General features: G+C 74.9%; 108 protein-coding genes and 2 pseudogenes (1 of these 110 running past the window's edge). 73 read left to right on the plus strand and 37 right to left on the minus strand.

The genetic code is table 11. The features are described 5' to 3' along the window. Positions 1-120: 120 nt before the first annotated feature. The gene (locus ABZ452_RS07150; protein WP_091268212.1) at positions 121-813 is read right to left on the minus strand and encodes a Crp/Fnr family transcriptional regulator; all 693 of its coding nucleotides are present in this window, start codon (positions 811-813) and stop codon (positions 121-123) included. Between the two features lie 246 nt (positions 814-1,059). Between ABZ452_RS07150 and ABZ452_RS07155 the strand changes: the two genes are divergently transcribed. The 5 genes from ABZ452_RS07155 (at position 1,060) to ABZ452_RS07175 (ending at position 4,644) form a co-directional block, all read left to right on the plus strand. Beyond that, entirely contained in the window at positions 1,060-1,557 is a 498-nt protein-coding gene (locus ABZ452_RS07155; protein WP_357940068.1) for a polyadenylate-specific 3'-exoribonuclease AS, read from the plus strand. Positions 1,558-1,626: 69 nt separating this feature from the next. Continuing rightward, the gene (locus tag ABZ452_RS07160) at positions 1,627-2,130 is read left to right on the plus strand and encodes a pyridoxamine 5'-phosphate oxidase family protein (protein WP_357939808.1); all 504 of its coding nucleotides are present in this window, start codon (positions 1,627-1,629) and stop codon (positions 2,128-2,130) included. 178 nt (positions 2,131-2,308) lie between these two features. Continuing rightward, positions 2,309-3,337, plus strand: coding sequence for a 6-phosphofructokinase (locus ABZ452_RS07165; RefSeq protein ID WP_151461234.1), 1,029 nt, complete (start codon positions 2,309-2,311; stop codon positions 3,335-3,337). 71 nt (positions 3,338-3,408) lie between these two features. Next, positions 3,409-4,227, plus strand: a complete 819-nt coding sequence (proC, locus tag ABZ452_RS07170) for a pyrroline-5-carboxylate reductase (RefSeq protein WP_357939810.1) — start codon at positions 3,409-3,411, stop codon at positions 4,225-4,227. A 66-nt stretch (positions 4,228-4,293) separates the two neighbouring features. Next, a complete protein-coding gene (locus ABZ452_RS07175; RefSeq protein ID WP_357939812.1) occupies positions 4,294-4,644 on the plus strand; it encodes a DUF2203 domain-containing protein in 351 nt (116 codons plus the stop codon). A gap of 122 nt (positions 4,645-4,766) precedes the next feature. Here ABZ452_RS07175 and ABZ452_RS07180 read toward each other — a convergent pair whose 3' ends face one another. After that, the gene (locus tag ABZ452_RS07180) at positions 4,767-5,714 is read right to left on the minus strand and encodes a threonine/serine dehydratase (RefSeq protein WP_357939814.1); all 948 of its coding nucleotides are present in this window, start codon (positions 5,712-5,714) and stop codon (positions 4,767-4,769) included. A 23-nt stretch (positions 5,715-5,737) separates the two neighbouring features. Next, on the minus strand, positions 5,738-6,451 hold the full coding sequence (locus ABZ452_RS07185; protein ID WP_357939816.1) for an HAD-IA family hydrolase: 714 nt from the start codon (positions 6,449-6,451) through the stop codon (positions 5,738-5,740). Between the two features lie 228 nt (positions 6,452-6,679). Between ABZ452_RS07185 and ABZ452_RS07190 the strand changes: the two genes are divergently transcribed. After that, positions 6,680-7,483, plus strand: coding sequence for an SGNH/GDSL hydrolase family protein (locus ABZ452_RS07190; RefSeq protein ID WP_357939818.1), 804 nt, complete (start codon positions 6,680-6,682; stop codon positions 7,481-7,483). A 49-nt stretch (positions 7,484-7,532) separates the two neighbouring features. Here the strand turns inward: ABZ452_RS07190 and ABZ452_RS07195 are convergent, their stop codons facing one another. Further along, entirely contained in the window at positions 7,533-8,825 is a 1,293-nt protein-coding gene (locus ABZ452_RS07195) for a DUF1343 domain-containing protein (RefSeq protein WP_357939820.1), read from the minus strand. Between the two features lie 81 nt (positions 8,826-8,906). Next, a complete protein-coding gene (locus ABZ452_RS07200) occupies positions 8,907-9,398 on the minus strand; it encodes a glutathione peroxidase (protein WP_357939822.1) in 492 nt (163 codons plus the stop codon). Between the two features lie 143 nt (positions 9,399-9,541). Here ABZ452_RS07200 and ABZ452_RS07205 point away from each other — a divergent pair, with 143 nt between their 5' ends. From ABZ452_RS07205 to ABZ452_RS07220, 4 genes are all read left to right on the plus strand, one after another. Further along, positions 9,542-11,182: a glycosyl hydrolase family 18 protein gene (locus ABZ452_RS07205; protein ID WP_357939824.1), complete on the plus strand. Its 1,641-nt coding sequence runs from the start codon at positions 9,542-9,544 to the stop codon at positions 11,180-11,182. A gap of 227 nt (positions 11,183-11,409) precedes the next feature. Then, the gene (locus ABZ452_RS07210) at positions 11,410-11,904 is read left to right on the plus strand and encodes a hypothetical protein (protein ID WP_357939826.1); all 495 of its coding nucleotides are present in this window, start codon (positions 11,410-11,412) and stop codon (positions 11,902-11,904) included. Between the two features lie 114 nt (positions 11,905-12,018). Beyond that, positions 12,019-13,425 (plus strand): class II 3-deoxy-7-phosphoheptulonate synthase, encoded by a 1,407-nt coding sequence (locus ABZ452_RS07215; RefSeq protein ID WP_357939828.1) that lies wholly within the window; start codon positions 12,019-12,021, stop codon positions 13,423-13,425. Positions 13,426-13,529: 104 nt separating this feature from the next. Next, positions 13,530-14,504 (plus strand): GntG family PLP-dependent aldolase, encoded by a 975-nt coding sequence (locus tag ABZ452_RS07220; RefSeq protein WP_357940071.1) that lies wholly within the window; start codon positions 13,530-13,532, stop codon positions 14,502-14,504. Positions 14,505-14,621: 117 nt separating this feature from the next. Here ABZ452_RS07220 and ABZ452_RS07225 read toward each other — a convergent pair whose 3' ends face one another. Together ABZ452_RS07225 and pknB are read right to left on the minus strand one after the other, a co-directional pair. Beyond that, positions 14,622-15,485, minus strand: a complete 864-nt coding sequence (locus tag ABZ452_RS07225; protein ID WP_357940073.1) for a deoxyribonuclease IV — start codon at positions 15,483-15,485, stop codon at positions 14,622-14,624. Between the two features lie 11 nt (positions 15,486-15,496). Continuing rightward, a complete protein-coding gene (gene pknB / locus ABZ452_RS07230; protein WP_357939830.1) occupies positions 15,497-17,479 on the minus strand; it encodes a Stk1 family PASTA domain-containing Ser/Thr kinase in 1,983 nt (660 codons plus the stop codon). A gap of 188 nt (positions 17,480-17,667) precedes the next feature. On the opposite strand from pknB, the gene ABZ452_RS07235 reads away from it, so the two are divergent. After that, positions 17,668-18,015: an Rv2175c family DNA-binding protein gene (locus ABZ452_RS07235; protein WP_262282591.1), complete on the plus strand. Its 348-nt coding sequence runs from the start codon at positions 17,668-17,670 to the stop codon at positions 18,013-18,015. Positions 18,016-18,195: 180 nt separating this feature from the next. Here the strand turns inward: ABZ452_RS07235 and ABZ452_RS07240 are convergent, their stop codons facing one another. Next, entirely contained in the window at positions 18,196-19,278 is a 1,083-nt protein-coding gene (locus ABZ452_RS07240) for a polyprenyl synthetase family protein (RefSeq protein WP_357940075.1), read from the minus strand. 258 nt (positions 19,279-19,536) lie between these two features. Continuing rightward, a pseudogene (locus ABZ452_RS07245) lies at positions 19,537-19,761 on the minus strand (helix-turn-helix domain-containing protein); the annotation flags it as partial. A gap of 229 nt (positions 19,762-19,990) precedes the next feature. Here ABZ452_RS07245 and metF point away from each other — a divergent pair. Further along, complete coding sequence (gene metF / locus ABZ452_RS07250; protein ID WP_357939832.1) at positions 19,991-20,908, plus strand: methylenetetrahydrofolate reductase [NAD(P)H]; 918 nt, start codon at positions 19,991-19,993, stop codon at positions 20,906-20,908. A gap of 44 nt (positions 20,909-20,952) precedes the next feature. Continuing rightward, on the plus strand, positions 20,953-21,642 hold the full coding sequence (locus ABZ452_RS07255) for a CDP-alcohol phosphatidyltransferase family protein (RefSeq protein ID WP_357939834.1): 690 nt from the start codon (positions 20,953-20,955) through the stop codon (positions 21,640-21,642). A gap of 18 nt (positions 21,643-21,660) precedes the next feature. On the opposite strand, the gene crtI is transcribed toward ABZ452_RS07255, so the two are convergent. The 7 genes from crtI to ABZ452_RS07290 all read right to left on the minus strand — a co-directional run bounded on the left by crtI (position 21,661) and on the right by ABZ452_RS07290 (position 27,717). Then, complete coding sequence (crtI, locus tag ABZ452_RS07260; RefSeq protein ID WP_357939836.1) at positions 21,661-23,148, minus strand: phytoene desaturase family protein; 1,488 nt, start codon at positions 23,146-23,148, stop codon at positions 21,661-21,663. Between the two features lie 11 nt (positions 23,149-23,159). Then, a complete protein-coding gene (locus tag ABZ452_RS07265; protein ID WP_357939838.1) occupies positions 23,160-24,287 on the minus strand; it encodes a glycosyltransferase family A protein in 1,128 nt (375 codons plus the stop codon). Continuing rightward, complete coding sequence (locus tag ABZ452_RS07270; protein WP_357939840.1) at positions 24,284-25,096, minus strand: carotenoid biosynthesis protein; 813 nt, start codon at positions 25,094-25,096, stop codon at positions 24,284-24,286. The genes ABZ452_RS07265 and ABZ452_RS07270 overlap by 4 nt, the downstream gene beginning before the upstream one ends. Then, positions 25,093-25,671, minus strand: a complete 579-nt coding sequence (locus ABZ452_RS07275) for a GNAT family N-acetyltransferase (protein ID WP_357939842.1) — start codon at positions 25,669-25,671, stop codon at positions 25,093-25,095. The genes ABZ452_RS07270 and ABZ452_RS07275 overlap by 4 nt, the downstream gene beginning before the upstream one ends. Further along, entirely contained in the window at positions 25,668-26,399 is a 732-nt protein-coding gene (locus ABZ452_RS07280) for a monooxygenase (RefSeq protein WP_357939844.1), read from the minus strand. Before ABZ452_RS07280 ends, ABZ452_RS07275 begins: the two co-directional genes overlap by 4 nt. After that, a complete protein-coding gene (locus ABZ452_RS07285; RefSeq protein WP_357939846.1) occupies positions 26,396-26,884 on the minus strand; it encodes a YbaK/EbsC family protein in 489 nt (162 codons plus the stop codon). Before ABZ452_RS07285 ends, ABZ452_RS07280 begins: the two co-directional genes overlap by 4 nt. A 107-nt stretch (positions 26,885-26,991) precedes the next feature. Continuing rightward, the gene (locus tag ABZ452_RS07290) at positions 26,992-27,717 is read right to left on the minus strand and encodes a TetR/AcrR family transcriptional regulator C-terminal domain-containing protein (RefSeq protein WP_357939848.1); all 726 of its coding nucleotides are present in this window, start codon (positions 27,715-27,717) and stop codon (positions 26,992-26,994) included. A gap of 76 nt (positions 27,718-27,793) precedes the next feature. On the opposite strand from ABZ452_RS07290, the gene ABZ452_RS07295 reads away from it, so the two are divergent. Then, entirely contained in the window at positions 27,794-28,984 is a 1,191-nt protein-coding gene (locus ABZ452_RS07295; RefSeq protein WP_357939850.1) for an FAD-dependent monooxygenase, read from the plus strand. Here the strand turns inward: ABZ452_RS07295 and ABZ452_RS07300 are convergent. From ABZ452_RS07300 to ABZ452_RS07310, 3 genes are read right to left on the minus strand one after another with little or no spacing between them, the layout of a single operon-like run. Continuing rightward, positions 28,966-29,766 (minus strand): FAD:protein FMN transferase, encoded by an 801-nt coding sequence (locus tag ABZ452_RS07300; protein ID WP_357939852.1) that lies wholly within the window; start codon positions 29,764-29,766, stop codon positions 28,966-28,968. The two genes, ABZ452_RS07295 and ABZ452_RS07300, sit on opposite strands and share 19 nt — an antisense overlap. 8 nt (positions 29,767-29,774) lie before the next feature. After that, entirely contained in the window at positions 29,775-30,278 is a 504-nt protein-coding gene (locus ABZ452_RS07305; RefSeq protein WP_357939854.1) for an FMN-binding protein, read from the minus strand. A gap of 20 nt (positions 30,279-30,298) precedes the next feature. Beyond that, a complete protein-coding gene (locus ABZ452_RS07310) occupies positions 30,299-31,696 on the minus strand; it encodes a ferredoxin reductase family protein (RefSeq protein ID WP_357939856.1) in 1,398 nt (465 codons plus the stop codon). 501 nt (positions 31,697-32,197) lie between these two features. Here ABZ452_RS07310 and ABZ452_RS07315 point away from each other — a divergent pair. From ABZ452_RS07315 to ABZ452_RS07355, 9 genes are all read left to right on the plus strand, one after another. Continuing rightward, a complete protein-coding gene (locus ABZ452_RS07315; protein WP_357939858.1) occupies positions 32,198-32,701 on the plus strand; it encodes an SAV_6107 family HEPN domain-containing protein in 504 nt (167 codons plus the stop codon). Positions 32,702-32,867: 166 nt separating this feature from the next. Next, entirely contained in the window at positions 32,868-33,632 is a 765-nt protein-coding gene (locus ABZ452_RS07320) for a hypothetical protein (RefSeq protein ID WP_357939860.1), read from the plus strand. Beyond that, positions 33,629-35,284, plus strand: coding sequence for a DNA polymerase Y family protein (locus ABZ452_RS07325; RefSeq protein WP_357939862.1), 1,656 nt, complete (start codon positions 33,629-33,631; stop codon positions 35,282-35,284). Before ABZ452_RS07320 ends, ABZ452_RS07325 begins: the two co-directional genes overlap by 4 nt. A 276-nt stretch (positions 35,285-35,560) precedes the next feature. Beyond that, on the plus strand, positions 35,561-38,950 hold the full coding sequence (locus ABZ452_RS07330) for an error-prone DNA polymerase (protein WP_357939864.1): 3,390 nt from the start codon (positions 35,561-35,563) through the stop codon (positions 38,948-38,950). A gap of 96 nt (positions 38,951-39,046) precedes the next feature. Further along, positions 39,047-39,226, plus strand: coding sequence for a hypothetical protein (locus ABZ452_RS07335; protein WP_313719185.1), 180 nt, complete (start codon positions 39,047-39,049; stop codon positions 39,224-39,226). 14 nt (positions 39,227-39,240) lie between these two features. Beyond that, entirely contained in the window at positions 39,241-39,990 is a 750-nt protein-coding gene (locus ABZ452_RS07340; protein WP_357939867.1) for a methyltransferase domain-containing protein, read from the plus strand. Then, positions 39,987-41,150 carry a nucleotide pyrophosphatase/phosphodiesterase family protein gene (locus tag ABZ452_RS07345; RefSeq protein ID WP_357939869.1) on the plus strand — a complete coding sequence of 388 codons (1,164 nt, stop codon included), beginning with the start codon at positions 39,987-39,989 and terminating at the stop codon, positions 41,148-41,150. Before ABZ452_RS07340 ends, ABZ452_RS07345 begins: the two co-directional genes overlap by 4 nt. A gap of 46 nt (positions 41,151-41,196) precedes the next feature. Beyond that, entirely contained in the window at positions 41,197-42,456 is a 1,260-nt protein-coding gene (locus ABZ452_RS07350; RefSeq protein WP_357939871.1) for a DNA polymerase IV, read from the plus strand. A 115-nt stretch (positions 42,457-42,571) separates the two neighbouring features. Next, entirely contained in the window at positions 42,572-42,967 is a 396-nt protein-coding gene (locus ABZ452_RS07355; RefSeq protein ID WP_091268111.1) for a DUF3040 domain-containing protein, read from the plus strand. A gap of 288 nt (positions 42,968-43,255) precedes the next feature. On the opposite strand, the gene ABZ452_RS07360 is transcribed toward ABZ452_RS07355, so the two are convergent. Genes ABZ452_RS07360 through ABZ452_RS07370 form a run of 3 tightly spaced genes read right to left on the minus strand, consistent with a single transcriptional unit; the run spans position 43,256 to position 48,090 of the window. Continuing rightward, on the minus strand, positions 43,256-45,724 hold the full coding sequence (locus ABZ452_RS07360; RefSeq protein ID WP_357939873.1) for a DUF3488 and transglutaminase-like domain-containing protein: 2,469 nt from the start codon (positions 45,722-45,724) through the stop codon (positions 43,256-43,258). 16 nt (positions 45,725-45,740) lie between these two features. Beyond that, entirely contained in the window at positions 45,741-47,039 is a 1,299-nt protein-coding gene (locus ABZ452_RS07365) for a DUF58 domain-containing protein (protein ID WP_357939875.1), read from the minus strand. A gap of 1 nt (position 47,040) precedes the next feature. Continuing rightward, positions 47,041-48,090 carry a MoxR family ATPase gene (locus ABZ452_RS07370; protein ID WP_357939877.1) on the minus strand — a complete coding sequence of 350 codons (1,050 nt, stop codon included), beginning with the start codon at positions 48,088-48,090 and terminating at the stop codon, positions 47,041-47,043. A 257-nt stretch (positions 48,091-48,347) separates the two neighbouring features. Here ABZ452_RS07370 and ABZ452_RS07375 point away from each other — a divergent pair, with 257 nt between their 5' ends. Together ABZ452_RS07375 and leuS are read left to right on the plus strand one after the other, a co-directional pair. Next, positions 48,348-49,157 (plus strand): cysteine hydrolase, encoded by an 810-nt coding sequence (locus ABZ452_RS07375; protein ID WP_357939879.1) that lies wholly within the window; start codon positions 48,348-48,350, stop codon positions 49,155-49,157. Positions 49,158-49,378: 221 nt separating this feature from the next. After that, positions 49,379-52,219, plus strand: coding sequence for a leucine--tRNA ligase (gene leuS, locus ABZ452_RS07380; protein ID WP_357939881.1), 2,841 nt, complete (start codon positions 49,379-49,381; stop codon positions 52,217-52,219). Between the two features lie 61 nt (positions 52,220-52,280). On the opposite strand, the gene ABZ452_RS07385 is transcribed toward leuS, so the two are convergent. The 4 genes from ABZ452_RS07385 to ABZ452_RS07400 are packed head-to-tail and all read right to left on the minus strand — an operon-like array spanning position 52,281 to position 55,716. Then, a complete protein-coding gene (locus tag ABZ452_RS07385; RefSeq protein WP_357939883.1) occupies positions 52,281-53,039 on the minus strand; it encodes a phosphotransferase in 759 nt (252 codons plus the stop codon). Between the two features lie 7 nt (positions 53,040-53,046). Continuing rightward, a complete protein-coding gene (locus ABZ452_RS07390) occupies positions 53,047-53,760 on the minus strand; it encodes a VTT domain-containing protein (RefSeq protein ID WP_357939885.1) in 714 nt (237 codons plus the stop codon). Next, positions 53,757-54,479 (minus strand): glutamine amidotransferase, encoded by a 723-nt coding sequence (locus ABZ452_RS07395; protein ID WP_357939887.1) that lies wholly within the window; start codon positions 54,477-54,479, stop codon positions 53,757-53,759. The genes ABZ452_RS07390 and ABZ452_RS07395 overlap by 4 nt, the downstream gene beginning before the upstream one ends. Then, a complete protein-coding gene (locus ABZ452_RS07400; protein WP_357940077.1) occupies positions 54,469-55,716 on the minus strand; it encodes a MurT ligase domain-containing protein in 1,248 nt (415 codons plus the stop codon). The genes ABZ452_RS07395 and ABZ452_RS07400 overlap by 11 nt, the downstream gene beginning before the upstream one ends. Before the next feature lie 355 nt (positions 55,717-56,071). On the opposite strand from ABZ452_RS07400, the gene mraZ reads away from it, so the two are divergent. From mraZ to ABZ452_RS07525, 25 genes are all read left to right on the plus strand, one after another. Further along, the gene (mraZ, locus tag ABZ452_RS07405) at positions 56,072-56,503 is read left to right on the plus strand and encodes a division/cell wall cluster transcriptional repressor MraZ (protein ID WP_073831045.1); all 432 of its coding nucleotides are present in this window, start codon (positions 56,072-56,074) and stop codon (positions 56,501-56,503) included. Positions 56,504-56,707: 204 nt separating this feature from the next. After that, complete coding sequence (gene rsmH / locus ABZ452_RS07410; protein ID WP_357939889.1) at positions 56,708-57,817, plus strand: 16S rRNA (cytosine(1402)-N(4))-methyltransferase RsmH; 1,110 nt, start codon at positions 56,708-56,710, stop codon at positions 57,815-57,817. Next, positions 57,814-58,413, plus strand: coding sequence for a hypothetical protein (locus ABZ452_RS07415; protein ID WP_357939891.1), 600 nt, complete (start codon positions 57,814-57,816; stop codon positions 58,411-58,413). The genes rsmH and ABZ452_RS07415 overlap by 4 nt, the downstream gene beginning before the upstream one ends. A gap of 3 nt (positions 58,414-58,416) precedes the next feature. Continuing rightward, a complete protein-coding gene (locus ABZ452_RS07420; protein WP_357939894.1) occupies positions 58,417-60,624 on the plus strand; it encodes a penicillin-binding protein 2 in 2,208 nt (735 codons plus the stop codon). A 52-nt stretch (positions 60,625-60,676) separates the two neighbouring features. Continuing rightward, positions 60,677-62,239, plus strand: a complete 1,563-nt coding sequence (locus ABZ452_RS07425) for a UDP-N-acetylmuramoyl-L-alanyl-D-glutamate--2,6-diaminopimelate ligase (protein WP_357939896.1) — start codon at positions 60,677-60,679, stop codon at positions 62,237-62,239. After that, positions 62,236-63,633, plus strand: coding sequence for a UDP-N-acetylmuramoyl-tripeptide--D-alanyl-D-alanine ligase (gene murF, locus ABZ452_RS07430; protein ID WP_357939898.1), 1,398 nt, complete (start codon positions 62,236-62,238; stop codon positions 63,631-63,633). Before ABZ452_RS07425 ends, murF begins: the two co-directional genes overlap by 4 nt. Next, on the plus strand, positions 63,630-64,754 hold the full coding sequence (gene mraY, locus ABZ452_RS07435) for a phospho-N-acetylmuramoyl-pentapeptide-transferase (RefSeq protein ID WP_357939900.1): 1,125 nt from the start codon (positions 63,630-63,632) through the stop codon (positions 64,752-64,754). Before murF ends, mraY begins: the two co-directional genes overlap by 4 nt. 214 nt (positions 64,755-64,968) lie before the next feature. Next, on the plus strand, positions 64,969-66,411 hold the full coding sequence (locus ABZ452_RS07440; RefSeq protein WP_357940079.1) for a putative peptidoglycan glycosyltransferase FtsW: 1,443 nt from the start codon (positions 64,969-64,971) through the stop codon (positions 66,409-66,411). Further along, positions 66,411-67,517 (plus strand): undecaprenyldiphospho-muramoylpentapeptide beta-N-acetylglucosaminyltransferase, encoded by a 1,107-nt coding sequence (murG, locus tag ABZ452_RS07445; protein WP_357939903.1) that lies wholly within the window; start codon positions 66,411-66,413, stop codon positions 67,515-67,517. Before ABZ452_RS07440 ends, murG begins: the two co-directional genes overlap by 1 nt. Positions 67,518-67,599: 82 nt before the next feature. Next, positions 67,600-69,081: a UDP-N-acetylmuramate--L-alanine ligase gene (murC, locus tag ABZ452_RS07450; protein WP_357939905.1), complete on the plus strand. Its 1,482-nt coding sequence runs from the start codon at positions 67,600-67,602 to the stop codon at positions 69,079-69,081. Beyond that, on the plus strand, positions 69,078-69,896 hold the full coding sequence (locus ABZ452_RS07455) for an FtsQ-type POTRA domain-containing protein (RefSeq protein WP_357939907.1): 819 nt from the start codon (positions 69,078-69,080) through the stop codon (positions 69,894-69,896). Before murC ends, ABZ452_RS07455 begins: the two co-directional genes overlap by 4 nt. A gap of 238 nt (positions 69,897-70,134) precedes the next feature. Then, a complete protein-coding gene (ftsZ, locus tag ABZ452_RS07460; RefSeq protein ID WP_151464449.1) occupies positions 70,135-71,250 on the plus strand; it encodes a cell division protein FtsZ in 1,116 nt (371 codons plus the stop codon). 9 nt (positions 71,251-71,259) lie between these two features. After that, complete coding sequence (locus ABZ452_RS07465; protein WP_357939910.1) at positions 71,260-72,006, plus strand: YggS family pyridoxal phosphate-dependent enzyme; 747 nt, start codon at positions 71,260-71,262, stop codon at positions 72,004-72,006. 193 nt (positions 72,007-72,199) lie between these two features. Then, a complete protein-coding gene (gene sepF, locus ABZ452_RS07470; protein WP_357939913.1) occupies positions 72,200-72,892 on the plus strand; it encodes a cell division protein SepF in 693 nt (230 codons plus the stop codon). A gap of 28 nt (positions 72,893-72,920) precedes the next feature. After that, a complete protein-coding gene (locus ABZ452_RS07475; RefSeq protein WP_091268049.1) occupies positions 72,921-73,226 on the plus strand; it encodes a YggT family protein in 306 nt (101 codons plus the stop codon). A 41-nt stretch (positions 73,227-73,267) separates the two neighbouring features. After that, complete coding sequence (locus tag ABZ452_RS07480; protein WP_357939915.1) at positions 73,268-74,077, plus strand: DivIVA domain-containing protein; 810 nt, start codon at positions 73,268-73,270, stop codon at positions 74,075-74,077. Positions 74,078-74,153: 76 nt separating this feature from the next. Further along, entirely contained in the window at positions 74,154-74,930 is a 777-nt protein-coding gene (locus ABZ452_RS07485) for a hypothetical protein (RefSeq protein WP_357939917.1), read from the plus strand. A 2-nt stretch (positions 74,931-74,932) separates the two neighbouring features. Next, positions 74,933-75,241 (plus strand): DUF167 domain-containing protein, encoded by a 309-nt coding sequence (locus ABZ452_RS07490; RefSeq protein ID WP_357939919.1) that lies wholly within the window; start codon positions 74,933-74,935, stop codon positions 75,239-75,241. Between the two features lie 22 nt (positions 75,242-75,263). Then, positions 75,264-76,769 (plus strand): potassium/proton antiporter, encoded by a 1,506-nt coding sequence (locus ABZ452_RS07495; protein ID WP_357939921.1) that lies wholly within the window; start codon positions 75,264-75,266, stop codon positions 76,767-76,769. Positions 76,770-76,992: 223 nt separating this feature from the next. Then, the gene (locus tag ABZ452_RS07500) at positions 76,993-77,412 is read left to right on the plus strand and encodes a TraR/DksA C4-type zinc finger protein (protein WP_357939924.1); all 420 of its coding nucleotides are present in this window, start codon (positions 76,993-76,995) and stop codon (positions 77,410-77,412) included. A gap of 67 nt (positions 77,413-77,479) precedes the next feature. After that, entirely contained in the window at positions 77,480-78,082 is a 603-nt protein-coding gene (gene lspA / locus ABZ452_RS07505; RefSeq protein WP_357939926.1) for a signal peptidase II, read from the plus strand. Continuing rightward, positions 78,079-79,023 carry an RluA family pseudouridine synthase gene (locus ABZ452_RS07510; protein WP_357939928.1) on the plus strand — a complete coding sequence of 315 codons (945 nt, stop codon included), beginning with the start codon at positions 78,079-78,081 and terminating at the stop codon, positions 79,021-79,023. Before lspA ends, ABZ452_RS07510 begins: the two co-directional genes overlap by 4 nt. 3 nt (positions 79,024-79,026) lie before the next feature. Beyond that, complete coding sequence (locus ABZ452_RS07515; RefSeq protein WP_357939930.1) at positions 79,027-79,887, plus strand: hypothetical protein; 861 nt, start codon at positions 79,027-79,029, stop codon at positions 79,885-79,887. A 117-nt stretch (positions 79,888-80,004) separates the two neighbouring features. Beyond that, on the plus strand, positions 80,005-81,504 hold the full coding sequence (locus ABZ452_RS07520) for an AAA family ATPase (RefSeq protein ID WP_357939932.1): 1,500 nt from the start codon (positions 80,005-80,007) through the stop codon (positions 81,502-81,504). Positions 81,505-81,551: 47 nt separating this feature from the next. Beyond that, positions 81,552-82,499: a DUF2567 domain-containing protein gene (locus ABZ452_RS07525; protein WP_357939934.1), complete on the plus strand. Its 948-nt coding sequence runs from the start codon at positions 81,552-81,554 to the stop codon at positions 82,497-82,499. On the opposite strand, the gene ABZ452_RS07530 is transcribed toward ABZ452_RS07525, so the two are convergent. Continuing rightward, entirely contained in the window at positions 82,465-83,166 is a 702-nt protein-coding gene (locus tag ABZ452_RS07530) for an LON peptidase substrate-binding domain-containing protein (protein WP_357939936.1), read from the minus strand. The genes ABZ452_RS07525 and ABZ452_RS07530 overlap by 35 nt on opposite strands. Before the next feature lie 107 nt (positions 83,167-83,273). Between ABZ452_RS07530 and hisD the strand changes: the two genes are divergently transcribed. From hisD to hisF, 12 genes are all read left to right on the plus strand, one after another. Then, on the plus strand, positions 83,274-84,596 hold the full coding sequence (gene hisD / locus ABZ452_RS07535; protein WP_357939938.1) for a histidinol dehydrogenase: 1,323 nt from the start codon (positions 83,274-83,276) through the stop codon (positions 84,594-84,596). After that, positions 84,593-85,720 carry a histidinol-phosphate transaminase gene (locus tag ABZ452_RS07540; protein WP_357939940.1) on the plus strand — a complete coding sequence of 376 codons (1,128 nt, stop codon included), beginning with the start codon at positions 84,593-84,595 and terminating at the stop codon, positions 85,718-85,720. The genes hisD and ABZ452_RS07540 overlap by 4 nt, the downstream gene beginning before the upstream one ends. Then, positions 85,717-86,328: an imidazoleglycerol-phosphate dehydratase HisB gene (hisB, locus tag ABZ452_RS07545; RefSeq protein ID WP_357939942.1), complete on the plus strand. Its 612-nt coding sequence runs from the start codon at positions 85,717-85,719 to the stop codon at positions 86,326-86,328. The genes ABZ452_RS07540 and hisB overlap by 4 nt, the downstream gene beginning before the upstream one ends. A 58-nt stretch (positions 86,329-86,386) precedes the next feature. After that, positions 86,387-86,554 (plus strand): hypothetical protein, encoded by a 168-nt coding sequence (locus ABZ452_RS07550; RefSeq protein WP_192580018.1) that lies wholly within the window; start codon positions 86,387-86,389, stop codon positions 86,552-86,554. Continuing rightward, a complete protein-coding gene (gene hisH / locus ABZ452_RS07555) occupies positions 86,554-87,180 on the plus strand; it encodes an imidazole glycerol phosphate synthase subunit HisH (protein ID WP_357939944.1) in 627 nt (208 codons plus the stop codon). Before ABZ452_RS07550 ends, hisH begins: the two co-directional genes overlap by 1 nt. After that, on the plus strand, positions 87,173-87,493 hold the full coding sequence (locus ABZ452_RS07560; RefSeq protein ID WP_357939946.1) for a hypothetical protein: 321 nt from the start codon (positions 87,173-87,175) through the stop codon (positions 87,491-87,493). The genes hisH and ABZ452_RS07560 overlap by 8 nt, the downstream gene beginning before the upstream one ends. 19 nt (positions 87,494-87,512) lie before the next feature. Further along, on the plus strand, positions 87,513-88,241 hold the full coding sequence (gene priA / locus ABZ452_RS07565) for a bifunctional 1-(5-phosphoribosyl)-5-((5-phosphoribosylamino)methylideneamino)imidazole-4-carboxamide isomerase/phosphoribosylanthranilate isomerase PriA (protein ID WP_357939948.1): 729 nt from the start codon (positions 87,513-87,515) through the stop codon (positions 88,239-88,241). Then, a complete protein-coding gene (locus ABZ452_RS07570; RefSeq protein ID WP_357939950.1) occupies positions 88,238-88,678 on the plus strand; it encodes a RidA family protein in 441 nt (146 codons plus the stop codon). Before priA ends, ABZ452_RS07570 begins: the two co-directional genes overlap by 4 nt. Positions 88,679-88,756: 78 nt before the next feature. After that, positions 88,757-89,203 (plus strand): MarR family transcriptional regulator, encoded by a 447-nt coding sequence (locus ABZ452_RS07575; RefSeq protein ID WP_357939952.1) that lies wholly within the window; start codon positions 88,757-88,759, stop codon positions 89,201-89,203. A 5-nt stretch (positions 89,204-89,208) separates the two neighbouring features. Beyond that, complete coding sequence (locus ABZ452_RS07580) at positions 89,209-89,634, plus strand: organic hydroperoxide resistance protein (RefSeq protein WP_357940081.1); 426 nt, start codon at positions 89,209-89,211, stop codon at positions 89,632-89,634. After that, the gene (locus ABZ452_RS07585; RefSeq protein ID WP_357939954.1) at positions 89,631-90,629 is read left to right on the plus strand and encodes an NADP-dependent oxidoreductase; all 999 of its coding nucleotides are present in this window, start codon (positions 89,631-89,633) and stop codon (positions 90,627-90,629) included. Before ABZ452_RS07580 ends, ABZ452_RS07585 begins: the two co-directional genes overlap by 4 nt. Before the next feature lie 73 nt (positions 90,630-90,702). After that, positions 90,703-91,470: an imidazole glycerol phosphate synthase subunit HisF gene (gene hisF, locus ABZ452_RS07590; RefSeq protein ID WP_357939956.1), complete on the plus strand. Its 768-nt coding sequence runs from the start codon at positions 90,703-90,705 to the stop codon at positions 91,468-91,470. Between the two features lie 32 nt (positions 91,471-91,502). Here hisF and ABZ452_RS07595 read toward each other — a convergent pair whose 3' ends face one another. After that, positions 91,503-91,964: a hypothetical protein gene (locus ABZ452_RS07595; RefSeq protein ID WP_357939958.1), complete on the minus strand. Its 462-nt coding sequence runs from the start codon at positions 91,962-91,964 to the stop codon at positions 91,503-91,505. A 141-nt stretch (positions 91,965-92,105) separates the two neighbouring features. After that, entirely contained in the window at positions 92,106-92,783 is a 678-nt protein-coding gene (locus tag ABZ452_RS07600; protein ID WP_357939960.1) for a hypothetical protein, read from the minus strand. Positions 92,784-92,841: 58 nt separating this feature from the next. Between ABZ452_RS07600 and ABZ452_RS07605 the strand changes: the two genes are divergently transcribed. Next, positions 92,842-94,299, plus strand: coding sequence for a PLP-dependent aminotransferase family protein (locus ABZ452_RS07605; protein ID WP_357939962.1), 1,458 nt, complete (start codon positions 92,842-92,844; stop codon positions 94,297-94,299). A 124-nt stretch (positions 94,300-94,423) separates the two neighbouring features. Then, the gene (locus ABZ452_RS07610) at positions 94,424-95,695 is read left to right on the plus strand and encodes a low temperature requirement protein A (RefSeq protein WP_357939964.1); all 1,272 of its coding nucleotides are present in this window, start codon (positions 94,424-94,426) and stop codon (positions 95,693-95,695) included. Positions 95,696-95,767: 72 nt separating this feature from the next. Here the strand turns inward: ABZ452_RS07610 and ABZ452_RS07615 are convergent, their stop codons facing one another. The 3 genes from ABZ452_RS07615 to ABZ452_RS07625 form a co-directional block, all read right to left on the minus strand. Beyond that, positions 95,768-97,594: a long-chain fatty acid--CoA ligase gene (locus ABZ452_RS07615; protein ID WP_357939966.1), complete on the minus strand. Its 1,827-nt coding sequence runs from the start codon at positions 97,592-97,594 to the stop codon at positions 95,768-95,770. A gap of 141 nt (positions 97,595-97,735) precedes the next feature. Continuing rightward, positions 97,736-98,686: a terpene synthase gene (locus ABZ452_RS07620; protein WP_357939968.1), complete on the minus strand. Its 951-nt coding sequence runs from the start codon at positions 98,684-98,686 to the stop codon at positions 97,736-97,738. 128 nt (positions 98,687-98,814) lie between these two features. Continuing rightward, entirely contained in the window at positions 98,815-99,444 is a 630-nt protein-coding gene (locus ABZ452_RS07625; RefSeq protein WP_357939970.1) for a TIGR03085 family metal-binding protein, read from the minus strand. A gap of 217 nt (positions 99,445-99,661) precedes the next feature. Between ABZ452_RS07625 and ABZ452_RS07630 the strand changes: the two genes are divergently transcribed. Continuing rightward, entirely contained in the window at positions 99,662-101,536 is a 1,875-nt protein-coding gene (locus tag ABZ452_RS07630; protein ID WP_357939972.1) for an ABC transporter ATP-binding protein, read from the plus strand. A 116-nt stretch (positions 101,537-101,652) separates the two neighbouring features. Beyond that, positions 101,653-103,380 carry an ABC transporter ATP-binding protein gene (locus ABZ452_RS07635; protein WP_357940083.1) on the plus strand — a complete coding sequence of 576 codons (1,728 nt, stop codon included), beginning with the start codon at positions 101,653-101,655 and terminating at the stop codon, positions 103,378-103,380. A 22-nt stretch (positions 103,381-103,402) separates the two neighbouring features. Here ABZ452_RS07635 and rpsD read toward each other — a convergent pair whose 3' ends face one another. Next, entirely contained in the window at positions 103,403-104,011 is a 609-nt protein-coding gene (rpsD, locus tag ABZ452_RS07640; RefSeq protein WP_357939974.1) for a 30S ribosomal protein S4, read from the minus strand. Positions 104,012-104,083: 72 nt separating this feature from the next. Between rpsD and ABZ452_RS07645 the strand changes: the two genes are divergently transcribed. Beyond that, positions 104,084-104,830: a DUF2470 domain-containing protein gene (locus ABZ452_RS07645; RefSeq protein WP_357939976.1), complete on the plus strand. Its 747-nt coding sequence runs from the start codon at positions 104,084-104,086 to the stop codon at positions 104,828-104,830. A 1-nt stretch (position 104,831) separates the two neighbouring features. On the opposite strand, the gene ABZ452_RS07650 is transcribed toward ABZ452_RS07645, so the two are convergent. From ABZ452_RS07650 to ABZ452_RS07660, 3 genes are read right to left on the minus strand one after another with little or no spacing between them, the layout of a single operon-like run. After that, positions 104,832-105,425 carry a TetR family transcriptional regulator gene (locus tag ABZ452_RS07650; RefSeq protein WP_357939978.1) on the minus strand — a complete coding sequence of 198 codons (594 nt, stop codon included), beginning with the start codon at positions 105,423-105,425 and terminating at the stop codon, positions 104,832-104,834. Further along, complete coding sequence (locus tag ABZ452_RS07655) at positions 105,425-106,180, minus strand: ABC transporter permease (protein ID WP_357939980.1); 756 nt, start codon at positions 106,178-106,180, stop codon at positions 105,425-105,427. Before ABZ452_RS07655 ends, ABZ452_RS07650 begins: the two co-directional genes overlap by 1 nt. Then, on the minus strand, positions 106,177-106,902 hold the full coding sequence (locus ABZ452_RS07660) for an ABC transporter ATP-binding protein (RefSeq protein ID WP_357939982.1): 726 nt from the start codon (positions 106,900-106,902) through the stop codon (positions 106,177-106,179). Before ABZ452_RS07660 ends, ABZ452_RS07655 begins: the two co-directional genes overlap by 4 nt. Positions 106,903-107,007: 105 nt before the next feature. On the opposite strand from ABZ452_RS07660, the gene ABZ452_RS07665 reads away from it, so the two are divergent. The 6 genes and pseudogenes from ABZ452_RS07665 to ABZ452_RS07690 all read left to right on the plus strand — a co-directional run bounded on the left by ABZ452_RS07665 (position 107,008) and on the right by ABZ452_RS07690 (position 111,992). Then, positions 107,008-107,397 carry a MerR family transcriptional regulator gene (locus tag ABZ452_RS07665; RefSeq protein ID WP_357939984.1) on the plus strand — a complete coding sequence of 130 codons (390 nt, stop codon included), beginning with the start codon at positions 107,008-107,010 and terminating at the stop codon, positions 107,395-107,397. After that, complete coding sequence (locus ABZ452_RS07670; protein WP_357939986.1) at positions 107,394-108,398, plus strand: aldo/keto reductase; 1,005 nt, start codon at positions 107,394-107,396, stop codon at positions 108,396-108,398. The genes ABZ452_RS07665 and ABZ452_RS07670 overlap by 4 nt, the downstream gene beginning before the upstream one ends. A gap of 209 nt (positions 108,399-108,607) precedes the next feature. Next, positions 108,608-109,267 (plus strand): annotated as a pseudogene (locus ABZ452_RS07675) (phosphoribosyl-AMP cyclohydrolase); the annotation flags it as partial. A 180-nt stretch (positions 109,268-109,447) separates the two neighbouring features. Beyond that, on the plus strand, positions 109,448-109,882 hold the full coding sequence (hisI, locus tag ABZ452_RS07680) for a phosphoribosyl-AMP cyclohydrolase (RefSeq protein WP_357940085.1): 435 nt from the start codon (positions 109,448-109,450) through the stop codon (positions 109,880-109,882). Beyond that, a complete protein-coding gene (locus ABZ452_RS07685) occupies positions 109,879-111,432 on the plus strand; it encodes an anthranilate synthase component I (RefSeq protein WP_357939988.1) in 1,554 nt (517 codons plus the stop codon). Before hisI ends, ABZ452_RS07685 begins: the two co-directional genes overlap by 4 nt. Then, on the plus strand, positions 111,429-111,992 hold the full coding sequence (locus tag ABZ452_RS07690; RefSeq protein WP_357939990.1) for a Trp biosynthesis-associated membrane protein: 564 nt from the start codon (positions 111,429-111,431) through the stop codon (positions 111,990-111,992). The genes ABZ452_RS07685 and ABZ452_RS07690 overlap by 4 nt, the downstream gene beginning before the upstream one ends. A 23-nt stretch (positions 111,993-112,015) precedes the next feature. On the opposite strand, the gene ABZ452_RS07695 is transcribed toward ABZ452_RS07690, so the two are convergent. Beyond that, positions 112,016-112,153 carry the 3' end of a hypothetical protein gene (locus ABZ452_RS07695; protein WP_357939992.1) on the minus strand. 138 nt of this gene lie beyond the right edge of the window, so only the last 138 of its 276 coding nucleotides appear in the window; its start codon lies off the right edge, out of view; its stop codon occupies positions 112,016-112,018.

Consider the following 112,153-nt stretch of genomic DNA (forward strand, 5'->3'; position numbering starts at 1 on the left):
GGTCACGCCGGCTGCCGAGGCAGCCGGCGCAGCCGCGTGTGGGGACGCGGAGGTTTCACGCCGTCCCCGGACGGACGGTCGGACCAGGCGTGGCGGAGAGGGCGGCCGGCGGGCCGGCGGTCAGCGGTCGTTCATGCCCGCGCGGCGGCGCAGCGCGGCCACGTCGGTGACGACGATCCGGCGGCCCTCGGTGCGCAGCCAGCCCCGGCTGGCGAAGGAGCCGATGGCCTGGTTGACGCTCTGCCGCGAGCCGCCGGCCATCTCGGCGAGCTGGCTCTGGTTGAGCTCGATGGTGATCATCGGGGCCTGGCTCTCGCCGGCCAGCCGGACCAGCGTCTTGGCCACCCGGCCGGGCAGGTCGAGGAAGACGTGGTCGGCGTTCTGCTCGGTGAGCCGCCGGATCAGCTGGCCGAGGGAGCGCATCACCGCATCGAGGATGCGCGGGTTGGAGTGCACCAGCTCCATGAAGGCCGGCCGGGACAGCGCCAGCGCGGCGCAGTCCTCGATCGCCTCGGCCGACGCCGACCGGGTGGAGGCGTCCAACAGGGAGACCTCGCCCAGCACGTCCGGCGGCCGGATGACCGACAGCACCGCGCGCTCGCCGGTCGGGGCCGTGCGGAACACCGCGACCGCGCCGCGGCGCAGCACGATCAGCGACTCGCCGGGGTCGTTCTCGACGAACAGCAACTGCCCCTTGCGGTAGGTGCGCGGCACCGCCGCGGCGATGACCCGCTGCCGCACCTCCGGCTCCAGCCCGGCGAACATCTCGACGCCCGTGAGCGCGTCACCCGGCTCCGGAAGGCGCATCTCCACGGCCCAACCCCTCCCCGGTCAAGGACCACAACCCGCACACCGGGTGAACCTGTCATCCCCGGCACGAGGCATCTCAACCGGTTCGGCGTCCGGTAGCGGTACACATCAGATCATGACGGTCCCGTCGCGTGCTGTACACCCCTGGAGACACTTCCGTGACCGTCCCCAGCTGCGGTGGCCTGCGCTCCCGGCTCGGCGGCGGCCCCGGCGACCGGCGGGTGACGGCGGTGGGCGAGGATGGTGCCGATGGTCTACCGCTACTTCTACGACTGCGAGTTCATCGAGGACGGCCGGATCGTCGACCTGGTGTCGATCGGCGTCGTCGACGAGTACGGCCGCGAGTTCTACGCGGTCTCCACCGAGTTCGACGACTCCCGGGCGGTGCCCTGGGTGCGCCGCAACGTGCTCGACAAGCTCCCCTCGCCGGCCGACCGGGCCTGGCGGTCCCGGGAGCGGATCCGCGACGACCTCCACGAGTTCCTGATGGCGCCCGTCCGGGACCGGCCGGGGGAGCAGCTGGAACTCTGGGCCTGGTACGCGGCGTACGACCACGTCGTGCTGGCCCAGCTCTGGGGGGCGATGCCGGCGCTGCCCCGGGAGATCCCGCGGTTCACCAAGGAGCTGCGCCAGCTCTGGGACGACCGGGGCCGGCCGAGGCTGCCGGACGCCGAGGCGGACCGGCACGACGCGCTGGTCGACGCCCGGCACAACCTGGCCCGCTGGCGGGCCATGACCGCCCGGTGACCTCTCGGCAGGTTTGACCGCTTCTGTCCCGGGCACGGTTCGCGTCGAACCGATCGCGAGGGAGGGCGCATGAGCCAGCAGCCGACCAGCGCCGAGGACGGCCGCAGCCGGGTCACCGAGCTGATCCGGGACGCGCGGATCTGCCTGCTGACCACCACCGCAGTCGACGGGCGGCTGGTCAGCCGCCCGATGGGGCTCCAGGAGGCGGAGTTCGACGGGGACCTCTGGTTCTTCGCGTACGCGGACTCCGCGAAGATCCGCCAGATCCGGGTCAACCCGCAGGTCAACGTCGGTTTCTCCGACCAGCGGCACCACGCCTGGGTGTCGGTGGCCGGCACCGCCGTCGAGCAGTGGGACCGGGCCCGGGCCGAGCGGCTGTGGAACCCGCTGCTGAAGGCCTGGTTCCCGGACGGGCTGGACACCCCGGGCATCACGCTGATCCGGGTGCACGCCGGCTCGGCCGAGTACTGGGACGCGCCGGGCGGCGCCGTGGTGAACCTGCTCGGCCTCGCCCGGGCGGCGGTCACCGGGCGGCCGCCGAAGGCGGGGGAGAACCGCGAGGTCGGCTACTGAGCGGTAGCCGGTCCGGGGGCCGGGACGGGCCGGGGCGCGGTGTCGGCGGGCACCCACGCCGACTACAGTGCGCAGTGACGGCCCGCCCCGGGCCGGCAACGGCGCCGATGGTCTGATCTGACACATATCCTGGGGCTTATCCGGGCTTCACCTGATGCTCCAGGAGGATGAGCAGATCATGCGTATCGGCGTGCTCACCGGCGGCGGCGACTGCCCTGGTCTCAATGCGGTGATTCGGGCGGTGGTCCGCAAGGGCGTCGCCACCTACGGTCACGAGTTCGTGGGCTTCCGGGACGGCTGGAAGGGCCCGCTGGAGGGCCTGTCCAGGCCCCTGGGCATCGCGGACGTCCGTGGCATCCTGCCGCGCGGCGGCACCATCCTCGGCTCGTCCCGCACCAACCCGTTCAAGATCGACGGCGGCGTGGAGCGGATCAAAGACAACCTCGCCGCCCAGGGCGTGGACGCGCTGATCGCGATCGGCGGCGAGGACACCCTCGGGGTCGCCACCAAGCTCCACGAGCTGGGCGTCCACGTCATCGGCGTGCCGAAGACCATCGACAACGACCTCGGCGCCACCGACTACACGTTCGGCTTCGACACCGCCGTGAACATCGCCATGGAGGCGATCGACCGGCTGCACACCACGGCGGAGAGCCACCACCGCACCCTGGTCGTCGAGGTCATGGGCCGGCACGCCGGCTGGATCGCCCTGCACGCCGGCCTCGCCGGCGGCGCCAACGTGATCCTGCTGCCGGAGCGGCAGTTCGACGTCGAGCAGGTCGCCGGCTACGTCGAGAAGCGCTTCCAGCACCAGTACGCCCCCATCGTGGTGGTCGCCGAGGGCGCCCAGCCGCTGGACGGCCAGATGGTGCTGCACAACCAGGAGCTCGACGCGTTCGGCCACGTCCGCCTCGGCGGGATCGGCCAGTGGCTCGCCGAGCAGCTGGAGGCGAAGACCGGCAAGGAGGCCCGCACCGTGGTGCTCGGCCACATCCAGCGCGGTGGCACCCCGACCGCGTTCGACCGGGTGCTCGCCACCCGGCTCGGCCTGCACGCGATCGACGCCGCGAACGAGGGCGACTGGGGCAAGATGGTCGCGATGCAGAGCACGGACATCGTCCGCGTTCCCCTCGCCGAGGCCACCCGGGAGCTGAAGACCGTGCCGCTGGAGCGGTACGCCGAGGCCGAGGTCTTCTTCGGCAGCTGACCGACGGCGGGCGGCGCGGCGGGTCCCCGACGGGCCCGCCGCGCCGCGCCTCCACGAGAGGGGTACGGCTCATGGCACCCGAGGTGCACACGGTCGCGGTGATCGGCGCGGGCAAGATCGGCGAGCTGATGCTCTCCGGGCTGCTCCGCTCCGGCTGGCCAGTCGATCGGCTGCTCGCCACCGCCCGGCGACCCGCCCGCGCCGAGGAACTGGCCGCCCGGTACGGCGTCCGGGTGGTGGACAACCTGACCGCGGTGGACGAGGCCGAGGTGCTCGCCGTCTCGGTCAAACCGCAGGACGCGGCGGCGCTGCTGGACGAGATCGGGCCCAAGGTGCCCGCCGACAAGCTGGTCATCTCGCTCTGCGCCGGCCTGCCCACCGCCTTCTTCAACCGCCGGCTGCCCGAGGGCACCCCGGTGGTCCGGGTGATGACCAACACCCCGGCCCTGGTCGACGAGGCGATGAGCGCGATCTCGCCCGGCGCGCACGCCACCGGCGCGCACCTGGCCCTGGCCGAGGAGATGTTCAAGCCGCTCGGCGCCACCCTCCGGGTGCCCGAATCCCAGCAGGACGCGGTGACCGCGCTCTCCGGCTCCGGCCCGGCGTACTTCTACCTGCTGGTCGAGGCCATGATCGACGCGGGCATCCTGCTCGGCCTGCCCCGGCAGGTGGCGCACGACCTGATCGTGCAGACCGCCATCGGCTCGGCCGTGATGCTGCGCGACTCCGGCGAGCACCCCGTGAAGCTCCGCGAGGCGGTCACCTCGCCGGCCGGCACCACCATCAACGCCATCCGGGAGCTGGAGAACCACGGCGTCCGCGCGGCCATGCTGGCGGCCCTGGAGGCGGCCCGCGACCGGGCCCGCCAACTCGCCGCCCAGGCCGACTGACCCGCCGGGCCCCGCCGGCACGGCGAGCCGGAGTCGATCTCCGGCGGCGTGGCCCATACTGGCGCGGTGTTCACTCTCGCCCAGGCGCGACACCTGGTGGCCACCCTGCGGCCGCGCGTCGACGAGCTGATCCGGCTCCGCGCCGACCTGGCCGAACTCCGGATCGACCTGGCCGACCACGGGGTGAGCGCCCTGGGCGGGCTGGCTGAGATGAAGGGCCTGGAGGCCCGGCTGCACGCCGCCGTGGAGGAGCTCCACCAGCACGGCATCCAGGTCAAGGGGATCGCCCCGGTGCTGCTCGACTTCCCCGGTGAGCGGGACGGCCGGGCGGTGCTCTGGTGCTGGCTGGAGGGGGACGCCGACATCCGCTGGTACCACCGCGTGGAGTGCGGCTTCGCCGGTCGCCGCCCGGTCTGAACCCGCCGGGGCTGGTCGCCGCCCGGTCTGAATCCGCCGGAGCCGGTCGCCGGCCGGTCTGAGCCCGCCGGAGCCGGTCGCCGGTCTGAATCGGCCGGAGCGATGCCGGCCGGTCCGACCCGTCAGCCGAGGGTGGCCAGCACGGCCGGCGCGACGTTGCCGCCGCTGAGCACCAGGACGGTCCGCTCGCCGGGCGCCACCTCCACGAGCCCCGCCCGCAGCGCCGCCAGGGTGACCGCGGCGGCCGGCTCCACCAGCAGCTTCGTGGCCTCCACCAGCTCGGCCCAGGCGGGCAGCACGGCCGCCTCCGGCACCTCGACCACCGCGTCGACCAGGGCCCGGACGTGCGCCAGGGTGTGCCGCCCGGCGAACGGGGCGGCCAGGCCGTCGGCGACCGAGGCGGGGCGGAACGGCGGGGTGGGCGTCCCGGTCCGGAGCGCGTAGGACATGGCGTTGGCCCCGTCCGGCTCCACGCCGACGATCCGGGTGCCCGGTGAGCCGGCCCGGACCGCCGCGGCGATCCCGCTGATCAGCCCGCCGCCACCGACCGGCACGAGCACCAGGTCCGGGGGCGGGCCGTCGGCCAGGATCTCCCGCCCGACGGTGGCCTGACCGGCGATCACATCCGGGTCGTCGAAGGGCGCGAGCAGGTGGAAGCCGCGCTCGGCGGCGATCTTCTCGGCGGTGGCCAGCAGGTCGTCGGTGAGCACCGCCTCGGCGCCCAGCCGGCGGACCGTGGCCAGCTTGCCGGGCACCGCGTGCGGCGGCATGCAGACCACCGCGGGCAGCCCGGCGGCGCGGGCCACGTGGGCCACCGCGATCGCGTGGTTGCCGGCGGAGAACGCCACGAGCCCGGCCGGTGTGCCGGCGCGCTCGGCGTGGGCGAGCAGCGCGTTCGTGGCGCCGCGGACCTTGAAGCTGCCGGTGTGCTGGAGGTTCTCAGCCTTCACCGCCAGCCGGAGGCCCAGGTCGGCGGCGAGGACCGGCGCGTCCAGCAGGGGGGTGCGGACCACCCGCCCGTCCAGGCGCCGCTCGGCCGCCGCCATGTCGTCCCCGGTGATCAACCGCACCCACCGAGCCTAGTACTCAGACGTCAGCTGGTTTCCTGCGCCATCCGCTCGCCGGCCACCGGGCGGGCGTCGGCGGTGAGCTGGTCGAGTTGTCGGACCACACCGACGATGTCGGAAAAGGCATCGATGAAGGCGTCGACGTAGCGGGAGTCGAAGTCCGCCGGTTTCCGGACCCCGCTCTCCAGGCAGCCGACGAAATGTATGCCCGCACCGCCGGCGGCCAATGCGTCGCCGGGCGAATCCCCCACATAGACGCATTCGCGCGGTGGTATTCCCGTCGCCGCCAGCAATTCGTCGAAGGCCCGCGGATCCGGCTTGCGGAACCGCGTGTTGCCGGCATGGTAAATGCCGCTGACCCGTTCAGCCAGGACGTGACCCGCCTCCAACATGTGCCGGACCTCGTCCTCGGTCCGCGACGTCAGCAGGAACACCGCCCGGCCATTCCGCACGAACTCGTCCAGCGCGCGCAGGTTTTCCAGCGGGATGAGATCCAGGCGACCGTCGGCGACGTGCCGTTCCAGCGCGCGCCGATGAAGCGCCGAGAAACGGGGCAGGTCGAGGCCGGGCGACCTTTTGGGCATGGCGTCCAGCAGCGGCTCGCCCCAGGTGGACAGGTGCACGTGCCGTGGCATCGGGGGTCGGCCCATCTCCGCCAGAACTTCGTTTTCCAGAGCGAACGAGGCGGCCTGGGTGAGGCACAGGGTGTCGTCGACGTCCACGATCACAGCCCGAATCACCGGTGCAGCCTATAACTCTCCCGAGTCACCGTCGGACGCGGCGGCCGCTGGTCCCGTGCGGGTCGGCGTGGCCGCGGCGGCGAAAACCTTCAGTCCCGCTCGTCGATCCGGCAACGATTTGTAGTGATAAGGGTCTATGGGCGGCCGGCGCGAAACGTTGATCTTCCTCCGGCTCTGATTCATTGATATCTATCTCCCACCACCACTTCCCACCCCCAGGAGTGCGACGTGCGGAGATCCCGTCTTGCCACCCTCGCCCTGACCCTGGCCGCCTCGTTCGGCATCACGCTGACGCTGGCCGCCCCCGCCCAGGCGGCTCCGGCCGACCGCTACGTCGCTCTCGGCGACTCGTACGCCTCCGGCGTCGGCGCCGACAGCTACACCTCCGAGAGCGGGTCCTGCCTGCGCAGCAACAACGCCTACCCGGCGCTCTACAACACCAACATCAGGCCGGCCTCGTACCGTTCGGTCGCCTGCTCCGGCGCGACCACCACGGACGTCATCAACAACCAGCTCTCGGCGCTCTCCTCGACCACCACGCTGGTCAGCGTCACCATCGGCGGCAACGACGTCGGTTTCTCCAGCATCATGAGCACCTGCGTGCTCCAGGGTGAGACCCAGTGCGTGGCGGCGATCCAGGCCGCCGAGGACAAGGCCCGCACGCAGCTTCCCGGCAAGCTCGCGAACGTCTACAACGGCATCCGGAGCCGGGCGCCCTCCGCCCGGGTCGTGGTGGTCGGCTACCCGGTCTTCTACCAGCTCGGCACGGTCTGCGTCGGGCTGAGCGCCACCTCCCGGGCGAAGATCAACGAGGGGATCAACCTGGTCGACGACATCACCCGCACGGCGGCCAGCTCGGCCGGCTTCACGTTCGCCGACGTCCGCTCGATCTTCGTGGGTCACCAGCTGTGCAGCTACGGCGAGAAGTGGCTGCACGCGTTGAACGTCCTGAACCTCACCAAGTCGTACCACCCGACGGCCGCGGGGCAGTCCGGCGGCTACTACCCGGTCTTCCGCTCCGCGGCGGGCTGACCGTGACGAGGGCCCGGGGTGTGTGGACACCCCGGGCCCCATCGTCGGCTCAGTAGAGCAGGTACGGACGCCGCTTGCGCTCGAAGGCGGCCAGCTCGTCGGCCCAGGCGCCGACCACGTCGTCCACGTCGGCCCCGGCGTCGATCATCGTGCGCAGCCGGGGCGAGCCGGTCAGCTTGTCCACCCAGTACGGCCGGACGGTGTCGTACGAGTCGAACCGCCACGCGAACGCCGGGTACTTCCGCGCCTCGACCAGCATGGCCACCGCGGTGCGGATCGGGTCGTACGCGGCCCGGTCGACGACCTTGACCTCGACGCCGGCGCAGAGCTTGTTCAGCAGGGCCGGCTTCTGCCCGGCCGCCGTCGGCGAGAAGTAGGCCTCGCGGAACTCGACACCCGGCAGGTCACGGGCGTTGAGCCGGTCTCCCCAGTGGTGGTCGAAGTCGCCGGCGAGCCCGCCGATCAGCTCGAACGGCCGGCAGGTGCCCCGCCCCTCGGTGATCGAGGCGACGCCCTCGAAGAGGCAGGTGCCGGGGTAGACCAGCGCGGTGTCGGTGGTCGGCATGTTCGGGCTGGGCATCACCCACGGCAGGTCGGTGTCGGCGGCGAGCCGGTCTCGCTTCCAGTTCCGGCAGCGGACCACCTCCAGCTCGACCGGCCGTCCGGCGTCGGCGGGCACGAACTCCGCGTTGAAGAACCGGGCCAGCTCGCCGACGGTCATGCCGTGCTGCTGGACGATCTCCTTCAGCCCCACGCCGGAGGTGTAGGCGGGCGTCATCATCGGCCCGCGCGCCCGCCCGCCGACGGGGTTGGGCCGGTCGAGCACGACGTACCGCTTGCCGACCCGGGCCGCCGCGACCATCGACGTGTACATCGTCCAGATGTAGGTGTAGAACCGCGCGCCCACGTCCTGGATGTCGAAGACGACGGTGTCCACGCCGGCAGCCGTGAACATGCTCTCCCACTTGGCCTGGCTGGCGCCGTACGCGTCGTAGACCGTGATGCCGGTGCGGGCGTCCGTCCCGGTGCCCTCGCTGCCGCCGGCCTGGGCGGAACCGCGGAAACCGTGTTCGGGGCCGAACGCCGCGACGACCTGCACGCTGCCCGAGGAGTGCATGAGATCGACCAGGTGCCGGTAGGCCGAGTCCACGCCCGTGGGGTTGGACACCACCCCCACCCGCTGGCCGGCCAGTGCGGCGAATCCGGATTCGACCAGCACGTCGAGGCCGGTCGCGACCCGGCGGATGCCGGGCACGGCCTGCCCCGGCGTGCCCGGGCCCGCCGCGACCACCGTGCCCGCGGTGACCGCGCCCGCGCCGGCCAGGAACCTTCTGCGCTCCATCAATGACCTCCTCGTCCGGGGGTCATTGAAACTTAGCTACAGCTCGATGGGCGGTCAAGGAAGGTTCTCTACAAGGCGACCTCAGCCGACCGGCAGCGCCTTCTCGACGGCGGCGCGCAGCTCGGGGGAGTCCGGGGTCACCGTCGGGGCGAACCGGGCCGCCACCGTGCCGTCCGGGGCGACGAGGAACTTCTCGAAGTTCCACCGCACGTCACCGGTGTGTCCCTCGGCGTCCGGAGTGGACACCAGTTCGGCGTAGAGCGGGTGCCGGTGCGGCCCGTTGACGTCCACCTTCTCCGTCAGCGGGAACGTCACGCCGTAGTTGACCTGGCAGAACTCCTCGATATCGGCGGCGCTGCCGGGTTCCTGGCCGGCGAACTGGTTGCACGGCACGCCGAGCACGGTCAGGCCCCGGTCCGCGTACTCGTCGGCGAGGGCCTGGAGGCCGGCGTACTGCGGGGTGAGGCCGCAGCGGGAGGCCACATTGACCACCAGCAGGGCGCGGCCGCGGTAGTGCCCGAGGTCGGCCGGGCCGCCGGCGAGGGCGTTGATCTGCACGTCGAAAACGGTCATGGCACGAGGCTACGGGGCCGCGGGGGCCGGTCGACACCGGTCCCGAGGAATCGATGCATCTACATCTTGACGAAGTGGTGACGCGTGAGTAGCGTCTCAGCATCCAATCTGGAAAGTTTCCTAACTGTTTGGGGAGACGCCGTATGAAGACATCGCTCCGCCGGGCCCTCTGGGCCACCGGCGCCGTGGTCGCGCTCGCGGTCGCGGCGGTGCCGATGGCGACCGCCTCCGCCGCGGGCAGCGTCACCGCCACGTTCACCAAGGTGCAGGACTGGGGGACCGGTCACGAGGCGAAGGTGACCGTCACCAACGGCACGAGCGCCAGCGTCGCCACCTGGCGCATCGAGTTCGACCTGCCCGCGGGCACCACCATCAGCAGCTCCTGGGACGCCGACGTCACCAGCAGCGGCAACCACTACGTGGCGGTCAAGAAGAGCTGGGCCGGCCCGCTCGCCCCGGGCGCCAGCTTCAGCTGGGGCTACAACGGCACCGGGGCGTACAAGGCTCCGCTGAACTGCACGGTCAACGGCGCCTCCTGCTCCGGCGGCGGCACTCCTCCGACGACGACCCCGCCCACCACGACGCCGCCGACCACCACCCCGCCCACCACGACGCCGCCCACGACCACCCCGCCGACCACGACGCCGCCCACCACCACCCCGCCGACCGGGGGCAAGAAGGTGGTCGGCTACTTCGCCGAGTGGGGCGTCTACGGCCGGAACTACCACGTGAAGAACATCCACACCAGCGGGTCCGCGGCCAAGCTCACCCACATCCTGTACGCCTTCGGCAACACCACGGGCGGCCGCTGCAGCATCGGCGACAGCTACGCCGACTACGACAAGGCGTACACCGCGGCGGACAGCGTCGACGGCGTGGCCGACACCTGGGACCAGCCGCTGCGCGGCAGCTTCAACCAGCTGCGCAAGCTCAAGAAGATGTACCCGAACCTGAAGGTGCTCTGGTCCTTCGGCGGCTGGACCTGGTCGGCCGGCTTCACCCAGGCCGCACAGAACCCGGCCGCGTTCGCGGACTCCTGCTACGCCCTGGTCAAGGACCCGCGCTGGGCGGACGTCTTCGACGGCATCGACGTCGACTGGGAGTACCCGAACGCCTGCGGCCTCCAGTGCGACAGCAGCGGCCCGAACGCCTTCAAGAACGTGGTCAGCGCGCTGCGGAGCAAGTTCGGCAGCAGCTTCCTGGTCACCTCGGCGATCACCGCGGACGGCAGCAACGGCGGCAAGATCGACGCGACGGACTACGCCGGCGCCGTGCCGTACCTCAACTGGCTCATGCCGATGACGTACGACTACTTCGGCGCCTTCAACGCCCAGGGGCCGACCGCGCCGCACTCCCCGCTCTACTCCTACACCGGCATCCCGCAGCAGGGCTTCTGGTCCGACGCGGCGATCCAGAAGCTCAAGTCCAAGGGCGTGCCGTCGGACAAGCTGCTGCTCGGCGTCGGCTTCTACGGCCGGGGCTGGACCGGCGTGACCCAGAGCGCCCCCGGCGGCACCGCCACCGGCCCGGCGCCCGGCACCTACGAGCAGGGCATCGAGGACTACAAGGTGCTCAAGAACAGCTGCCCGGCCACCGGGACGGTCGGCGGCACCGCCTACGCCAAGTGCGGCAGCAACTGGTGGAGCTACGACACCCCGGCGACCATCGGCGGCAAGATGACCTACGCGAAGAACCAGGGCCTCGGTGGCGCGTTCTTCTGGGAGCTCTCCGGAGACACCAGCAACGGTGAGCTCATCGGCGCCATCAAGGGCGGTCTCGGCTGAGCCGAGGGCCGACGCACCACCCACCCGGCGGGGAGGGGCCGCACCGGCCCCTCCCCGCCCGCGTGCCGCCCTGGCCGGCCGGGACGATCCGGGCGAGGATGGGACGGCCGTCGAGGAACCGGTCGCTGCCGCCGCCGGGCGGCCCGGCGGGCCGGCATCCGACGGCGTCGATGTGACAGACTCGCCGCTCGGCATGTCCCGATGTCCGCGCCGATGGAAGGGGACCGATGGGCCTGACGCACCCGAGGGCGGTGGCCGGCGCGGCCCTGCTCGCGCTCCTGCCGGTCACGCTGGCCGGCTGCGGCCTCGGCGGCGGGGACGACGCCCCGGACACCCCGGCCAGCCAGTCCCAGCGGGCGCCGGCCGAGGAGGCGGCGGCCAAGAGCCGGGAACGGGTCCAGGCGTACCTGGACGCGATGGCGGCCAAGGACGTCGACGCCGGCCGCAGCCAGCTCTGCGCGCCCATGCAGACCGCCTTCGACGCCGCGGCCACCGGGCCGAACGGCGACTTCGCCGACCACTTCACCGTCCCGCAGGCCACCATCACCGACGTCCGGTCCGGCCCGAACGGCGAGGAGGTGACCACCTCGGTCACCGTGGCCGTCGGGTCCCGCAAGGCCACCCGCTCGCTGCTGTTCACGGTCACCCGGACCGGCGCCGACTGGTGCATCGCCGGCGAGGCGCCGGGCGGCAACACCCCGGAGCCCGGGGTCACCCCCTGACCCCGCACCCGCCCCGACCTGCGGCGGTCCTGGAATGTGTCGCTGATCTCCCAACCACCGGAACCGTCCCCCTCGGCGGCGGGCGGCCCCGGCCGTCGCCGTACGCTTTCTCCCATGCGCCATGAGTGGCACCAGCTGAGTCACCCCGCCGTGGGCAGCCCGGGGCTCCAGACCAGTCGTCCGACCGCCGACTCCGCCGAGGACGCGGCCCTCGGCCTGGACCGCTGGCGGGAGCTGCCGCGCGCGCAGACCCCGCCCTGGCCGGACCAGGAGCAGGTCGCCGAGGTCTGCAAGGTGCTCGACACCGTGCCGTCCGTGGTGGCCCCCTACGAGGTCGACCAGCTCCGGCAGCGGCTGGCGCTGGTCTGCGAGGGCAAGGCGTTCTTGCTCCAGGGCGGCGACTGCGCGGAGACCTTCGCCGACAACACCGAGAGCCACCTGCTGGCCAACGCCCGCACCCTGCTCCAGATGGCGATCGTGCTGACCTACGGCGCGTCGCTGCCGGTGGTCAAGGTGGCCCGGGTCGCCGGCCAGTACACCAAGCCCCGGTCGCTGCCGACCGACGCGCGCGGCCTCCCGGCCTACCGCGGCGACATGATCAACTCGCTGGAGGCCACGCCGGAGGCGCGGGTCGCCGACCCGCAGCGCATGATCCGGGCGTACGCGAACTCGGCCGCCGCCATGAACATGCTCCGGGCGTACCTGGCCGGCGGGCTGGCCGATCTGCACGCGGTGCACGACTGGAACAAGGGCTTCGTGAAGCAGTCCCCGGCCGGCGAGCGCTACGAGGCGATCGCCCGGGAGATCGACCGCGCGCTGGCCTTCATTCGCGCCTGCGGGATGACCGACGACGAGGCGCTGCGCACCGTCACCCTCTACTGCTCCCATGAGGCGCTGGCGCTGGAGTACGACCGGGCGCTCACCCGGATCTCCGGCAACCGGGCGTACGGGCTGTCCGGGCACTTCCTCTGGATCGGCGAGCGGACCCGGCAGCTCGACGGCGCGCACCTCGACTTCATCTCCCGGATCGCCAACCCGATCGGGGTCAAGCTCGGCCCGACCACCACCCCGGACGAGGCCATCGAGCTCTGCGAGAAGCTCAACCCGGACAACGTCCCCGGCCGGCTCACCCTGATCAGCCGGATGGGCAACCACCGGGTCCGGGACGCCCTGCCCCCGATCGTCGCCAAGGTCACCGCCGCCGGCGCCAAGGTCGTCTGGCAGTGCGACCCGATGCACGGCAACACCCACGAGTCCTCGAACGGCTACAAGACCCGGCACTTCGACCGGATCGTCGACGAGGTGCTCGGCTACTTCGAGGTGCACCGCGGCCTCGAGACCCACCCGGGCGGCCTGCACGTCGAGCTGACCGGCGAGGACGTGACCGAGTGCCTCGGCGGCGCCCAGGGCATCGAGGACCTCGACCTGCCCGACCGGTACGAAACCGCCTGCGACCCGCGACTCAACACCCAGCAGTCGCTGGAGCTGGCCTTCCTCGTCGCGGAGATGCTCCGTGGCTGACGCGAGGAGCGAGCTTGCGAGCCCCGCGGTCGGCAGCCGAAAGGACAACTGTGGCTGAGCTCATTGATCTTCGCTCGGACACCGTGACCCGGCCCACCGCCGGGATGCGGGAGGCCATGGCGACCGCCGAGGTCGGCGACGACGTCTACGCGGAGGACCCGACCGTCGCCGCGCTGGAGGCCGAGGTCGCGGCGCTCTTCGGGCACGAGGCGGCGCTGTTCGCCCCGAGCGGCTCGATGGCCAACCAGATCGCCCTGCAGCTCGTCGTCCCGCCCGGTGACGAGCTGCTCTGCGACGCCGACGCGCACGTGGTCACCTACGAGATCGGCGCCGCCGCGGCCTACGGGGGGATCTCCTCGCGGACCTGGCCGGCGGTGGGCGCGGAGGTCGACCCCGAGGTGGTGGCCGGGATGGTCCGGCCGGACGGCTACTTCGCCGTGCCGACCCGGGCTGTCGCCGTCGAGCAGACCCACAACCGGGGCGGCGGCGGGGTGATCCCCCTCGCCACCCTGCGGGAGCTGCGCCGGGTCGCCGACGACCACGGGCTCGCCCTGCACTGCGACGGCGCCCGGATCTGGCACGCGCACGTCGCCGACGGTGTGCCGCTGGCCGAGTACGGCGCGCTGTTCGACACCCTCTCGGTCTGCCTCTCCAAGGGCCTCGGCGCCCCGGTCGGCTCGCTGGTGGTCGGCAGCGCCGAGAAGATCGCCCGGGCGCGGTTCGTCCGCAAGCGGATGGGTGGCGGCATGCGGCAGGTCGGCATCCTCGCGGCCGCCGGCCGGTACGCGCTCGCCAACCACGTCGAGCGGCTCGCCGAGGACCACGCCAAGGCCGCCCGGCTGGCCGAGGGGGTCGCGCCCTACGGGGTGCTCGCCACCGTGGTGCGGACCAACATCGTCCCGCTCGACCTGGCCAAGCACCCGCTCGACGCGCCCGCCCTGGCGGCCGCCGCCCGAGAGCGGGGCCTGCTGATCTCGGTGCTCGGCCCGCGTACCGCCCGCCTGGTGACCCACCTGGACGTCACCGACGACCAGATCGACAGGGCCGCCGAGATCCTGACCACCCTCCTGCGCGGCTGACCCGCCGCCCCACGGCTCGTTGATCGAGAGGTTTGCGTCGCCCGCGGCGCGGATCCCGACGCGAACTTCTTGATCAACCCCGGCTCGCGCGGGGCGCGGGCGGGGGAGGGCCCGGGGTCAGGGGTGGAGGCGCTTCAGGGTGGCTATGTCGGCGGCGTGGCCCACGTGCTTCTCCGTGGGGGTCTCCACCAGGACGGGGACGCCGGCGGTGGCGGGGTGGCGCATCAGCTCCGCGAACGCGGGCTCGCCGATGGTGCCCTTGCCGATGCTCTCGTGCCGGTCCCGCGTGGAGCCGCACAGGTCCTTCGAGTCGTTCGCGTGCACCAGCTTCAACCGGTCCGCGCCCACCGCGGTGACCAGCGCGTCCAGCGTGGCGGTCATCCCGCCCTCGGCGGCCAGGTCGTGCCCGGCCGCCCAGGCGTGGCAGGTGTCGAAGCAGACGCCCAGCATCGGGTGGCGATCCACCGCGTCCAGGTAGGGGCCCAGGTGCTCGACCCGGGAGGCCAGCGACCGGCCGCCCCCGGCGCTCGGCTCGACCAGCAGCATCGGCCCGCCGGTGGCCGCGGCCTCGTCGAGCAGCGGAAGCAGCGCCTCGCGGACCTGCACCATGGCCGCCTCGGCATGGCCCGCGTCGACGGCGCTACCGGCGTGGAACACCACGGCCTCGGCGCCGATGGCCCGGCCCCGGCGCAGCGCGTGCGCCAGGGTCTCCGCCGACCGCTCGACCGTGGCCGGGGTGGGGGAGCCGAGGTTGACCAGCAGCGAGGCGTGGATGAAGACCGGCAGGCCGCGCTCGCCGCAGCCGTCCCGGAACAGGACGTCCTGCTTCGGGTCGCCCGCCGGCAGCGCCCAGCCCCGGGAGTTGGACACGTAGACCTGCACCACCTCGGAGGCGGCCGCGTCGGCGTAGGGCAGCGCCGCCTTCGCCAGGCCGCCCGAGGTGGGGGTGTGCGAGCCGACCCGCCGCCGGGTGAGCCCCACGGTCCGCTCGCTCACAGGCAGGTCACCGTGACCGGGGTGCCCGGCGGCACCGGCGTGTTCTCGCCCGGGTTCTGGAAGCGGGCCACCCCGTTCGGGTTGAGCTGGATGTTGACCGGGAAGCCCTGGCTCTCCAGCACCTGCTTGGCCTGCTGGCACGGGAGGTCGACCACCCGGGGGACGGGCACCTGGGCGGGGCCCTTGCTGACGTCCAGCTTGACCTGGGCGCCCTTCTCCACGCCGGTGCCGTCGGCCGGGCTCTGGCCGAGGATCTCGTCCTTCGGCTTGTCGGAGTCCTTGTACGTCTCGACCGGGGTCAGCCCCAGCTGGGCGAGGGCGGTGCGGGCCTCGGCGAGGTTCTTGCCCACCAGGTTGGGCACGCTCACCGGCGCGCGACCCTTGCTCAGAACCACCGTCACCTTCGCGCCCGGTTTGACCACCGTGCCCACCTTCGGGTCGGTGGCCAGCACCACCCCGGCCGGCAGCGCGTCGTCGTAGCGGGAGCTGCCCTTGACCGGCACCAGCTTGGCGTCGGTCAGCTCGACCTGGGCCAGCGCGAAGTCCTTGCCCACCACGTCCGGCACCGGCAGCCGCTCCGGACCGAGCGACAGGGTCAGGGTGATCGTGCCGCCCTTGACGATCCGGGTGGCGGAGACCGGGTCCTGGCCCAGCACCGTGTCCTTGGGGATCTTCTCGTCGTAGCGGGGCTCGGCGTAGCGCAGGGTGAAGCCGCCCCGGGTGGCCTGCGCCACCGCGTCGGCCTTGGTCAGGCTCACCAGCTGCGGAGCGACCGTGTAGCGGCCCACCCCGAACCACCAGCCGCCCACCGCGGCCACCAGGCCGAGCACCACGGCCGCCGCGGCGACCGCCAGCCGGCCGCGGGGCGAGCCCATGATCCGGGTACGCAGCCCGGCCAGCCGGGCGCCCAGGCCCTCGTCGTCCACGGCGCGGCGGCGGTGCGTGCGCTGGCCGCCGCCCTCGGGCAGCCGGGCCCAGGCGGGGCGCTCGGCCGGGCGGACCGCCGCCACCACCATGGTGGGCTGCGCGATCACGGCCGTGTCGTCGCCGACCTGCCGCAGCACCGCGGTGTGCGAGTGGGGGTTGCCCAGCTCGTCCCGCGCGGCCTGCACCTCGGTGAGCAGCGCGCCGGCGTCGGCCGGGCGGGCGGCCGGGTCGCGCCGCGTGGCCCGGGCGACCAGCCGGTCGAGGACCGGGGGAAGCGCCGGCACGAGGGTCGACGGGGCCGGCACGTCACGGTCGACGTGCTGCCAGGCGACCTCCACCGGGCGGTCGCCGTCGTAGGGAACCCGGCCGGTGAGCATCTCGAACAGCACGATGCCGGCGGAGTAGACGTCGGTGCGCGGGTCCGCGTGACCCTGGGTGACCAGCTCCGGGGCCACGTAGGCCACGGTGGCCATGAGCTGGTTGCCGTTCTCCTCCTCGGCGCTCGCCTCGACCGCGCGGGCCAGCCCGAAGTCGGCGACCTTGACCACGCTGTCCACCAGGCTGGTGGTGCCGCCGGTGGGCGGCTCGGCGACCAGCACGTTCTCCGGCTTGACGTCGCGGTGGACCAGGCCGGCCCGGTGCGCGGCGGAGATCGCGGCGAGCATCTGCTCGGCGATGGCCAGCGCCTCGTCCGGGTTGAGCCGGCGCCGCTCGGCGAGCACGTCGCGCAGGGTGCGGCCGCGCACGTACTCCATCACCAGGTAGGGCAGGCCGGCGTGGCTGCCCTGGTCGTAGACCGCCACCACGTTGGGGTGGGTGAGCCGGGCGATGGTCTTCGCCTCGTCGGTGAAGCGCTCGACGAAGCCGGCCATCCGGGCCCGGGCCTCGGGCGCCTGGGTCGGGTGAATGATCTTGACCGCGACGGTGCGCTCCAGGCGCTCGTCGGTGGCGGTGTACACGGTCGCCATGCCGCCACGGGCCACGCGACCGCGAATGCGGTAGCGCCCGTCGATCAGCGAGCCCAGCAACGTGTCGGCGACCTGTGTGTCCATCGGCAGGCAGTCTATGTGTCGGGAGGGTGAAGGTTGAACAGGATGCTACAGCCGGCACGCGACCCGGCGGCACCGGCGCACGCCACCCGCGGGGTACGGGGTGCCGCCGACCGGCCTCGCCGGGCACGTGGCAGGGTGGTCGGGTGACCGATTCCGTACCCGCCGAGAGCGCCACCACCGGGGCCGACCTGCCCGGACCGACCGACCCGGCCGGCTGGCTGACCCTGCCGGACGTGGCCGAGCGCCTCGACCTGTCGATCAGCAAGGTGCACCAGATGATCCGCGACCGGGAGCTGCTCGCGGTGCGCCGCGACGGCGTCCGCCGGATCCCGGCCGACCTGGTGGCCAACCGCACCGTGCTCAAGCACCTGCCCGGCGTGCTCAACCTGCTCGCCGACGCCGGGTACGACGACGAGGAGGCGCTGCGCTGGCTCTACCAGCCCGATCCCACCCTCGCCGGCACCACCCCGGCCGCCACCCTCGCCGGCGACCAGGCCCGCGAGGTCAAGCGCCGCGCCCAGGCCCTGGGCTTCTAACCCCCGCCTCCCCCCGGGGCCGGGCCGGGGCCGGGCCGGGGCCGGGCCGGGGCCGGGCCACCTCCGCTGATCATGAAGTTGTTGCCACGACACGCCGGAGAAAAGGGCAACAACTTCATGATCGACCGGGCTTGGGGGGCGCGGGCCGCGCGAGGGCCCCGAGGGCCGGGGCGGGTGGGGTCAGTCGGTGCGGCGGGTGGCGGCTATGGCCAGGTCGACCAGGGACTGGCGGGCCTCGGTTTCCAGGTCGACCGCCGTCAGGGCCGCCAGGGCGCTCTCGGTGAGGGCGGTAATCCGCCGCTCGGTGCGCTCCAGCGCGCCGCTCGCCGTGATCAGCTCGCGCAGGCGGGCCACCCCGGCGGCGTCCAGCCCGGGGTCGCCGAGGCCGCCGAGCAGCAGCTCCCGGCCGGCGTCGTCGAGCGCCTCGAGGGCCGCGGCCACCAGGTACGTCCGCTTGCCCTCGCGCAGGTCGTCGCCGGCCGGCTTGCCGGTGCGCTCCGGATCGCCGAACACCCCCAGCACGTCGTCGCGGAGCTGGAACGCCTCGCCCAGCGGCAGCCCGTACGCCGAGTAGGCCGCGTGCACCTCGGCCGGGGCGTCGGCCAGCGCGGCGCCGAGCAGCAACGGCCGCTCGACGGTGTACTTCGCCGACTTGTAGCGGGCCACCTTGCCGGCCCGTTCGAGCGAGGTGTCCCCGGTGGCCTGGGTGAGCACGTCCAGGTACTGCCCGACGGTCACCTCGGTGCGCATCTCGTCGAAGACCGGCCGGGCCCGGGCCACCGTGCGCGGGTCCAGGCCGGCGGAGTGCAGCAGCTCGTCGGACCAGACCAGGCAGAGGTCGCCCAGCAGGATGGCCGCCGCGTCGCCGAACCCGTCCGGGTCGCCGCTCCAGCCGGCCGCGCGGTGCCGGGCGGCGAACCGCCGGTGCATCGCCGGCTCGCCCCGGCGGGTGTCCGAGCGGTCCATGAGGTCGTCGTGGATCAGCGCGCTGGCCTGCACGAACTCCAGGGCGGCCAGGGCGGCGACCACCTGGTCGGAGTCGACCCCGCCGGCGCCCCGGTAGCCCCAGTAGCCGAAGGCCGGGCGCAGTCGCTTCCCGCCGCCCAGCACGAACGCCTCGATCGCCTCGGCGACGGGCACCAGGCCGTCGTCGAGGGTGGTCAGCCAGCCGCGCTGGCCGGCGAGGAACTCGGTGAGGGCCTTGTCGATCCGCTGGCGCAGGCCGGCGCGGTCGACGGGGGACACGGGAGCAGCGTGGGTCACCCGCACGACGCTAGCCGGTCCCCGCCGGTCGCGCCCTACCCCCGCCCCGGCGTGCCGCGCGCGACGTGGGCCGGGCTCGGCCCGCCGGCGCCGCCCGGGGGCCGCCCGCCGGCTCGACCGGACGGCGAGGGCGGGCCGCCCCGGACGGCCTGCGCCGTCCCGGCCAGCGTGCGGGCGGGACGCCCCGGACGGTCCGGCGTCGCGCCGGCCGGCACCGCCCCGGGCCGGGCGGCTGCGCGCGGCGGCCTCGGCGAGCAGTTCGCCCGGCACGCCGAGGACCACCGCCAGCCAGCCGGACCAGAAGTCGCCGGGGAGCCGGCGCTGCCGCTCCCACCGGGACACCTCGTGCCGGGTGAGGGTCGGCACGCCGGCGGCGGCGCACAGCTCGGCGGCGACCCGCTGCTGGCTCCAGCCGCGGGTGGTCCGCAGCTCGGCCAGGAGCGGCCCGAGCGGGCGCGGGCCGGGTGGCGGGGACGGGATCATCGGGTCCTCCCGAGGCGACGGCGCGGGCGGCGACGCGGACGCCCGGCAGTGCCGGGCCGGCGCGTGGCCGATCGTGGCGACCCCCGCGCGGGCCCCCCGGGACCGGCCACCGGCCGGCCCCACCGCGCTGTCCCCCTTCCTACCCCCGGGGTACGACGCCGCGCCGCCCTCGTGTTCGCGGGCTGGGAAGATCCTGGGTCGGCCCGGACCCGCCGGTTACAGTCGGTCCGTGGCGCTCGGTCTTCCCTCGGTCCTCCCCAATCCCCAACCGGCCATCGGGGAGCTGATCCGTGCCGGCCGTCCCACGTTCTCCTTCGAGTTCTTCCCCCCGAAGACCCCGCAGGGGGAGCGCCTGCTCTGGCAGGCCATCCGCGAGCTGGAGTCGCTGCGCCCCTCGTTCGTCTCGATCACCTACGGCGCGGGCGGCTCGACCCGGGACACCACGGTCGCGGTGACCGAGCGGATCGCCACCGAGACGACCCTGCTGCCGATGGCGCACCTCACGGCGGTCGACCACTCGGTCGCCGAGCTGCGGCACGTCATCGGCCGGCTGGCCTCGGTGGGGGTGCGCAACGTGCTGGCCGTGCGCGGCGACCCGCCCGGCAACCCGGGCGGCGAGTGGGTCCGGCACCCGGAGGGCGTGCGGTACGCCGAGGAGCTGGTCCGGCTGGTGCGGGACGCCGGCGACTTCAGCGTCGGGGTGGCCGCGTTCCCCTACAAGCACCCGCGCTCGCCCGACGTGGCCAGCGACACCGCGCACTTCGTCCGCAAGTGCCGGGCCGGCGCCGAGTTCGCGATCACCCAGATGTTCTTCGACGCCGACGACTACCTGCGGCTGCGCGACCGGGTGGCTGCCGCCGGCTGCGACACCCCGATCCTGGCCGGGGTGATGCCGGTGACCCAGCTGGGCACCATCGAGCGGTCCGTGCAGCTCTCCGGCGCGCCCTTCCCGCCGGCCCTCGCGGAGCGGTTCGCCGCGGTGGCCGACGACCCGGAGGCGGTCCGCCGGCTCGGCATCGAGCAGGCGAGCGAGATGTGCGCGAAGCTGCTGGACGAGGGCGTGCCGGGGATCCACTTCATCACTCTCAACCGGTCCACGGCCACCCGGGAGGTCTGGCAGCGCCTGCGCGCCGACGCGCGGGTGTGAGCACCCGGCCCACGACACCGCCGCCGCCCTTCTACGGTTGATCCGTGGTGGGCACACAGCTGAACTGGGACCAGTACGCGACCGCGTGGGCGCGTCTGCACGGCGGCTTCGATCCCCGGGTGGCCGCGCCGGTGGTCCGCGCCTGGCTGCGCTTCGCCTACCACGTGGGCTACATCCTGGGCCGGCTGCGGGTCGGCCCCACCCCGGTGACCGTGGTGGGCGTGCTGCTCTGCGTCTGCGTACCCCTGCTGGTGGGGCGGGCGGGCGACGGGCCGTTCCTGGGCGCGCTGTTCGTGCTGCTGGCGGCCGTGGCGGACAGCGTCGACGGCGCCGTGGCGGTGGCGACCAACCGCACCACCCGGCTCGGCTACGTCTACGACTCGGTGGCCGACCGGCTCGGCGAGGCCGCCTGGCTGACCGCGTTCTGGCTGCTGGGCGCGCCCGGCGCGCTGGTCGCCGCGGCCGGTGGGCTGTCCTGGCTGCACGAGTACGTGCGGGCGCGGGCGGTCTCGGCCGGGATGCGGGAGATCGGGGCGGTGACCGTGGGGGAGCGGCCCACCCGGGTGTGCGTGGCCCTGGTCGGGCTGGTGGTCGCGGGGCTCACCGGGCTGATCGACACCGACCTGACCTCCGGCACCATCACCATGGCCACCACGGTCTGGGTGCTGCTGGCCGGCTTCGGCCTCGGCCAGCTGCTCTCCGCCGTCCGCCGCGCCCTGGTCGACGCGGGCTGATCCCCGGCCGGGCGCGCCTTACCAGGCCGGGCCGATGGCGTCGGCGACGATCTCCGCGGACAGCGTGACCATGGGGAGGCCGCCGCCGGGGTGGCTGGAGCCGCCGACCAGCCAGAGCCCGGCCACCGGGCCGCGGTTGGCCGGGCGGAGCAGGCCGCCCGCGGTGCCGTAGATCGCCCCGCCCGGCGCGCCGGTCGCCGCGTCCAGGTCGGCCGGGGTGCGGATCTCCCGGAACGCCAGCCGGTCCCGCACGTCCACGCCCCGCTCGGCGAGCACGTCGAGGATCCGGTCCGCGTACGCCTCGGCCAGCCCCGGCCGCCGCCAGTCGACCGCGCCCGCGGCGGTGCCGTGGCGGGCCGCGTTGACCAGCACGAACCACGCCTCGTGCCCGTCCGGGCGGACCGCCGGGTCGTCGGCCACGGTGACGAAGACGGTCGGGTCGGGTGCGGGACGGGCCCGGACGCCCCGCCCCGGGTCCCCGAAGACCGCGTCGAACTCGGCGTCGTGGTCGCGGGGGAAGAAGACGGTGTGGTGGGCCAACCCGGAGTCGCCGCGGACGCCCAGGAGCAGCACGAACCCGGCCAGGCTGCGGTCGGTGAGCGCGGCCAGCCGGCGCGGGGTGGGCAGCAGGTCCCGGTAGACGGTCAGCGCGTCGACGTTGGCCACCACCACGTCGGCGGGGACGGGGGCGGCCGCCCCGGCCACGCGTACGCCGTGGACCCGGCCGCCGGCCGCGTCGATCCGGGTGACCGTGGCGCCGGTCCGCACCACGACGCCGAGGTCCAGGCAGCGCGACAGCAGCGCGTCGGCCAGGGTGCCCAGCCCGCCGCGCAGGTACCAGCCGCCGTACGCCAGTTCGGCGTAGGGGACGGCGACCAGCGCGGCCGGGGCGCGGCGCGGGTCGGCGCCGGTGTACGTGGCGTAGCGGTCCAGCAGCATCCGCAGCCGCGGGTCGGACAGGTGCCGGCGACCGAGCCCGCGCAGGGTGCGGCCGGGGCCGATGGCGGCGAGGTCGCCCAGCCGCCAGGCCAGCCCGGCCAGGTCCCGGGGGGAGTCGACGGCGCGGCGCAGCACGTCCCGGTGCGAGGCCGCCCACACCCGGCCGGCCCGCCGCCAGAGCCGCTGCCAGTCGGCGGCGGCCCGGTCGCCGAACGCCGCGCCGACGCGGGCGGTGAACTCGGCCGGGTCGGCGCAGGAGTCCAGGGTGGGACCGTCGCCGGGGAAGACGTGCCGGACGATCGGGTCCAGCGGCACGAGGTCCAGGTATTCGTCGAGCTTCGCGCCGGTCGCCTCGAACAGGTCGTGGAACACCTGGGGCAGGGTGACCAGGCTCGGCCCGGTGTCGAAGAGCCACGACCGCTCGGGGGTGTCGTGCCGGTGCCGGCCCAGCTTCCCGCCGACCGTGTCGGCCCGTTCGAGGACGGTGACCTCGTGCCCGGTGACCGCCAGCCGGGCGGCGGCGGCGAGCCCGCCCACGCCGGCGCCGATGACCACGATCCGCGCCATGCCGCCCCCTCCTAGCCGACCGGGCGACCCCGCCAGGTGAGCCGGCGTCGCTTCCGCAGATGGTACGACCGCAGGGTCAGCCAACCGAGGACCACGACCGACACGGGGTGTGCCAGCGCGTCGGGCCACGCCCGGCCGCCGGTGGCGCGGGCGCTGACCGCCCGCCCGGCGACGCCGAGCAGGTAGGCGGCCAGCGCGAGCCCGGCCGGCACCGGCGCGCCGGCCAGCAGGGCACCGGCCGCGACCAGCGGGGGAGCGGTGTAGAGCAGGAGCAGCAGGGCGACCACCACCGCGGCGGCGGCCGGGTGCCCGAAGGAGGCCCAGAGCGACTTGGTGTAGCCGTCGCGCAGCTGCGGCCAGTTGTCGTACATCCGGCAGGTGGCCAGCCGGGAGCCGTCGGCCAGGGCGATCCGGCCGCCGGACCGCTTCACCGCCCGGGCCAGCTCGATGTCCTCCAGGACCCGGTCGGCGACCGCGGCGTGCCCGCCGGCCCGCAGGTAGCCGGCCCGGTCCACGACCAGGAACTGCCCGCCGGCCGCCGCGAGCGACGGCCGCGGCGAGCGTTCCATGGCGCGCAGCGGCAGGAAGGTCAGCCACAACCACTGCAGCAGCGGCTGCACCAGCCGGTCGGCCGCCGTCCGCACCACGATCCGGGGGTACGGCGACAGCAGCGTCGCGCCCGCCGCGCGCAACCCGGTCACCGCCGCGGCGACCGCGTACGGGGTGAGGACCACGTCGGCGTCGACGAAGGCCAGCACGGTGGGGGCCGGATCGGTGCGGGTGGCGAGCTGCCAGCAGGCGTGCGGCTTGCCCAGCCAGCCGGGCGGCGGGGCGACCCCGGTGAGCAGGGTGACCCGGGGGTCGCCCCCGGCCACCGTGCGCACCACGTCGGCGGTGCCGTCGGTCGAGCCGTCGTCGAGCACCACGATCCGCAGCTCCGGCACGCCGCGCTGGGCCAGCAGCGCCCGCAGGCACGGGGTGACCCGGTCGGCCTCGTCGCGCAGCGGCAGCAGCACCGCCACGGCCTCGGTGACCTCGACCGGGCCGGCGCCGGGGCGGCGCAGCCAGGCGGTGGCGTTGACGACGGTGTGCGCGGTGAGCACGGCGACCGCCGCGGCCAGGACCAGCGCGGGAATCATGCCGGCGCGTCGACGCGCGGGGCCGGCTCGGCCACCCCGCCGCCGGCCCGGTGCCGGCGGGCGCGCAGCAGCGTCACCGCGAGCGGCATGGCGGCCACCGCCATCCCGGCCGCGCCCCAGGCCGCCGAGGCGGGCAGCCGGAGGAAGACCGCGTGCGCCAGCACGCTGGAGGCGTACGTCCACAGGTAGAGCGCGAACATCGGCGCGTCCCGGGCGTCGGTGCGGTCGACGGCCGGCCCGGCGAGCGGGCGCAGCGCGGCCGTCAGCAGCACCGCGAAGAGCAGCCAGCCGAGGTAGTTGCTGACCGGGATGCCGGGCAGGCCGGGCAGGGCCGGGGTGGCGTCCCGCCAGCGCCAGTAGCCCTCGGTGACCATCTGCGGGTCGAGGAAGAGGTCCCAGGCGGCCAGCCCGACCGCGGCGAGGGCGATCCGGCCGGGGCGGGAACGGGTGAGGCGGACCGCGGCGAGCCAGGCCGGCCAGGCCATCCAGGTCCAGGCCAGCGGGATGACCAGCGGCACCCCGGCCAGCTTCGGGCCCAGCTCGCCGGAGTAGTCGTAGCTGCCGAACGGGAAGCCGGTGGCCACGCCCAGCGCCTCGATCGCGAAGCCGCCGCCGGTGGCCACGGCGACCAGCGCGAGCGCGGTGCGCGTACCCCGGGTGAGCAGGGCGTGCCCGACGGAGAGCAACCAGCCGAGCCCGACGGTGGCCACGGTCAGCCCGGCCCGGGTCGCGCCGCCGGTGAGCGGGTAGCAGATCTGGGCCAGGACCATGACGGCCAGCAGCGCCCAGGGCAGCCGGCCCCGGGTCATGGTTTGTCCGGTGCGGGGGCTCCGCCCCGGCCGGGTGGGGGCAGCGGCAGGTCCCGGCCGAGCACGCCGAACGGCCGCTCGTCGCCGGGGAAGTGGAAGTGGCGCAGGATGTCGACGAAGCCGAACCGGCGGTAGAGCCGCCAGGCCCGGGACTTCTGCTCGTCGGCCTCCGGCGTGGAGAGCAGGGTGGTGCTCCCCTCGGCCATGGTGAGCAGCGCGCGCAGCTGGCCGGCGCCCAGGCCGTGCCCCTGCGCGGGCGGGCGGACGTGCAGCTCGACCACCTCGAAGCAGTGGGTCAGCCAGCGCTGCCGGGCGTCGGCGTCCAGAGCGCGGTGCACCTGGTCGTGCCACCACTGGCCGGCGGCACCGAGGTAGCCGTACCCGAAGCCGGCCAGGTGTCCCTCGGTGGTCAGGCTGGCGACGGCGCGGAAGCCGGGCCGGCGGACGTGGGTGGCGATGTAGCCGCGCCGGGCCTCCAGCAGGTCGGCGCGGTAGCCCATCGCCTCGCCGTAGACGGCCACCACGTCGTCCAGCCGCCGGACCAGATCGTCCGGCGTCCACCGCACCAACCTCATGCGTTCCCTCTCGCCGTTTCCGGGCCGCTCTCGGGGGCGGCCCACCCCAGCACCGCGCGGTCACCGACCACGTCGACCACCGCGAACCGCGCGAACAGTTCCTCCGCGTACCAGCCCTCGGTGGGGGTGCGGGTGATCGCGGCCCGGTGCTCCGGGTGACGGTACGCGAACGCGACGAGGTCCGCCGTGTCGCGCCACACGCTCACCGTGCCCTGCCAGCCCAGCGGGGCCTCGCCGACGCCGAACCGGGCGAGCAGCCCGGGCGCGGCGTGCAGGGCGGCGGCGACCGGCGGGACGGCCCGCCAGAAGGTGGCCGCCCGGCGGGCCCGCAGCCGGGCCCGGGTCAGCGCCAGCACCGGCCCGGCGACCCGGCCGCCGGACGGCTCGCCGAACGGCCGGCGGCCGGACCACTCGCCCCGGCTGGTCAGCGGGCGCAGCTCCACCCGGACGCCGGCCCGGGCGAGCCGGGCCCAGGAGCGGCCGACCGGGGAGGCGTCGAAGCCGGCCGCCGCGGCGGGCGAGTCCCACACCACGAGGGCGGCCCACCGGGTCAGGTCGGCGTCGCCGGGACCGAAACCGGTGCCGGTCCCGGTGCCGAGCAGCTTGGCGAACCGGACGCCGGGCAGCCGGCGCAGCCGCGCCGGGTGGGCCGCCATCCGGGCCAGCGCCCGGGGGACGGCCGTGCGGGGGATCCGCCACACGTGCAGCGTGACGAGGTCCGGGGTCACGCCACCTCGTGCGGGGTGCCGGAGGTGAGTCGCAGCAGCTCCGCGTGCGTGGTGGGGAAGACCGCCCGCGGCACGCCGCCGGCCGCCCACACCTCGTCGTACGCCGCCAGCGCGGTGTCCACGAGGGTGCGCAGCGGCTGCGGGTGGCCGATCGGGGCGACCCCGCCGATCACCTGCCCGGTGTGCCGCTTGACGAACTCCGGGGTGGCCCGGCGCAGGTGGGTGACCCCGAGGGAGGCGGCCAGCCCGGCGGTGTCCACCCGGTGCGCGCCGGAGGTGAGCACCAGCAGGGGCGCGTCGTCGGCGTCGAAGACGAGCGAGTTGGCGATGGCGCCGACGCCGACGCCGAGCGCCTCGGCCGCCGCGGCGGCGGTGTGCACGGCCTCGGGCAGCAGGCGGACCTGGCTCGGGCCGCCGGAGCCGTCCCGCGCGCCCGCGTCGTCGAGCGCCCGCTGCACCGCCTGCACGTTCGGGTGTGGCTGCATGCCGTTCATTCTCCCCACCGCGCCCTCCTCACCGCGTCCGGTCCCACCGCCGGGCGCGTCGATCATGAAGTTGTTGTCGCGACACGCCGCTCCGGGTCGCGACAACTTCATGATCGACGGGCCGAGCGGGTGGTGATGAGCGCGTCGATGCCGTCGAGGATCCGCGCCAGGCCGAAGTCGAGGGCCGCGTCGGGGGCCTCCAGGTCGGTGTCGCGCAGGGCGGCGTCCAGCGCCGGGAACCGCTCCTCCCGGCCGCGGATCAGGACGCCGAAGGCGGCCTCCCGGCCCGCGCCGGGCGCGTCGTCGGGCGCCGCGTGCTGGGCCAGGTTGCGGGCGTGCCCGACCAGGAGCACCGCGACGTCGAGCTGCTCGCCGCCGGTCAGCCCGGTGCCGGCGAGGGCGGCGACGACCCGTTCCAGCCAGGCCAGCTCGTTGGGGCCGGGCAGCCGGGGGCCGGCGGTCGCCGCCTGGGCCCACGGGTGCCGGCGGAACCGGTCGAAGAGCTGCCGGGCCCAGTCGTCGAGCTGGCCGCGCCAGTCGGCCCCGGCGGGCGGTGGGGGCGGCTCGCCGACCGCCGTCTCCAGCATGAGCGCCACCAGTTCGGCGCGGCCGGGCACGTACCGGTAGAGCGCCATCTTGGTGACGTCCAACGACTCGGCGACCCGCTGCATGGTCAGCCCGTCGAGCCCGTCGGTGTCGGCGATGGCGATGCCGGCGCGGGCGATCGCAGCGAGGGTGAGGGTGGGGCGCGGCCCGCGCCGGGGGGCGGTCGGAGTCCCCCACAGCAGCTCGAACAGCCGGCCCTGGTCGACGCCACCGGTCTCCACGGTCACCCCTCTTGTCCTCGGCTCAAAACTGTGTCTAGAGTACTCTGTATCCGAGGGACACAGTTTAGAACCGGGGGAAGACATGCCCACTCCACTTCGCGGTTTCCGCGTGCTCGTCTCCGGCGCCGGGGTGGCCGGCCCGGCGGTCGCCTGGTGGCTGACCCGGCACGGGGCCGAGGTCACCGTCGTCGAGGCCGCGCCCGCGCTGCGGACCAGCGGCTTCGCGGTCGACTTCCGCGGCCCGACCCACCTCGGCGTGCTCGCCGCCATGGGCGTGCTCGACGAGTTGCGCGCGGTGCAGACCCACGCCGGCGCCATGAGCCGGGTGGACGAGCACGACCGGGAGATCTTCCGGCTGCCGGCCGAGTTCGCCGGCGGCGAGCTGGAGGTCCTCCGCCGGGACCTGTCCCGGATCCTCTACGAGCGCGGCGCCGACCGCGTCGGGTACGTGTTCGGCGACCGGATCACCGCGCTCACCGAGACCGCCGACGGCGTGCGGGTCGACCTCGCCCGGGGCGCCTCCCGCACCGTCGACCTGGTGGTCGGGGCGGACGGGCTGCACTCCGGCGTGCGGCGGCTCGCGTTCGGGCCCGAGTCCGCGTATGTCCGCCACCTCGGCTACCACCTGGCCGGCTGGGACGTGCCCGACGACGGCGGCTTCGACACCGTGCCCCGGCAGTACAACGTGCCCGGCCGGATGGCCAGCGTGGCCGCCGACCAGCGCGAGCCGGGCCGGGCGGGCGCCCTCGTCGTGTTCGCCTCGCCCCGGCAGGACCACGAGCGGCTCGACCTCGACCGGCAGAAGGCGTTGATCACCGACGCCTTCGCCGGGCTGGGCTGGCACGTGCCCCGGCTGCTCGCCGGGCTGCGCGCCGCGCCCGAGCTCTACTTCGACGCGATCGCCCGGGTCAGCGTGCCCCACTGGCACGCCGGCCGGGCGGTGCTGCTCGGCGACGCGGCCTGGGGGGTGACCCTCGGCGGGATGGGGGTCGGCACCGGGCTGGTCGGGGCGTACGTGCTCGCTGGTGAGCTGGCCCTGGCCGGCGGCGACCAGCGGGTGGCGCTGCCCGCGTACGAGCGGCGGATGCGGGGCTACGCCGGCCGGTGGCAGCGCGGCGCCAGCCCCGGGCACTTCCTCGCCCCGGCCACCGGCTGGGGGCTGTGGCTGCGGGACCGGCTGCTGGCCACCCGGCCGGTCCAGTCGATGCTGGTCCGCAGCACCGGCTCGCTGGCCACCGAGGCCGACCTGCCCGACTACGCGGCGCGGGTCTGAGCCGCCGGCCGGGAGCCGGGCCAGTCCGGGGTGGTCCGGATCCCGCCGGTGGCGTCCACCAGCAGGGCCGCGTACCCGTCCAGGGTGGCCAGCCAGTCGATCGCGTCCGCGCCGCGGGCGACGGCCGCGGTGGCGTACACGTCGGCCCACAGCAGCTCGGGGCCGACCACGGTGACCGACCGGACGGCCTCGGCCGGCCGCCCGGCGCGCGGGTCGGTGATGTGCGCGCCGCGCCGCGCGGTGCCGGACGTGGCGACGGCGCCGTGCGGGCGTTCGACGACGTCGAGCAGCCGCTCGGGGCGCTCCGGGTCCTCGATCCCGACCCGCCAGGCCGGCCGGCCCGGCGCGGTACGCAGCAGCACGTCCCCGCCGGCGTTGAGGCACAGGTCGTGGTCGGGCAGCGCCAGCCGGCGCGCCGCCCGCTCCACCGCCCATCCCTTGACCAGGCCGGACGGGTCGAAGCCGGTGCCCCCGCCGGGCAGCGGCAGCCGCCGGGCGTCGAACCACCCGCCGGTGCGGACGCGGGCCGCCTCGCAGCGCTCGACCACCTCGCGCACCAGCGGATCCGCGGCGGCCGGATCGGGCATCGCCCCGCCGAGCCGGCCCAGCACGCTGTCCGGCCGGTACGTGCTGAACGTCGCGTCCACGTCGCGCAGCTCGGCGAAGACCCGCGCCACCCGCTCGGCCACCGCGTCGGTGCGCACCCCGGGGCCGCGCAGGTGCACGCTCACCGGCAGCCCCATCACCTGCGCCACCCAGGCGCGCCGGTCCGGTTCGGTCACGGTCCCGCTCACTTCAGGTGCGCCGCGTCGATCGCGGACTGGAGGGACTCGCGGTAGCCGTCGCTGGTGACGGTGGCCCCGGAGACCGTGTCGATCCGCGCGCTCTGCGCGGTCAGGGTCTCCTGCCGCAGGATCGGCACGGCGTAGTCGTTGATCTCCTGGTCCCGGTGGTTGCCGTCGGGCACCTGCACCGCGGTGACGTGGGTGATCTTCCCGCCGGAGACGGTGATCTCCACCTGCACCGGCCCCCACCGGGTCTGCGCCACCGACCCGGTGGCCGTGCCGCTGCCGCCGCTGACCCGGCCGCCGCCGCTGTCGTCGCCGCCGCTGTCGTTGCCGGTCGAGGAGCCGGCGCCGTCGCTCGCGCCGCGCCAGGTGCTGCCGGTCGAGCCGTCCGCGCCCGAGGTGATCGCGCTGCTCTCCCCACCCGTGCCCATGGTGCTGGTCCGGTAGCTGAACAGCAGCACCAGCGCCGCCACGGTGGAGAGCAGCCAGCCGGTGATCCGTCGCACGGATCCTCCCTTCGTGCCTGTCACCAGGCGAAACGTTCGTGATGGACGTGCGCGTCGGGGACCCCCGCCGCACGGATCGCGGCGCGGGCGGCGTCGACCCAGCCGTCCGGTCCGCAGAGGAAGACGTCGTGGCCGGCGACGCCGGGGGAGAGCCGGCGCAGCGCCTCCGCGTCGGAGAGCCCCTCGGCGTAGGCCGGCAGCCAGGACGGGCGCGCCGCCCGGGGGCCGACGAGGTGGTGCACGACCAGCCCGCGCTCGGCGGCGAGCCGGTCCAGCTCCGCCCGGAAGGCCAGGTCGTCGGGGGTACGCGCGCGGTAGAGCAGCACCGCCCGGCCGGGCGCGTACGGCAGCTCCCAGAGCAGCGCCAGCAGCGGGGTGATGCCGACCCCGCAGGCCAGCATGGTGATCCCGCCGCCGCGCCAGTGCTCCCCGGTGAGCCGCCCGTACGGCCCCTCGACGAGCACCCGCGTGCCGGGGCGCAGGGCGGCCACCCGGGCGCTGCCGTCGCCCAGGTCCTTGACCGTGATCCGCATGAGGTCGCCGTTCGGCGGCGCGGACAGCGAGTACGGGTGGGCCCGGGACCAGCCGGGGCCGTCCAGGAACCGCCAGAGCAGGAACTGTCCGGCCCGGACGGGCAGCCGGTGCAGGTCGCGCCCGCGCAGCCAGACCGAGGTGATCCCGGGCGCCTCGGGGACCACGGCGGCCACCTCGATCCGGTGCCGCAGGGAACGCCAGGCGGGCAGCCCGAGCCGCCAGACCAGCACGCTGGCCAGCGCCAGCAGGTAGACGGTCCACCAGTAGGCGCGCGCCAGCGGCGAGGCGACGAAGTCCGCGCCGGTCCAGAGCTGGTGCGGCAGCGCCAGCGCCACGCCCAGGTACGCGTACAGGTGCAGCAGGTGCCAGGACTCGTAGCGCAGCCGGCGCCGGGCCGCGCGGACCGAGGTCACCACCACGAGCACCAGCAGGGCCAGCGCCGCGGTGGCCAGCAGCATCCCCGGGTACGTGACGACGAGGTCCCAGGTCTCGGCGAGCACCCCCCGGCGGGCGGTGCCGGCGTACCCGAGGACGGTCAGCAGCACGTGCGCCAGGAGCAGGTGGAACGAGGTGAAGCCGGTGAGCCGGTGCCAGCGGGCGATCCGGTCCTGGCCGAAGCGCCGCTCGATCAGCGGCACCCGGGCCATGAGCACCACCTGGACGAGCATCAGGTCGGCGCTGACCAGGCCGGCGAGCCGGCCGAGCGAGGTGAGGCCGGTGGCCCCGCCGCCCAGCAGTTCCTGCACGCCGCGGTCCGCGGTCCAGAGCGCGGTGACCACGAGCAGGCTGAGCGCCGCGGCGCTGGCGGCCACGTCGGCCCACCAGGCGGGGGCCGCCGGCAGGGCCCGGCGCGGGGTCCGCCGGCCGGCGACGGCGGCGGTCACCGGGGGTTCTTCTCGGTACGGCTGGCGTTCATGTCGTCAACCCTGGAGCCCGGAGTTCGGCGGCTCCTTTGCCGATGCTGTGCGCGCCCTGAGAATCCGCCGTCTTCCCCGGCGCGTCACACGTTGCGTTTTCGTCGGAGGGGGGGTGTACTGTCAGAGCAGTTAGAACGAGTGTTCGATTCAGTCGTACGCTCGTTCCAACGTCCGGGAGCGGTGTTTCGCGGCTCCGGCTCCCGGGAGGTGCGGTTCCGCGGACCGCACCGGGCTCCGGACAGTCGCGAGTCCGGACCCGTCAAGGCAGGATCGTCGCCCGCCGCCCACGACCCCCGGGCGGCGGGCGACGGACCCGCCGGTACGCCGGCCGGGTGTGGTGTGGGGAAGCGTCCACACCCGGCCGGCCCCACCGGGTGCGTCTTCCTCCGCACCGCCCGTTCCGGGCATCCCGGGCGACGGATCCCCGTCGCGCGGCCGCCCCGCCCCGGCCCACGCGGAGGAGAGACCATGTCGACCAGTCCGGCCCAGGCGCCCACGGTGCCCGCGCACGTGCTGCCGCACCGCACCCCCGCCCAGCTGCTCGTGGTGGCCCGCCACGGCCTGGCCGAGGCAGCCCGGACCCGCCCCGACGGCCTCCGGTACGCCGCCGCCCACCTCGCCGCGCTGCGCGCCGCCGCCGCCCTGCTGGCCGCCCGCGCCCGCCCCGCACCCACCCGGCGCAACCGGATCACCAGCGTCTGGGTGCTGCTCGCCGCCGTCGCCCCCGAGCTGGACGAGTGGGCCGCCTACTTCGCCGCCGGGGCCAGCAAGCGGGCCGCCGCCGAGGCCGGCATCCCCCGGGTGGTCACCGCCCGGGAGGCCGACGACCTGCTCCGCGCCGCCGAGGAGTTCGTGACCGTGGTGGAGACCGCGCTCGGCCTGGCCCACCAACCGGCGCTCGACGGGCTGCACAGGCCGCTCGGTCGCGGCGGGCCTGACGCCACGCCGCGACCCGGAGCAGCCGCCGCCTGAGTCGTGGCGCCCGGCCACCACCGGCGGGACCCCGGGTGGCCGGGCGCCACTCCCGGCGCCGGCGAGCACGCCGCGCCGGGCCGCTGACCGCGTCCCGCACCGCACGATCCACAGCACCATCCACGGGCCAATGCCCGTGGCCGAAACACGACGGGGGGTTGGTCCGATGGCGGGCCGCATGGTGGTCGGTTCCGCCGCCCTTGCCGATCTGGTACGCCCGGCCAGCGCGCCCGACCCGGCGGGCGGCCACCGGGTGCTCCCCGTCCGGCCCGAGCTGACCGGGCTGCTGCCCAACCGCGGGCTGCGGCGCGGCAGCACCATCGCGGTCGGCGCCGGCCAGCCCCGCCGCAGCGGCGCCACCTCCCTGATCCTTGCCCTGCTCGCCGAGGCGTCCCGGGCCGGCTCGTGGTGCGCCGTGGTCGGCGTGCCCACCTTCGGGGCCGGCGCGGCGGCCGAGGCCGGCATCGCCCTGGACCGGCTCGCCCTGGTGCCGAACCCCGGGCCGGAGTGGCCCACCGTCGTCGCGGCGCTCATCGATGGGGTCGACGTGGTGGTCACGGCCGTGCCGACCACGGTCTCCGCCTCGGTCGCCAACCGGCTGGCCGCCCGGGCCCGGCAGCGCGGCAGCGTGCTCGTCCCGTACGGCCGGTGGGACGGCGCGGACGTGACGCTCCAGGTGGTCCGCGGGGTCTGGGAGGGGCTCGGGCCCGGCCGGGGCCGGCTGCGCCGCCGGGAGGTGACCGTCTCGGCCCGCGGCCGGGGCGCGGCCGCCCGCCCCAAGGAGATCAAGGTCTGGCTGCCCGGCGACGAGCTGACCCGGGTGATCCCCCGGTCGACCGGCGCGGGCGCCGTCCGCACCGCCGGCCGCCGGCTCAGCGTGGTGGCCCCGGCCGCCGCCGTCCGGCCGCTCACCGTGGTCGGGTCGGCATGAGCGGTGCGCCGGCGCGGACCCTGCTGCTCTGGTGCCCGGACTGGCCGGTCCTCGCCGCCGAGATCGTCGACGGGGTGCCGGCCACCGACCCGGTCGTGGTGCTGCACGCCAACCGGGTGGTCGCCTGCTCCGAGCGGGCCCGCGCCGAGGGCGTGCGCCGGGGGCTGCGCCGGCGGGAGGCGCAGGGGCGCTGCCCCCAGCTCACCGTCGTCGACCACGATCCCGCCCGGGACGCCCGGGCGTTCGAGCCGGTGGTGGCCGCCGTCGAGGAGGTGGTCGCCGGGGTCGAGGTGATCCGCCCCGGGGCCTGCGCGCTGGCCGCCCGGGGCCCCAGCCGCTACCTCGGCGGCGAGGAGGCGGCGGCCGAGCGGATCGTCGAGCACGTCGCCCAGACCTGCGCGGTGGAGAGCCAGGTCGGCATCGCCGACGGGGTCTTCGCCGCCGGGCTGGCCGCCCGGGACGGGCGGATCGTGCCCCCCGGCGGGTCCCCGGAGTTCCTGGCCGGCCTGCCCGTCGAGGCGCTCGGCCGGCCCGCCCTGACCGACCTGCTGCGCCGGCTGGGTGTGCGCACCCTCGGCGACTTCGCCGCGCTGCCCCCCGGGGACGTGCTGGCCCGGTTCGGCTTCGACGGGGCGCTGGCCCACCGGCTCGCCGCCGGCCGGGACCACCGCCCGCTCGCGGTCCGGCAGCCGCCCGCCGACCTGACCGTCACCGCCGACCACGACGAGCCGATCGACCGGGTCGACGCCGCGGCGTTCGCCGCCCGGACGCTCGCCGAACAGTTGCACGAGCGGCTGGCCGCGCACGGGCTGGCCTGCACCCGGCTCGGCATCGAGGCGGTCACCGCGCACGGCCAGGAGCTGCACCGGGTCTGGCGGCACGACGGCCTGCTCACCGCCGCGGCCATCGCCGACCGGGTCCGCTGGCAGCTCGACGGCTGGCTCTCCGGCAGCAACGGCCGGGGCGGCGCCCGCCCGGCCCGCCCCACCGCCGGGATCATCCGGCTGCGGCTGGTCCCGGACGGGGTGCTCGCCCAGGCCGGCCTGCAACCCGGCCTGTGGGGGGAGACGGGCGAGGAGCGGGAGCGGGCGCACCGCGCGTTGAGCCGGGTGCAGGGCATCCTCGGTCCCGAGGCGGTGGTCACCGCCGTGCTCGGCGGCGGGCGCTCCCCGGCCGACCAGGTGCGCCTGGTCCCGTGGGGCGACGAGCGCCTGCCCGCCCGCCCCGGCCCGCCACCCCTGCCGACCGCCGGACCCCCGTCGCCCGCTGCCGCACCGGAACGGGCCGTGTCCACCCGTTCCCGGGCGGCGGCGTCGGTTCCGGTGCCGCCGTGGCCAGGGCGGATACCGCCGCCCGCGCCGGCCGTGGTGCTGCCCACCCCGCTGCCGGCCGCCGTGCACGACGCCGCCGGCGAGCCGGTCGTGGTCAGCGCCCGGCTGGCGGTCAGCGCCGCGCCGGCCCGGCTGACCGTCGGCGCCGGCCGGCCGGCCGAGATCGTCGGCTGGGCCGGCCCGTGGCCGGTGGACGAGCGCTGGTGGGCGCCGGCCGAGGCTCGCCGTCGCGCCCGGTTCCAGGTCTGCCTGGCCGACGGGGCCGCCCTGCTGCTCGCGGTCGAGGGCGGCCAGTGGCTGGTGGAGGCGATCTATGACTGAGCGGCGTGCCCCGGCTGCGCGGCACGCCGACGTGCCGCGTTGGCTCCTACCCGCTGGAGACTACGAACTTGATGACGTGAACGGATCGCCGCCTGCTCCTGCTCCTGCGTCCGCTTCCGCTTCCGCCTCCGCGATTCATTCGCGTCATCAAGTTCGTAGTCTGCCAACGGTCATCCGCCTCCCGGCGAGGGTGGAGCCAGATCTTGGAGGAATTCGGCCCCTCTGGGGGCCGCGAGGTTCCAAGATCTCGACGCGGAACCGCCCGGGAGGCGGCCGGTGAGCTTCCACAACCCGAAGATGCCCTGGTCCGAGCTGGAGCAGGTGCTCTCCGGGCGGCCCGAGGGGCGGTCCGGCGGGCGGCCCGGCAAGGGACGGCCCAGGGGCGAGCGGCACCTGCACGTGGTGGACCCACTCGCGGTCGACGCCGACGGCGGCGACTCCCCGGCGTGGAGCCGCAAGCGGCAGCAGTACGCGCCGCCCGAGCTGCCCCGCCCCGACGACACGGTGCCCTACGCGGAGCTCCACGCGCATTCCAACTTCAGCTTCCTCGACGGCGCCAGCCACCCGGAGGAGCTGGCCGAGGAGGCCGCCCGGCTGGGGCTCACCGCGCTCGCCGTCACCGACCACGACGGCTTCTACGGCGTGGTGCGTTTCGCCGAGGCGGCCCGCGCGCTGCACCTGCCGACGGTCTTCGGCGCGGAGCTCTCCCTCGGGCTGCCCGGCCCGCAGAACGGCGAGCCGGACCCGCACGGCGCGCACCTGCTGGTGCTGGCCCACGGCCACGAGGGGTACGCCCGGCTCGCCGCCACCATCGCCCGGGCGCAACTGCGCGGCGGGGAGAAGGGCCGCCCGGTCTACGGCGAGCTGGAGGAGGTCGCCGCCGAGCTGCGCGACCACGTGCTGGTGCTCACCGGCTGCCGCAAGGGGCACGTGCCCGGCGCGCTGCTCACCGAGGGTGTCGACGCGGCGGCCCGGGAGCTGGACCGGCTCACCGCGCTCTTCGGCGCCGAGACGGTGGCGGTGGAGCTGACCGACCACGGCCACCCGCTCGACGCCGACCGCAACGACGCGCTGGCCGAGCTGGCCGCCGCGGCGGGGCTGCCCACGGTGGCCACCAACAACGTGCACTACGCCGCCCCGGGGCGGCGCCGGCTGGCCACCACCGTGGCGGCGGTGCGGGCCCGGCGCAGCCTGGACGAGATCGACGGCTGGCTGCCCGCCGCCGCCACCGCCCACCTGCGCAGCGGCGCGGAGATGGCGGCGCGGTTCGCCGCGTACCCGGGCGCGGTGGCCCGGGCCGCCGAGTTCGGCGCGGAACTCGCCTTCGACCTGCAACTGGTCGCGCCGCAGCTGCCGGCGTACCCGGTGCCGCCGGGGCACACCGAGATGAGCTGGCTGCGCCACCTCACCATGGCCGGCGCCCGGGAGCGCTACGGCCCGCCCGAGGCGCACCCGGAGGCGTACGCGCAGCTGGAGCACGAGCTGCGCATGATCGAGGACCTGGGCTTCCCCGGCTACTTCCTGGTGGTCTACGACATCGTCGCGTTCTGCCGGGAGCAGGACATCTACTGCCAGGGCCGGGGCTCGGCGGCCAACTCGGCGGTCTGCTACGCGCTGCGGATCACCAACGTGGACGCGGTGCGGCACCGGCTGCTCTTCGAGCGGTTCCTCGCCCCCGAGCGGGACGGCCCGCCCGACATCGACGTGGACATCGAGTCCGACCGCCGGGAAGAGGTGATCCAGCACGTCTACGCCCGGTACGGCCGGGAGCACACCGCCCAGGTCGCCAACGTCATCTCCTACCGGCCGCGGTCGGCGGTGCGGGACGTGGCCAAGGCGTTCGGCTTCTCGCCCGGGCAGCAGGACGCCTGGAGCAAGCAGATCGACCGCTGGGGCTCGGTCGCGGCGGTCGACGTGGAGGACATCCCCGAGCAGGTGGTGGCGTACGCCAACGAGCTGCAGACGTTCCCCCGGCACCTGGGCATCCACTCCGGCGGCATGGTGATCTGCGACCGGCCGGTGATCGAGGTCTGCCCGGTGGAATGGGGGCGGATGCCCGGCCGCAGCGTGCTCCAGTGGGACAAGGACGACTGCGCCGCCGTCGGCCTGGTCAAGTTCGACCTGCTCGGCCTCGGCATGCTCTCCGCGCTGCACTACGGCTACGACCTGATCGGCATGAGCCTGGACCTGGGCGACATGACCCTGGACGACCCCGAGGTCTACGACATGCTCTGCCGCGCCGACTCGGTCGGGGTGTTCCAGGTGGAGAGCCGCGCCCAGATGGCCACCCTGCCCCGGCTCAAGCCCCGCGAGTTCTACGACCTGGTGGTGGAGGTGGCGCTGATCCGTCCCGGCCCCATCCAGGGCGGCTCGGTGCACCCGTACATCCGGCGCAAGAACGGCCAGGAGCCGGTGACCTTCGCGCACCCGCTGATGCGCAACGCGCTGGAGAAGACCCTCGGCGTGCCGCTGTTCCAGGAGCAGCTCATGCAGCTCGCCATCGACCTGGCCGGCTTCGACGCAGCCGGGGCCGACCAGCTGCGCCGGGCCATGGGGGCGAAGCGCTCGGTGGAGCGGATGGCGCAGATCGCCGACCGGCTCTACGCGGGGATGGCCGAGCGGGGCATCACCGGCGAGCTGGCCGACGACGTCTACCGCAAGCTCACCGCGTTCGCCAGCTACGGCTTCCCGGAGAGCCACGCCATGAGCTTCGCCTACCTGGTGTACGCCAGCTCCTGGCTGAAGCGCTACCACCCGGGCCCGTTCCTGGCCGCGCTGCTCAACGCCCAGCCGATGGGCTTCTACTCGCCGCAGACCCTGGTCGACGACGCCCGCCGGCACGGCGTCGAGGTCCGCCGGCCGGACATCAACGCCAGCGGCGCGAAGGCGGTGCTGGAATCCACCCCGGAGACCCGGTGGGGGAGCCAGCCGGGCGAGCCGCCGCACGCCTGGGGGCTGGGCGGCCCGGCGGTCCGGCTGGGGCTGGGCAGCGTGCGTACCCTCGGCGACGACGTGGCCGAGCGGATCGAGGCGGAGCGGACCGCCCACGGGCCGTACCGGGACATGCCGGACCTGGCCCGCCGGGTCGGCCTGACCGCGGCGCACCTGGAGGCGCTGGCCACCGCGGACGCCTTCGCCTGTTTCGGCCTGACCCGGCGGCAGGCCCTCTGGGCCGCCGGCGCGGCGGCGCAGGACCGGCCGGGCCGGCTGCCCGGCACGGTGACCGGCGCGACCCCGCCCACCCTGCCCGGGATGGAGGCGGTGGACCGCCTGGTCGCCGACGTCTGGGCCACCGGCCTGTCCCCGGAGAGCCACCCGGCCCGGTTCATCCGGGAGCGGCTGGACGCCCTCGGCGCGGTGCCGATCGCCCGGCTGGGCCGGGTGGAGCCGGGGCAGCGGATCCGGGTCGGCGGGATCGTCACCCACCGGCAGCGCCCGGCGACCGCCGGCGGGGTCACCTTCCTCAACCTGGAGGACGAGACCGGCATGCTGAATGTCACTTGCTCCCCGGGGCTCTGGCAGCGCTACCGTCGAATCGCCCGCACCAGCGGCGCGCTGGTGGTGCGGGGTCGGTTGCAGCGGCACGAGGGTGTCATCAGCCTCACCGCGGACCGGCTGGAAGCGATCGAGCCGCCCGTCACGCCGGCGTCCCGGGATTTCCGTTGAGCTTAGTGATCCACATTACGGTTTCCGGGCCCCGGAGGCGGGAGACTCCCGGCACGGGTGGGCAGAGTGGCCCACCCGGGTATGGGGGATGAACCGATGACCTTTCACAGCACGTACCCCGGTGGCGTGGCGAACGCCCGGCGGACCCGGCTGGGCGCCGGTTGGGCGCCCACCCACGAGGTGGAGCCGCGGGAATACCAGGTGACCGAGGGGCCGGTGGCCAACGCCCAGCGGTCCCGCGCCGAGGAGGACCCCGCCGGCGGTGGCGAGTCCTGACCCCGGGCCCGGGGGTGACTAGGCTCGGCGGCGTGGACCGCACCCGAACCCTCACCCCCCGCACCGCCGTGATCTGGGCGGTGCTCCGGGCCGAGCTGGACCGGCGAGCCGGCGAGCGGCTCACCGTGCTCGACGTCGGCGGCGGGACCGGCGGCTTCGCCGTCCCGCTCGCCGAGGCCGGCCACCGGGTCACCGTCGTCGACGCCAGCCCCGACGCGCTCGCCGCGCTGACCCGCCGGGCCGCCGAGGCCGGGGTCGCCGAGCGGGTACGCGCCGTGCAGGGCGACGGCGACGCGCTCGCCGGGCTGGTCGAGCCGGCCACCGCCGACCTGGTGCTCTGCCACTCGGTGCTGGAGGTCGTGGACGATCCCGCCCCGGTGGTCGCCGCGCTGGCCGCCGCCCTGCGCCCCGGTGGCGCGGCCAGCGTGCTGGTCGCCGGCCGGGCCGCCGCCGTACTGGCCCGGGCCATGAACGGCCACCTGGACGTGGCCGCCGCGCTCGCCGCCGACCCGGCCGGCACCGCCGGCCCCCGGGACACCCTGCGCCGCCGCTACGACGCCGACGGCGCCACCGCTCTGCTCGCCGCCGCCGGTCTCACCGTGGAGGAGATCCACGGGGTACGCGTGCTCGCCGACCTGCTTCCGGCCGCCGTGTCCGACGGCCAGCCGGCCGCTCTGGTCGAGCTGGAGCGGGCCCTGGCCGCCCGGCCGCCGTACCGTGACCTCGCCGCCCAGCTGCACCTGTTCGCCCGCCGCCCGGCATGACCGGCCCGGCGGTGGGTCCGCTCGACCGGGTCGCGCCCCGCTACGGCGGCGGCAGCCTGGCCGACGTGCTGCCCAGCGCGCTCGCGCTGCTCGGCGTGCCCGGCGCCGCCGACCTGCTCGGCCTGACGCCCCGGCTGGCCGAGGTGCGGCGGATCGCCGTGCTGCTGGTCGACGGGCTCGGCTGGTACCAGATCCCCACCGCCGCCCCGTACGCGCCGACGCTCGCCGGGTTGGCCGCCACGGTCGGCGTCCCGCTCACCGCCGGCTTCCCCTCCACCACCCCGACGAGCCTGGTCAGCCTCGGCACCGGCACCCCGTCGGGCGCGCACGGGGTGCTCGGCTTCAAGGTGCGGGTGCCCGGCACCGACCGGGTGCTCAGCCACATCGAGTGGGCCGGCGACCCGGAGCCGCTGCGCTGGCAGCCCGTCGCCACCTGGTACGAGCGGGCGCGCGCCGCCGGGGTGGCGGTCACCGTGGTCAGCCGCTCCGAGTACGCCGGCAGCGGCCTCACCCTGGCCGCGAACCGGGGCGGCGACTACCGGGGCGCGGCCGGCCCCGACGCGCTCGCCGAGCGGATGCTCGCCGCCCTGTCGGCCGGTTCCGGGCCGACCCTGGTCTCCGGCTACCACCCGGACCTGGACCGGCACGGGCACCTCAGTGGCGTGGACTCCGCGCCCTGGCGGCTGGCCGCCGCCGAGGTGGACCGGCTGCTCGCCCGGCTGGTCGACGGGCTGCCGCCGGACGCCGCGCTGCTGGTCACCGCCGACCACGGGCAGCTCAACGTGCCCGACGAGCACCGGATCGACCTGGACACCGACCCCCGGCTGCGGGCCGGCGTCCGGGTGGTGGCCGGCGAGCCCCGGGTCCGCTACCTGCACGTCGAGCCGGGCGCCACGGCCGACGTGGTGGCCGCCTGGTCGGCGGTGCTGGACGGCGCCGCCCGGGTGCTGACCCGGGCGGAGGCGGTGGCCACCGGCTGGTTCGGCCCGGTGCCGGAGGCGCACCTGGCCCGGATCGGCGACGTGGTGGTGGTCTGCCGCGGCACGTACGCGGTGGTCGCGACCCGCTCGGAGAAGCCGATCGAGTCTCGGCTGGTCGCCTACCACGGCGCGGACACCGCGGCCGAGATGACCATCCCGCTGCTGGTGGTCCGCGGCTGAGCCGCGCCCCGGCGGGAGTGTCGGACCGGGCGGCTAACCTGCGGGGATGGGCCGCAGCCAGTCGTTGCCCCGGGGCGGTGATCCGCGCTTCGGGCCGGACGCCGACGACACCGGCTGCCCGATCCTGCACGTCGACATGGACGCCTTCTTCGCCTCGGTCGAGGTGCGCCGCCGCCCCGAGTTGCGCGGCCAACCGGTCGTGGTGGGCGGGATCGGGCCGCGCGGGGTGGTCAGCTCGGCCAGCTACGAGGCCCGCCGTTTCGGCGTCCGCAGCGCCATGCCCACGGCCCGGGCCCGGGCGCTCTGCCCGCAGGCGGTCTACCTGCCACCGGATTTCACGCAATACTCGGCGGCGTCCCGGGCGGTGATGCGGATCTTCCGCGACGTCACCCCGCTGGTCGAGCCGCTCTCGCTGGACGAGGCGTTCCTCGACGTGGCCGGCGCCCGGCGGCTCTTCGGCACCCCCACCGAGATCGCCCGGCTGATCCGCCGCCGGGTGGCCGAGGAGCAGGAGCTGACCTGCTCGGTCGGGGTGGCGCCGAGCAAGTTCGTGGCCAAGCTCGGCTCCACCCGGGCCAAGCCGGACGGCCTGCTCGTGGTGCCCGCCGCCCGGGTGCTGGAGTTCCTGCACCCGCTGCCGGTGGCCGCGTTGTGGGGGGTGGGGGAGCGCTCGGCCGAGGCGCTGCACCGGCTCGGCCTGCGCACCGTGCGCGACCTGGCCGAGGCGCCGCCGGGCCTGCTCCGCCAGGCGGTGGGCGAGGCGTCCGCCGGCCACCTGCACGAGCTGGCCTGGGGGCGGGACCCCCGCCGGGTCTCCCCGGAGCACGTGGAGAAGTCGATCGGCGCGGAGGTCACCTTCGACACCGACGTCACCGACCCGACCGAGATCCGGCGCGCGCTGCTGGCCCTCGCCGAGAAGGCCGGCGCCCGGCTGCGCGCGGCGGGCCAGGTGGGGCGCACCGTGTCGCTGAAGGTCCGGTTGGCCGACTTCCGCACGGTGAGCCGCTCCCGCACGCTCGGTGTGCCCACCGACACCGCCCGGGAGATGTTCGACACGGCCTGGGCGCTCTGGACTGCCCTCGCCCCCGGTGAGCCGGTCCGCCTGGTCGGCGTCCGGATGGAGGGGCTGGCCGCGGCGGAGGAGACGCCGCAGCAGCTCACCCTGGGTGCGCCCGAGCGCGGCTGGCGGGAGGCGGAGGCGGCGGCCGACGCGGCGGCCGCCCGATTCGGGCGGTCCGTCATAGGTCCGGCCAGTCTTCTCGGGAAGCGTGATCCGCGGCGAGTTGAAAAACCGACCCGGCCGTAGGTCGTCCCGCTTTCCGACGCGCGAGCCCCCTCGTAGACTTGCGGGTAAGCAGCCGGTTGGCTGCCACGGTCTGTCGGCCCGCCCGGGTCGACCAATGTGACCGGGGAGGAGTGCCGTGCCGCTCTCGGAGCACGAGCAGCGGCTGTTCGAGCAGATCGAGCGGTCGCTTGCCGAGGACCCCAAATTCGCCTCGGCCGTGCGCGCCAGCGACCCGCGTTTCCACGCGCGGCGTCGCGTGCTCGTCGCTGCCGGCGTGGTCATCGCTGGTCTGGCCCTGTTGATCTACGGTGCCGTGATCAAGACGCCCCCGCTGGCCGTGGCGGGCTTCGTCGTCATGCTGGCCTCGTTGGGCTACGCGGTGCAGTCGCACCGCCGATCCCAGTCGCCCGACCTGCACGTGGTCGGCGGCACGACGAGCCGTCGTCGTCCCCGTGGCCGCAGCGGCCGCCGGGGCTCCTTCCTCGACCGGATGGAGGACCGCTGGCGGCAGCGGCCGGAGGGCCACCGCTGAGCACGTCCCGCCCCTGACGAGGGCGGGTCCTCGCGACGGCGGATCGCCGGCCTCGCCCGGCGAGCGTTGTCGCTTCCGCGCGCCCCGATCCTCCCCGCCCGTGCCCGTGCGCGCCCGCGCCCCAGGCCGCGTCGATCAAGAAGTTCGCGTCGGCGTGGGCCCGCTTCCTGACGCAGACTTCTTGATCGACGCGCCAGCTTCGGCGCCCGCGCCCGCGCCCGCGCGCAGGACGGGGTTTGGGACCCGGTCCGGCCCGTCGGCGGGGGAGCGCCGGCGGGCGGAACCGGGTCAGCGGGCCGGTCGGCCCGCCAGGAGACGACGCGGGTTCCAGCGCAGCAGCCGCTGCCGCACCTGCCCGGTCGTGGTGACCAGCCGGGTCGAGCGATCGGTCAGGGCGGTCCGCCAGCGCAGCAGCACCGACGGCGGCAACAGGGCCGCCAGCAGCCGGGTACGCCGGTCCGCCCGCGCCGCGAGGGCGCCGCGAACCGACCGCAGGGCCGGCTGCAACTCCTCGCCGGTCAGCGGGTCGCGGGCGTAGCGGGCCCGCTCCTCGGCCCGGCCCAGCAGCCGGACACCGGTCACCGCATCCGCGTCCTCGACCAGCGCCTCCCGGGTCAGCCGCTCGGCCGTCGTCCGGGGGGTCTCCGTCAGGTCCACGCGGACGTGGAAGTCGACAAGCGTGTCGAGCAGCTCGTCCCAGGCGGCGTGCGCGTCCGCGCGGGCCCGGTCGGCGTCCACACCGACCACGATCTCGCGCGCCTCGCCCCGCTGCCCGGGCACGGAGGCCAGGGTGGTGGCCGCGGGCACGGCCGCCCGGGCGCGCCGGCGCCGGCGCAGCGCGGAGCGGCGCAGGGCCGGCACCGCGAGCAGCACCAGCAGGGCGAGCACGCCGGCCACCCACCACGGCCAGACCGGGCTCTGCCGGGTCGGACCGCTGTCGCCGACGGCCAGGCCCTGGTCGGCGTCCTTGTCGAGGCGGTCCGGGTCGTCCGCGCCGGCCGACGGGTCGACACCCCCGGGCGCGGCGGTGCTTCCCGGGACCGGCGTGACGTCCTCGGGGGCGTCGGTGTCCGGCGCCCAGGCCGAGCGGACCGACCCCTGGACGCTCGCCGCCGGGGTGGCGTCGAAGGGCACCCAGCCGATCCCGCCGAAGTAGACCTCGGTCCACGCGTGCAGGTTCTTGTTGGTCAGCACGTACGTGCCGTCGCCGGCGTTGCTGCCGTTGCTGAAGCCGAACGCCACCCGCGCCGGGATGCCGGCCGACCGGACCAGCCAGGCCATCGCCGCGGCGTACTGCTGGCAGAAGCCCACCTTGGTGGCGAGGAAGTCGGTGATGTCATCCCCGCTGGTGCCGTTCCGCGTCGACAGCGAATAGGTGAACCCGTTCTCCACCGAGAAGTAGTCGTAGATCGCCCGGACCTTGTCGTAGTCGTTCGTGCGGCCCTTGACCAGCTGGTCGACGAGCCGCTCGACCCCGCGGACGGACGGCGTGACGGTCTGCTGCGCCAGCACCGCGTCGTCGGCCGGCAGGGACGGCGCCGCGCGCAGCGCCGCCGGGCTGAACGTGGAGCGGACGTAGTCGAACGCGTAGCGCTTGCCCCGGGAGCTCTCCCGGTTGGAGAAGACGATCTGGAGATTCGTGTCGTAGAGCCAGTTGCCGCTCAGGTCCTCGGTCTTCACCGGCTCCGAGTAGACCGGCAGCAGCGGCATGGTGAGGTTCTTGGTCACCTCGACGCTGGCCCGGTAGCGCTGCTGCGTCACGCCCCGGCCGCCGCGCTCCGTCGGGTCGGGCAGGTTCCGGTTGGCCGGCCGCCCGGTGGGCACCCGCACCCGGAAGCCGTCCGGCCGCAGCTCGTCGGCCACCCCGAAGCGCAGGTAGAACGGCGCCGGCTCGTTGGTGGTCACCTTGACCAGCTCGGTCACCTCGGTCTGGTTGAGCTGGCCGCTGAGCGCGGCGAAGAGGTCGATCCGGCCGGGGCTGCCGCCCTGGCCCGGCCGCCCGTTGCCGGTGCCGGTGCCGTTGCCGACGTTGCTCATGAGCCCGCCGGTCATCCCGGGCACGGCCAGCGGCAGGGCCACCGCCAGGACCACCCCGACAACGGCCAGCCGCCGGCCCGCCGCGGCCAGCGGCGACGCCTCCCAGACGTCGACGTCGCGCCCCTCGCCGGTGAACCGGCGGCCGAACCGGCGTACGCGGTCGACGTTGTCGGTCACCAGCAGCCACAGGTAGCCGCAGGCGCCCACCACGAACGGGGTGGCGGGGACGCTGTCCACGTAGACCGCCACGGGCACCGAGTAGATGGCCAGCATGGGCAGCCCGGCCAGCGCCGGCCGGCGCAACCCCACGGTGAGCACGTCGACCACCACGGCCACCGCGCCGATGCCCAGCACGGCGAGGAAGAGCAGCGAGTCCACGTCCGGCACCTGCACGCCGTAGGAGCGCATGTCCGACAGCGAGGCGGCCAGCAGGTCGCCGAAGTGGGCGAAGGTGGCCGGGGTGGGCACGAACGCGAAGAACTCGGTGCCGCCCGGGAACACCCAGGTCAGGGCGAGGGTGAGACCGGCCAGCATGGCCAGCACCTGGCCCCACAGGGGCGCCCGGGCCAGCCGGCTCAGCGCGGCCGCGCCGGCCACCACGGCGACCACGATGGCCGCCTGGATGAGCCAGGTCCAGCGCTCGAAGATCGCCGACAGCGGGGCCGCCGCCAGCAGGGTCGCCGCCGCGGCGACGAAGCCGAGGTTGCGGTGCGCGGTCACGGGTCCACCCTTCCGGTCATCGCACGCCTCCGGCCACCGTCTCGGCCAGCGCCGCACGCAGCGCGAAGCCCTGCGACCCGCGGCCCGCCTGTGGCCAGAGCACCGGCAGCCGGTTGCCGTGCTCCACCCCGATGACCCGCCAGCCGCTCTGCAGCAGGGCGAGCGCGGCGGCGCCGTGCGCGTGCTCCGCCTCGGCCCGGGCCTTCGGCGGCAGGTTCAGCCATGTGTTGCTGTCGAGCAGGAAGGCCACGCAGGTGGCGCCGTTGCCGCGCAGCCCGGCGAGCAGCTCGGCTTCGGCGGTGCTCAGCGTGCCGAGCAGCGCGATGATCAGCCCGCCGTCGGACCGCTGCCGGACCTGCTGCACCAGCGTGGTCAGCTCGCCGCGCTTGTCCAGGTGCACCTCGGCGAGGTGGTCGAGGAGCACGCCCTCGCCGCCCGCCTCGGTGGCGTCCACGTCCGCGCCGTTGCCGGTGACCAGGCGCAGCTTGTAGCCGGCCTGACGCAGGTGCACGGCGATGCTGGCGGCCGTCGAGACCGCCCACTCGAAGCTCGCGGTGGGCCCCTCGCCCCGGTGCCCGACGGCGCGGGTGTCCAGCACCACGGTGGCCCGGCTCTCCCAGGGCTGCTCCTCCCGGCGCACCATCAGCTCGCCGGTGCGGGCCGTCGACTTCCAGTGCACCCGGCGCAGGTCGTCACCCATCCGGTACTCCCGGGTGGCCGCGTCGTCCTCGCCGTGCACCGCCACCGAGCGGGCCCGGCTGTCGCCGCTGCCCGCGTACTCGCCGGGGAGGCGGACCGGTGGCAGCGGGGTGACCTGCGGGATCACCGTGAGGTGGTCGGTGCTGGGGAAGGCCCGGCTCAGCTCGCAGAGCCCGAACGGGTCGGTCAGCCGGATCACCAGCGGCCCGACCTCGTAGCGGCCGCGCACGTCGGCCCGGACCGTGTACGCCACCGAGCTGGCCTGGTGGGCGCCGAGGCGCTCCAGCACCACCCGCGGGCGGCTGCCCAGCGCGTAGGGCAGCCGGTCCTCCAGCAGCAGGGTGCCGGTGGGCAGCCGGGACAGGTTCTGCAGCCGCAGCACCACCCGCGAGTTCGCCCCGACCGGCACCCGGTGCGGCTCCAGGGACCGGTTGCAGGCGAGCTTGTAGCGGCTGCGCCCGACGTAGGCCGCCGCGAGCAGCGGCAGGATGGCGAGCAGGACGGCCACCCGGAGCAGGTCCTTCTCGCCCAGGATGGCGGCGGAGATCGCGGCGGCCACCGCGGCCGCCAGGAAGGATCGGCCGCGGGTTGTCAGCCCTCGCAGCCCGTCGCGCACGTCACGGCCTCCGCGGCTCGTACGGCCCGCGACCGGTGTTGCCGGGCCGGGTGTCGTACGGGGAGCGCTTGCGGTCGTGCGGGAGCGGGAGGCGGTGCACCAGCTCGGCGACGATCGCGTCGGTGGTGCGCCGGGCCAGCTGCGCGTCGGCGGTCGGGATGATCCGGTGCGCCAGCACGGGCACCGCGAGGGCCTGGAGGTCGTCCGGCAGGACGTAGTCGCGGCCCTCCAGGGCGGCCACCGCGCGGGCGGTGCGCAGCAGCTGGAGGGTGGCCCGCGGGGACGCGCCGAGCCGCAGGTCGGGGGCCTCGCGGGTGGCGGTGACCAGGTCGATGGCGTACTGCTTGACGGCGTCGGCGACGTGCACCTGCCGGACGTGCCCGATCAGCCGGCGGACGGTGGCCGCGTCGGAGACCGGTCGCAGCTCGTGCAGCGGGTCGGTGGCGCCGTGGCCGTCCAGCATGGCCAGCTCGGCGCCCGCGTCCGGGTAGCCCATCGCGATCCGGGCGGTGAACCGGTCGCGCTGCGCCTCCGGCAGCGGGTAGGTCCCCTCCATCTCGATCGGGTTCTGCGTCGCGATCACCATGAACGGCGTCTGCAACTGGTAGGTCACGCCGTCGACGGTGACCTGCCGCTCCTCCATGCACTCCAGCAGCGCCGACTGGGTCTTCGGGGAGGCCCGGTTGATCTCGTCGCCGACCACCAGGTTGGCGAAGACGGCCCCCGGACGGAACTCGAAGTCGTGCGTCTCCTGGTTGTAGACGCTGACACCGGTGACGTCGCTGGGCAGCAGGTCGGGGGTGAACTGGATCCGGCGCACCGAGCAGTCGATCGAGCGGGCCAGGGCCTTGGCCAGCTTGGTCTTGCCGACGCCGGGCACGTCCTCGATCAGGAGGTGGCCCTCGGCCAGCAGCACCGCCAGGGCGAGCCGGACGGTGGCCGTCTTGCCCTCGATGACCTGCTCGATGTTGGCCACGATGGCCTCGCTGGCGGCGCGGAACTCGTCGTGCGGCAGCAGACCGCCCACCTCGTCCCAGGTCTGTTGTGTCACGGGCCTCCTCCTCGTCGCCGGACGGCAGCTCTGTATAGAGCACCTGGACCCGCCGTTGGGTTCGCGACGCCGAGCCTCTTCTGCCGCAAAAATCTCACTGGTCTCTCAGGCTAACCATGTTTCTCGTTGTCGCCGACCCCCGCAGGCCGTCGGCCGGTTACGCCCGGAATATTCGCCGGACCGGGGGACGTGTGGCCGGCTCGCACGCGGGTAGCCCGGTCCCGGTTCCTGTGCCAAGGGCGGCGGGAGGTGGGCCGGTGCGGCGGGATCGGAACATCTACGGCGACACCGGTGACGGCGGGGTCCGGCTGGGCGGCGGGGCGGCCCGCTGGCACCTGTACGACGACCACGTGCACCTCACGCCCCACCACACCGGCGGCCGGCTGGCCCGTTTCGACGCCGAGCTGCTGCCCTTCGTCGAGGACCTGGACGCCTGCGCGCTGGCCGTGATCGACATGCAGAACGACTTCTGCGCGCCGGGCGGCTGGACGGACCGGTCCGGGCTGGACCACACCGCGTGCCGGGCGGCGATCCCCGGGGCGGTACGGGCGGTGGAGGCCGCCCGGCGGCACGGCGTGCCGGTCATCTGGATCTACTGGCACAACCGGCCCGACCTGCGGAACCTGGGCGCCCCGACGCTCTGGTCGTTCAAGCACCGGCTGGACCAGGCGGGCATCGGCGAGGACCTGGACCGGGGGCGGGTGCTGACCGAGGGGTCCTGGGGCGCCGCGCTGGTCGACGAACTGGCGGCGCTGGTCGACCCGGACGACATCCACGTGGAGAAGTTCCGCATGAACGGCTTCCACGGCACCCAGCTCGACCAGGTGCTGCGCACCCAGGGGCTGCGCACGCTCTTCCTGGCCGGGGTCAACGTCGACCAGTGCGTGAGCACCACCATGGAGGACGCCTACTTCCGGGACTACGCGGCGGTGCTGCTGACCGACGCCACCGCGACGTCGAGCCCCGAATACTGCAAGGAGGCGGTGATCTTCAACGCCAAGCAGTGCTGGGGGTTCGTCGCCGACACCGAGCGGTTCGCCCGGCCCGATCCGTACCCGCCGGCGTGACCCCGCCGCGCCGCGCCGTCCCACCTGCCGGCAACGGGCGCGAGGCGCGGCCGGCCGGCGGGGTACACTGCCGGTCATGGCCGGAGTCTTCCTGCTTCTTACCGAGCCGTGCTGATGCGCTGAGCGCGCGACAGCACGGCGGCCCCTCCTGCGCGAGGGGCTTTTTTGTGCCCGCAGCAGACCTCCCATATCCGACATGACCCGCGCCGAGGAGACACGCCATGAGTGAGGCAGCCGCACCGGCGACCGACATCCCCCCGTTCCGGTACACCGCCGCCCTGGCCGAGGAGATCGAGCACCGCTGGCAGGACGCCTGGCAGCGGGAGGGCACCTTCCACGCGCCGAACCCGGCCGGTCCGCTGGCCGACCCGGACCACCCGCGGGCGGGCGCCGAGAAGCTGTACGTGCTGGACATGTTCCCCTACCCCTCCGGCGCCGGCCTGCACGTCGGCCACCCGCTGGGCTACATCGGCACCGACTGCTACGCCCGCTACCAGCGGATGGCCGGGCGCAACGTGCTGCACGCGATGGGCTTCGACGCGTTCGGCCTGCCCGCCGAGCAGTACGCGGTGCAGACCGGCACCCACCCCCGCACCACGACCGTGGCCAACATCGAGCGGTACAAGGCGCAGCTGCGCCGGCTGGGCCTGGGCCACGACGAGCGGCGGTCCGTGGCGACCATCGACACCGACTTCTACCGCTGGACCCAGTGGATCTTCCTGCAGGTCTTCAACTCCTGGTACGACGCCGACGCGCGCCGGGCCCGCCCGATCGCCGAGCTGATCGCCGAGTTCGAGGGGGGCACCCGTCCCACCCCGGACGGCCGGCCGTGGTCCGAGCTGACCGTGGGCGAGCGGCGGAAGATCGTCGACGACCACCGGCTGGCGTACGTCTCGGAGGCGCCGGTGAACTGGTGCCCGGGCCTGGGCACGGTGCTGGCCAACGAGGAGGTCACCGCCGACGGCCGCTCCGAGCGGGGCAACTTCCCGGTCTTCAAGCGGAACCTGAAGCAGTGGATGATGCGGATCACCGCGTACGGGGACCGGCTGCTGGAGGACCTGGACACGCTGGACTGGCCCGAGCCGATCAAGCTGCAGCAGCGCAACTGGATCGGCCGGTCCACCGGCGCGCACATCGACTTCCCGACCGAGCGCGGCCCGGTTCGCGTGTTCACGACCCGGCCGGACACCGTCTTCGGCGCCACCTACATGGTGCTGGCCCCCGAGCACGAGATGGTCGACGTGCTGGTGCCGGCCGCGTGGCCGGCCGGGACGAAGGACGCCTGGACCGGCGGGCACGCCAGCCCGCGGACCGCCGTGGAGGCGTACCGGAAGGCCGCCGCGGCCAAGACGGACGTGGAGCGGCAGGCGGAGACCAAGGAGAAGACCGGCGTCTTCGTCGGCGCCTGGGCGACCAACCCGGTCACCGGCGGGCAGATCCCGATCTTCATCGCCGACTACGTGCTGGCCGGCTACGGCACCGGCGCGATCATGGCGGTGCCGGCCCAGGACGAGCGCGACTGGGAGTTCGCCGAGGTCTTCGACCTGCCGATCGTGCGCACCGTGCAGCCGGCGGAGGGCTTCGCCGGCAAGGCGTGGACCGGTGACGGCCCGGCGATCAACAGCGCCGCAGCCGACCGCGGCCTGGACCTGAACGGCCTGGGGGTGGCCGACGCCAAGGCGCGGATCATCGAGTGGCTGGAGGCCACCGGGCACGGCGCCGGCGCGGTCACCTGGCGGCTGCGGGACTGGCTGTTCTCCCGGCAGCGCTACTGGGGCGAGCCCTTCCCGATCGTTTACGACTCCACCGGGGCGCCGATCGCGCTGCCCGAGTCGATGCTGCCGGTCGAGCTGCCCGAGGTGGACGACTTCTCCCCGAAGACGTTCGACCCGGAGGACGCCGACAGCAACCCGGAGACCCCGCTGTCCCGGCGGCGCGACTGGGTGGAGGTGGAGCTGGACCTGGGTGACGGGCCGAAGCGCTACACCCGGGAGACCAACGTGATGCCGCAGTGGGCCGGCTCCTGCTGGTACGAGCTGCGCTACCTGGACCCGACCGACTCGCGGCGCTTCGCCGAGCCGGAGAACGAGGCGTACTGGATGGGGCCGCGCGGCGCGGGCGACTGCGGCGGCACCGACCTGTACGTGGGCGGCGCCGAGCACGCCGTGCTGCACCTGCTGTACGCCCGCTTCTGGCACAAGGTGCTGTACGACCTGGGCCACGTCTCGTCCTTCGAGCCGTTCCGGCGGCTGTTCAACCAGGGCTACATCCAGGCGTACGCGTTCACCGACCCGCGCGGCGCCTACGTGCCGGCCGAGGAGGTCGTCGAGGTCGACGGCCGCTACTTCCACGGCGAGACGGAGGTCAAGCGCGAGTACGGCAAGATGGGCAAGTCGCTGAAGAACGTCGTCACCCCGGACGACATGTGCGCGGCGTACGGCGCGGACACCTTCCGGGTGTACGAGATGTCGATGGGTCCGCTGGAGGTGTCCCGCCCGTGGGAGACCCGGGCGGTGGTCGGTTCCTACCGGTTCCTGCAGCGGGTCTGGCGCGCGGTGGTCGACGAGCGGACCGGCGCGCTGCGGGTCACCGATGCGCCGGCCGACGAGGCCACCCGGCGGCTGCTGCACAAGGTGATCGACGGGGTCCGCGGCGACATGGAGGCGATCCGGTTCAACACGGCCATCGCCAAGCTGATCGAGCTGACCAACGGGCTGACCCGCCTGACGGAGACGCCGCGCGAGGTGGCCGAGCCGCTGGTGCTGATGGTGGCCCCGTTCGCCCCGCACATCGCCGAGGAGCTGTGGCGGCGGCTGGGCCACGACACCTCGCTGGCGTACGCGGACTTCCCGACGGCCGACCCGGCGCTGCTGGTCGCCGAGACGGTGACCTACCCGGTGCAGGTCAACGGCAAGGTCCGGGGCCGGGTCGAGGTGGCCGCCGACGCCGCCGAGGACGACGTCCGCGCGGCCGCGCTGGAGGCCGTGGCCGGCGCGCTGGCCGGCAAGGAGCCGCGCAAGGTCATCGTGGTGAAGGGCCGGATGGTCTCGGTCGTCGCCTGACCCTGCCGATCCATCGGAGGCGCGTCCCGGGTTCGGGGCGCGCCTCCGGCATGTTCCACGGTCAACCGGTCCGGAGCGCCGTCTCGACCGTCGGGCGGTGCCGGAGCAGCCAGTCGTGCCAGCCGCGTACCGCGTCGACCGCGCCCGCCGACCGGAGCCGGCGCATGCCGGGCTCGTCCCGGTCGGCGCCGGCGTCGATGCCCCGCCACGTGCCGTCGAGCTGGTCGAGCATGACGGCGACCAGCTCGCCCCGGGGCAGGGCCACCCCGGGGGCCGCCGCCTCGTAGGCGTCGCACAGCAGCCGGCAGCGCCGGGCCAGCTCGGCCGGGTCGGCGTCGCCGCCCAGCGCGGCCCAGTGCCAGCCGGCGAAGGCCACGTCCTCGATCCGCCGGCCCGGCCCGGCCAGGTCCCAGTCCAGGAACGCCACCGGAAGCGGCCCGGCCGGCGCGTCCCGGTAGACGGTGTTCTTCGGCGACAGGTCGCGGTGGCAGACCGTCTCCGCGTCGCCGGCCAGCGGGCTGCCGGCGCAGGCGTCGTGCAGCGCCCGGATCAGCTCGGCCAGCCGGGTCAGCGCGGCGTCGGAGAAGAAGGATGCGTCCTCCCGGTCCCGCCAGGGCACCAGCCCGTCGAGGTGGGTCAGCACCTGCCGGCCCTGTTCGTCCACCCCGAGGTACGCGGGCGCGAGCCCGGGCGCCGTGGCGGACAGGCGGCGCAGCAGGGCGGCCACGAAGTCGGCTCGGGCCGGGGGAGTGCGGCGCACCGTGTCGCCGATCCGGACCACGGCGGTGACGAAGCCCCCGGGCAGCCGTTCCTCGCCCACGGTCAGCTCAGCTCGGGCCGAGACGGCGCTGCCGCTCCGCGCGCCACCAGCGGTGGATGATGAGCACGCTGGCGATCAGGCCGAGGCTGGCCGGGGCGGCGGCGTACCAGTTGATCGAGCCGGGGGAGCTGACCGCCGCGCCGATGGCCGCGTAGCCGATCGCGGTGGGGGCCGCGGCGATCACGCTGCCGGCCAGGAACGGCAGCACCCGCGCCCCGGTGGTGCCGTAGCCGTAGCTGACCAGCCCGAACCCGGCGATCGGCAGCAGCCGGACGGTCATCACGCCGAACACGCTCTGCCGGGCGAACCAGCCGTCCAGCCGGGCCAGCCGGCCACGGACCCGCTCGGCGACGAACTGCCGGCCCAGCAGGCGGCCGACCGCGAAGCCGACGGCCGCCGCGAGCAGTGCCGCGCCGAGGGCGTAGGCGGCACCCTGCACCGGGCCGAAGATCGCCCCGGCGGCCAGCGTGACGAAGGTACGCGGGACCAGCGCCACGAGCAGCAGCGCGCCGCCCACCACGGCGGCGACCGGCGCGTACCCGCCGAGCGAGTGGGCCAGCCGGGGCAGGTCGCCCGGGTCCGGGCGGGGGACCAGCAGCAGCGTGACACCGCACCCGGCCAGCAGCAGGAGCAGCACCGCGAACCGGCGCGCCGACGGCTGCCGGAGCAACCGGACGAACCGGCTGGTTCGTCGCCGCCACGGTCGGGCGGCGCCGATCATGCCCTCGCGGCGGCGGCCACCGCGGCGCGGCGCTCGGACCGGAGCCGGTCGGCCCAGGTGTCGTCGAGCGGGGGGAGCTGGTGGACGCCGGTGGCCCAGCGCAGCAGCAGGTCGGCCAGGTGGGGGTTGCGGGCCAGCGCCGGGCCGTGCGAATAGGTGCCGAGCAGCTTGCCGCGCCAGGCGCCCTCGGTGGTGCCGTCGTTGCCGACCCCGGCGGTCACCCGGGCCAGCGGCGACACGCCGGGGCCGAGGTGGGTCCGCCCGCCGTGGTTCTCGAACCCGGTCAGGTAGGGGATGCCGAGGCGCGGGTCGACCTCGCCGGCCAGCTCGCCGACCGCCCGGGTGGGACCCCGGTCGGAGGAGAGGTCCAGCAGCTCCAGCCCGGTGCAGCGGGTGCCCTTGGCGAAGAAGGAGGTGCCCAGCAGCTGGTAGCCGGCGCAGACGCCGAACACCACCGAGCCCTGCGCCACCGCCCGGTGCAGGCCGCCGTCGGCGATGAGCCGCTGCGCGCCCAGCGCCTGCGGGCCGTCCTCGCCGCCGCCGATGAGGTAGATGTCGGCGGTGGCGGGCAGCCGCTGGTCGGAGCGGACCTCCAGCACCTCGACCGGCATGCCGCGCAGCTGGGCCCGGCGGGCCAGGATCAGCGCGTTGCCCCGGTCGCCGTAGGTGGACAGCAGGTCGGGATAGATCCAGACGATGCGCAGGCTCTCAGTTGACACGGTCCAGCTCCGCTCGGATGTCCTGGAAGGCGGTGTAGTTGGCGATGACCTCCAGCCGGCCCGGCGGCACCGCCCGGACCGCGTCGTCGAAGGTCCGGACGTGCTGGAACGGCACGCCGTTGACGTCGAGCCGGACCGCCAGGTCGTACGCCCGGTCGCCGGTGATCAGCACCTGCCGGCCGCCCAGCGGGGAGAAGTCGACGTCGAAGAGCCAGGAGGTGTCCATCCCGTCGGGGTCGCGGGCGTTGATGGAGAGCAGTGTCGGCGCGACGTCGGCCATGTCGAACGCCTCCAGCCAGCTGGCCGGGTTCTTGGCCAGCAGCAGCCGGATGTTGCGCCCGTCCCGGTCGACCTGGGCGTAGCGGCCGGCCACCGAGGTGACCACCCCGAGCCGGGAGACCGCGTCCACGGGGCGTACGCCGAACTCGGCGGCGACCGCCAGGGCGGTGGCCGCGTTGCCGAGGTTGACCTTGCCGGGTAGCTGGAGCTGCACCTTGTGCCAGGCGCCGGTGGGGTCGAGCACGCCGTCGTCCTCGACGGTCCACTGCGGCTGGGGGCGGCGCAGCGGGCAGCCGGTGCACCACCACTGCTCGCCGGAGCGCTGGATGGTGGAGCCGCACTCGGGGCACACCCAGGAGTCGTCGTGCCAGCGCTGGCCGGCGCTGAACCAGGTGACGTGCGGCGGGACGTGGCCCTGTGCCGGGTCGGCCGGCGGGGTGGCGGCCCACACGACCATCGGGTCGTCGGCGTTGGCGACCACCCGCACGTCGGTGTGCCGGACCAGCGCGGCGCGCCAGAGCTGCGCCATCATGGCGACCTCCTTGGCCCGGTCGAGCTGGTCGCGGGAGAGGTTGAGCAGCGCCACGACGTGCGGCTCGGTGGCCTCCAGCACCTGGGCGAGGTAGTGCTCGTCCACCTCCAGCACGGCGTAGGGGGTGCTGCCGGCCTTGGCCAGCGCCGAGGTGTGCCCGGTGGGCATGTTGGCGCCGAAGGAGTTGGTGGCGACCCGGCCGAGCACGCCGACGGCGGCGGTGGTGAGCCGGGTGGTGGTCGTCTTGCCGTTGGTGCCGGACACCAGGGCGATGGCCCGCCCGGCCGAGAGGTGGGCGAGCAGGTCCGGGTCGATCTTGAGGCCGATCCACCCGCCGATGACCGAGCCGTCGCCACGGCCCGCGGCCCGCGACAGCGCCGCGGCGGTCCGCGACACGGAGCTGGCCACCTTTGCCCGCAGGGGCATCTTCGCGTCCGTCACCCGAGCGAGGTTACCGGACCGCCGGGCCCCCCAGATCGCCGCCGACGGCGATCCGTTCGGCCGGGGACGTCCGGCGGACGGCCACCGCGTGCTCCGCCGGACGGAGTCGATCAATGTCGGGAAGCGGACCGCCCTCGGGGCGCGCCGCGCCCCTCCACTCCGCCCCACCCCCGTTGACGTGCTGTTTTGCGCGCGCAAACGACGCGCCACGCGGGCGTTTCTGGTTGCGGGTGGAGGGAAGTGGAGTAGAGTGGGGCGCGATGGTGAGGCCGGGAGGGCCACACCGGCCCGGGGGGTCAGCGGCGCCGCGAACGCCGCTCAGGGCGAGGGGGTTGGGCCGATGTTCCTCGGCACCCACACTCCGCGCCTGGACGACAAAGGCCGGTTGATCCTTCCGGCGAAGTTCCGGGACGAGCTGGCGGGGGGTGTCGTGATCACCAAAGGGCAGGAGCGCTGCCTCTACGTCTTCCCGATGCCCGAGTTCCAGCGGATCGCCGACCAGTTGCGCGCGCAGCCGATGACGAGCAAGGCGGCCCGGGCCTACAGCCGGGTCTTCTTCGCCAGCGCGCACGACGAGGTGCCGGACAAGCAGGGACGGGTCACCATCCCCGGGCACCTCCGGTCGTACGCCGCGCTCGACCGCGACCTGGTCGTGATCGGCGCGAGCACCCGGGTGGAGATCTGGGACAGGGCGGCCTGGGAGGCCTACCTCGCGGAGAGCGAAGACGACTTCGCCGACATCGAGGAGGGGGTGCTGCCCGGCGGTCTGTAGGGCGTGACGGCGCCCGACGTACTGCGAGATCTCCACCCGCTTTCGAGTTCCTGGCACCCCTTCCCCGGTGCCAGGCGCACGATCCGATACGGAGGGCCGCGGCCTCCGGCGGGCGGGAGCGGATGGGGATCTGGCGGTATGGCGAGGCGCCGTGACGACGACGGACGCAGGGACGGAAGCGGGTTTCAACCAGTGGGGGTCGAGATGGGGGAGCTACGCGGCACGCACGTGCCGGTGCTGCTCGAGCGGTGTCTCGAGTTGCTGGCCCCCGCGCTGGGTCGGCCCGGCCGCACCGTGCACGTCGACGCCACGCTCGGCCTGGCCGGGCACGCCGAGGCGGTGCTCGAGGCGCACCCGGACACGGTGCTGATCGGCCTGGACCGGGACACCGAGGCCCTCGCCCACGCGCGGGTCCGGCTGGCCCGGTTCGCCGACCGGATCCACCTGGAGCACGCCGTCTACGACGAGTTGCCCGACGTGCTCGACCGGCTGGGCTACCCGGCGATCGACGGGATCCTGTTCGACCTCGGCGTCTCGTCCCTGCAACTGGACGCACCCGACCGCGGGTTCGCGTACGCGCAGGACGCGCCGCTGGACATGCGGATGGACCAGACCCGGGGGGTGACCGCCGAGGAGGTGGTCAACACCTACTCCCACCCGGACCTGGCCCGGGTGCTGCGGGTGTACGGCGAGGAGAAGTTCGCCGGGCGGATCGCCTCGGCGATCATCCGGGAGCGCGAGCGGGCGCCGATCACCTCGTCGGCGCGGCTGGCCGAGCTGGTCCGGGAGAGCATTCCGGCACCAGCCCGACGAACCGGGGGACACCCGGCAAAGAGAACGTTTCAGGCTTTACGGATCGAGGTAAACAGGGAACTGGCAGCGCTGGAGACGGCGCTGCCGGCCGCTCTGGACAAGCTCACCGTGGGCGGCCGCATGGTGGTCCTGTCCTACCACTCGCTGGAGGACCGGCTCACCAAGCAGGCGCTCGCCGACCGGGTCCGCAGCAAGGGCCCGGTCGACCTCCCGGTCGAACTGCCCGGGTCGGGTCCGACGTTCCGGCTGCTGAGCCGGGGCGCGGAGCTGCCCGGGGAGGCCGAGGTCGCGGCGAACCCGCGTGCCGCCTCGGTGCGGCTGCGGGCCGCGGAACGGCTCGACCCGGAGGCGGCCCGGCAGGGGCGTACCGACCGCGAACGGTACCGCCGCCGGGTGAAGGCGATGCACCAACCGGGGACGGGGTCACCGGGGTCCGGAACGGACCCCCGGTCGGCGCCGGGGGACGGGAACGGGACGGACGAAGAGGGGGAGGGGACATGAACGTCAACCAGCGCGACGGCCGGGACACCGGCATCGGGCAGCGCGCACCGCGGTCGGGGGGCCGGACCGCGGCGCAGCGTGCCCCGCGCACCACGTCGACGGTGGCGGCCGACCGGCCCGACCGCCGGGGGGAGACTCGCGCCCGGGGGGCGCGCGAGTTCCCCACCCAGGGCAGCGCCGCGCTGCGGCCGGCCGAGCGCCCGAAGGCCACCGGCACGACCTCGCCGCGGCTGCGGGTCGCCCCGCCGCCGCCGGTCCGCGTGCCGCGGGCGCCGTTCGTCGGGCTGATCCTGGTGCTCGTGGTCGGCGGGGTGCTCGGCATCCTGGCGGTCAACACCAAGATCAACGAGAACGCCTTCAAGCTGGAGAAGCTCCAGCAGCAGCAGGCCAAGCTCGACGTCGACCAGCAGCAGCTGGAGAAGGAGATCGCCGACCAGAAGGCGCCCGGCAACCTGACCGCCAACGCCCGCAAGCTGGGCCTTGTCGACTCCGACGAGCTGGCCTACATCCGGCTGCCGGACGGGAAGGTGATCGGCGTCCCGCACCCAGTGGAGGGCGCGCCGGCGATCACCAGCCAGCAGGGCAACGGAGGCTGAGCAGTGCCGCCGAGATCGGATGAACCGCGCCGGGACGCCACGGGCTCCCGGCGCGGCTCGTCGCGGGGCGCGGAGCACCGGGAGCCGGGCGTCAACGGCATCTCCGACGCCCGGGCGTACACCCCGCGCGGCCGGACCATCCGGGAGGGTGGCGGCGCGGCCCGCACCGGTGGTGGCGCCGAGCAACGGCGTACCCCGCGCAGCAGCCGCTCCGGCGACCCGTTCCGCCCGGCGTTGCAGGTGCTCGACGGCGGCCGGACCGGGGCGACCCGCGCCGGCCGCCGGGAGACCGCGGCCGGTGGCCGGGCCGGTGTGGTGCGGACCGTCTCCGGTCGGCCGGTGCACGAGCCGTTCGACGACGACGACGACCTGCCGGCGCCGCGGCGCCGGTCCGGGCCTCGGCGTCCCGCGCGGCCGGCCGCCGCCCGGCGGCCGGTCCGCAAGCCGCGCCGCCCGCCCAAGCTCGCCGACCCGCGTCGCCGGCTGCGGCTCGGCACCCTGCTCGTGCTCGCGCTCTTCACCACCATCGGCATCCGGCTGGTCTACCTCCAGACCGTCAGCACCCCGGCGTACGCCGACGGCGGGCTCGCCAGCCGGCTCGCCGTGGTCGAGCTGCCCGCCCCGCGCGGGGCGATCTACGACCGCACGGGCGCCCCACTGGCCCACAGCGTCGAGGCGCGGTACGTCTTCGCCGACCCCACGCAGGTCAAGGACCGGGCCGCCACCGCCCGGCTGCTGTCCCCGCTGCTGGGCGTGCCCGCCTCGGAGCTGGCCGGGAAGATGAAGCCCCGCAAGCTGCCCGGTGGCGGCTGGTCGCAGTTCGAGTACCTGGCACGCGGCGTCGACATCGACCGGGCCAAGCAGATCATGGCGTTGGAGCTGGCCGGCATCGGCGTGCACCGCGACGAGCGGCGCGAGGTGCCCGGCGGTGACCTGGCCGCCAACCTGCTCGGCTTCGTCAGCCAGGACATGAACGGCCTCGAAGGGCTGGAGGCGAAGTACGACGACGTCCTCGAGGGCAAGCCCGGCAGGAAGCGGTACGAGGTGGGGCAGGGCGACCTGGCCGCGCCGATCCCGGGCGGCTACAGCCAGACCACCCCGGCCCAGCCGGGCAGCTCGCTGGAGCTCACGATCGATCGCGACGTCCAGTTCCGGACGCAGCGGATCCTGTCCGAGGGGATGGCGCAGACCCGCAACAGCGTCGGCGCCGCGGTGGTCATGGAGGTCGGCACCGGCGACGTGCTGGCCCAGGCGAGCTTCCCCACCTACAACGCCGCCGATCCGACCAAGGTCAATTCCCCGGCCGACCGCGAGGACGCGGCCACCAGCTTCATCGTCGACCCGGGCTCGATCCACAAGGCGATCACCTACGGCGCGGCCCTCCAGGAGGGCGTGATCACCCCGGACACCACCTTTCCGGTGGCCAACAGCATCAACAGGGGCGGCGTGCCCTTCACGGACACCCACCCGGCCAACGGGCGGACCATGAGCATCCCGGGCATGCTCGCCTTCTCCTCCAACGTCGCGACCATCGAGATCGCCGACCGGCTGGGCAAGGACCGCCTGATCGACTACCAGAAGCGGTTCGGGCTGGGGCAGCCCACCGGCGAGGGCATGCCCGGGGAGGCCTCCGGCCGGTTGCTCCCCGCCGGCGAGTGGAGCGGCTCGTCGTACGGGTCGGTGCCGATCGGGCACAGCGTGGACGCCACCCCGTTGCAGATGGCCGCCGCGTACGCCGCCATCGCCAACGGCGGCACCTACGTCCAGCCGCACCTGATCAAGAACGTGATCGGCCCGGACGGTAAGAAGAAGCCCGGCGCCGCCCCGGTCACCCGCTCGGTGCTCAGCCCGGCCAACGCGGCCGCGCTGCGCCGGATGCTGGAGGCGGTCACCACGGTCGACGGCCCGGACGGGCGGGCCACCGGCCTGGCCGCCGCGGTGCCCGGCTACCGGGTGGCCGGCAAGACCGGCACCGGCCTGCGCTACGAGGGCGGCAAGCGCCAGCCCGGCGAGGTGGCCTCGTTCATCGGGATGGCCCCGGCGGAGAATCCCCGGTACGTGGTGGCGGTCTTCGTCTGGAGCCCGGGCGGTGAGGGCGGCCAGGTGGCCGCGCCGGCCTTCCGGGAGATGATGTCCTTCACTCTCCGGCACTACCGGGTGCCGCCCTCGGCGACCAACAAGTCCCCGAAGTTCGAGGTCTTTCCGCACTGAGCCGGGAGGGCGGGACATCATCGGTGAGTGGCGACGAACCACCGGGGCGGCTGTGCGGTCGGAACCGGACGACCGGGTAGGGTCTGACGCCGTGCCCGGCAATCCACGTCCCGCGACCGTGAATCCCGTCCGGCTCGGCGACCTCGCCGCACGGCTGGCCGTCGCGCCGCCGGAGGGGGCCGCCGAGGTGGCCGTCACCGGGGTGACCCACGCCAGCCAGGAGGTCCGCCCCGGCGACCTGTACGCGGCCCTGCCCGGCGCCCGCCGGCACGGCGCGGAGTTCGCCGCCGGTGCGGCCGCGGCGGGGGCGGTGGCCCTGCTGACCGACCCGGCCGGTGTCGCGCTGGCCGCCGGCGCGGGCCTGCCCGTGCTGGTCGTCGACGACCCCCGGGCGGTGCTCGGCGAGATCGCCGCCACCGTCTACGGCGACCCGACCGCCGGGCTCACGATGATCGGCGTCACCGGCACCGCCGGCAAGACCTCGACGAGCTACCTCATCGAGTCCGGGCTGCGCGCCGCCGGGCACACCACCGGCCTGATCGGCACGGTGGAGACCCGGCTCGGCGACCTGGTGATCGACAGCGTCCGGACCACCCCCGAGGCGACCGACCTGCACGCCATGCTTGCGGTGGCCCGCGAACGCGGGGTGGACACCGTGGTCATGGAGGTCTCCAGCCACGCCCTGGCCATGGGCCGGGTCGGCGGGGTCCGGTTCGACGTCGGCGGCTACACCAACTTCGGCTCCGACCACCTGGACTTCCACGCCGACGAGGCGGACTACTTCGCCGCCAAGGCGAAGCTCTTCGACGGGCGCTGCCGCGTCGAGGTGCTCAACCACGACGACCCGGCGCTGCGGCCGCTGCTCAAGCCGGCGACCGTGACCTACTCGGCGGCCGGCGACCCGACCGCCACCTGGTGGGCCGACGGGATCGGCGGCGAGGGCTACGCGCAGCGCTTCACCGTGCACGGCCCCGACGGGCTCGCCCTGCCCACCGGGGTGGCCCTGCCCGGCCGGCACAACGTGGCCAACGCGCTGCTGGCCGTCGCCATCCTGGTGGCCGCCGGGGTCGACCCGGCGACCGCGACCCGCGGCGTGGCCGCCTGCGGCGGGGTCCCCGGCCGGCTGGAACTGGTCAGCGGGGACGCCCCGGTACGCGGGGTCGTCGACTACGCGCACAAGGCGAACGCCATCGAGGCGGTCCTCGTGGCGCTGCGCGACCTGACCGACGGCCGGCTGATCTGCGTGCTCGGCGCCGGCGGCGACCGGGACCGGGGCAAGCGGCCGGTGATGGGGGCCACCGCCGCGCGGGGCGCCGACGTGGTGCTGGTGACCGACGACAACCCGCGCACGGAGGACCCGGTCGCGATCCGGGCCGAGGTGCTGGCCGGCGCGTACGCGGCGGGCACCGGCGCGCGGATCATCGAGGCGCCCGGCCGGCGGGCCGCGATCGAGGAGGCGGTCCGGGTGGCCGAACCGGGGGACATCGTGGCGCTGCTGGGCAAGGGGCAGGAGCGCGGCCAGGAGATCAACGGCGAGGTGCTGCCGTTCGACGACCGGGTGGAGCTGGCGGAGGCGTTGCGCGCCCGCTTCGGCGACCTGGTGGGGCAGCCGTGATCCCGCTGACCCTGGCCGAGGTGGCCGCCGCGGTCGACGGCCGCCTCGTCGCCGCCGACCCGGACGCCCGGGTGACCGGCTCGGTGGAGTTCGACTCCCGCAAGGTCACCCCCGGCGGCCTCTTCGTCGCCTTCCCGGGCGAGAAGGTGGACGGGCACGACTACGCGGCCGGCGCGGTCTCCTCCGGCGCGGTGGCCGTGCTCGGCACCCGCGAGGTCCCCGGCGTGCCGATGGTGCTGGTCGGCGACGCGCTCGACGCGATGGGACGGCTGGCCCGCGCGGTGGTCGACCGGCTGCCCGGCCTGACCGTCATCGGGCTGACCGGTTCGTCCGGCAAGACCACCACCAAGGACCTGATCGCCCAGCTCGCCGTCCGGCTCGGCCCGACCGTGGCGCCGCCCGGCTCGTTCAACAACGAGCTGGGGCACCCGTACACGGCGTTGCAGGCCGGCCCGGAAACCCGCTACCTGGTGATGGAGAAGGGCGCCCGGGGGGTGGGGCACGTCCGTTACCTGTGCGAGGTGGTGCCGCCGCGGATCTCCGTGGTGCTCAACGTCGGGGTGGCGCACATCGGCGAGTTCGGCTCGGTGGAGACGATCGCGCTCGCCAAGGGGGAGCTGGTCGAGGCGCTGCCCGCCGACGGGCTGGCCGTGCTCAACGCCGACGACCCGCGGGTCGACGCCATGGCGTCGCGCACGCGGGCCCGGGTGGTCCGCTACGGCGAGTCCGAGCGGGCCGACGTGCGCGCGGTGGACGTGACGGTGGACGGGCGGGGCCGTGCCTCGTACACCCTCGTGACGCCGGAGGGGAGCGCGCCGGTGCGGCTCGGGCTGACCGGCCGGCACCAGGTGTCCAACTCGCTGGCCGCCGCGGCGGTCGCCCGCGAGCTGGGCCTGCCCCTGGCCGACCTGGCGGTGGCCCTCGGCGAGCTGGGCCTGGTCTCCACCCGCCGGATGGACGTGCTGGAACGCCCCGACGGGGTGATCCTCATCGACGACTCGTACAACGCCAACCCGGCCTCCACCGGCGTGGCGCTGCGGGCGCTGGCCAGCATGCGGGGTACGGGGCGTACCGTCGCGGTGCTCGGCTACATGGCCGAGTTGGGCGACTTCGAACGGGAGGGGCACCAGCAGGTCGGCCGGCTCGCGGCCGAACTGGGTGTCGACCGGCTCCTCGTGGTGGGCGAGCCGGCGGCGCCGATCCACGAAGGCGCGACAGCGGTAAGCAACTGGGGAGGAGAGTCGGTGCTGCTCACCGATCAGGCGGCGGCCGTCGAGGTGCTGCGGAGCGAGCTACGTCCGGGTGACGTGGTGCTGGTGAAGGGCTCCCGGTACCGCACCTGGGAGGTGGCGGACGCGCTGCGCGCGGACGCCGAGAAGGGGTCTGCTGCATGAGGGCGGTGATCGTCGCCATCGGGGTCGCCTTCCTCATCTCGCTCTTCTGCACCCCGATCGCGATCAAGGTGTTCACCCGGCTCAAGGCCGGCCAGCCGATCCGGGCCGAGGGCCCGGCCATGCACCAGGGCAAGAAGGGCACGCCGACCATGGGCGGCGTGGTCTTCATCCTGGCCACGGTGATCGCGTACGTCGCCGGCCACCTGGCGCTGACCACCCTGCCGGACGCGCAGATCGCCCAGGTCGAGCCGACCATCACGGCGCTGGTGCTGCTGGGGCTCATGGTGTTCTCCGGTGCGGTCGGTTTCATCGACGACTTCCTGAAGGTCCGCAAGCGGCACAGCGGCGGCCTCAACAAGCGCGGCAAGCTCGCCGGCCAGATCCTGGTCGGCGCGATCTTCGGCGTGGTGGCGCTCTACTTCCCGAGCAGCATGACCGACGTCCGCGGCAACGCCACCAACACCGAGACCGTCGGCAGCACCATGCTGAGCTTCATCCGGGACATCCCGGCCCTGGAGATCGGCAAGATCGGCGCGATCATCGTGATCATCCTGGTGGTGATGGCGGCGACCAACGGGGTGAACCTCACCGACGGCCTCGACGGCCTGGCCACCGGCGCCTCGGTGATGGTCCTCGCCGCGTACGCGCTGATCGCCTTCTGGCAGTACCGGCACTGGTGCGCCGACCCGAACTACACCGAGGCGTACTGCTACTCGGTCCGGGACCCGCTGGAGATCGCGTTGATCGCGGGCGCGGCGGCCGGGGCCTGCGTCGGCTTCCTCTGGTGGAACACCTCGCCGGCCCGGATCTTCATGGGCGACACCGGCGCGCTCGGCCTGGGCGGGCTGATCGCCGGCATGGCGATGTCGACCCGGACCATCCTGCTGCTGCCGATCATCGGCGGCCTCTTCGTGATCATCACGATGTCCGTGGTGATCCAGATCATCTCGTTCCGCACCACCGGCAAGCGGGTGTTCCGCATGTCGCCGCTCCAGCACCACTTCGAGCTGGCCGGCTGGAGCGAGGTCAACATCGTGGTCCGCTTCTGGATCATCGCCGGCATCGGTGTGGCCATCGCGCTGGGCCTGTTCTACAGCGAGTTCCTCGCCGCGGTGAGCTGACCGGCTGCCGCTGCGTCACGGCGGGATCCCTGGGTGTTACCAGGGATCCCGCCGTTTCGCGTTCCGACACGCCGACCGGGCGGTTGCGCCACGGACGGGCGGGTCGAGCCGCCATGATGGGCGGGTGGGGGAGGCGAGAGACACCGAGGGCGCGACCGACACGCAGGCCCGACGGCCGCCCGCGGCGACCCGCCCGGCCGACCCGCCCGGGCCGCTGCTCGGGCTGGACGCGGCCGGCGGGCTGGCCGCGCTGCGTGGCCTGCTGGCCCGGCCGCTGGCCTCCTACTACCTGCTGCTCTCCAGCGCCGGCCTGCTGCTGCTGATCGGCCTCACCATGGTCTTCTCGGCCACCAGCGTGAAGGACTACGCCGAGGAGGGGAACGCCACGGCGTCCCTGGTCAAGCAGACGATCTTCGCGGTGATCGGGATCGTCGCCTTCTGGGCCTGCCAACGGCTGCCCGGCCGGACGTTCCGGGCGGTGTCGCGGCCCTTCCTCGGGGTGGCCGTGGTGCTCCTGCTGGTCCTCAACCTGCTGGTCGCGCTGGAGGCGCTGTTCCGCGTCAAGTCGCTCGGCCCGCTCAAGGCCCAGCTGCTCTGGCTCTACGTCGGCCCGATCTCGGTGCAGCCGGTCGAGGTGGCGAAGTTCGCGCTGGTGCTCTGGGGCGCGCACGTGCTGGCCCGCAAGGGCGCCGCGCTCGGCTGGTGGAAGGAGCTGGCCACCCCGCTGTTCCCGGTGGTCGGCCTGCTCTTCGTGCTGGTCGGCTACAACGACCTGGGCAGCATGCTCTGCCTGCTCGCCCTGGTGGTCGGGATGCTCTGGGCGGCCGGGGTGCGGCTGCGGGTGTTCGCCGCCCTCTCCGCGGTCGGCCTGGCCGGCGTGGGCCTGCTGGTCGCCGCCGCGTCGCTCGGCGCCGGCTCCGGATCCCGGGACGCCGACAACTACCGGCTCGGGCGGCTCACCTCGTTCCTCGACCCACCCGACCCGAAGACCTGCTTCGACGAGCAGCTGCCGAACTGCTACCAGCTCGTCCAGGCCCGCTTCGCGCTGGAGAACGGCGGCTGGTTCGGCGTCGGGCTCGGCAAGAGCAGCGCCAAGTTCGGCTGGCTGCCCGAGGCGCACAACGACTTCATCTTCGCGGTGATCGCCGAGGAGCTGGGCGTGGTCGGCTGCACGGTGGTGCTGGTGCTCTTCGCCGTGCTGGCCTATTCCGGGCTGCGGATCGCCCGCCGGGTGGAGGACCCGTTCCGCCGGCTCGCCGCCGCCGGGGTCACCGCCTGGCTGGTCGGCCAGGCCGTCATCAACATCGGCGGGGTCACCGGGCTGCTGCCGCTCACCGGCGTACCCCTGCCCTTCATCTCCGACGGCGGCAGCGCCCTCGTGGTGACCCTGGCCGCCGTCGGGATGCTCGCCTCCTTCGCCCGCGCCGAGCCGGACGCGGCCCGGGCCCTGCATGCCCGTCCGCCGGCCCGGTGGGTCCGACTAGTGTGGGCCCCGTTGCCGCCGCTTCCCGGCCGGCGCCGCCGACCGGCGCCGCCACCGGCGGACCGAGGGTCCGTGCCCCGGTCCCGCCCGCGGCGGCAGGACGACCAGGCCGCGGCCCGCGGCGCCCGGTCCGACCGGGCGCGCGCCGGCACGGCGAGCGAGAGGAGACGCTGATGGGTCCGCTGCGTTCGGTGGTGCTCTGCGGAGGCGGCACGGGTGGGCACATCTATCCGTTGCTCGCCTTCGCCGACTGCCTGCGCCGACACGACCCGAGCGTCCGGATCACCTGCCTCGGCACACCCAAGGGGCTGGAGAACGAGCTGATCCCGCCGGCCGGCTACGACCTGCGCCAGATCCCGGCCTACCAGCTGCCCCGCTCGGTCAACATGAGCCTGGTCCGCACCCCGGACCGGATGTGGAAGGCGTCCCGCGCGGCGGGCAAGGTGCTCGACGAGGTGCGGGCCGACGTCGTGATCGGCTTCGGCGGGTACGTCTCGGTCCCCGGCTACCTGGCCGCGTGGCGGCGCGAGCTGCCCATCGTCATCCACGAGGTGAACGTGCCGCCGGGCGTGGCCAACCGGCTCGGCATGAAGTTCACCAAGAACGTCGCGGTCGGCTTCCCGCACCAGCCGGCACAGGCCGAGTCGCTGCGCGACGCCCGGGTGGTCGGGGTGCCGCTGCGCCGGGGCATCGCCGGGCTGGACCGGGCCGCCGTGCGCAACGCCGCCCGCGCCCACTTCGGGCTGCGTCCCGACCTGCCGGTGCTCTTCGTGGCCGGCGGCTCGCAGGGCGCCCGCTCGATCAACCTGGCGGTCTCCGGTGCGGCCAAGGAGCTGGCCCGAAACGGCGTGCAGGTGCTGCACGTGATCGGCGCCCGCAACGAGCCGGTCTCGGTCCCCACCGACCTGCCGGTGCCCTATGTGACCCTGCCCTACCTGTCCGAGATGGAGCTGGGCTACGCGGCCGCCGACCTGATGCTGGGCCGCGGCGGCGCCATGACCTGCGCCGAGGTGGCCGCCATCGGCCTGCCCACCATCTACGTGCCCTACCCGCACAGCAACCAGGAGCAGAAGCGCAACGCGCTGCCCGTGGTGGAGGCGGGCGGCGGGCTGCTCGTCGACGACGCCGAGGTGACCCCGGCCTGGGTGGAGCGCACCGTGATCCCGCTGGTCCGGGACCCGCAGCGGCTCGCCGCGATGGGCGCGGCCGCGGCCGCGTACGGTCGGCGCGACGGCGACGTGGCCCTGCTGAACTTCGTCTACGAGGCGGTGAGCCGGTGAGCGCGAGGAGTGAGCCGGCGAGCCCCGCAGTCGCGAACAACGGTGGCGCAGTGATGGCCGCCGCGACCGGAAGGTACGTCTCATGAACACCGCGCAGTTCACCCCCGCCGGCACGATGACCGCGGAGGACCTGGGCCGGATCCACCTGATCGGCGTGGGCGGCGTCGGCATGAGCGGCCTGGCCCGGCTCTTCCTCACCCGGGGCCTGCCGGTCTCCGGCAGCGAGCTGCGGGAGTGGCCCTCCCTGGCCGGGCTGCGGGCGCTGGGCGGCACCATCCACATGAGCCACGAGGCGACCAACCTCGACGGCGTGGACACGGTCGTCTACTCCTCGGCCATCCCGCAGGACCACCTGGAGATGGTGGAGGCGCGCCGGCGCGGGCTGCGGGTGCTGCACCGCTCCGAGGCCCTCGCCGCCGCCATGACCGGCCGCGCGACCGTGGCGGTCGCCGGCACCCACGGCAAGACCACCACGACCTCGATGGTCACCATGGTGCTCCAGCAGGCCGGCGCCGACCCGTCCTTCGTGATCGGCGGCGAGATCTCCGAGGTCGGCTCGGGCGCGCACCACGGCACGGGCGAATACTTCGTGGTCGAGGCGGACGAGAGCGACCGCTCGTTCCTCATCTACCGCCCGTACGTGTCGATCATCACGAACATCGAGGCCGACCACCTCAACACCTATGGCGACCTGGCCAACCTGGAGGCGACCTTCGCCGAGTTCGCCCGGCTCACCGACCCGGAGGGCTTCATCGTCACCTGCGCCGACGACCCGGGCGGGCGGCGGCTGGCCGAGACGCTGCGGGCCGAGGGGCGCCGGGTCTGGACGTACGGCGAGTCCGCCGACGCCGACCTGAGGCTGAGCGGGATGGCCTCCTCCGCGCAGGGGGTGCGCTACCTGGCCGAGATCGAGGGCCGGTCGCTGGGCGAGATCCGGCTCCCGGTGCCGGGGCGGCACATGGGGCTCAACAGCGCCTCGGCGGTGCTCGCCGCGTACCTGCTGGAGCTGCCGATCACGGCGGCGGAGGCCGCGCTCGGCGCGTTCCCCGGCGTGCGGCGGCGCTTCGAGCGCAAGGGCGTCGCGGACGGCGTGCTGGTCTACGACGAGTACGCCTACCACCCGACCTCGATGACGCTGGCGCTGCAGACGCTCCGCGAGGTGGCCGGCGAGGGCCGGCTGATCGTGGTGTTCCAGCCCTACCGGCTCTACCGCACGCGCGACCTCCAGGCGGAGATCGCCGCCGCCCTCGGCATCGCCGACGAGCTGGTGCTGCTGGAGGTCTTCGGGCCGGGTGAGCTGCGGCAGCCCGGCGAGGGCTCGGCCGCGCTGCTGCAGGTGGTGCCGCTGCCTCCGGACCGGAAGGTCTTCGTCGAGGCGTGGGACGACGTGCCGGCCGAGGTGGCCCGCCGGGCGCGGCCGGGTGACGTGGTGGTCACCATGGGCGCGCCGCCGATCTCGCTGATGGGCGACCAGCTGCTCGACGCCCTGCTGGCCCGCACCGGTGGCGCCGCGGCGATCGGCAGCGGCGTCGACCCGGACGGCGCGGCGGCCACGGCCGGATGAGCCCCGGCCCGGCCCGCGGCCGCACCCCCGGCCAGGACGGCGGGGCCGGTCGGCGCAGCCCGGCCCGGCGGTGGCAGCTGGTCCGGGCGGGCGCGGACGCCGTACCCCCGTCCACCCGGCGTTTCATGGCCCGGGCCCGGCAGCGGCGGATGCGCGCCGCGCTGCCCTGGGCGGTCACGGTCGCCGTGCTGGCGGTCGCCGGGCTGGTCGCCTGGACCGTGCTGGGCACCGGCCTGTTCGGTGTCCGGGAGGTGCGGGTGGTCGGCGCGACGCTGGTGACCCCGGTCGAGGTGCGCGACGCGGCGGCCGTGCCGGACGACGCTCCGCTGGCCCGGGTGGACCTGGCCGCGACCGCCCGCCGGGTCGGCACGCTCGCCGCGGTGGAGCGGGCCACGGTGGAGCGGGACTGGCCGGGCGCCCTGGTGATCCGGGTGGTCGAGCGGACCCCGGTGGCCGCCGTGCCGCAGGGCGAGCGCTGGGCGGTCGTGGACCGGGCCGGTGTGGTCTTCCAGAGCCTGGACCAGGCCCCCGCCGGGCTGCCGGTCGTCCGGGTCGGCAGCCCGGCCCCCGACGATCCCGGCACCCGCGCCGGGCTGGACGTGCTCGCGGCGCTCAGCCCGAAGCTGCGCGCGGAGCTGGTCGCGGTGGACGTGGCCGGGCTGGCCCGGATCACCCTGCTGCTGCGCGACGACCGGAAGGTGGTCTGGGGCGACGCGACCCGCAGCCCGGACAAGTCCAAGGTGGCCACCGCCCTGCTCGGTCGGAAGGCCGACACGATCGACGTCAGCGCGCCGGACGTGGTCACCTTCCAGTGATCCGCCGGTCAGCCGGGGTGAGCCGGCCCGCTCCATGGGCGACACGCCGGAAAGGTCCTTGGCTCAGCGCGCGGCGGCGCATACGTTGCCCCGAAGAGATCAGTGGTTGACATCGCTCTAAGCCTCTAGTAGAGGGTGAGGGTTTCAGCCGTCGGAACAGCTGGGAAATGCTCCGCCGCTGGTCTGGCCAAGCCGTGTGGGGTCGGCCCATGCCAATCTCGAAGGGAAAGGACCGGAGATGACACCTCCGCACAACTACCTGGCGGTCATCAAGGTCGTCGGCATCGGGGGTGGCGGCGTGAACGCCGTCAACCGGATGATCGAGGTTGGGCTCAAGGGCGTCGAGTTCATCGCGATCAACACCGACGCGCAGGCGCTGCTCATGAGTGACGCCGACGTCAAGCTCGACGTCGGCCGGGAGCTGACCCGCGGGCTGGGGGCCGGCGCCAATCCGGACGTCGGCAAGAACGCCGCCGAGGACCACCGCGACGAGATCGAGGAGGTGCTCAAGGGCGCCGACATGGTCTTCGTGACCTGCGGCGAGGGCGGCGGCACCGGCACCGGCGGCGCGCCGGTCGTGGCCAACATCGCCCGCAAGCTCGGCGCGCTCACCATCGGCGTGGTCACCCGGCCGTTCTCCTTCGAGGGCAAGCGCCGCCAGGTGCAGGCCGAGTCGGGCATCGAGGAGCTGCGCAACCAGTGCGACACGCTCATCGTGATCCCGAACGACCGGCTGCTCGCGCTCGGTGACCGCAACATCTCCATGATGGACGCCTTCCGCACCGCGGACCAGGTGCTCCTCTCCGGTGTCCAGGGCATCACCGACCTGATCACCACGCCGGGTCTGATCAACCTGGACTTCGCCGACGTGAAGAGCGTGATGAGCGGCGCGGGCAGCGCGCTCATGGGCATCGGCAGCGCCCGCGGCGAGAACCGCGCCGTGGAGGCGGCCGAGGCGGCCATCTCCAGCCCGCTGCTGGAGCAGAGCATGGACGGCGCGCGGGGCGTGCTGCTCTCCATCGCCGGCGGTTCCGACCTGGGCCTCTTCGAGATCAACGACGCCGCCCAGCTGGTCACCGACGCGGCCCACCCGGACGCCAACATCATCTTCGGCGCGGTCATCGACGACGCGCTGGGCGACGAGGTGCGGGTGACCGTGATCGCGGCGGGCTTCGACGGCGGCGCGCCGGCCTACAAGGCGGTCGAGCCGTCCCGCAAGACCAACCAGAACCCGCCGACCCAGGCGAACGCGCCGGTGAGCCCGCCGGCCACCATGCCGGCCCCGCAGCAGTCGCCGCGCCGGGTGCTCTTCGACGACGTCGACGTGCCGGACTTCCTCAAGAACGGGTCCTGAGCCGCACCGATGACCGACTCACGGACCACGGTGCGACCTGACCGTCGCGCCGAGCTCGCGGCCGGCCTCGCCCGGGTCCGGGGCCGCATCGCCGACGCCTGCGCGGCGGCCGGGCGGGACCGGGGCGAGGTCACCCTGGTCGCGGTGACCAAGACGTACCCGGCCGCCGACGTGGTCGCGCTGGCCGGGCTCGGGGTGACCGACGTGGGGGAGAACCGCGACCAGGAGGCCGCCCCGAAGGCCGCCGAGGCGGCCGCCGCCGGGGCGGCGCCACGCTGGCACTTCATCGGCCAGCTCCAGCGCAACAAGGCCCGCTCGGTGGTCCGCTACGCCGACGTGGTCCAGTCGGTCGACAGCGTGCGGCTGGCCGCCGCCCTGGACGGCGCCGCGGCCGCCGCCCGGGACCGGCCGCTGGACGTGCTCGTGCAGGTGAGCGTCGACGGCGACCCCGCCCGCGGCGGGGCGCTGCCGGACGCGGCCGACCCGGACCGGGGGCTCGGTCCGGTGGCCGCCGCGGTGGCCGGGGCCGGCGGGTTGCGGCTCGCCGGCCTGATGGCGGTCGCCCCGTTGGGCTGGGAGCCGGACCGGGCGTTCGCCCGGCTCGCCGAGGTGGCGGCGCGATTCCGCGCCGACCATCCCGGTGCGACGGTGCTCTCGGCGGGCATGAGCGGTGATCTGGAAATTGCGATCGGATATGGCGCGACACATGTCCGCGTCGGCAGCGCGTTGCTCGGAATGCGCCCCACGCTGCGGTAGCCTGACCGCGAAAGAAGCAAATTACAGCAGTGTTGTTAGGAACGGCGTTCCCGTAGCCGGGGGCCGTGGGGGGCGGACCGCGAATCGCTCGCCAGGGGATTGCCGATCCGGTCCGGTGGGCATCGTTGTCCACTCGTGATCAAGCGACACGGCACGGGGGCGCGTGCCGCACGGCGGACGGAAGGGCGCGGGGATGGGTGCACTGCGCAAGGCGGGGGTCTGGCTCGGTCTCGTCGAGGAGGACGAGGAGCGGGCGTACGAGGACGGTGGCTACGACAAGGGTGGCTACCGCGAGTCGCGCTACCGGTCGAGCCGCTACTCGGAGGAGTTCGCCGACGACGAGGACGACGAGTCCGAGGAGCCGCCGGCGAGCCGGGGCCGGGTCGGCGACCGGGGCCGGTTGACCGAGCGCGCGTCGAGCCGCGCCGTCGAGAATGATCGTGCCGAGGTGGAGCGGCCGGAGCGGACCGAGCGGTCCAGCGTCCGGTCGATCACCCGCTCCGGCGCGGGCGAGACCTCCGGCGCGCTGACCTACCACACCCGCGACAACCTCGCCCTGGCGCCGCAGGCCCAGCCGCGCGAGCGGGCCGTGGTGGAGGACGAGCAGCGCTACCAGATCACGACCCTGCACCCGACCACCTACCGGGAGGCGCGCACCATCGGTGAGCACTTCCGCGACGGCGTGCCGGTGATCATCAACCTCACCGAGATGGACGAGGCGGATGCCCGCCGGCTGGTCGACTTCGCTGCCGGGCTGGCGTTCGGCCTGCGCGGTACGATCGAGCGCGTGACCAACCGGGTGTTCCTGCTCTCACCGGCCAACGTCCAGGTCACCGCGGAGGACAAGGCCAAGATCGCTGAGGGCGGCTTTTTCAGCCTGAGCTAGCCCGCACGACCGAGGGACGTCGCCTGCCGTGTTGTCGATCCTGTTCCAGGTGCTCTATCTGCTCCTGTATTTCTTCCTGCTTGTGCTGTTGGCCCGATTTGTCCTCGGCGCCGTTCTGGCCTATGGTCGCCGCTGGCAACCGGGTCGTGGAGCATCCGCGGGACTCGAAGTCGTGTGGAGCGTCACTGATCCGCCCCTGCGCGCGTTGAGGCGTGTGATCCCACCACTGCGAATTGGTACCGTGAGCATCGACCTGGCCTCCCTTGTGCTCCTGGTTATCCTGTTCGTGCTGATGGAGTTCGTGTTTAGGCGCCTGATCCTGGCCTTTGCCTGACCAGAGCGCTTTCGCGGCCGCAACTGACCCGAGGAGTTTCGATGCCGCTGACCCCGGCCGACGTCCACAACGTCGCCTTCAAAAAGCCGCCGATCGGCAAGCGGGGCTATGACGAGGAGGAGGTCGACGCCTTCCTGGACGAGGTTGAGCGCGAGCTCGCCCGTCTGATCGAGGAGAACAACGAGCTGCGCGCCCAGGTGGAGCGCGGCGGTCGGGGTGGCGCTCCCGCCGGTCCCGGCGGCGACGCCCGCCTCGCGGCCGAGCTCAACGACGTCAAGGCCCAGCTCGACCGGGTGCAGCGCGACAAGGCGGCCGCCGAGCAGGCGGCCCGGGCGATGCAGTCCGAGCTGGAGCAGGTCCGCGCCCAGGGTGGCCCGGCGGCCTCCGCCGCCGACGGCGAGCAGCAGGCGCTGCGGGTGCTCATGATGGCCCAGCGCACCGCCGACGACCACGTGTCCGACGCCCGGCGCGAGGCCGACCAGCTGCTCTCCGAGGCCCGTTCCAAGGCCGAGGAGGTCACCCGCGAGGCCCGCGCCAAGGCCGACGCCCTGGAGCGGGACGCCCGCCAGCGGCACCAGGAGGCCATGGGCGGCCTGGACGCCAAGCGCACCGCGCTGCAGAAGCACATCGAGGAGCTCAAGCAGTTCGAGCGCGAGTACCGCACCCGCCTCAAGGCGTACCTGGAGAGCCAGCTGCGCGACCTCGACGGTCGCGGCCAGGGCCTCGAGGTCGAGATGAACCGCTCCGAGGGCGCTCGCGCCGCCGGCGGCGGCAGCAACGGCCTCGCCACCGCCGGCCTCGCCGGCTCCTACGGCGGCGGTCGCACGGGCTCGCTCGAGTCCGGCCGCTGATCCCGGCGTCGGTGGCCGTCCCCGCGGCGGCCACCGGCAACGCAGCAGACCGACACGACGCGGCCGGGGGTGAGCCGTGATAGCCGCCAGCATCCTGCTCATCCTCGTCGCGGTCGTGCTCCTGGTGGCCGGGCTGGCCGGTGGGTCCAGCCCGCTGCTGATCACCTCGATCGCGGCCAGCCTGCTGGCCGCCGTCGCTCTCGTCGCGTTCGCCCGCCAGGCGGCCGCGGCCCGGGCCACGGCGGGCCGGGAGACCGGGCCGCGCCGCAGGACCGCACCGTCGCGCCCGTCCCAGGACGAGCCGGAGGTCCCGGTCCCGCACAGCACGTCGCCGGTCGGCACCGGTGGACCCGGGAGGCGGCAACCGCCCAGGCCACCGGTGGCCGACCCGGTCGACCCGCCGGCCGCCGCGTACGGCCCGCCGGCCGATCCGGTCGACCCGCCGGCCGCCGCGTACGGCGCGCCGGCCGGTCCGTTCGAGCCCGGGCCGTTCGAGCCCGGCCCGTTCGACCCGCCGGCCGAGCCCTACTCGCCGCCCGCCCCGCGCGGCCCGTCCCGCGCCGAGACGGCCTCTGACGCGCCGACGCCCACGTCGCCGGCGCCGGACGGCCCGTTCGAGGGCGATCCGCCGGCCGAGTTCCTCACCGCCGGGGAGGTCGCCCAACTGGTCCGGCTCGACGGCGAGGTCCGGGTGGTCGACGGCCACCCCCGCTTCCACCTGCCCGGCTGCCACCAGCTGGTGGGCCGGGCCGACGAGCCGCTGCCGGTCGCCGAGGCGGTCGGGCTGGGCTTCACCCCGTGCGGCCGGTGCGCGCCGGCCACCACGCTGCTCGCCGAATCCCGGCCGCACTGATCATGGTGGCCATGGACGACACGCTCACGGTCGCCGTACGCGTGAAGCCCGGCGCCTCGCGGGCCCGGGTCGGCGGCCGGTTCGACGGGCCGCACGGTCCCGCCCTGGTCGTCGCGGTGAACGCGCCCCCGGTGGACGGCCGGGCCACCGAGGCGGCCCGCCGCGCCCTGGCCGACGCGCTCGGCGTCCGGCCGGCGGCGGTCTCCCTGCGGGCCGGCGCGGCCAGCCGGGACAAGCTCTTCCTGGTCGAACACCCGGCCCCCGGGCTGCCCGACCTGCTTCGGCGGCTGCGCGACGGATCGGCCGGGTGACGCGCCCGCGGACCGGCCGCGAATGACGCCGGGGCTCGACGTCGCGCTGCTGGTCGGCGCCGCCGTCCTGCTGGTCGCGGTGGGCGCGGTGCGGTTCTCCACCCGGCTCGGCGTGCCCAGCCTCCTGGCCTACCTGGCGCTCGGGGTGGCCATCGGCGAGGCCGGCCTGGGCATCCGGTTCGACGACGTCGAGCTGACCCGGGTGCTCGGCTTCTGCGCGCTCATCGTGATCATCGCGGAGGGCGGGCTGAGCGCCCGGTGGAGCACCCTGCGGCCGGTGCTCGGTCTGGCCGCCGCGCTCTCCACGGTCGGCGTGCTGGTCAGCATTCTGGTCGTGGGCGTCGTGGTGCACCTGCTGCTCGGCCTGGACTGGCGGCTGGCGCTGCTCTACGGCGCGGTGCTCTCCTCCACCGACGCGGCGGCCGTCTTCGCCACCCTGCGCCGGCTGCGCCTGCCGCCCCGCCTGGTGGCGACCCTGGAGGCCGAGTCCGGGATCAACGACGCGCCGGTCGTCATCCTGGTGCTGCTGCTGTCCCGGGCCGGGGTCGAGGCCGCCCATCCGTGGTGGTACGAGGTGCTCCTGGTCGGCTACGAGCTGGGCGTCGGCGCGGCGGTCGGCGTGGCCGCCGGGATCACCGGCCGGTACGCGCTGCGCCGGGCCGCCCTGCCGTCCAGCGGCCTCTACCCGATCGCGGTGGTCGGCTTCACCGTGCTGGCGTACGCGGCCGGCTCGGTGCTGCACGCCTCGGGCTTCCTGGCCGTCTACGTGGCCGGCGTGCTGCTCGGCAACGCGCGGCTGCCGCACCGGCAGGCCATCCTGGGCTTCGCCGACGGCCTGGCCTGGCTGGCCCAGATCGGCCTGTTCGTGCTGCTCGGCCTGCTGGTCTCGCCGGGCCGGCTGGACGCGGCGGTGCTGCCGGCGGTGGTCACCGGGCTGGCCCTGCTGCTGCTGGCCCGGCCGCTGTCGGTGGCGGTGTCCGCGCTGCCGTTCCGGTTCGGGCTGCGCGAGCAGCTCTTCCTCTCCTGGGCCGGGCTGCGCGGCGCGGTGCCGATCGTGCTGGCCACCATCCCGCTCTCGCTGCGGGTGCCGGGCGCCGACCGGCTCTTCGACGCGGTCTTCGTGCTGGTGGTGATCTTCACGCTGCTCCAGGCCGGGACCCTGGCGCCGGCCGCCCGCCGGCTCGGGGTCACCGCGCCGGCCGAGGCCGCGGAGATCCTGCTGGAGACGGCCCCGCTGGAGCGGATGCGGGCCGACCTGCTCCAGCTGGAGGTGCCGCCCGGCTCCCGGCTGGGCGGGGTGCACGTGGACGAGCTGCGGCTGCCGGTGGGCGCCTCGGTGACGCTGGTGCTGCGCGACGGGGTGGGCTTCGTGCCCGGCCCGGACACCCGGTTGAAGGTCGGCGACAGCCTGCTCATCGTGGCCACCGCCGAGGTGCGGGACGAGGCGGAGCGGCGGCTGCGGGCGGTGAGCCGGCGAGGCCGGTTGGCCCGGTGGTTTGGCGAGTACGGCGAGGACCGGACCGGCTGATCTGCTAGCGTTCCCTTTGTCCCGATTGGTGGCTGTTCGGGGCTGAAACGCGGTGCGACGGTGCGGCACGTTGTCGGACGCCTGTACGTTCCGTATTCTTGCCACCCTCCGGAGTGCACGGCCCTGTCGCCGTGCGCCCGTTCCGTACATGGGGGACGCCCGCTGCCGGCGACCCCCGCCCAGGCACGCTGACCGCCGCGGCACGCGGCTGAGGGAGCTGACGATGGCGAAGCCAGCCGACACCAGGACCGCCGGCCGCAAGCCGGTGGCGAAGGCCACCCGCAGCGCCGCGGAGACCGAGAAGATCCGGGCCGCCCTGGCGGCACGGCGGGACGAGCTCAACGCCGAGTACGATCAGACGCTGAGCGAGATCACCGAGCTGCAGCGCGACCGGCTGACCGACTCGGCCGGGGACGACCAGGCCGACACCGGCACCAAGACGTTCGAGCGCGAGCAGGAGATCTCACTCGCCAACAGCATCAAGGAGCGGATCACGCAGGTCGAGCGCGCGCTGGAGCGTCTCGACGAGGGTGGCTACGGCTGGTGTGAGCGGTGCGGCACCCCGATCCCGGTGGAGCGGCTCGCCGCCTTCCCGTCGGCCACCCTCTGCGTGAGCTGCAAGCAGCTGGAGGAACGGCGCTGACGTCCGTTCCCCGGCGGCCGAACGGCAGACGGTGACCGCCACCGTCGCGAGCGTCGATGGGGAGCAGATGACCGCAGCACCGCCCGCCGGGTCCGGCACCGCCGAGTCGGGCACCGGCACGCCCCGCCGCAAGGCGGCCGGCCTGCTGCTCGGGGTGGCCCTGACCTCCCTCGTCGCCGACCTGGTCACCAAGCAGCTCGCGCTCTCGGAGCTCACCGGGCGCGGCCCGGTGTCGCTGCTCGGCGGGGCGGTCTACCTGAGCCTGACCCGCAACAGCGGCGCCGCGTGGAGCATCGGCTCCGACCACACCTGGGTCTTCCCGCTGATCACCATCGGCGTGATCGCCTGGATCGCCTGGATGGCCCTGCGGCTGCGGTCGCTGCCCTGGGCCGTGTCGCTCGGGCTGGTGCTGGGCGGGGCGCTGGGCAACCTCACCGACCGGGTCTTCCGGGCCCCCGGGCACTTCGTCGGCCACGTGGTCGACATGGTCAGCCTCTTCGACCCGTACGGGCAGGTCTGGCCCGTGTTCAACCTGGCCGACAGCTCGCTGGTCTGCGGCGTGCTGCTGGCGGTGTTCCTGGAGCTGACCGGCCGGCAGCGGGACGGCTCCCGGGCCACCGCCGGTCGTTCCGGCGACGAGGCCCCCGCCGCACAGCGGGAGCGCGCGTGACCTCCGCCTTCGCCGCCGGCGGCGACCACCGCTCCCTGCCCGTCCCGGACGGGCTCGACGGCATGCGCCTGGACCAGGCCGTCTCCCGGCTCTTCGGGCTGTCCCGGACGGCCGCTGCCACGCTGGTCGACGCCGGTGACGCGCTGGTCGACGGCGCGGCCCGGCCCAACTCGCACAAGGTCAAGGCGGGCTCCTGGCTGGAGGTCACGCTGCCCGCGCCGGCCGCCCCGCCGACCGTGGTGCCGCAGGCGGTGCCCGGCCTCACCGTCGTCTACGCCGACGACGACATCGTGGTGGTGGACAAGCCGGTCGGGGTGGCCGCCCATCCCAGCCCGGGCTGGACCGGCCCGACCGTGATCGGCGGGCTGGCCGGGATCGGCCACCGGATCTCCACCAGCGGCGCCGCCGAGCGGCAGGGCGTGGTGCACCGGCTCGACGTGGGCACCACCGGCGTCATGGTGGTGGCCAAGAGCGAGCAGGCGTACACCGTGTTGAAGCGGGCGTTCAAGGTCCGCGAGGTGGAGAAGCGCTACCACGCCGTGGTGCAGGGCCACCCGGACCCGCTGCGCGGCACCATCGACGCGCCGATCGACCGGCACCCGCACCACGACTACCGCTGGGCGGTGGTCTCCGGCGGCAAGCCGAGCATCACCCACTACGACACCCTCGAGGCGTTCCCCGCGGCCAGCCTGCTCGACGTGCGGCTGGAGACCGGGCGTACGCACCAGATCCGGGTGCACTTCTCCACGCTGCGGCACCCCTGCGTGGGCGACCTCACCTACGGCGCCGACCCGACCCTGTCGGCCCGGCTCGAGCTGAGCCGGCAGTGGCTGCACGCCCGCTCGCTGAGCTTCGCGCACCCGCGCACCGGCGACGAGGTCACCTTCGTGAGCGACTACCCGGACGACCTGGCCCGGGCGCTGGAGATCCTGCGCGACTGACCGATGAGCACCGACACCGAGCCGCCGCGGCGGTCGCGCTCCGCCGCGCTCACCTGGCTGGCCCTGGCCTGCGCGCTGGTGGTGCTGGTGGTCGCCGTCGCGCAGCGGCGGGACGAGCCCGTGGGGGACCGCACGGTGGGTGAGGTGACCCGGGTCGGGGTGGCCGACGGGGACTCCGTGCCGGCCTACCTGCGCGCCGCCGCCGACGAACTCGCCCGGCTCGACGCCCCGGCGCCCGGCGGCTACGCCCTGGTGTCGTTCGCCGCGTACCTGACGCCGGCGCAGGTGGCCACCGCGCTGGGCGGCGCCCCGGTCTCCGCCGTGCTGGCCCGGGTGCCCGTGCCCGGGCGGCAGACCGAGATCGTGCGGATCGCCGCGTTGCGCGTCCCGGACGACGTGGTCGCCGGGATGGCCGAGGTGGCCGTGCGCAAGGACCGGGAGGCCGCCGACTACCGGGCCCGCGCCGCCGCCCCGGCGGCCACCGCCGATCCCGAGCTGCGCCGGGTGTACGACACCGGGGCCGTCGTGGCGGCGCGGGAGGCGGCCGGCTACCGGGCGGCCTGCGCCTGCGTCTACGCCGCCGTGGTGCGGGACGCCCCGGCCGCCCTGCGGGCGCTGGCCGCCCGGTCCGGGGTCCGCGCGGTCGACCCGGCCCCGGAGGTGACCCGGTTGGACCGCACGGTGTTCACCGCGCCGCTGCCGGAGCAGCGGGACGTGGTCCGGCCGCCGGCCGACACCGGGCTGGCACCGGGCGCCGCTATGGCCGATTCGTCGGAATCCGCACCGACGGTGACCGGATCCTCACCGGCCGCCGGCCGGCCCGCCGCCGGGCCGGGACCGCCGAATCCCGCTCCCACCTCCTGAGACGTGCAGGTGGGCGGGCCCGTGGCCGGTGGGGCGGTGAGGAGAGCCACCGGGGGATGTGCGCACCGGGGTGTGGTCCGAATAGGGTTTCGTTCGTAGCCTGTCAGGCGGAGATCGATGGGCTGGGGGAGGGGCGAGGCCTTGGATGGCAGCGAAACCGGTTGGGGTCGGCAGGCTGAGCCGGCACCACGGTGGCGGGCGCTGCTCGACCGGGCCCGGCTCGGCGGTCGCGGCGCGGAGCACCCCGACGCCGACCACCGCCCCGACGAACCCCCGCCGCCGACCCAGGACCCGCTGCCCCGGCGGGCCGCCGGCACCGGCTGGACGGGCCGGGCGCAGGCCGTCGCCCGCCCCGCCGACGCGTCGTTCGACGCCGAGCCGGCCTACCGCGTCGAGGCGACCTACCGGGTGGAGCCGGCCTACCGGGTCGACCCGCGCCACGGCGGCGAGCCGGCCTACCGGGCGGAGCCCGCGTACCGCGCCGAGCCGGAGCCGCGCGCGGAGCCGTCCTGGCGGGCCGAGCCGGTCCACCCGCCGGAGCCGGGCTATCCCGAACCGCAGGCGCGCGGCCGGGGCACCGCCTCGGTCGAGTCCCGGTATGCCCTGCTCGACACCGGCTACCAGCCCGACCCGGCCCCGGTGGAGTCCCGCTACGCGCTGCTCGACCGGGGTCGCTACCGGCCGGAGACCCACCCCGCCCCCGAGCCACCCGCACCCGCACCCGCCCCCGCCTATCCGGCCCGGCCCGAGGGTTACCCGGCCCGGATCGAGCCGGCACGGGTGGAGTGGCGCGCGCAGGGGCCGGACAGCGAGCTGGAGCGGGCGACCGGGGTCCTCCGCCGCGAGCTGGGCGGGCCCCGGGTGCTCGCCTTCGCCAATCCCAAGGGCGGGGTGCACAAGACCACGGCCACCGTGCTCGCCGCGGCCACCGTGGGCAGCGTCCGCGGGCGCGGGGTGCTGGCCTGGGACGACAACGAGCTGCGGGGCACCCTCGGGCTGCGCGCCGGCAGCGCCCGGCACGCCCGCACCATCCGGCACCTGGTCCACGACCTCGCGCAGATCGAGATCCTGGAGGGCGCCACCCTCCTGGAGCACCTCGACGACTACCTGCGGCACGCCTCCGACGGCTCCTACGACGTGCTGGCCGGCGAGGAGAGCCCGCGCTTCGCCCAGCGGCTGGACCAGTTCACCGTCAAGCGCGTGCTGGAGCTGCTGCGCCGCACCCACGACGTGGTCTGCGTGGACACCGGCAACAACGTGGAGAGCCCCAACTGGCGCACGGTCATGCAGGCCGCCGACCAGCTCGTGGTGACCACCGTGCCCCGGGAGGACGCCGCGTTCAGCGCGGACTGGATGCTCGACCTGCTGCACGAGGAGGGCATGGGCGAGCTGGCCGACAACGCGGTCACCCTGATCTCCTGCCCCACCCCCGGTCGCACCTCGCTCCAGGACGACCTGGAACGGCACTTCGCCACCCGGACCCGGGCGGTGGCCGTGGTGCCCTACGACCCGGCGCTGGAGACCGGCTCCTCGATCGAATACCACCAGCTCCAGGCGGAGACGCGGCAGGGCTGGCTCAAGGCCGCCTCGGTGATGCTGGAGCCGTTCGCCCGCTGACCGCCACCGCCGCCCCGCGCCGCCCCGCCGCCTGAGAGGATCACCGGGTGAGTCCGGACACCCCTGATTCCGAGCGGGCCGCCGGCGGTCCCGGCGCGCCCGGCGACGCCGCCCGCCCGCCCGCCGGTGCGGGCAGCTCCCCGCGCCCCGACCGGCCCACCGACTTCGTCCCGCCCGACGGGTCCCCGGGCGCGGCACAGACGCCCGGCCGGTCCCCGGACGAAGGAGCCGCGCCCGACCGGCCCCCGGGCCAGGGCGAGGTGCCCGCGTGGCCCGGCGGCCTGCCGGTGCCCGCCGGCACCCCGGTCACCGCGCCCGGCGCGGACCCGCTCGCCGGCTACCCGGGCGTCGTCGGGGCCATTCCCGGCGCGCCGGCCGCCACCCGGCGGGCCGGTGGCCGGGCCGCCGCGGTCGCCCTCGGCGCGGCGGTGCTGCTGACCGTGCTCGGCGCGCCCCTGGGCCTGCTCTGGGCGCTGGTGGCCCCCGGCACGCCGGTGCGGATGACCGCCGACGGCGCCGTCTACGCCACCCCGCAGCCGGAGCAGCCCATCGCCGCGGACGGCTGGTTCAGCCTGCTCGGGCTCGGCTTCGGCGTGCTCGCCGCGATCAGCCTGTGGGTGGTGCTGCGCCGCCGGCGTGGCCCCGCCGGCCTGGTCGCCGGGGTGCTCGGCGGGCTCGGCGCCGCGGTCGTGGCCTGGCAGGTCGGCCGCCGGATCGGGCTCGGCACCTACCAGCGGCTGCTGGACACCGCGCCACCCGGGACCGACTTCACCAAGCCCGCCGACCTGCGTGCCGGCGGGATCGACTGGTACGGGCCGCTCCCCGTCCCGCACGGCAACCTGCTGCTGGCGGCGTTCGGCGCGGCCGTGACGTACACCCTGCTGGCCGGCTGGTCGCGGTGGCCCTCGCTGCGGCCGGAGCCGGCGTGGGACGGCGGGTGGGCGCCCGGCGGGCCGGGGATCAGTTCGGAACCGGGGGACCAGCCAGCTCGCTGAGCGGCACCGGGACGGCCCGGACCTGGCGCAGCAGGGTGGTCTCCCGGTTGAGCAGCCGCAGCTCGGCCCGGAGCCGCCCGGCGGTGTCGTCGATGGCGAGCAGCCGCTGCCGGTCGTCGACGGTCAGCGCCGCGGTCGCGGCGACCAGGTGCGACAGGACCGTCGGATCCTCCGGCAGCTGCTCGGAGATCTCCTGCGGGTCCGGCCGGACCAGGCCCAGATATTGCCGGAAGACCGAGATGACGCGGGCGGCCAGCAGGTCGGCGACCTCGTCCGCGCCGGACGGCTCGGGCAGCCACTCCACCTCGGCGGTCAGGTAGGGCGCGGCCGCGTCGTCGACCTCGGCGACGCGGAACCGCCGCCGCCCCACGGTGACGATGTCGAACCCGCCGTCGGCCAGCTCGGTGACCTGCCGCAGCTCGGCGGTGCAGCCCACCTCGTGCAGGGTGACCTCGCCGCCCGGTGCCGACCGGCCCGGCGGCCCGGCCGCCGCGACCTCCCAGCCGCTCTGGATCGCCACCACCCCGAACTCGCGGGCCGCGCCCTCGGGCAGCCCGACGAGGTGGCGCACCAGCGCCCGGTAACGCTCCTCGAAGATGTGCAGCGGGAGGACCAGCCCCGGGAACAGGACCGTCCCGAGCGGAAAAACCGGCAGCCGTGCGGTCACGTGATCGAGGGTATCCCGATCGCGTCCCGGCGGCGTGTCCCGGCTCACCGTCCCGGCGTACGGGCGGCTCCGGTCGGCGCGCGGGCCGGCGGCCTAGACTCGCAAGGGTGTTGAACCGGATCGACCTGCGCGGCGGGTCCCGTGACCCGCGCCGCCTGCTGCCCCGTGCCCAACTCGACGTCTCCGTGGCCGTCGAGCGCATCCGCCCCCTCGTGGAGGCGGTCCGGGAGCATGGATACCCGGCGATCCGCGAGGCGAGCGAGCGGTTCGACGGCATCTCCCCGGAGCGCCTGCGGGTGCCGGTCGACGTGATCCGCGCGGCCGAGGACAGCCTCGACCCGCAGGTCCGGGCCGCGCTGCTGGAGTCGATCACCCGGGCCCGCAAGGTCCACGCCGACCAGCGCCGCACCGACCACACCACGCAGGTGGTGCCGGGCGGCACGGTGACCGAGCGCTGGGTGCCGGTCGACCGGGTGGGGCTCTACGTCCCCGGCGGCCTGGCCATGTACCCGTCGACCGTGGTCATGAACGTGGTCCCCGCCCAGGCGGCCGGGGTCCGCTCGCTGGTGGTGGTCAGCCCGCCGCAGAAGGAGAACGGCGGCCTGCCCGACCAGCGGGTCCTCGCCGCGTGCGCGCTGCTCGGCGTCGACGAGGTCTACGCCGTCGGCGGCGCCCAGGCCGTGGCCATGCTGGCGTACGGCGCGACCGTCGACCCCGAGGGGGCCGAGCGCTGCGACCCGGTCGACATGATCACCGGCCCCGGCAACATCTGGGTCACCGCCGCCAAGCGGCTGCTGCGCGGCGTGGTCGGCATCGACGCCGAGGCCGGGCCCACCGAGATCGCCATCCTGGCCGACGACACCGCCGACCCGGCGCACGTCGCCGCCGACCTGATCAGCCAGGCCGAGCACGACCCGCTCGCGGCCAGCGTGCTGGTCACCCCGTCGACGGCCCTCGCCGACGCGGTCGACGCCGAGCTGGCCCGGCAGGTGCCGGCCGCCAAGCACGCCGAGCGGATCGGCACCGCGCTGCGCGGCGAGCAGAGCGGCGTGGTCCTCGTCGACGACCTGGAGGCCGGGCTGCGGGTGGTCGACGCGTACGCGGCCGAGCACCTGGAGATCCAGACCGCGGACGCCCGCGAGTGGGCGCTGCGGGTGCGCAACGCCGGCGCGATCTTCGTCGGCGCCTGGTCGCCGGTGTCGCTCGGCGACTACTGCGCCGGCTCCAACCACGTGCTGCCCACCGGCGGCTGCGCCCGGCACTCCTCCGGCCTGTCGGTGCAGTCCTTCCTGCGCGGCGTCCACCTCGTGGAATACACGAGGGAGGCGCTGCGCGAGGTGGCCCCGCACGTGGTCACCCTGGCCGGCGTCGAGGACCTGCCGGCACACGGCCAGGCGGTCAGCGCACGCTTCCCGGGGGAGACCCCGTGACGACCCTGGACGACCTGCCGATCCGCGACGACCTGCGGGGTTTGAAGCCCTACGGGGCGCCGCAGCTCGACGTGCCGGTGCGGTTGAACACCAACGAGAACTCCTACCCGGTGCCCGAGCCGGTGGCGGAGGCGATCGGCAAGGCCCTCGCGGCCGAGCTGCGCGACCTGAACCGCTACCCGGACCGGGACGCCGTGGCGCTGCGCGCGGACCTCGCGGACTACCTCGGGCACGGGCTCACCGTCGACCACCTGTGGGCCGCCAACGGCTCCAACGAGATCCAGCAGCAGCTGCTCCAGGCGTTCGGCGGCCCCGGGCGCACCGCGCTCGGCTTCACCCCGGCGTACTCGATGCACCCGCTGCTGGCGCTCGGCACCGGCACCGGCTGGATCCCCGCCGCCCGCGACGCGGACTTCGGGCTGACCGTGGCCGACGCCGTTGCCCAGGTCCGGGCCCACCGGCCCGACGTGGTCTTCCTCTGCTCGCCGAACAACCCGACCGGCACGGCGCTCGATCCGGCCGTGGTCGCCGCCGTGCTCGCCGAGGCGCCCGGCATGGTGGTCGTGGACGAGGCGTACGCCGAGTTCGCCCGGCCCGGCACGGTCAGCGCGCTGGCCGTGCTGCCCGGGCACCCCCGGCTCGTGGTCACCCGCACGATGAGCAAGGCGTTCGGCTTCGCCGGCGGCCGGCTCGGCTACCTGGCCGCCGACCCGGCCGTGGTGCAGGCGGTGCAGCTGGTCCGCCTGCCGTACCACCTCTCCGCGCTCACCCAGGCCGCCGCCCGCGCGGCGCTGGCCCACCGCGACGCCCTGCTCGGCACGGTCACCGCGATCATGGAGCAGCGCGACCGGATCGTCGCCGAACTGCGCGCCCGCGGGCACCGGGTGGCCGACAGCGACGCCAACTTCGTGCTCTTCGAGGTCGGCGGCGACCGACAACTCCGGCTCGGCGCGTCTGACGCCGCGCCCCGACCCGGAGCCGTCGACCAGGCCGCCGCGTGGCGCACCCTGCTCGACGCCGGCGTGCTGGTCCGCGACGTCGGCCTGCCCGGCTGGCTGCGGGTCACCGCCGGCACCCCCGCCGAGACCGACGCCTTCCTGTCTGCAATGGAGAAGCTGTCATGAGCCGGACCGCCCGGGTGGAGCGGATCACCAAGGAGACCAAGGTTCTCGTCGAGATCGACCTCGACGGCACCGGCAAGGCCGACATCGAGACCGGCGTCGGTTTCTACGACCACATGCTGCACCAGATCGCCCGGCACGGCGGCTTCGACCTGACCGTGCACACCGTCGGCGACCTGGAGATCGACGCCCACCACACCATGGAGGACACCGCGCTCGCCCTGGGCGCCGCGTTCGACCAGGCGCTGGGGGACAAGGCCGGCATCCGGCGGTACGGCTCGGCCACCGTCCCCATGGACGAGGTGCTGGTCCGGGCCGCCGTCGACCTCTCCGGTCGGCCGTACGTGGTGCACGACGAGCCGGTGCTCGCGCCGTACATCGGGCCGGTCTACCCGACCAGCATGACCCGGCACATCTGGGAGTCGTTCGGCCAGGCCGCCCGGGTCACCCTGCACGTGGACGTGCTGCGCGCGGCCCGTCCGGGTGGAAACCCGGACGCCCACCACGTGGTCGAGGCCCAGTTCAAGGCGGTCTCCCGCGCGCTGCGCGAGGCCACCTCGATCGACCCGCGCGCCGCGGGCGCGATCCCCAGCACGAAGGGCGCCCTCTGATGAGCGCGAGGAACGCAGCGCAGCGGAGTACCGCAGTCGCGAATGGAAGGTGGCTCTGATGCGGGTGCTGCCGACGTTGCTGCTGATCCTGGCCGGGGTGCTGGTGGGCGGCACCTGGTCGCTCTACAAGCAGGGCGCCGCCCGCCCCGCCGTGGTGATCACCGGCCTGCTGGCCGTGCTGGCCACCGCCGGCGGGCTGCTGTGGCTGCTGCCGGGGGAGAGCTGATGGGCAGGCGGGTCGTGGTGCTCGACTACGGGTCGGGCAACCTGCGGTCGGCCGAGCGCGCCCTGGCGCGGGCCGGGGCGGACGTCACCGTGACCGCCGACCTGGCCGCCGCCGCCGAGGCCGAGGGCCTCGTGGTCCCGGGCGTCGGCGCGTTCGCCGCGTGCATGGCCGGCATCGAGGAACTGGGCGCCGGGCCGGTCATCGCCGAGCGGGTCGCCGCCGGCCGCCCGGTGCTCGGCATCTGCGTGGGGATGCAGGTGCTCTTCGAGCACGGCGACGAGCACGGCGTGGTCACCAAGGGGCTCGGGCTGCTGCCCGGCGGGGTGACCCGGCTGCCCGCGCCGCGGCTGCCGCACATGGGCTGGAACACCGTGCAGGCCCCGGCCGGTTCGGTGCTCTTCGCCGGCCTGCCGGCCGACGCCCGGTTCTACTTCGTCCACTCCTACGGGGTGACCGCGCCGGCCGCGCTGGCCGCCGCCGGGGCCACCGTCACCACCGCCCACCACGGCACGGACTTCGTCGCCGGGGTCGAGCGGGGGGCCCTGTCGGCGGCCCAGTTCCACCCCGAGAAGTCGGCCGACACGGGGGCTGCTCTGCTGCGCAACTGGCTCGGCACACTTGAGTAAGGAGCGGGCCAAGCGGCGGGAGGCGCGCCAGGCCGAGCTGGAGCGGGAACGCGCCGCGCGCGTCCGCAGGGTGGCGCGCCGGGAGCGGCGGCGTGCCGTCGTACGCCGGTTGACGCCCGCGGTGCGGCGGGGCCGCACCGGCCGGCTGCGCCGGCACAGTCGTGGCGAGCGGGCGGCGATCGTGCTGCTCACCGGCGCGGCCGTGGCCGGCATCTGGAGTTTCGTCGACGACCTGGCGCTGCGGCTGGCGTTGGTCGTGTTGTTGCTGCTGGTCCTGCCCGCGGTCGTGGTGATCGCGCTGGACCGACGTTGAAGATGCGAGGAGAAATTCGTTGAGCCTCACCCTGTTGCCCGCCGTGGACGTCGCCGACGGGCAGGCCGTCCGGCTCGTCCAGGGCGCCGCCGGCAGCGAGACCACGTACGGCGACCCGCTGGAGGCCGCCCTCGCCTGGCAGGCCGACGGGGCGGAGTGGATCCACCTGGTCGACCTGGACGCGGCGTTCGGGCGGGGCACCAACGCCCACCTGCTCGCCGAGGTGGTCCGCCGGCTCGACGTGAAGGTCGAACTCTCCGGCGGCATCCGGGACGACGAGTCGTTGCAGGCCGCCCTGGGCACCGGCGCGGCGCGGGTGAACATCGGCACCGCGGCGCTGGAGGACCCGGAGTGGTGCGACCGGGTCTGCGGCGAGTACGGCGATCGGGTGGCCATCGGGCTGGACGTGCGCGGCCGTACCCTCTCCGCGCGCGGCTGGACCCGCGACGGCGGTGACCTCTACGAGGTGCTGGCCCGGCTGGACAAGGCCGGTGCGGCCCGTTACGTGGTCACCGACATCACGAAGGACGGCACGATGCGCGGGCCCAACCTGGAGCTGCTGCGCGAGGTCTGCGCCCGGACGGACGCCCCGGTGGTCGCCTCCGGCGGCGTGTCCACCCTGGACGACCTGCGCGCGCTGGCGACCCTGGAGCCGGTGGGGGTGGAGGGCGTGATCACCGGCAAGGCGCTCTACGCCGGCGCGTTCACCGTCGCCGAGGCGCTCGCCACCCTGCGGCCCGGGGCGTGACCGCCGTCGCGGGCGAGGGTTCCCGCGCGGAGTCGGAGCCGGGCGACTCCGCCGTCACCCGGCTCGGGTCGGGCGGCCCCTGGGAGGCGCTCTACGGCTACAGCCGGGTGGTCCGGGCCGGGCAGTCGGCGATCACGGCGGGCTGCACCTCCACGGTGGACGGCCGGGTGGCCCACGTCGGGGACGCCGCGGCGCAGACCGCCCAGGCGATCCGGATCGGCCTGGACGCGCTCGCCGAGGTCGGCGCCGGGCCGGCCGACGTGGTGCGCACCCGGATGTACGTGACCGACCGGATGTACGCCGACGAGGTGGGCCGGGCGCACAACGCGGTGTTCGGCGCGGTCCGTCCGGTGGCCACCATGGTGGTGGTGGCCGGGCTCATCGACCCGGATCACCTGGTCGAGGTCGAGTTGGAGGCCTGGCTCGGCGACCGCTGACGCCGTCCCCGGTGTGGGGGCGGTCACCTCGCACCCCGATCGGTTGTGCACAACTCAATTGGACGCTACGTTTTCCGGGTGACCGATGATCTGGTGCTGCGCCGGCAGGTGTGCTTCGCGCTCTACGCGGCGTCGCGCGCCCTCACCGACGTCTACCGGCCCATCCTCGACGAGCACGGCCTGACCTACCCGCAGTACCTCGTGCTGCTGGTGCTCTGGGAGCGCGGCGACGACGCCCCCACCGTCTCCGAACTCGGCGCGCGCCTCCGGCTCGACTCCGGCACGCTCTCCCCGCTGCTCAAGCGGCTGGAGGCGGCCGGCCTGGTGGTGCGCACCCGCTCGGCGACCGACGAGCGCCGGGTCGAGGTGGGCCTCACGGCCCAGGGCCGGGCCCTGCGGGAGCGGATGAACGAGGTGCCGCGGCAGGTGGCCTGCGCCACCGGCCTCACCGAGGCCGAGCTGGTCGCCCTGCGCGACACCCTCACCCGGGTCACCGAGACGATCCACCGACAGAAGGAGCAGTGACCACCATGCAGGTGCTCTACACCGCGTCCGCACAGGCCACCGGCGACGGCCGGGACGGCCACGTCCGCACCTCCGACGGCGGCCTCGACCTGGACCTGGCCGTGCCGAAGGAGATGGGCGGCGCCGGCGGCGCGACCAACCCGGAGCAGCTCTTCGCGGCCGGCTACGCGGCCTGCTTCCACTCGGCCCTGCGCCTGGTCGCCCGCAAGGCCCGGGCCGACGTCTCGAACTCGGTCGTCGAGGCCGAGGTCGGCATCGGCCCGAACGGCAACGGCGGCTTCGGCCTCGCGGTCACCCTGGTGGTCGACCTGCCCGGCGTCGAGCGATCCGCCGCGCAGCAGCTCGTCGAGACCGCCCACCAGGTCTGCCCCTACTCCAACGCGACCCGGGGCAACATCGACGTCACCCTGACCGTCCGGGACGCCGCATGACGGCCAACCGGGAGATCCACCTGGCGTCCCGGCCGCAGGGCTGGCCGACCGCCGACAACTTCCGGCTGGTCACCACCGACATCCCCACCCCGGGGCCGGGCCAGCTCGTGGTCCGCAACCAGTTCATGTCGGTCGACCCGTACATGCGCGGGCGGATGAACGACGTCAAGTCGTACGTGCCGCCGTTCCGGCTCGACGCCCCGCTCGACGGCGGCGCGGTCGGCGAGGTGGTGGCCAGCGAGGCCGAGGGCTTCGCGCCCGGCGACGTCGTCCTCCACGGCCTGGGCTGGCGGGAGTACGCGCTGGTCGACGCCAAGGGCGCGCGGAAGGTCGACCCGGGCCTGGCCCCGGTCACCGCCTACCTGGGCGTGCTCGGCATGACCGGGCTGACCGCGTACGCGGGTCTGCTCGACGTGGCGGCCATGAAGCCCGGCGAAACGGTGTTCGTCTCCGGGGCGGCGGGCGCGGTCGGCAGCATGGTGGGGCAGATCGCCAAGCTGCGCGGCGCGGGCCGGGTGGTCGGCAGCGCCGGCTCGCCGGCCAAGGTCGAGCGGCTCCGGGCGCTCGGCTTCGACGCCGCGTTCGACTACCACGACGGGCCGGTCCGCGACCAGCTCCGGGCCGCCGCGCCGGACGGCGTCGACGTCTACTTCGACAACGTCGGCGGGGAGCACCTGGAGGCCGCCATCGGGGCCATGAACCTGCACGGGCGGGCCGCCATCTGCGGCATGATCGCGCAGTACAACGCCACCGAGCCGCCCGCCGCCCCGCGCAACCTGGCGCTGCTCATCGGCAAGCGGCTCACCCTGCGCGGCTTCCTGGTCGGCGACCACGGGCACCTGCGCGAGCAGTTCGTCCAGGAGATGGCCGGCTGGCTGCGGGACGGCCGCATCTCCTACGACGAGACGGTGGTCGACGGCATCGAGCGGGCCCCGGAGGCCTTCCTCGGCCTGCTGCGCGGTGAGAACCTCGGCAAGATGCTCGTCCGGGTGTGACCCAGCACTCGTTCGCGGCGGCCGGCCCGGTCGGGCCGGCCGCCGCGCCGTGCCGGTTGGATAGGCTCGCGGCATGACGGTGGCGGTACGGGTGATCCCGTGTCTGGACGTGGACGCCGGGCGGGTGGTCAAGGGGGTCAACTTCCTCGACCTGCGCGACGCCGGCGACCCGGTCGAGCTGGCGGCCGCGTACGACCGGGCCGGCGCCGACGAGTTGACCTTCCTCGACGTCACCGCCTCCAGCAGCGACCGCGGCACCATGCTCGACGTGGTGCGGCGCACCGCCGAGTCGGTCTTCATCCCGCTCACGGTCGGCGGGGGCGTGCGCCGGGTCGCCGACGTCGACACCCTGCTTCGCGCCGGCGCGGACAAGGTCGGGGTGAACACCGCGGCCATCGCCCGCCCCGAGTTGATCGCCGAGATCGCCGACCGGTTCGGCCGCCAGGTGCTGGTGCTCTCCCTCGACGTACGCCGGGCGCCGGCCGGCACCACGCCCAGCGGCTTCGAGGTGACCACCCACGGCGGGCGCCGGGGCGCCGGCCTCGACGCGGTCGAGTGGGCGGCGCGCGGCGCCGAACTGGGTGCGGGCGAGATCCTGCTCAACTCGATGGACGCCGACGGCACCAAGGCCGGTTTCGACCTGCCGCTGATCGAGGCGGTCCGCGCGGTCGTCGACGTGCCGGTGATCGCCAGCGGCGGGGCCGGCCGGGTGGCCCACTTCCCGCCGGCCATCGGCGCGGGCGCCGACGCGGTGCTCGCGGCCAGCGTCTTCCACTTCGGCGAGCTGACCGTCGCCGAGGTCAAGGACGCCCTGCGCGGCGCCGGCCACCCGGTCCGCTGACCCCGCCCGTCCCCGGGCGCCGGCAGCGGCGGTCAGGGACGGCCGGAGTGCCCCTCGGGGGAGCGGCGCGGCATGGGGATCGAGCGGACCACGTACTCCTGCACCGCGGCGGCGTGGTCGTCCTCGTCGAGGTGCCAGTCGGACTCGTCCGGGGCGGGACCGCGGCTCAGCACGCCCTGCACGGTGTCCACGGTGGTGCCCAGGCCGGCGCTGGGCCGGGTGCGCCAGAGCCGCTCGCCGTCCGGGGTCACCCGGAACCACCCGTCGCTGACGCTGACCAGGCCGGCGCTCACCAACCGGCGGACGGCGCCCTCCACCTCGTGCCGCTCGGGAATGGCCTGGTTGAGGTGGTCGGCGGTGGAGAGGACGTCGGCGAGGCGCACGCCCTCCGGGCGCCGGGTGGCGGCTGCCCGGCGGTGCCGACCGGCGCCGCTCGCGATGACCAGTGAGACGAAGATCCAGGCGTCGCTCCAACGCCAACCGTTCTCCCCCATGGACGAATGATGCCCGGCCGCGACGGCGGAGAAAACACCCGGTTTCGCTGTCGGACGTCGTCGCAGCTCAGGGGCGTCCGGGGCGTCCCAGGAGATGGCGGTCGGCGCGGCGGAGGTGACGCTGCGTGATCGACGGCCGGGTCAGGCGGCCTCGCCGGCCGGCCGCGGCGCGCAGGGCACCGCCGGCTCGCCGGTGGGCTCGTCGGCCGGCCGGGCCGGCACCGCGAAGATCGGGATGAACAGCTGGGCGAGCGGCCCGATGGCCAGCGCGTACGCCACGGTGCCGAGGCCCACGGTGCCGCCGAGCAGCCAGCCGAGGCTCAGCACGGTCACCTCGATGACGGTCCGGACCAGCCGGACGGAGTAGCGGGGCCGGCGGGCGGTGAAGCCGGTCATGAGGCCGTCGCGCGGCCCGGGGCCCAGCCCGGCGCCCAGGTAGAGGCCGGTGGCGGCGCCGTTGGCGACGATGCCGACGACCAGCAGGGTGGTGCGGAGCGGCAGGCCCTCGCCGGGCGGCAGCACGGCCAGGGTGGCGTCGACGACCAGCCCGATCACCACGACGTTGCTGACCGTGCCGAGGCCGGGGCGCTGCCGCAACGGGATCCAGAGCAGCAGCACCAGCGCGCCGACCGCGATGGTGACCGTGCCGAAGGAGAGGTGGGTCTGCCGGGCGAGCCCCTGGTGGAACACGTCCCACGGGTCGAGCCCGAGGCCGGACCGGATCATCAGCGCCATGCTGATCCCGTAGAGGGCGAGCCCGGCGTAGAGCTGGACGAGCCGCCGGGCCGGCCGGTACCGGAGATTGCCAATTCGTGCCATGGATGCCACTCTAGGGGCCAATCCGGTCCGCGACAGAGCCAATTCAGGAGGGGTGGCCATGACGAGTCAGGTGCGCGGCGTCCAATTGGCGCGACTCCTCGGGCAGTGGCATGCCCTGCCCGGCCGCCGGCGCAGCCCGGACTACGCCGCGCTCGCCGCCGCGGTCCGCGGGCTGCTCGCCGACGGCCGGCTCCCCCTGGGGGTACGCCTGCCGGCCGAGCGGGACCTGGCCGAGGCGCTGCGGATCAGCCGGACCACGGTGACCGCCGCCTACCGGGAGCTGCGGGAGACCGGCCACCTGGCCAGCCGGCGGGGCGCCGGGAGCTGGACCATGCTGCCGGGCACCCACCGGGTGGCCAGCACCGGGCTCTGGACCCCGCTGGACGACCGGGACATGATCGACCTGGGGGTGGCCGCCCTCTCCGCCCCGGCGCAGCTCGTGCCGGCGGCCCGGGCCGCCGCCGAGGACCTGCCGCGCTACCTCGGCGGGGCCGGCTACCACCCGACCGGCATCATCGAGCTGCGCGAGGCGGTGGCCCGCGCGTACACCGAGCGGGGGCTGCCCACCAGCCCCGAGCAGATCATGGTGACCAGCGGCACCCAGCACGCGCTGGACCTGGTGCTGCGGCTGGCCCTGTCGCCCGGTGGCGGGGTGCTGGTGGAGTCGCCCACCTATCCGAACGCCCTCGCCGCGCTGTCGGCCCGGCGGGCCCGGATCACCACCCACGGGCTCGCCGCCGACGGGGACGGCTGGGACGCCGACCTGCTGCTGGGCAGCATCCGGCAGACCCGGCCGAAGCTGGCGTACGTGATCCCCGAGTTCCACAACCCGACCGGCCACCTCATGGCGACCGACCTGCGGGAGCGGCTGGTCGGCGCGGCGCACGCCGCCGGGACCGACCTGGTCGTGGACGAGTCCTTCGTGGACCTGCCGCTGGACGGCACCCCGCTGCCGCCGCCGGTGGCGACCTTCGACCGGCACTCCCGGGTGATCAGCATCGGCGGGATGAGCAAGCCGTACTGGGGTGGGCTGCGGATCGGCTGGGTCCGGGCGTCCGCGCCGCAGGTGCAGCGGCTGGCCGCCGCCCGGGTCGGCGTGGACATGGCCAGCCCCGTGCTCGACCAGCTCGTGGCCGTGCACCTGCTGGCCCAGGGGCCGGGCATCGTGGCCGACCGGCGGGTCCAGCTCGCCGCCCAGCGCGACGCCCTGGTCAAGGCGATGGCCGACCGGCTGCCCGACTGGCGGGTCACCGTGCCGCGCGGCGGCGTGACGCTCTGGGTGGAGCTGGACGGCCCGATCTCCAGCGCGCTGGCCCGGGCCGCCGAGGAGGTCGGCGTACGCCTGGCGCCCGGACCGCGGTTCGGCCTGGACGGCACCCTGGAGCGGTTCCTGCGGCTGCCCTTCACCCTGCCCGCCGCGGACCTGGAGGAGGCCGTCAGCCGGCTCGCCGCGGTCCGCTACGACCTCGACCGGGCCGGCCGCCCGCAGTGGCGGGAGCCCTCCGTCATCGCCTGACCCCGGCCGCGCCGCAGGGGTGCCCCCGTTCCGGTAAGGATCTCCTGATCGGCACCGGCACGGGACGGGGATTGCGGAGACTGCCCGGGTGGGGAACGGCGGTGGTACCCGGTGGTCGCGCGTCGTGTGGCCCGGCGCGCCCGGCTCCCGGACCACCCGGCTGGAACTCTTCTACGACCTGGTCTTCGTCTTCGCGTTCCTCAACGTCACGACCCTGACCGCCAGCCACGCCACCCCGGTCAACCTCTACCGCTGCCTGCTGGTGCTGGCGCTGCTCTGGTGGTCGTGGACGGGCTTCGCCCGGGTGGGCAACGCGGCGCGCGCCGACCAGGGTGTGCTGCCGGTGGTCGGCTTCATCACGGTGGGCGCCACGTTCCTGCTGGTGCTGACCGTGCCCACGGCGTTCGTCGACCGCCCCGGCGGCCTGCACGGCCCGCTGGTCTTCGCGGGCTGCTACTTCGTGATCCGGATGTCCCAGCTCGCGGTCTTCGCCTGGCTGGAGCGGTCGGATCCGCCCCGCCGCCGCACGCTGCTGCCCCGCGTCGCGGTGCCGACCACGGCCACCGTGCTGCTGGTGCTCGCCGGCACCGTGCCCGCGCGGCTCGCGGACCGGCCGTACGCCGTGATGCTGCAACTGGTGCTCTGGACCGTGGCGCTGCTGGTCGAGTACGTCGGCGGGGTGACCCTGGCCCGGCTCTGGTGGGTGGTGGTCTCCGCCGGGCACTGGGCGGAGCGGCACGCGCTCATGGTGCTCATCGCACTCGGCGAGTCGATCATCGCGCTGGGGCTCGGCCCGAAGACCGGACTGCCGCTCACCGGCCCGGTGGCGGTCGCCGCGCTGCTCGGCATCCTGGTGGTGGCGATGCTCTGGTGGGCGTACTTCGACACCCTGGCGTACGCGCTGGAGCAGGCGCTGCACCACGCCCGCGACCCGGACGTGCGGCGGCGGCTCAGCCGGAACATCTACACGTTCCTGCACCTGCCGCTGATCGCCGGGACCATCCTCTTCGCCCTCGGCCTCAAGGACCTGCTGGCCGACGCGGCCAGCCCGGAGACCCCCAGCTGGGGCCCGCCGCTGGGCGGCTTCTGGGTCACGGTTCTGTTCGGCGGGGTGGGCCTCTACCTGCTGAGCCTCGTCGGCTGCGCGCTGCTGGTGCTGCGGGAGGTGCACTGGCCGCTGGTGATCACGGTCGTGGTGCTCGCCGCCGTCGCCCCCGTCGTCGCCCCGATCCCGGAGCTGGCCTCGTTCATCGTGCTGGCGGTGGTCGTCTCCGTCGGGGTGGTCGTGGAGACCTTCCGGGAGGACGGCCGGCGGCGCCGGATACGGCAGCTCGCACTGGAGGAGCAGCTCGCCTCGGAGGCGGAGCAGAGCCACTGGCGTCAGCAGCACCTCTGAGGGGCGGCGGGAACCGCGGCGGCGGCCGTGCCCCGGGACGGAGGGGCACGGCCGCCGGACGCGGTGGGCTCGCTACAGCTCGGCGAGGCTGCCCGCGTACATCTTGTCGATCTCGTCGGCGAAGTTGGTCTCCACGCTCCGGCGCTTGATCTTCAGCGACGGGGTGACCTCGCCGTCCTCGATGGTGAGGTCACGGGGGAGGATGGTCACCTTCTTGATCGTCTCCCAGCGGTTCAGCTTGCCGTTCAGCTCGGCCACGTAGCCCTCGACCATGGCCTGCGCCTCGGGCGAGGTGACGATCGCGGTGTAGTCGCGGCCCTCCAGCGGCGTGCCGGCCGCCCAGCCCTGGATCGCGTCCGGGTCGAGCGTGACGAGCATCGTGCAGTAGTTGCGCGCCTGCCCGATCACGACCGCCTGCGAGGTGTACGGGCAGACGGCCTTGAACATGCCCTCGATGTGCGACGGCGCGACGTACTTGCCGCCGGAGGTCTTGACCAGGTCCTTCTTCCGGTCGGTGATGCGCAGGTAGCCGTCGTCGTCGAGGGTGCCGATGTCGCCGGTGCGGAAGAAGCCGTCCTCGGTGAACGCGGCAGCGGTCTCCTCGGGGAGGTTGTGGTAGCCGCGCATGACCGGCTTGCCCCGCACCAGGATCTCGCCGTCGGTGTCGATCCGGCACTCCAGGTCGCCCATGGCCCGGCCCACGCTGCCGATCTGCAACCCGTCCGGCGGGTTCACGAACGCGCCGGCGCTGGTCTCGGTGAGCCCGTAGCCCTCGGAGATGGGCAGGTTGGCCGCGGCGAAGAAGGTGGCGATCTCCTTGCTGAGCGGCGCCGCGCCGGAGACCAGCACCCGCATCCGGCCGCCGAGCCGGGCCTGGAGCTTGCTGAACACCAGCTTCTCGGCCAGCGAGTACTTCAGCTTCAGCCCGGCCGGAACCGGCTTGCCGGCCTGCTCCAGCGCGACCTTCTCCTTGCCCACCGCGACGCCCCAGGCGAAGATCTTCGCCTTCGCGCCGCCGGCGCTCTGGGCCGTGGTGACCGCCTTGTTGTAGACCTTCTCGAAGACCCGGGGTGCGCCGCACATGAGCGTCGGCCGGATCACCCCGAGCAGCTCGACCAGCTTGTCCACCCGGCCGTCGACGTAGGTGGGCAGGCCGACGTGGGTGGCGCCGCAGAGCAGCGTCTTGCCGAACGAGTGCGACAGCGGCAGCCACAGGTACTGCAGGTCGTCGGCGTGCAGCAGGCCCAGCTCGGCCTGCGCCACGCCCTCCCAGCACCAGCCGCCGTGCAGCAGTTCCACGCCCTTGGGCCGGCCCGTGGTGCCCGAGGTGTAGATCAGGGTGGCCAGGTGGTCGGGACCGATCCCGGCGACCAGCATGTCGATCAGATCGGGCTCGTTGGCCAGCGCCCGGGCCCCGCGCTCCTCCAGTTCGGCCAGGGTGAGCTGCGGGACGCCGGCGGCCGGGTCGGGCGCGCCGTCGAAGAGCACCACGTGGGTCAGCGCCGGCACCGCCGTGCCGGCGATCTTCGCCGCCTGGGCCGGATTTTCGGCGAAGAGCACCTTCGACCCGGAGTCGCCGACGATGTACGTGGCGTCCTCCGGCTCGGTGGTCGGGTAGACGGTGGTGGTGGCCCCGCCGGCGCACATGATCCCGAAGTCGGCGAGCACCCACTCCAGCCGGGTGTTGGCGAGGATCGCCACCGGATCCTCCAGGCCGACGCCGAGCCCGTGCAACCCGGCGGCGATCGCCTTGGCGCGCTGCCCGACCTGCTCCCACGTCAGCCAGACCGGCCCGGAGTCGTCCGGCGCGGGGTGGGCGAAGGCGTGGCGGTCGGGGGAGTCCGCCACGCGCTTGAGGAACATGTCGGGTACGGAACGGTACGGTACATCGAGAGCCATCGCTGTAGCCGCCTTCAGAGGGTGGAGGGACGTGACGGGGGTCACGCCATTCTGCGGTTACCGAAGAGTATTGCCTGGACCGGGGCAGCGGCTAGCCCTTCTGGCCTGCGGCGACCACGGTCCCGGGAGGTGGAACCCGGCTCAGGCGTACCGGGTGGCGGCGCGGGACCAGTCGTAGGTGGCCCGGATCCAGTTCCGCCGGGTGGTGAGGAAGGCCCGCACCCCCTCGTCGCCCGTCGCGGCCAGCGCCGCGTCCCGCTCCGCGTACGACGCCAGGCCCTCGTTGAACCGGGTGGCCGCGGCGCGCAGCGCCGCCTCCTCGCCCCGCCCGGCCTCGCCGGCGATCGTGGTGACGAGGTTGTGCGCGTCCGGGCCCGTCGCCCGCTCCTTGTCGTAGGAGAAGAGGTCGTTGCACCAGCAGACCAGGTCGGCGGCGAGCGCGTCGAGGGCGGCCAGCGCCGGGTCCGCCCGCCGCTCCGGGCCGGGCAGGTCCGGGTGGGCCAGGTCGGTCAGCGTGAAGCTCGGCCGGGCGCCCCCGGTGTGCCGGCGCATCTGCACGTACTCGGCCACCCCGGGCACCCGGCGGTGCTCCCGGTTGGCCGCCTCCCAGAGCAGGGCCAGCAGGTACTCGCGCAGCTGGCTGACCAGGCGCAGCAGCAGTGCCGGCCGCCGCCGGTCCCGGACCCGCCGGCACAGGTCGTCCAGCGCCACGGCCAGCGGGCCGGCCCCGGCCGGGGCCGGCGCAGCCGGGTCGCCGTGCCGGTCGAGCACCTCCAGCAGGGCCGCCACGGTCGGCGCGAGCCGGGTGGGGCTGGCTCCGAGGCCGTCCTCGTCGCAGGCGTCGTCCATCACGAACAGCCAGCTGATCAGGTCGGCGAGCAGCCGCAGGTCGCCGACCGGCGCGTCCGGGCAGGCCCGCCCGGCCAGCTCCACGGGGTGGGCGCCGGCCAGCCGGCGCAACCCGGCCGGGGTGTCGATCAGGCCCAGGTCGACGACCCACCCGGCGCTCTCCCCGGCGACCAGCTCGACGGCGGCGTGCCGGCGCGCCGGGAAGGGGGGCTCGTGCAGTGCCGAGAGCGCGAAACCTCGCATCCGACTCCCCTTGTCCCGCCACCCCGGGGTTGGGCGGCGGGTCAGGAGCGTACGGCAGCGCGGATCGGCGCCCGTCGCTGGGCCGAAGCCGGTCCCACGGTGCCCGGTGACCGGCCCGGCACGTTCCGTCAGAAGCCCAGGCTGGCCGCGCGCAACCGCTCCGCCGGTGCGGTCGGGCCGTCCACCTGGACCCGGGCCACCCGCTGCCGGCCGGACATGAACAGCACCAGCTCGCCCGGTGCACCCACCACCCGCAGCCGCTCGCCGCCGCGGCCGACGGCGCGCTCGCCGTAGCCGGGCGCCTGGATCAGCAGGTCCGCCGGGAAGCGCCGCAACGCCACCCGGGCCAGCATGGCGGCCCGCTTCCAGAGCGCGGCGTGCTGCCGGGCCGGCAGCTCGCGGGGGAGCCAGCCCGGCCGGGCCCGGCGCACGTCCTCGTGATGGATGAAGAACTCCAGGCTGTTGACCAGCTCGTCGGTGAGGGGGTTGCTCACCGGGCTCCACCGCGGCGGGCGGCGGACCCGCTCCACCAGCTCCGCGTAGGGGCCGGCGGCCACCCGCCGGCGCACCGCCTCGCCGTAGCCCCGCAGCGGCGGCAGCAGGATGCCGCCCGCCGCGTCCGGCCGGCGCTCCCGGACCAGCAGGTGCGCCGCCAGGTCGCGGGTGGTCCACCCCTCGTTGACCGTCGGCGCGTCCGGTCCCAGCTCCAGCATCAGGTCGGCGAGCGCCTCGCGCTCCGTTCGGGCGTACCGCGGCATGGCCCGATCGTAGGCCCGGCGGGCCGGTCCGCGCGTCCGGCGCGGCGCGGCGCCGGCGTCCCCCGGCCGGGAGCCGGGCCGGCGGCGCGGGCATCCGCCCTGCTGGGCGGGGTCGGCGGGGAAGGAGTGACGGCGGACATATCGGGGCCGGGTCGGCGGAGCCGGCGTCGAGCGGTAAGGATGAGGGAGAAAACTGTGGCTTACGGCGGGGGAGAGCGTGGCGAGCAGGACAAGTCGGGACGTCCTCGGCAGAGGGCTACGGGTACTCGGCCGGGCCATCCGGGAACAGCCGCGCATCTTCGCGGTCGCGGTGGCCGGCAGCGTGCTCTTCGGCCTCATGGTGATCGCCAGCGCGTACGTGGTCGGCGCGGTGGTCGGCAAGGTGGTCGTCCCGGCGGTCGCCCGTGGCTCGGTCACCGGCGGCGCCCTGGCGCTCGCCGCTGCCGCGCTGTTCGGCATCAGCGTGCTGCGGGTGGTCGGGATCTTCGGCCGCCGGCTCGGCGCCGGCTACATGCAGTACCGCCTCCAGGCCGCCTACCGCCGCCGGGTCACCCGCCGCTACCTCGACCTGCCGCTGGCCTGGCACCACCGCAACGCCACCGGCACCCTGCTCTCCAACGCCAACTCCGACGTCGAGGCCGCCTGGTATCCCATCGCGCCGCTGCCCTTCGCCGTCGGCACCCTGGTGATGCTCGTCGGCGCGGTGGTCTCGCTCTTCCTCACCGACTGGGCCCTCGCGCTGGTCGGTCTCGCGGTCTTCCCGGCGCTGTTCGCGCTCAACGTGGTCTACTCCCGCCGGATGGCGCCCCGCCAGGCCCGCGCGCAGCGGCTGCGCGCCGAGGTCAGCGGCATCGCGCACGAGAGCTTCGACGGCGCCCTGGTGGTGAAGACGATGGGCCGGGAGGCCCAGGAGACCGCCCGGTTCGCCGACCGCGCCGGCGACCTGCGCGACGCGCTGATCTCCGTCGGCAAGCTGCGCGGCGTCTTCGACCCGATGCTGGAGACCCTGCCCAGCCTCGGCACGCTCGCCGTGCTGGTGGTCGGCGCCGTCCGGCTCCGCCAGGGCGCGATCACCGTCACCGAGCTGGTCAGCGTGGCCTTCCTCTTCACGGTGCTGGCCTTCCCGGTCCGGGCCATCGGCTGGGTGCTCGCCGAGCTGCCGCGCAGCGTCGCCGGCTGGGACCGGGTGCGCCGGGTCCTCGACGCCACCGGTGAGATGCCGTACGGCGACGTGACGCTCGACCCCGCCACGCCGGCCCCGGCCACCCTCGCGTTCCACGACGTGCACTTCGGGTACGAGCCCGCCGAGGCGCACCTGCCCGGCACCGAGGTGCTCGGCGAGGTCACCTTCACCGTGCCGGCCGGGAAGACGGTCGCCCTGGTGGGGCCGACCGGCGCCGGCAAGTCCACCATCACCTCGCTGGCCGTGCGGCTGGTCGACCCGCGCACCGGCACGGTCACCCTCGACGGCGTCGACGTGCGGGAGCTGACCGCCGCCTCGCTGGCCTCGACGGTGGCCCTGGTCGCCCAGGTGCCGTTCGTCTTCGACGACACCGTGCGGGCCAACATCGCCCTGGACCGCGCCGGCATCGGCGACGACGAGGTCTGGGCGGCGCTGCGGCTGGCCGAGGCGGACGGCTTCGTGGCCGCGCTGCCCGACGGGCTGGACACCATGGTCGGCGAGCGGGGCACCTCGCTCTCCGGCGGGCAGCGGCAGCGGCTCACGCTGGCCCGCGCGATCGCCGGCCGGCCCCGGCTGCTGGTGCTCGACGACGCCACCAGCGCCGTCGACCCGCGGGTGGAGGCCGCCATCCTGGCCGGGCTGCGCGCCCCGGAGGGAGGCGGCGCGCCCGCCTCGATCCTGGTGGTCGCCTACCGGCGGGCCACCATCGCGCTCGCCGACGAGGTGATCTACGTCGAGCACGGCCGGGTGGTGGCCCGGGGCACGCACACCCACCTGCTCGCCACCGTCCCCGGCTACGCCGACCTGGTCACCGCCTACGAGCAGGCCGAACACGAACGCGAGCAGACCCGCACGTACGACGAGGTCACGCCGCTGACCTCCGGCCTGGAAGTCGAGGTTGACCGGTGAGCGCGAGGAGTGAGCCGGGTCTGCGAGCCCCGCAGTCGCGAACGGAGACCGGCGCGGCGAGCGCGACCGCCGAGGCCGGTCGGCCGGCGGAGGAGACCGAGTCGACCTGGCGGACGCTGCGGCGGGGGCTGGCGCTCTCCCCGGAGCTGAAGACCGGGCTGGCCGGCACTGTGGCGCTGGCCCTGATCTACATGATCGGCCGGGTCGCCGTGCCGGTGGCCGTGCAGCGCGGCATCGACCACGGCATCGTGGGCGGCCTGGACCTGGACGTGGTCACGGTGACCGTGCTGGTCACCGCCGCCGTGCTGGTGGTCACCACCACCTGCGGCTACCTGATGATGCGCCGGCTGTTCACGGTCAGCGAGACCGCGCTGGCCGGGGTGCGCACCCGGGCGTTCCGGCACGTGCACGACCTGTCCATGCTGCACCAGCAGTCCGAGCGGCGGGGTTCGCTGGTCTCCCGGGTCACCAGCGACGTCGACCAGATCACCCAGTTCCTCCAGTGGGGCGGCGTGATCCTCATCGTCAACCTGGGCCAGCTCGTGGTGACCACGGCCGTGATGCTGGCCTATTCCTGGCAGCTGACCCTGGTGGTGCTCGTCGCGTTCGCGCCGGCGGTGCTGGTGATCCGGCAGCTCCAGCGCCGGCTCGCCGGTGCCTACGGGCTGGTCCGGCAGCGCATGGGCACCCTGCTCGGCACCATCGGGGAGAGCGTGGTGGGCGCCCCGGTGATCCGGGCGTACGGCATCTCCGGGCGCACCGCCCGGCGGCTGGACGCGGCGATCGAGGGGCAGCGGCAGGCCCAGCAGCGGGCCATCCGGATCAGCATCGTGGGCAGCTCCGTCGGTGAGCTGGCCGCCGGCCTGGCCCTGGCGGGCGTGGTGGTGGTCGGCGTCAACCTCGGCGTCGACCGCACCCTGTCCATCGGCCAGCTCACCGCGTTCCTGTTCCTGGTGACGCTCTTCATCCAGCCGGTGCAGATCGCCACCGAGGTGCTCAACGAGGCGCAGAACGCGATCGCCGGCTGGCGCCGGGTGCTCGACGTGCTGGACGTCGCGCCGGACGTGGCCGACCCGGGGGAGCAGGGCCGGGAGCTGCCGGACGGCCCGCTGGACATCCGCTTCGCCGGGGTGACCTTCGCCTACCCGGGCGGGCCGCCCGTGCTGCACGACGTGACGCTGGAGATCCCGGCGAAGAGCCGGGTGGCCGTGGTCGGCGAGACCGGCAGCGGCAAGACCACCTTCGCCAAGCTGCTCACCCGGCTCATGGACCCCACCGAGGGCGAGGTGCTGCTCTCCGGCGTCTCGCTGCGCGAGGTGCGCTTCGAGTCGCTGCGCTCGCGGGTGGTGATGGTGCCGCAGGACGGCTTCCTCTTCGACGCCACCGTCGGGGAGAACGTCCGCTTCGCCCGCCCGGAGCTGACCGACGGCCAGCTCACCGCCGCCTTCTCCGAGCTGGGCCTGGCCGACTGGCTGGACGGGCTGCCGGCCGGCCTGGACACCCCGGTGGGCGAGCGCGGCGAGGCGCTGAGCGTCGGCGAGCGGCAGCTCGTCGCGCTGGCCCGGGCGTACGTGGCCGACCCCGACCTGCTGGTGCTGGACGAGGCGACCAGCGCCGTCGACCCGGCCACCGAGGTACGCCTTCAGCGCACCCTGGACGCGGTCACCCGGGGCCGGACGACGCTGGCCATCGCGCACCGCCTGTCCACCGCCCAGGCCGCCGACGAGGTGATCGTGGTGGACCGGGGGCGGATCGTGCAGCGCGGCCCGCACGACGAGCTGCTGCGGGACCCGGAGTCGGTCTACGCCCTGCTCTACGCCTCCTGGCTGGAGCAGACCCGCTGAGCGGGTCCGGGCGGCCAGCCGGTCAGCGGGAGTAGAACTCCACCACCAGCTGCTCGTCGCAGATCACCGGCACCTCGCGCCGGGCCGGCTCGCGCAGCAGGGTGGCCCGCAGCCCGGTCAGCTCCACGGACAGGTAGGGGCGGGGGCTCTCGTCGGCGTTCGCGCCGGTGGCGGCGAGCTGGAACGGCGGCAGGGCGCGGCTGCGTTCGCGGACCTCCACCACCTGGCCGGGGCGGAGCCGGTACGAGGGCCGGTCCACCTTGCGGCCGTCGACGGTGAAGTGGCCGTGCGCGACGAGCTGGCGTGCCTGGTAGATGCTGCGGGCCAGCCCGGACCGGAGCACGACCGCGTCGAGCCGCCGTTCCAGGAGCGCGACGAGGGTGTCGCCGGTCTTCCCGGCGCCCCGGGCCGCCTCGTCGAACGCGCGGCGGAGCTGGCCCTCGCTGACGTTGTACTGGTGGCGCAGCCGCTGCTTCTCCAGCAGCCGCACCTGGTAGTCGGAGGTGCCGCGCCGCGATCGGCCGTGCACGCCCGGCGGGTAGGGGCGCCGCTCGAAGTACCGCACGCACTTGCGGGTCAGCGGGATGCCGAGGGAGCGGGAGAGCCGGGCCTTGGGCCGGGGGTGGTTCACGTCGACGTCTCCGATCGGATGGTCTAGCCTGCTACTTAGGTAAGCCTAACCTATGAAAGGGAGGTCGGGATCATGCGGCCCAGCCCGGCGGAGATCGTGCGTACCCTGGTCGCGGGCCGGCTGCCCGCCCTCGTCCACCTGGCCCGGCGCCCCGGCCCGCACCAGGCCCGGCACGTCACCGACCCGGACGGGCGGGTCCTGCTGCTGGTGCCGGTGGTCAGCGACCTGGCCGCGGCACTGGTCCCGCCGGACGGCGACACCGAGGTGGCCACCGTGCTGGACGTGCTCGACCTCCCGCCGGCCGCCGGGGCGCCGTCGCTCGGCCGGGCCTGGGTCTCCGGCTGGGCGGCCCGGCTCGACGGCGACGAGGCCCGCCGCGCCGCGGTGGACTTCGCCACCGTGCAGCCGACCGGCGACCTGCTCGACGTGGGCACCCGCTTCCACCTGCACCGCTTCGAGGTGGTCGAGGCCCGCTGGGAACGCGCCGGCGCCACCCGCCGCATCGACCCCGACGCGTACGCCGAGGCCGAGCCCGATCCGCTGCACCCGGTCGAGGCGGAACTGCTGGCCGACCTCACCGATCATCACGGCGACCAGGTGGGCGCCTACCTGCGCCGGCGGCTGGGCCTCACCGGGTCCGAGGCCGGTGGCCCGCCCCGGGTGGTCCGCATCGACCGGTACGGGCTGCTGGTCTCCCACGGCCGCCCCGGCGCCCGGCGCCGCACCCGGCTCGCCTTCGCCCAGCCGGTCGCCGACCCGGCCGAGCTGGCCCGGCTCCTGCACCCGATGCTCTGCCCGCGCGCCGCCGGGCGCGCCTGAGTCAGGCCAGGTCGCCGGTGAGGTAGCGCTGGACGGTCGGGCCGATGGTGGCCACCAGGGTCTCCGGATCGGCGGAGGCGACGGGTTCCAGGCGGATCACGTACCGCATCATGGCCAGGCCGGCGACCTGCGTCGCCACCAGCGCGCCCCGCAGCGGCAGCTGTGCCGGGTCGACGTCGAGCTGATCGAGGACCCGCCGCAGCACCTGGGTGGCCAGGAACTCGCGCAGCAGCCGGGCGGTCCACTCGCTGCTGACCGCCGAGCGGAGCAGGGCCACGGCGGCCCCGCCGACGGGCGAGTCCCAGACGGTCAGGAACGTGCGGACCAGGCGTTCGCCCACCCTGTCCGGGTCGCCGGCCAGCACGGCCGGCACGAGCTGCGCCGGGTCGACCGGGATCGCCACGGTGGCCCGGAACAGCTCCTCCTTGGTGCCGAAGTAGTGGTGCACCAGCGCCGGGTCCACCCCCGCGGCGGCGGCGATCGACCGGATCGAGGTGGCGTCGAAGCCGCGCTCGGCGAACGCCGCCCGCGCCGCCGCGAGGATGGCCTCCCGGGTGTCCGGGTTGCCCGGCCGCCGGCCGGTGCGCCGGGCCATCACCCGCTGCGCCGCCGCAGCGTCGCGGCGGCCAGCACCAGCGCCGCCACCGCCGCCCCGGCGACGATCGCCACGTCCCGCCACATCGTCCCGGTCGGGTCGGCGTGCGCGCCGACCTCCTGGAGCGCCTCGACGGCGTACGACAGGGGCAGTACGTCGCTGATCGCCTGGAGCCAGCCGGCCATCTCGCCGCGGGGCACGAAGAGCCCGCAGAGCAGCAGCTGGGGGGCAACGACCACCGGCATGAACTGCACGGCCTGGAACTCGGTGCGGGCGAAGGCGCTGCAGAACAGGCCGAGCGCGACCGCGAGCACGGCGTTGACGGCAGCGATCATGATCACGAGCCCGATGCTGCCGGCGGTGGTCAGGTCGAACACCCAGTACGCCACGGCCGAGGCGATGGTGGCCTGGACCACGCCGGCCAGGCCGAACGCGATGCCGTACCCGAAGAGCAGGTCGAGCTTGGCCAGCGGGGTGGTGAGCAGCCGTTCCAGCGTGCCGGTGGTGCGCTCCCGCAGCATGGCGATGCTGGTCACCAGGAACATGATGATGAACGGGAAGAAGCCCAGCATGATCAGCGCCACCCGGTCGAAGACCGTGGGCTGCCCCGGCAGGGTGGGCTGGTCGACGTACATGAAGTAGACCAGCGCGAGCAGCACCGTGGGTACGACGACGAGCAGCGCCACGGTCCGCCTGTCGTGCCGGAGCTGGCGCAGGATCCGCCCGGTGGTGGCGACCAGGATGTGCGGGTTCATGAGTCGGCCTCCTGCTCGCTCGCCTTGATCAACCGGAGGAACGCCTCTTCCAGGTCGTCCACCCCGGTGGCGGCGCGGACCGCGTCCGGGGTGTCGTCGGCGACCAGGCGGCCGTCCCGGATGAGCAGCAGGCGGTCGCACCGGCCCGCCTCGTCCATCACGTGGCTGGACACCAGCAGTGTGGTGCCGGCGGCCGCCATGGCGTGGAACCGCGCCCACAGGTCGGCCCGGAGCACCGGGTCCTGGCCCACGGTGGGCTCGTCGAGGATGACCAGTTCGGGGTCGCCGACCAGGGCGCAGGCCAGCGAGGCGCGACTGCGCTGGCCGCCGGAGAGGTTGCCGACCAGTTGGGTGGCCGCGCCGGCCAGCCCGACGTCGGCGACCGTCTGGTCGGCGTGGGCGTGGTCCCGCCCGTGGAGGGCCGCGAAGTAGCGGGCGTTCTCCCGGACGGTCAGGTCGGCGTAGACGCTGGGCGCCTGGGTCAGGTAGCCGACGCGGCGGCGCAGCTCGGCCGCCCCGGCGGGCCGGCCCAGCACGGTGACCGTGCCCGAGCCGACCGTCTGCACCCCGACGACCGCGCGCATCAGGGTGGTCTTGCCACTGCCGCTCGGCCCGAGCAGCCCGGTGACCGCGCCGCGGGGCACCGCGCAGGAGATGCCCTGGAGCACCTGCCGCCCGCCCCGCTCGACCACCAGGTCACGGACCGACACCGCGTCGTCCACGCCCGCCTCCCAAAAACTCATCAACCGTTGAACTCAACGCTAGATGAGTTGTCCGGTTCGGCGCAAGGTTGACTTCGAGTGCGCTCGAACTGGAAGCCTGGGTGCGTGGACATCAGCACGCGGGAAATGAGCCTCACCGTCGGTGAGGCGGCGGAACGGGTCGGCCTGACCACCTACACGCTGCGCTGGTACGAGCAGGAGGGCCTGGTCGCCCCGGTCGGCCGGGACTCCGCCGGCCGCCGGCGCTACACCGAGTCCGACGTCAACTGGCTGTTCCTGCTCACCCGGCTGCGGCGCACCGGGATGCCCGTCCGGGACATGCGGCGCTACGCCGAACTGGCCCGGCAGGGTGATCGCACCCTCGGCGCCCGGCGGGCGCTGTTCGAGGCGCACCGGGGCCGGGTGCTGGCCCGGATGGCCGAGCTGGAGGAGGACCTCAAGGTCCTCGACCACAAGATCGACGCGTACCGCCGGGCGGAGGAGGAACTGGCATGATCAAGCGACGGATGGGCGCCACCGGCCCGGAGGTCTCGGCCATCGGGCTGGGCTGCATGGGCATGAGCTTCGCCTACGGCGGCGCCGACGACGCCGAGTCGACCCGGACCCTGCACCGGGCCCTCGACCTCGGGGTCAACCACCTCGACACCGCCGACATGTACGGCTTCGGGGCGAACGAGCGGCTGCTCGGCCCGGTGGTCCGGGCCCGGCGGGACGAGGTGTTCCTGGCCACCAAGTTCGGCAACCGCAGCAGCGGCGACAGCTTCGGCGGTACCGGCAGCCCGGGCGCCTACGTGGACAGCAGCGCCGCCTGGGCCAGGCAGGCCTGCGACGCCTCGCTGGCCCGGCTCGGCATCGACACCATCGATCTCTACTACCTGCACCGGCGCAACCCGGACACCCCGATCGAGGAGACCGTCGGCGCGCTGGCCGAGCTGGTCCAGGCCGGCAAGGTGCGGCTGATCGGCCTCTCCGAGGTCAGCCCGGCGACCCTGCGGGCGGCGCACGCGGTCCACCCGATCTCGGCCGTCCAGATGGAGTACTCGCTGTTCACCCGGGACGTCGAGGGGGAGATGCTGGCCACCTGCCGGGAGCTGGGCGTGTCCCTGGTGGCCTACTCGCCGGTCGGGCGGGGGCTGCTCACCGGCGCCATCACCAGCCGCGAACAGCTCGCCGAGGACGACTGGCGGCGCAGCGTGCCCCGGTTCGCCGACGGCAACCTCGACGCCAACCTGAAGCTCGCCGAGGCGGTCCGCGCGGTGGCCGGCGAACTGGGCTGCACCCCCGCCCAGGCGGCGCTGGCCTGGCTGCTCGCCCAGGGCGGGGACGTCCTGCCGATCCCCGGCACCAAGCGGGTCCGCTACCTGGAGGAGAACGCCGCCGCGGCGGACGTGCGGCTCACGCCGGAGCAGCGGGACCGGCTGGGCGGGGCGGTGCCCGCCGGCGCCGTCGCCGGGGAAAGGTACACGCCGGCAGGAATGCGAACGGTCGGGCACTAGCCCCCCAGCAGCGGACACCGGGTCCGGCATCGGTCATTGCGCCAAGATCGGACGTCCGGCACCATGACGCCGTGGTTCCCGCTCCGTTGCCCGAGACCGGCGGCCCCAGGTCGCAGCGCGCCGGACGCGCCGAGCTGGAGTTCCCGGAATTCCTCGACGACTGGGCCGCCCGCCTCCGGCAGGCCGCCGACCGTCCCGTCGTCGGGATCATGCTGCGTGGCAGCCACGCGCGGCGCGCCGCCACCGAGCACAGCGACGTCGACGTCGACGTGCTGGTCGCCGGCGACGACGAGCGGACCGGCCCCGCCGCCCCGGAAACGAGGGCGGCGGGGCCGGCCGTCAACGGCACCCCCTACGCGGCCCGGCGGGCGTACCTCGCCGAGCTCGGCGGCCGGCTCGTGCACGTCTCGGTGGCCGCCCGGGACGTCCGCTCCTGGGTGAGCCGGCTGGGCCAGCCCGCCGACTGGGCGTTCGGGCTGCCGGTCGCCGCGCCGGCCCGGCTGCTCTGGGCGGCCCCGGAGTGGCGGCGCCGGATCGACCTGCCGGTGCTGTGCCAGCCCGCCGACGAGCCGCGTCTCGAGGAGCTGATCGCCACCCTGGGCAAGGTGGCCGGCGCCCGGTGGGCGGGCGACCCGGTGGGCGTCCGGCTCGCCGCCGCCGACCTGGCGCGGCTGTGCCCGTCGGTGCTGCGGCTGGCCAACCCGTCGGTCCGGGTGGTGTCCCGCCGGGCCGCCCTGGCCGCCGCGCTGGACCTGCCGGTCGCGCCCGCCGGCTACCGCGACGACATGCTGCGCTGCCTCGGGCTGCGCCCCGGCGGCACCGCCGAGGTCGCCGCCGCCGCCGGCCGGCTGGTCACCGGGATCGTCCCGCTGATCCGCCCGTACGCCGGGGAGATCGCCGCGGTCGGCGGCACGGACCTGGCCGCGGCCCTGGTCGACGGCCGGCTGGACCGCTACCTCGGCCAGCTCACCCGGGCGTTGGACCGCCCCGCGCCCGTCCCCCGGGACACGTCGGCGGTGCCGGTGCCCCGTGCGGGAGAATGGTCAACCGTGCCCGCCTCTGACGCGCCGGTGACCGGCGCACCCGCCAGCTCCGGCGCCCCCGCGGCCCCCGGCCCGGTCCGCCCCTCCCGGCTCGACCCGGCCATCGCGGCCCGGCTGCGCCGTACCCCCGACGGCCTGGTGGCCGCGGTGGTCCGCGCCCACGACTCGGGCGAGGTGCTGATGGTCGCCTGGATGGACGACGAGGCGCTGCACCGCACCCTGACCACCGGCCGGGCCACCTACTGGTCGCGCAGCCGCCAGGAGTACTGGGTCAAGGGCGCCACCTCCGGCCACCACCAGTACGTCCGCTCGGTCGCCCTGGACTGCGACGGCGACGCGCTGCTGGTCAGCGTCGAGCAGGTCGGCGCGGCCTGCCACACCGGGCACCGCACCTGCTTCTTCACGGAGCTGCCGGTCGGCTCGCCGGAGGCGACCTCATGACCGACGGCACGGTCAGCCCGGACCAGGCGGCCTTCGCAGGCCTGGCGGCCCGCTGGCGGGTCGTGCCCGTCACCCGGCGGCTGCTGGCCGACGCGGAGACCCCGGTCGGCGTCTACCGCAAGCTCGCCGGCGGCCCCGGCACGTTCCTGCTGGAATCCGCCGAGCAGGGCGTCGGCTCCGCCGGGATGGCCTGGTCGCGCTACTCCTTCATCGGGGTCCGCAGCAGCGCCACGCTGACCGAGCGGGACGGCGCGGCGGTCTGGGCCGGCGAGCCGCCCGCCGGGGTGCCGACCACCGGCGACCCGGTGGCCGCGCTCCGGGAGACCGTCGCCGCGCTGGCCGGCCCGGCCTGGGACCCGTCCAGCGGCATGCCGCCGCTCACCGGCGGCATGGTCGGCTACCTCGGGTACGACCTGGTCCGCCGCTTCGAACGGCTGCCCGAGCTGACCGAGGACGAACTCGACGTGCCCGAGCTGGGCATGATGCTCGCCACCGACCTCGTGGTGCTCGACCACTACGACGGCTCGGCGATCCTGGTCGCCAACGCGGTGCTGCCGCCGCTCGACGCACCCGACCGGGAGTCGCAGGTGGCGGCCGCGTACCACCACGCGGTGGGGCGGCTGGACGCCATGACCACCGCGCTGTCCCGACCGATTCCGCCCATGATCTCGACGGTCGCCCGGCCCGGCGTCGGCGAGGTGGTCAGCCGCACGCCGGAGGGCGGCTACCCGAAGGCGGTGGAGGCGGCCAAGGAGGCGATCCGGGCCGGCGAGTGCTTCCAGATCGTGCTCAGCCAGCGCTTCGAGCGCCCCACCCACGCCGACCCGCTCGACGTCTACCGGGTGCTGCGCACCACCAACCCCAGCCCGTACATGTACCTGCTGCGCTTCGACGGCTTCGACATCGTCGGCTCCTCGCCCGAGGCGCACCTGAAGGTGAGCACCGGCGCGGACGAGGGGCGGCGGGCGCTGCTGCACCCGATCGCCGGCACCCGGCCGCGGGGCGGCTCACCCGAGGCGGACGCCCGGCTCGCCGCCGAGCTGCTCGCCGACCCGAAGGAGCGCGCCGAGCACGTCATGCTGGTCGACCTGGGCCGCAACGACCTGGGCCGGGTCTGCCGGCCGGGCACGGTCGAGGTGCCGGAGTTCGCCACCATCGAGCGGTACAGCCACGTCATGCACATCGTCTCCACGGTCGTCGGCGAGCTGCGCGAGGACCGCACGGCCTTCGACGCGCTCGCCGCGACCTTCCCCGCGGGCACCCTCTCCGGCGCGCCCAAGGTCCGGGCCATGGAGATCATCGAGGAGCTGGAACCGGTCCGGCGCGGCGTCTACGGCGGCACCGTCGGCTACTTCGGCTTCGGCGGCGACCTGGACATGGCCATCGCCATCCGCACCGCGCTGATCCGCGCGGGCCGGGCCTACGTGCAGGCCGGTGCGGGCGTGGTGGCCGATTCCGATCCCGCCGCCGAGGACCAGGAGACCCGGAACAAGGCCGCGGCCGTGCTCGCCGCGATCGCCGCCGCCGAGACCCTGCGGCCCGCGCGATGAGCGCGTCGACGGGCGCGCCCGCCGCGCGGGGCCGGCGCGAGCTGACGTACGCCGTGCTGCTCTGCCTGGCCGGCGCGGGCCTGGCGTTCTGGGCGGTGACCCGGACCTGGTCGGTCGAGTTGACCCCGCGCGGCTCACTGCCGCCCGGCCGGCACGCCCGCACCGGGGCGGAGCTGCTGCCCTGGGTGTCGGCGCTGGCCCTGGTCGGGCTGGCCGGCGGCGGCGCGGTGCTGGCCACCCGGGGTCGGGTCCGGCGGCTGCTGGGCGGCCTGCTGGCCCTGCTCGGGCTGGGCGTGGCGGCCGGTGGCGGCTACGGGCTGACCGAGTCCGGGGTGAGCCGGCAGTGGCCGGCGCTGGTGCTGGCGGGCGGGCTGGTCCTGGTCGCCGGCGGGCTGCTCACGGCGCTGCGCGGCGGAAGCTGGCCCGCGATGGGCGCCCGCTACGAGCGGCGCGCGGGGGGTCCGGCGGAGCGCGCCGGCGAGGACCGGCCGGCGGTCGAGCGCGGCACCCGGGACGCCTGGGACGCGCTCGACCGGGGCGAGGACCCGACGGTGCGCTGACCGTCCGGTCGCCGTCCGCCGGGTCAGCTCACCGGCTGGGTGTCGCGGGCGTCCCGGCGCTCGCGGGCCGCGGCGCGGGCGGCGGCGAGTTCGGCCACCAGGCGGTCCAGTTCCCGGCGCTGCGCGGCGCGCGCCCGGTCGGCGCAGACGGCCTCCCAGGC

The organism is Micromonospora sp. NPDC005707, assembly GCF_040631005.1.
In the GTDB taxonomy this organism is placed as follows: Bacteria; Actinomycetota; Actinomycetes; order Mycobacteriales; family Micromonosporaceae; genus Micromonospora.

What these genes read in the sequence shown, in the direction of transcription:
- mraZ (WP_073831045.1), top strand. Translation starts at nt 56,072, where the DNA reads ATGTTCCTCGGCACCCACACTCCGCGCCTGGACGACAAAGGCCGGTTG.
- ABZ452_RS07690 (WP_357939990.1), top strand. Translation starts at nt 111,429, where the DNA reads ATGAGCGCGTCGACGGGCGCGCCCGCCGCGCGGGGCCGGCGCGAGCTG.
- ABZ452_RS07335 (WP_313719185.1), top strand. Translation starts at nt 39,047, where the DNA reads ATGACCTTTCACAGCACGTACCCCGGTGGCGTGGCGAACGCCCGGCGG.
- hisB (WP_357939942.1), top strand. Translation starts at nt 85,717, where the DNA reads ATGAGCCGGACCGCCCGGGTGGAGCGGATCACCAAGGAGACCAAGGTT.
- ABZ452_RS07490 (WP_357939919.1), top strand. Translation starts at nt 74,933, where the DNA reads ATGGTGGCCATGGACGACACGCTCACGGTCGCCGTACGCGTGAAGCCC.
- ABZ452_RS07195 (WP_357939820.1), bottom strand. Translation starts at nt 8,825, where the DNA reads ATGGAGCGCAGAAGGTTCCTGGCCGGCGCGGGCGCGGTCACCGCGGGC.
- ABZ452_RS07650 (WP_357939978.1), bottom strand. Translation starts at nt 105,425, where the DNA reads ATGGCCCGGCGCACCGGCCGGCGGCCGGGCAACCCGGACACCCGGGAG.
- pknB (WP_357939830.1), bottom strand. Translation starts at nt 17,479, where the DNA reads ATGGACACACAGGTCGCCGACACGTTGCTGGGCTCGCTGATCGACGGG.
- ABZ452_RS07595 (WP_357939958.1), bottom strand. Translation starts at nt 91,964, where the DNA reads ATGGGGGAGAACGGTTGGCGTTGGAGCGACGCCTGGATCTTCGTCTCA.
- lspA (WP_357939926.1), top strand. Translation starts at nt 77,480, where the DNA reads ATGACCGCAGCACCGCCCGCCGGGTCCGGCACCGCCGAGTCGGGCACC.
- ABZ452_RS07645 (WP_357939976.1), top strand. Translation starts at nt 104,084, where the DNA reads ATGCGGCCCAGCCCGGCGGAGATCGTGCGTACCCTGGTCGCGGGCCGG.
- ABZ452_RS07345 (WP_357939869.1), top strand. Translation starts at nt 39,987, where the DNA reads ATGACCGGCCCGGCGGTGGGTCCGCTCGACCGGGTCGCGCCCCGCTAC.
- ABZ452_RS07390 (WP_357939885.1), bottom strand. Translation starts at nt 53,760, where the DNA reads ATGATCGGCGCCGCCCGACCGTGGCGGCGACGAACCAGCCGGTTCGTC.
- ABZ452_RS07415 (WP_357939891.1), top strand. Translation starts at nt 57,814, where the DNA reads ATGAACGTCAACCAGCGCGACGGCCGGGACACCGGCATCGGGCAGCGC.
- ABZ452_RS07270 (WP_357939840.1), bottom strand. Translation starts at nt 25,096, where the DNA reads ATGACCCGGGGCCGGCTGCCCTGGGCGCTGCTGGCCGTCATGGTCCTG.
- ABZ452_RS07500 (WP_357939924.1), top strand. Translation starts at nt 76,993, where the DNA reads ATGGCGAAGCCAGCCGACACCAGGACCGCCGGCCGCAAGCCGGTGGCG.
- hisF (WP_357939956.1), top strand. Translation starts at nt 90,703, where the DNA reads ATGACGGTGGCGGTACGGGTGATCCCGTGTCTGGACGTGGACGCCGGG.
- ABZ452_RS07400 (WP_357940077.1), bottom strand. Translation starts at nt 55,716, where the DNA reads ATGCCCCTGCGGGCAAAGGTGGCCAGCTCCGTGTCGCGGACCGCCGCG.
- ABZ452_RS07205 (WP_357939824.1), top strand. Translation starts at nt 9,542, where the DNA reads ATGAAGACATCGCTCCGCCGGGCCCTCTGGGCCACCGGCGCCGTGGTC.
- ABZ452_RS07520 (WP_357939932.1), top strand. Translation starts at nt 80,005, where the DNA reads ATGGGCTGGGGGAGGGGCGAGGCCTTGGATGGCAGCGAAACCGGTTGG.
- ABZ452_RS07685 (WP_357939988.1), top strand. Translation starts at nt 109,879, where the DNA reads ATGACCGACGGCACGGTCAGCCCGGACCAGGCGGCCTTCGCAGGCCTG.
- ABZ452_RS07625 (WP_357939970.1), bottom strand. Translation starts at nt 99,444, where the DNA reads ATGCCGCGGTACGCCCGAACGGAGCGCGAGGCGCTCGCCGACCTGATG.
- ABZ452_RS07495 (WP_357939921.1), top strand. Translation starts at nt 75,264, where the DNA reads ATGACGCCGGGGCTCGACGTCGCGCTGCTGGTCGGCGCCGCCGTCCTG.
- ABZ452_RS07550 (WP_192580018.1), top strand. Translation starts at nt 86,387, where the DNA reads ATGCGGGTGCTGCCGACGTTGCTGCTGATCCTGGCCGGGGTGCTGGTG.
- ABZ452_RS07200 (WP_357939822.1), bottom strand. Translation starts at nt 9,398, where the DNA reads ATGACCGTTTTCGACGTGCAGATCAACGCCCTCGCCGGCGGCCCGGCC.
- ABZ452_RS07320 (WP_357939860.1), top strand. Translation starts at nt 32,868, where the DNA reads ATGGCGGGCCGCATGGTGGTCGGTTCCGCCGCCCTTGCCGATCTGGTA.
- ABZ452_RS07465 (WP_357939910.1), top strand. Translation starts at nt 71,260, where the DNA reads ATGACCGACTCACGGACCACGGTGCGACCTGACCGTCGCGCCGAGCTC.
- ABZ452_RS07210 (WP_357939826.1), top strand. Translation starts at nt 11,410, where the DNA reads ATGGGCCTGACGCACCCGAGGGCGGTGGCCGGCGCGGCCCTGCTCGCG.
- sepF (WP_357939913.1), top strand. Translation starts at nt 72,200, where the DNA reads ATGGGTGCACTGCGCAAGGCGGGGGTCTGGCTCGGTCTCGTCGAGGAG.
- ABZ452_RS07455 (WP_357939907.1), top strand. Translation starts at nt 69,078, where the DNA reads ATGAGCCCCGGCCCGGCCCGCGGCCGCACCCCCGGCCAGGACGGCGGG.
- ABZ452_RS07155 (WP_357940068.1), top strand. Translation starts at nt 1,060, where the DNA reads ATGGTCTACCGCTACTTCTACGACTGCGAGTTCATCGAGGACGGCCGG.
- crtI (WP_357939836.1), bottom strand. Translation starts at nt 23,148, where the DNA reads ATGGCGCGGATCGTGGTCATCGGCGCCGGCGTGGGCGGGCTCGCCGCC.
- ABZ452_RS07215 (WP_357939828.1), top strand. Translation starts at nt 12,019, where the DNA reads ATGCGCCATGAGTGGCACCAGCTGAGTCACCCCGCCGTGGGCAGCCCG.
- ABZ452_RS07620 (WP_357939968.1), bottom strand. Translation starts at nt 98,686, where the DNA reads ATGCGAGGTTTCGCGCTCTCGGCACTGCACGAGCCCCCCTTCCCGGCG.
- proC (WP_357939810.1), top strand. Translation starts at nt 3,409, where the DNA reads ATGGCACCCGAGGTGCACACGGTCGCGGTGATCGGCGCGGGCAAGATC.
- ABZ452_RS07605 (WP_357939962.1), top strand. Translation starts at nt 92,842, where the DNA reads ATGACGAGTCAGGTGCGCGGCGTCCAATTGGCGCGACTCCTCGGGCAG.
- ABZ452_RS07265 (WP_357939838.1), bottom strand. Translation starts at nt 24,287, where the DNA reads ATGATTCCCGCGCTGGTCCTGGCCGCGGCGGTCGCCGTGCTCACCGCG.
- ABZ452_RS07515 (WP_357939930.1), top strand. Translation starts at nt 79,027, where the DNA reads ATGAGCACCGACACCGAGCCGCCGCGGCGGTCGCGCTCCGCCGCGCTC.
- murC (WP_357939905.1), top strand. Translation starts at nt 67,600, where the DNA reads ATGAACACCGCGCAGTTCACCCCCGCCGGCACGATGACCGCGGAGGAC.
- ABZ452_RS07585 (WP_357939954.1), top strand. Translation starts at nt 89,631, where the DNA reads ATGACGGCCAACCGGGAGATCCACCTGGCGTCCCGGCCGCAGGGCTGG.
- ABZ452_RS07600 (WP_357939960.1), bottom strand. Translation starts at nt 92,783, where the DNA reads ATGGCACGAATTGGCAATCTCCGGTACCGGCCGGCCCGGCGGCTCGTC.
- hisH (WP_357939944.1), top strand. Translation starts at nt 86,554, where the DNA reads ATGGGCAGGCGGGTCGTGGTGCTCGACTACGGGTCGGGCAACCTGCGG.
- ABZ452_RS07580 (WP_357940081.1), top strand. Translation starts at nt 89,209, where the DNA reads ATGCAGGTGCTCTACACCGCGTCCGCACAGGCCACCGGCGACGGCCGG.
- ABZ452_RS07655 (WP_357939980.1), bottom strand. Translation starts at nt 106,180, where the DNA reads ATGAACCCGCACATCCTGGTCGCCACCACCGGGCGGATCCTGCGCCAG.
- ABZ452_RS07315 (WP_357939858.1), top strand. Translation starts at nt 32,198, where the DNA reads ATGTCGACCAGTCCGGCCCAGGCGCCCACGGTGCCCGCGCACGTGCTG.
- ABZ452_RS07295 (WP_357939850.1), top strand. Translation starts at nt 27,794, where the DNA reads ATGCCCACTCCACTTCGCGGTTTCCGCGTGCTCGTCTCCGGCGCCGGG.
- ABZ452_RS07160 (WP_357939808.1), top strand. Translation starts at nt 1,627, where the DNA reads ATGAGCCAGCAGCCGACCAGCGCCGAGGACGGCCGCAGCCGGGTCACC.
- ABZ452_RS07615 (WP_357939966.1), bottom strand. Translation starts at nt 97,594, where the DNA reads ATGGCTCTCGATGTACCGTACCGTTCCGTACCCGACATGTTCCTCAAG.
- ABZ452_RS07165 (WP_151461234.1), top strand. Translation starts at nt 2,309, where the DNA reads ATGCGTATCGGCGTGCTCACCGGCGGCGGCGACTGCCCTGGTCTCAAT.
- ABZ452_RS07285 (WP_357939846.1), bottom strand. Translation starts at nt 26,884, where the DNA reads ATGCAGCCACACCCGAACGTGCAGGCGGTGCAGCGGGCGCTCGACGAC.
- ABZ452_RS07220 (WP_357940071.1), top strand. Translation starts at nt 13,530, where the DNA reads ATGCGGGAGGCCATGGCGACCGCCGAGGTCGGCGACGACGTCTACGCG.
- leuS (WP_357939881.1), top strand. Translation starts at nt 49,379, where the DNA reads ATGAGTGAGGCAGCCGCACCGGCGACCGACATCCCCCCGTTCCGGTAC.
- ABZ452_RS07325 (WP_357939862.1), top strand. Translation starts at nt 33,629, where the DNA reads ATGAGCGGTGCGCCGGCGCGGACCCTGCTGCTCTGGTGCCCGGACTGG.
- ftsZ (WP_151464449.1), top strand. Translation starts at nt 70,135, where the DNA reads ATGACACCTCCGCACAACTACCTGGCGGTCATCAAGGTCGTCGGCATC.
- ABZ452_RS07350 (WP_357939871.1), top strand. Translation starts at nt 41,197, where the DNA reads ATGGGCCGCAGCCAGTCGTTGCCCCGGGGCGGTGATCCGCGCTTCGGG.
- mraY (WP_357939900.1), top strand. Translation starts at nt 63,630, where the DNA reads ATGAGGGCGGTGATCGTCGCCATCGGGGTCGCCTTCCTCATCTCGCTC.
- ABZ452_RS07480 (WP_357939915.1), top strand. Translation starts at nt 73,268, where the DNA reads ATGCCGCTGACCCCGGCCGACGTCCACAACGTCGCCTTCAAAAAGCCG.
- ABZ452_RS07670 (WP_357939986.1), top strand. Translation starts at nt 107,394, where the DNA reads ATGATCAAGCGACGGATGGGCGCCACCGGCCCGGAGGTCTCGGCCATC.
- murG (WP_357939903.1), top strand. Translation starts at nt 66,411, where the DNA reads ATGGGTCCGCTGCGTTCGGTGGTGCTCTGCGGAGGCGGCACGGGTGGG.
- ABZ452_RS07275 (WP_357939842.1), bottom strand. Translation starts at nt 25,671, where the DNA reads ATGAGGTTGGTGCGGTGGACGCCGGACGATCTGGTCCGGCGGCTGGAC.
- rsmH (WP_357939889.1), top strand. Translation starts at nt 56,708, where the DNA reads ATGGGGGAGCTACGCGGCACGCACGTGCCGGTGCTGCTCGAGCGGTGT.